Annotated in this window: 91 protein-coding genes and 3 pseudogenes; 62 read left to right on the top strand and 32 right to left on the bottom strand. The window is 67.5% G+C overall.

The features are described 5' to 3' along the window. Positions 1–318: 318 nt before the first annotated feature. From ASE70_RS05255 to ASE70_RS05225, 7 genes are all read left to right on the top strand, one after another. On the top strand, positions 319–1,866 hold the full coding sequence (locus tag ASE70_RS05255) for a S1C family serine protease (RefSeq protein ID WP_056502118.1): 1,548 nt from the start codon (positions 319–321) through the stop codon (positions 1,864–1,866). A gap of 406 nt (positions 1,867–2,272) precedes the next feature. Continuing rightward, positions 2,273–2,845 (top strand): F0F1 ATP synthase subunit delta, encoded by a 573-nt coding sequence (locus tag ASE70_RS05250; RefSeq protein ID WP_056502115.1) that lies wholly within the window; start codon positions 2,273–2,275, stop codon positions 2,843–2,845. Between the two features lie 2 nt (positions 2,846–2,847). Beyond that, positions 2,848–4,377 carry a F0F1 ATP synthase subunit alpha gene (gene atpA, locus ASE70_RS05245; protein ID WP_056399112.1) on the top strand — a complete coding sequence of 510 codons (1,530 nt, stop codon included), beginning with the start codon at positions 2,848–2,850 and terminating at the stop codon, positions 4,375–4,377. 124 nt (positions 4,378–4,501) lie between these two features. Continuing rightward, positions 4,502–5,389, top strand: coding sequence for a F0F1 ATP synthase subunit gamma (locus ASE70_RS05240; RefSeq protein WP_056502113.1), 888 nt, complete (start codon positions 4,502–4,504; stop codon positions 5,387–5,389). Further along, the gene (locus ASE70_RS05235) at positions 5,386–5,976 is read left to right on the top strand and encodes a hypothetical protein (RefSeq protein WP_056502110.1); all 591 of its coding nucleotides are present in this window, start codon (positions 5,386–5,388) and stop codon (positions 5,974–5,976) included. Before ASE70_RS05240 ends, ASE70_RS05235 begins: the two co-directional genes overlap by 4 nt. After that, positions 5,976–7,448, top strand: a complete 1,473-nt coding sequence (gene atpD / locus ASE70_RS05230; protein ID WP_056399105.1) for a F0F1 ATP synthase subunit beta — start codon at positions 5,976–5,978, stop codon at positions 7,446–7,448. Before ASE70_RS05235 ends, atpD begins: the two co-directional genes overlap by 1 nt. Before the next feature lie 121 nt (positions 7,449–7,569). Beyond that, positions 7,570–7,821: an ATP synthase F1 subunit epsilon gene (locus ASE70_RS05225; protein WP_056399102.1), complete on the top strand. Its 252-nt coding sequence runs from the start codon at positions 7,570–7,572 to the stop codon at positions 7,819–7,821. Positions 7,822–8,141: 320 nt separating this feature from the next. Here ASE70_RS05225 and ASE70_RS05220 read toward each other — a convergent pair whose 3' ends face one another. Both ASE70_RS05220 and fsa read right to left on the bottom strand, forming a co-directional pair. Continuing rightward, a complete protein-coding gene (locus ASE70_RS05220) occupies positions 8,142–9,023 on the bottom strand; it encodes a tyrosine recombinase XerC (RefSeq protein WP_056502135.1) in 882 nt (293 codons plus the stop codon). A 26-nt stretch (positions 9,024–9,049) separates the two neighbouring features. Further along, the gene (gene fsa, locus ASE70_RS05215) at positions 9,050–9,703 is read right to left on the bottom strand and encodes a fructose-6-phosphate aldolase (RefSeq protein ID WP_056399100.1); all 654 of its coding nucleotides are present in this window, start codon (positions 9,701–9,703) and stop codon (positions 9,050–9,052) included. Positions 9,704–9,826: 123 nt separating this feature from the next. Between fsa and ASE70_RS05210 the strand changes: the two genes are divergently transcribed. Beyond that, on the top strand, positions 9,827–10,792 hold the full coding sequence (locus ASE70_RS05210; RefSeq protein ID WP_056399098.1) for an agmatine deiminase family protein: 966 nt from the start codon (positions 9,827–9,829) through the stop codon (positions 10,790–10,792). Positions 10,793–10,811: 19 nt separating this feature from the next. Beyond that, entirely contained in the window at positions 10,812–11,657 is an 846-nt protein-coding gene (aguB, locus tag ASE70_RS05205; RefSeq protein ID WP_056502107.1) for an N-carbamoylputrescine amidase, read from the top strand. Positions 11,658–11,689: 32 nt separating this feature from the next. Here the strand turns inward: aguB and ASE70_RS05200 are convergent, their stop codons facing one another. Beyond that, positions 11,690–12,460 carry a crotonase/enoyl-CoA hydratase family protein gene (locus ASE70_RS05200; protein WP_056502106.1) on the bottom strand — a complete coding sequence of 257 codons (771 nt, stop codon included), beginning with the start codon at positions 12,458–12,460 and terminating at the stop codon, positions 11,690–11,692. A 94-nt stretch (positions 12,461–12,554) separates the two neighbouring features. Here ASE70_RS05200 and ASE70_RS05195 point away from each other — a divergent pair, with 94 nt between their 5' ends. The 4 genes from ASE70_RS05195 (at position 12,555) to ASE70_RS05180 (ending at position 16,861) form a co-directional block, all read left to right on the top strand. Beyond that, complete coding sequence (locus tag ASE70_RS05195; RefSeq protein WP_156355992.1) at positions 12,555–13,040, top strand: hypothetical protein; 486 nt, start codon at positions 12,555–12,557, stop codon at positions 13,038–13,040. Between the two features lie 49 nt (positions 13,041–13,089). Further along, on the top strand, positions 13,090–13,530 hold the full coding sequence (locus ASE70_RS05190) for a PaaI family thioesterase (protein WP_056502100.1): 441 nt from the start codon (positions 13,090–13,092) through the stop codon (positions 13,528–13,530). Further along, on the top strand, positions 13,530–13,904 hold the full coding sequence (locus tag ASE70_RS05185) for a PaaI family thioesterase (RefSeq protein WP_056399077.1): 375 nt from the start codon (positions 13,530–13,532) through the stop codon (positions 13,902–13,904). The genes ASE70_RS05190 and ASE70_RS05185 overlap by 1 nt, the downstream gene beginning before the upstream one ends. A gap of 146 nt (positions 13,905–14,050) precedes the next feature. Continuing rightward, positions 14,051–16,861, top strand: a complete 2,811-nt coding sequence (locus ASE70_RS05180) for a hypothetical protein (protein ID WP_056502097.1) — start codon at positions 14,051–14,053, stop codon at positions 16,859–16,861. A gap of 9 nt (positions 16,862–16,870) precedes the next feature. Here the strand turns inward: ASE70_RS05180 and ASE70_RS05175 are convergent, their stop codons facing one another. The 13 genes from ASE70_RS05175 to flgB form a co-directional block, all read right to left on the bottom strand. Next, entirely contained in the window at positions 16,871–17,875 is a 1,005-nt protein-coding gene (locus tag ASE70_RS05175; RefSeq protein ID WP_082438935.1) for a flagellar motor protein MotB, read from the bottom strand. Between the two features lie 4 nt (positions 17,876–17,879). Continuing rightward, complete coding sequence (gene motA / locus ASE70_RS05170; protein ID WP_056399073.1) at positions 17,880–18,743, bottom strand: flagellar motor stator protein MotA; 864 nt, start codon at positions 18,741–18,743, stop codon at positions 17,880–17,882. A gap of 129 nt (positions 18,744–18,872) precedes the next feature. Next, positions 18,873–19,850 carry a flagellin N-terminal helical domain-containing protein gene (locus ASE70_RS05165; RefSeq protein WP_056399071.1) on the bottom strand — a complete coding sequence of 326 codons (978 nt, stop codon included), beginning with the start codon at positions 19,848–19,850 and terminating at the stop codon, positions 18,873–18,875. Between the two features lie 8 nt (positions 19,851–19,858). Further along, on the bottom strand, positions 19,859–21,187 hold the full coding sequence (gene flgK, locus ASE70_RS05160) for a flagellar hook-associated protein FlgK (RefSeq protein ID WP_056502094.1): 1,329 nt from the start codon (positions 21,185–21,187) through the stop codon (positions 19,859–19,861). Next, positions 21,184–21,543, bottom strand: a complete 360-nt coding sequence (locus ASE70_RS05155; protein WP_056002819.1) for a rod-binding protein — start codon at positions 21,541–21,543, stop codon at positions 21,184–21,186. Before ASE70_RS05155 ends, flgK begins: the two co-directional genes overlap by 4 nt. Then, complete coding sequence (locus ASE70_RS05150) at positions 21,540–22,631, bottom strand: flagellar basal body P-ring protein FlgI (protein ID WP_056399068.1); 1,092 nt, start codon at positions 22,629–22,631, stop codon at positions 21,540–21,542. The genes ASE70_RS05155 and ASE70_RS05150 overlap by 4 nt, the downstream gene beginning before the upstream one ends. Positions 22,632–22,639: 8 nt before the next feature. After that, positions 22,640–23,329 carry a flagellar basal body L-ring protein FlgH gene (locus tag ASE70_RS05145; RefSeq protein WP_056502091.1) on the bottom strand — a complete coding sequence of 230 codons (690 nt, stop codon included), beginning with the start codon at positions 23,327–23,329 and terminating at the stop codon, positions 22,640–22,642. Continuing rightward, complete coding sequence (gene flgG / locus ASE70_RS05140; protein ID WP_056399062.1) at positions 23,310–24,098, bottom strand: flagellar basal-body rod protein FlgG; 789 nt, start codon at positions 24,096–24,098, stop codon at positions 23,310–23,312. Before flgG ends, ASE70_RS05145 begins: the two co-directional genes overlap by 20 nt. Before the next feature lie 12 nt (positions 24,099–24,110). Then, the gene (locus tag ASE70_RS05135; RefSeq protein ID WP_056502089.1) at positions 24,111–24,863 is read right to left on the bottom strand and encodes a flagellar basal body rod protein FlgF; all 753 of its coding nucleotides are present in this window, start codon (positions 24,861–24,863) and stop codon (positions 24,111–24,113) included. Between the two features lie 53 nt (positions 24,864–24,916). Then, the gene (locus ASE70_RS05130) at positions 24,917–26,212 is read right to left on the bottom strand and encodes a flagellar hook protein FlgE (protein ID WP_056399058.1); all 1,296 of its coding nucleotides are present in this window, start codon (positions 26,210–26,212) and stop codon (positions 24,917–24,919) included. Positions 26,213–26,246: 34 nt separating this feature from the next. After that, positions 26,247–26,921, bottom strand: a complete 675-nt coding sequence (locus ASE70_RS05125; protein WP_056502086.1) for a flagellar hook assembly protein FlgD — start codon at positions 26,919–26,921, stop codon at positions 26,247–26,249. 2 nt (positions 26,922–26,923) lie between these two features. Beyond that, positions 26,924–27,331, bottom strand: a complete 408-nt coding sequence (gene flgC, locus ASE70_RS05120) for a flagellar basal body rod protein FlgC (protein ID WP_056399052.1) — start codon at positions 27,329–27,331, stop codon at positions 26,924–26,926. 3 nt (positions 27,332–27,334) lie between these two features. Next, on the bottom strand, positions 27,335–27,685 hold the full coding sequence (gene flgB / locus ASE70_RS05115) for a flagellar basal body rod protein FlgB (protein WP_056502083.1): 351 nt from the start codon (positions 27,683–27,685) through the stop codon (positions 27,335–27,337). Positions 27,686–27,869: 184 nt separating this feature from the next. Here flgB and ASE70_RS05110 point away from each other — a divergent pair, with 184 nt between their 5' ends. From ASE70_RS05110 to fliA, 8 genes are all read left to right on the top strand, one after another. Continuing rightward, complete coding sequence (locus ASE70_RS05110) at positions 27,870–28,532, top strand: motility protein A (protein ID WP_235519617.1); 663 nt, start codon at positions 27,870–27,872, stop codon at positions 28,530–28,532. Next, positions 28,529–29,077, top strand: coding sequence for a hypothetical protein (locus ASE70_RS05105; RefSeq protein WP_056502080.1), 549 nt, complete (start codon positions 28,529–28,531; stop codon positions 29,075–29,077). The genes ASE70_RS05110 and ASE70_RS05105 overlap by 4 nt, the downstream gene beginning before the upstream one ends. Then, complete coding sequence (locus ASE70_RS05100; RefSeq protein ID WP_056502078.1) at positions 29,074–29,607, top strand: flagella basal body P-ring formation protein FlgA; 534 nt, start codon at positions 29,074–29,076, stop codon at positions 29,605–29,607. Before ASE70_RS05105 ends, ASE70_RS05100 begins: the two co-directional genes overlap by 4 nt. A gap of 102 nt (positions 29,608–29,709) precedes the next feature. After that, positions 29,710–30,015, top strand: a complete 306-nt coding sequence (gene flgM / locus ASE70_RS05095; RefSeq protein WP_056502075.1) for a flagellar biosynthesis anti-sigma factor FlgM — start codon at positions 29,710–29,712, stop codon at positions 30,013–30,015. Continuing rightward, on the top strand, positions 30,002–30,340 hold the full coding sequence (locus ASE70_RS05090) for a hypothetical protein (RefSeq protein ID WP_056502071.1): 339 nt from the start codon (positions 30,002–30,004) through the stop codon (positions 30,338–30,340). Before flgM ends, ASE70_RS05090 begins: the two co-directional genes overlap by 14 nt. 217 nt (positions 30,341–30,557) lie before the next feature. Then, positions 30,558–31,454, top strand: a complete 897-nt coding sequence (locus ASE70_RS05085) for a hypothetical protein (RefSeq protein WP_056502069.1) — start codon at positions 30,558–30,560, stop codon at positions 31,452–31,454. Next, entirely contained in the window at positions 31,454–33,553 is a 2,100-nt protein-coding gene (gene flhA / locus ASE70_RS05080) for a flagellar biosynthesis protein FlhA (protein ID WP_056502127.1), read from the top strand. The genes ASE70_RS05085 and flhA overlap by 1 nt, the downstream gene beginning before the upstream one ends. Then, positions 33,550–34,296, top strand: coding sequence for an RNA polymerase sigma factor FliA (gene fliA, locus ASE70_RS05075; RefSeq protein WP_056399032.1), 747 nt, complete (start codon positions 33,550–33,552; stop codon positions 34,294–34,296). The genes flhA and fliA overlap by 4 nt, the downstream gene beginning before the upstream one ends. Before the next feature lie 763 nt (positions 34,297–35,059). Here fliA and ASE70_RS20560 read toward each other — a convergent pair. Then, a pseudogene (locus ASE70_RS20560) lies at positions 35,060–35,359 on the bottom strand (flagellin); the annotation flags it as partial. 819 nt (positions 35,360–36,178) lie between these two features. Further along, positions 36,179–37,060: pseudogene (locus ASE70_RS20955) on the bottom strand (flagellin N-terminal helical domain-containing protein); the annotation flags it as partial. Positions 37,061–37,292: 232 nt separating this feature from the next. Between ASE70_RS20955 and ASE70_RS05065 the strand changes: the two are divergent. The 22 genes from ASE70_RS05065 to ASE70_RS04960 all read left to right on the top strand — a co-directional run bounded on the left by ASE70_RS05065 (position 37,293) and on the right by ASE70_RS04960 (position 57,761). Continuing rightward, positions 37,293–38,561, top strand: coding sequence for a sigma 54-interacting transcriptional regulator (locus ASE70_RS05065; RefSeq protein ID WP_056002768.1), 1,269 nt, complete (start codon positions 37,293–37,295; stop codon positions 38,559–38,561). Beyond that, complete coding sequence (gene fliE, locus ASE70_RS05060) at positions 38,558–38,923, top strand: flagellar hook-basal body complex protein FliE (protein WP_056399020.1); 366 nt, start codon at positions 38,558–38,560, stop codon at positions 38,921–38,923. Before ASE70_RS05065 ends, fliE begins: the two co-directional genes overlap by 4 nt. A 1-nt stretch (position 38,924) precedes the next feature. Continuing rightward, complete coding sequence (gene fliF, locus ASE70_RS05055) at positions 38,925–40,628, top strand: flagellar basal-body MS-ring/collar protein FliF (protein WP_056399018.1); 1,704 nt, start codon at positions 38,925–38,927, stop codon at positions 40,626–40,628. Further along, the gene (gene fliG / locus ASE70_RS05050; protein ID WP_056502062.1) at positions 40,625–41,632 is read left to right on the top strand and encodes a flagellar motor switch protein FliG; all 1,008 of its coding nucleotides are present in this window, start codon (positions 40,625–40,627) and stop codon (positions 41,630–41,632) included. The genes fliF and fliG overlap by 4 nt, the downstream gene beginning before the upstream one ends. Further along, positions 41,625–42,419, top strand: a complete 795-nt coding sequence (locus tag ASE70_RS05045) for a FliH/SctL family protein (protein ID WP_056502060.1) — start codon at positions 41,625–41,627, stop codon at positions 42,417–42,419. Before fliG ends, ASE70_RS05045 begins: the two co-directional genes overlap by 8 nt. Then, a complete protein-coding gene (locus tag ASE70_RS05040) occupies positions 42,413–43,744 on the top strand; it encodes a FliI/YscN family ATPase (protein WP_056002753.1) in 1,332 nt (443 codons plus the stop codon). Before ASE70_RS05045 ends, ASE70_RS05040 begins: the two co-directional genes overlap by 7 nt. Further along, on the top strand, positions 43,734–44,162 hold the full coding sequence (locus tag ASE70_RS05035; protein ID WP_235512278.1) for a hypothetical protein: 429 nt from the start codon (positions 43,734–43,736) through the stop codon (positions 44,160–44,162). Before ASE70_RS05040 ends, ASE70_RS05035 begins: the two co-directional genes overlap by 11 nt. A 31-nt stretch (positions 44,163–44,193) precedes the next feature. Further along, complete coding sequence (locus ASE70_RS05030) at positions 44,194–46,638, top strand: flagellar hook-length control protein FliK (protein ID WP_156355990.1); 2,445 nt, start codon at positions 44,194–44,196, stop codon at positions 46,636–46,638. A gap of 11 nt (positions 46,639–46,649) precedes the next feature. Further along, a complete protein-coding gene (locus ASE70_RS05025; protein ID WP_056502052.1) occupies positions 46,650–47,327 on the top strand; it encodes a flagellar basal body-associated FliL family protein in 678 nt (225 codons plus the stop codon). Positions 47,328–47,333: 6 nt separating this feature from the next. Next, a complete protein-coding gene (locus tag ASE70_RS05020; RefSeq protein WP_056502051.1) occupies positions 47,334–48,287 on the top strand; it encodes a flagellar motor switch protein FliM in 954 nt (317 codons plus the stop codon). Continuing rightward, positions 48,284–48,580, top strand: a complete 297-nt coding sequence (fliN, locus tag ASE70_RS05015) for a flagellar motor switch protein FliN (RefSeq protein ID WP_056002739.1) — start codon at positions 48,284–48,286, stop codon at positions 48,578–48,580. The genes ASE70_RS05020 and fliN overlap by 4 nt, the downstream gene beginning before the upstream one ends. After that, positions 48,580–48,834 carry a FliO/MopB family protein gene (locus tag ASE70_RS05010; protein ID WP_056002736.1) on the top strand — a complete coding sequence of 85 codons (255 nt, stop codon included), beginning with the start codon at positions 48,580–48,582 and terminating at the stop codon, positions 48,832–48,834. Before fliN ends, ASE70_RS05010 begins: the two co-directional genes overlap by 1 nt. Before the next feature lie 157 nt (positions 48,835–48,991). Then, positions 48,992–49,741, top strand: coding sequence for a flagellar type III secretion system pore protein FliP (gene fliP / locus ASE70_RS05005; protein WP_082438947.1), 750 nt, complete (start codon positions 48,992–48,994; stop codon positions 49,739–49,741). 5 nt (positions 49,742–49,746) lie between these two features. Beyond that, the gene (fliQ, locus tag ASE70_RS05000; RefSeq protein ID WP_056002733.1) at positions 49,747–50,016 is read left to right on the top strand and encodes a flagellar biosynthesis protein FliQ; all 270 of its coding nucleotides are present in this window, start codon (positions 49,747–49,749) and stop codon (positions 50,014–50,016) included. A gap of 241 nt (positions 50,017–50,257) precedes the next feature. Continuing rightward, positions 50,258–51,031, top strand: coding sequence for a flagellar biosynthetic protein FliR (gene fliR / locus ASE70_RS04995; RefSeq protein WP_056502045.1), 774 nt, complete (start codon positions 50,258–50,260; stop codon positions 51,029–51,031). Beyond that, positions 51,028–52,146: an EscU/YscU/HrcU family type III secretion system export apparatus switch protein gene (locus ASE70_RS04990; RefSeq protein ID WP_056502042.1), complete on the top strand. Its 1,119-nt coding sequence runs from the start codon at positions 51,028–51,030 to the stop codon at positions 52,144–52,146. Before fliR ends, ASE70_RS04990 begins: the two co-directional genes overlap by 4 nt. Positions 52,147–52,208: 62 nt before the next feature. Beyond that, complete coding sequence (gene fliD, locus ASE70_RS04985; RefSeq protein ID WP_056502037.1) at positions 52,209–53,714, top strand: flagellar filament capping protein FliD; 1,506 nt, start codon at positions 52,209–52,211, stop codon at positions 53,712–53,714. Next, entirely contained in the window at positions 53,714–54,115 is a 402-nt protein-coding gene (locus ASE70_RS04980; RefSeq protein WP_056398988.1) for a flagellar export chaperone FliS, read from the top strand. The genes fliD and ASE70_RS04980 overlap by 1 nt, the downstream gene beginning before the upstream one ends. 39 nt (positions 54,116–54,154) lie before the next feature. Then, positions 54,155–54,688 carry an NADPH-dependent FMN reductase gene (locus ASE70_RS04975; protein WP_056002718.1) on the top strand — a complete coding sequence of 178 codons (534 nt, stop codon included), beginning with the start codon at positions 54,155–54,157 and terminating at the stop codon, positions 54,686–54,688. A 105-nt stretch (positions 54,689–54,793) separates the two neighbouring features. After that, positions 54,794–56,059, top strand: coding sequence for a diaminopimelate decarboxylase (lysA, locus tag ASE70_RS04970; RefSeq protein ID WP_056502035.1), 1,266 nt, complete (start codon positions 54,794–54,796; stop codon positions 56,057–56,059). Beyond that, the gene (locus ASE70_RS04965) at positions 56,050–56,811 is read left to right on the top strand and encodes a precorrin-2 dehydrogenase/sirohydrochlorin ferrochelatase family protein (protein WP_200925600.1); all 762 of its coding nucleotides are present in this window, start codon (positions 56,050–56,052) and stop codon (positions 56,809–56,811) included. The genes lysA and ASE70_RS04965 overlap by 10 nt, the downstream gene beginning before the upstream one ends. After that, a complete protein-coding gene (locus ASE70_RS04960) occupies positions 56,808–57,761 on the top strand; it encodes a zinc transporter ZntB (protein WP_056502029.1) in 954 nt (317 codons plus the stop codon). Before ASE70_RS04965 ends, ASE70_RS04960 begins: the two co-directional genes overlap by 4 nt. A gap of 15 nt (positions 57,762–57,776) precedes the next feature. On the opposite strand, the gene ASE70_RS04955 is transcribed toward ASE70_RS04960, so the two are convergent. Both ASE70_RS04955 and ASE70_RS04950 read right to left on the bottom strand, forming a co-directional pair. Then, a complete protein-coding gene (locus ASE70_RS04955; protein ID WP_235519615.1) occupies positions 57,777–58,163 on the bottom strand; it encodes an HIRAN domain-containing protein in 387 nt (128 codons plus the stop codon). Beyond that, the gene (locus ASE70_RS04950; RefSeq protein ID WP_056502026.1) at positions 58,156–58,746 is read right to left on the bottom strand and encodes an alpha-ketoglutarate-dependent dioxygenase AlkB; all 591 of its coding nucleotides are present in this window, start codon (positions 58,744–58,746) and stop codon (positions 58,156–58,158) included. The genes ASE70_RS04955 and ASE70_RS04950 overlap by 8 nt, the downstream gene beginning before the upstream one ends. A gap of 85 nt (positions 58,747–58,831) precedes the next feature. On the opposite strand from ASE70_RS04950, the gene ASE70_RS04945 reads away from it, so the two are divergent. Then, positions 58,832–59,287: an NUDIX domain-containing protein gene (locus ASE70_RS04945; protein WP_056398959.1), complete on the top strand. Its 456-nt coding sequence runs from the start codon at positions 58,832–58,834 to the stop codon at positions 59,285–59,287. A gap of 347 nt (positions 59,288–59,634) precedes the next feature. Here ASE70_RS04945 and araD1 read toward each other — a convergent pair whose 3' ends face one another. Both araD1 and ASE70_RS04935 read right to left on the bottom strand, forming a co-directional pair. Then, positions 59,635–60,621, bottom strand: a complete 987-nt coding sequence (araD1, locus tag ASE70_RS04940; protein ID WP_056502023.1) for an AraD1 family protein — start codon at positions 60,619–60,621, stop codon at positions 59,635–59,637. A 10-nt stretch (positions 60,622–60,631) separates the two neighbouring features. Further along, on the bottom strand, positions 60,632–61,951 hold the full coding sequence (locus ASE70_RS04935; RefSeq protein ID WP_056398956.1) for a sugar MFS transporter: 1,320 nt from the start codon (positions 61,949–61,951) through the stop codon (positions 60,632–60,634). Between the two features lie 240 nt (positions 61,952–62,191). Between ASE70_RS04935 and ASE70_RS04930 the strand changes: the two genes are divergently transcribed. Continuing rightward, positions 62,192–63,982 carry an IlvD/Edd family dehydratase gene (locus ASE70_RS04930; RefSeq protein WP_156347381.1) on the top strand — a complete coding sequence of 597 codons (1,791 nt, stop codon included), beginning with the start codon at positions 62,192–62,194 and terminating at the stop codon, positions 63,980–63,982. 328 nt (positions 63,983–64,310) lie between these two features. Here ASE70_RS04930 and ASE70_RS04925 read toward each other — a convergent pair whose 3' ends face one another. Further along, positions 64,311–64,616, bottom strand: a complete 306-nt coding sequence (locus ASE70_RS04925; RefSeq protein ID WP_056398953.1) for a chorismate mutase — start codon at positions 64,614–64,616, stop codon at positions 64,311–64,313. Positions 64,617–64,814: 198 nt separating this feature from the next. Here ASE70_RS04925 and rpsD point away from each other — a divergent pair, with 198 nt between their 5' ends. After that, entirely contained in the window at positions 64,815–65,426 is a 612-nt protein-coding gene (gene rpsD, locus ASE70_RS04920; RefSeq protein WP_056398950.1) for a 30S ribosomal protein S4, read from the top strand. 217 nt (positions 65,427–65,643) lie between these two features. Then, positions 65,644–66,222, top strand: a complete 579-nt coding sequence (locus ASE70_RS04915; RefSeq protein ID WP_056502019.1) for a hypothetical protein — start codon at positions 65,644–65,646, stop codon at positions 66,220–66,222. 140 nt (positions 66,223–66,362) lie between these two features. Here ASE70_RS04915 and ASE70_RS04910 read toward each other — a convergent pair whose 3' ends face one another. After that, positions 66,363–66,917 (bottom strand): septal ring lytic transglycosylase RlpA family protein, encoded by a 555-nt coding sequence (locus ASE70_RS04910; protein ID WP_056502016.1) that lies wholly within the window; start codon positions 66,915–66,917, stop codon positions 66,363–66,365. Between the two features lie 84 nt (positions 66,918–67,001). Between ASE70_RS04910 and ASE70_RS04905 the strand changes: the two genes are divergently transcribed. From ASE70_RS04905 to dacB, 6 genes are all read left to right on the top strand, one after another. Then, positions 67,002–68,111: an S-(hydroxymethyl)glutathione dehydrogenase/class III alcohol dehydrogenase gene (locus ASE70_RS04905; protein WP_056502013.1), complete on the top strand. Its 1,110-nt coding sequence runs from the start codon at positions 67,002–67,004 to the stop codon at positions 68,109–68,111. A 55-nt stretch (positions 68,112–68,166) separates the two neighbouring features. After that, a complete protein-coding gene (locus ASE70_RS04900) occupies positions 68,167–69,177 on the top strand; it encodes an aldo/keto reductase (protein ID WP_056502010.1) in 1,011 nt (336 codons plus the stop codon). Further along, positions 69,174–69,905, top strand: a complete 732-nt coding sequence (locus tag ASE70_RS04895; protein WP_056502007.1) for an SDR family oxidoreductase — start codon at positions 69,174–69,176, stop codon at positions 69,903–69,905. Before ASE70_RS04900 ends, ASE70_RS04895 begins: the two co-directional genes overlap by 4 nt. Beyond that, entirely contained in the window at positions 69,902–70,246 is a 345-nt protein-coding gene (locus tag ASE70_RS04890; RefSeq protein WP_056502004.1) for an L-rhamnose mutarotase, read from the top strand. The genes ASE70_RS04895 and ASE70_RS04890 overlap by 4 nt, the downstream gene beginning before the upstream one ends. Before the next feature lie 125 nt (positions 70,247–70,371). Next, positions 70,372–71,691, top strand: a complete 1,320-nt coding sequence (gene fucP / locus ASE70_RS04885; RefSeq protein ID WP_156355988.1) for an L-fucose:H+ symporter permease — start codon at positions 70,372–70,374, stop codon at positions 71,689–71,691. A 4-nt stretch (positions 71,692–71,695) separates the two neighbouring features. After that, positions 71,696–73,096 (top strand): D-alanyl-D-alanine carboxypeptidase/D-alanyl-D-alanine endopeptidase, encoded by a 1,401-nt coding sequence (gene dacB, locus ASE70_RS04880; RefSeq protein WP_235519614.1) that lies wholly within the window; start codon positions 71,696–71,698, stop codon positions 73,094–73,096. A 100-nt stretch (positions 73,097–73,196) separates the two neighbouring features. Here dacB and ASE70_RS04875 read toward each other — a convergent pair whose 3' ends face one another. From ASE70_RS04875 to ASE70_RS04860, 4 genes are all read right to left on the bottom strand, one after another. After that, entirely contained in the window at positions 73,197–74,126 is a 930-nt protein-coding gene (locus tag ASE70_RS04875) for a DUF808 domain-containing protein (protein WP_056501997.1), read from the bottom strand. A gap of 359 nt (positions 74,127–74,485) precedes the next feature. Beyond that, positions 74,486–74,614 (bottom strand): hypothetical protein, encoded by a 129-nt coding sequence (locus ASE70_RS20860; RefSeq protein WP_268795539.1) that lies wholly within the window; start codon positions 74,612–74,614, stop codon positions 74,486–74,488. Positions 74,615–74,770: 156 nt separating this feature from the next. Further along, entirely contained in the window at positions 74,771–75,877 is a 1,107-nt protein-coding gene (locus tag ASE70_RS04865; RefSeq protein WP_056502124.1) for a hypothetical protein, read from the bottom strand. Continuing rightward, positions 75,874–78,603, bottom strand: a complete 2,730-nt coding sequence (locus ASE70_RS04860; RefSeq protein ID WP_056501993.1) for a TonB-dependent receptor — start codon at positions 78,601–78,603, stop codon at positions 75,874–75,876. The genes ASE70_RS04865 and ASE70_RS04860 overlap by 4 nt, the downstream gene beginning before the upstream one ends. 265 nt (positions 78,604–78,868) lie before the next feature. On the opposite strand from ASE70_RS04860, the gene ASE70_RS04855 reads away from it, so the two are divergent. After that, positions 78,869–79,984 (top strand): ROK family transcriptional regulator, encoded by a 1,116-nt coding sequence (locus ASE70_RS04855; protein ID WP_056501991.1) that lies wholly within the window; start codon positions 78,869–78,871, stop codon positions 79,982–79,984. Here ASE70_RS04855 and ASE70_RS04850 read toward each other — a convergent pair. Beyond that, the gene (locus ASE70_RS04850) at positions 79,911–81,155 is read right to left on the bottom strand and encodes an MFS transporter (protein WP_162235923.1); all 1,245 of its coding nucleotides are present in this window, start codon (positions 81,153–81,155) and stop codon (positions 79,911–79,913) included. The two genes, ASE70_RS04855 and ASE70_RS04850, sit on opposite strands and share 74 nt — an antisense overlap. Positions 81,156–81,298: 143 nt before the next feature. On the opposite strand from ASE70_RS04850, the gene ASE70_RS19495 reads away from it, so the two are divergent. From ASE70_RS19495 to ASE70_RS04840, 3 genes are read left to right on the top strand one after another with little or no spacing between them, the layout of a single operon-like run. Next, a complete protein-coding gene (locus ASE70_RS19495; protein WP_156355986.1) occupies positions 81,299–81,457 on the top strand; it encodes a hypothetical protein in 159 nt (52 codons plus the stop codon). Between the two features lie 18 nt (positions 81,458–81,475). Further along, positions 81,476–82,510, top strand: coding sequence for an NADP-dependent oxidoreductase (locus ASE70_RS04845; RefSeq protein WP_056501986.1), 1,035 nt, complete (start codon positions 81,476–81,478; stop codon positions 82,508–82,510). Beyond that, positions 82,507–83,349, top strand: a complete 843-nt coding sequence (locus ASE70_RS04840; protein WP_056501984.1) for an alpha/beta fold hydrolase — start codon at positions 82,507–82,509, stop codon at positions 83,347–83,349. Before ASE70_RS04845 ends, ASE70_RS04840 begins: the two co-directional genes overlap by 4 nt. A gap of 95 nt (positions 83,350–83,444) precedes the next feature. On the opposite strand, the gene ASE70_RS04835 is transcribed toward ASE70_RS04840, so the two are convergent. The 3 genes from ASE70_RS04835 to ASE70_RS04825 all read right to left on the bottom strand — a co-directional run bounded on the left by ASE70_RS04835 (position 83,445) and on the right by ASE70_RS04825 (position 88,332). After that, positions 83,445–86,537 (bottom strand): efflux RND transporter permease subunit, encoded by a 3,093-nt coding sequence (locus ASE70_RS04835; protein ID WP_056501981.1) that lies wholly within the window; start codon positions 86,535–86,537, stop codon positions 83,445–83,447. Further along, the gene (locus ASE70_RS04830) at positions 86,534–87,622 is read right to left on the bottom strand and encodes an efflux RND transporter periplasmic adaptor subunit (protein WP_056501977.1); all 1,089 of its coding nucleotides are present in this window, start codon (positions 87,620–87,622) and stop codon (positions 86,534–86,536) included. The genes ASE70_RS04835 and ASE70_RS04830 overlap by 4 nt, the downstream gene beginning before the upstream one ends. Positions 87,623–87,711: 89 nt before the next feature. After that, a complete protein-coding gene (locus ASE70_RS04825) occupies positions 87,712–88,332 on the bottom strand; it encodes a TetR/AcrR family transcriptional regulator (protein WP_056398894.1) in 621 nt (206 codons plus the stop codon). 84 nt (positions 88,333–88,416) lie between these two features. On the opposite strand from ASE70_RS04825, the gene ASE70_RS04820 reads away from it, so the two are divergent. From ASE70_RS04820 to ASE70_RS04800, 5 genes and pseudogenes are all read left to right on the top strand, one after another. After that, positions 88,417–89,871: an efflux transporter outer membrane subunit gene (locus tag ASE70_RS04820; protein WP_056502121.1), complete on the top strand. Its 1,455-nt coding sequence runs from the start codon at positions 88,417–88,419 to the stop codon at positions 89,869–89,871. Positions 89,872–90,056: 185 nt separating this feature from the next. Beyond that, the gene (locus tag ASE70_RS04815; RefSeq protein ID WP_056501975.1) at positions 90,057–90,263 is read left to right on the top strand and encodes a TOBE domain-containing protein; all 207 of its coding nucleotides are present in this window, start codon (positions 90,057–90,059) and stop codon (positions 90,261–90,263) included. Position 90,264: 1 nt separating this feature from the next. Beyond that, entirely contained in the window at positions 90,265–90,636 is a 372-nt protein-coding gene (locus ASE70_RS04810) for a winged helix-turn-helix domain-containing protein (protein WP_056501971.1), read from the top strand. A gap of 112 nt (positions 90,637–90,748) precedes the next feature. Further along, a pseudogene (locus ASE70_RS04805) lies at positions 90,749–93,136 on the top strand (TonB-dependent receptor). A 403-nt stretch (positions 93,137–93,539) separates the two neighbouring features. Next, complete coding sequence (locus ASE70_RS04800; RefSeq protein WP_156355984.1) at positions 93,540–95,015, top strand: OprO/OprP family phosphate-selective porin; 1,476 nt, start codon at positions 93,540–93,542, stop codon at positions 95,013–95,015. The last annotated feature ends 359 nt before the right edge of the window (positions 95,016–95,374 follow it).

The following is a 95,374-nucleotide window of genomic DNA, read 5'->3' as shown; positions in this document are numbered from 1 at the left end:
TGATCAGGTCGGTCCCCTCGCACGCTGGACAACGCATCCTGTCCTCCCCATCCCACATCAAAGGAACACAGAAGAATCCAAAACGCGCCTCGTGTAAACAGTCCCGCCTGCGCGGGGGTACGGCGAGTTTTGCCCAAGTTTGCGACGTTCGCAGAGGTCTCGACGTGATCCGGTGTCCGCTTTTACCGACTGCAGAAGAAGCAGAAGAAGAAGCGGGACCCCGGGGTCAAGCTCGGGGTGACGGAAGGGGGGAGACGTACCGCCTCACAGGCACACCCCCTTGCCCCGCCCGCCGGTTTCGCCGAAACGGCGGCCGCCATGGTAAAGAACGCAACACCGATCCTGCGCCTGCTGACGATCTGGCTGACGGCGCTCGCCGCGCTGCTGGTCCTCTCCGCGCCTGCCCGCGCCGACGACGTATCGGCGGCGGCGCGCGGCGTCGTCCGCGTCGTCGTGATCGCGACCGTCGATGGCGAGATGGTCGATGTCGAACACGGCACCGGCTTTGCGGTCGCGCCCAATCGCATCGTCACCAACGCCCATGTCGTCGAACTGATGGAACGCTATCCCGGCGACACCGTCGTCGGCGTGGTTCCGTCCGAAGGAGACCGGTCGTTCGAGGGGCGCGTCGTCCGCATCGACAAGGCGCGCGATCTGGCGCTGATCGAGGTCAGCGGCGTGCGCCTGCCGCCGCTGACCGTCTATACCGGTGGCCTCGGCGAAGGCGATGCGGCCATCGCGCTCGGCTATCCCGGCAATGTCGACCTCGCCACCGCGCGATCGGTCGACGATTTCGTCACGCCGACCTCGCCGGTCCGCTCGCAGGGCGTATTGTCGGGCAACCGCACGCTGGAGGGCACGGCGGTGCTGGTCCATACCGCCAGCATCGCGCGCGGCAATTCGGGCGGGCCGCTGCTCGACCGGTGCGGCCGGGTGCTCGGCGTCAATTCGGCGCTGACCCGGGGCGAGGAGGGCGATGCCAGCTTCGCCTTCGCCATTTCCGATGGCGAGCTGATCGCGTTCCTGCGCGAGGCGGCGCAGCAGGTCGCGACCATCGCCACCCCCTGCCTGACGCTCGCCGATGCCGATGCCCGCGACCGCGCCGATGCCGAACGCCAGACGATCGAGGACCGCGAGCGCGCCCGCGCCGCCACCGAACGCGCGCGCGAGGAACGCGCGACCGCGCTCGAACAGGCGCGCGCCGACAATGCCGAAACTCGCGAGAACATGATCGCCGCCGCCGCGCTGCTGCTGGCACTGTCGGTGCTGGCGGCTGGTGGGGCCGGGTTGTTGCTGACCCGTGGGCAGCCGCGTACCGCGAAGTTCGCCGCGATCGGCGGCGGCGTGCTGTTCGTCGGCGCGATCGCCACCTTCCTGCTGCGGCCCGATTTCGATCCGGCCTCGATCGCCGCCGCCGACGAATCGGGCAATACCGCCGCGACCCGGATCGCGCCGCTGACCGGGCCGCTCGAATGCACGCTGGTGCCCGAACGCAGCCGCATCATCCTGTCGCCGGTCGAAACCGTCCGCTTCGGCTGGCGCGCCGATGGCTGCATGAACGGCCGCACCCAATATGCCGAGGCGCCGGGCGGCGGGTGGGAGCGGATTCTCGTCCCGAATGAGGACGCCACCGTGTCGGTGCTGCGCTTCGATCCGGTCAGCGGCAGCTACACCAACAGCCGCTATCTGCTGTCCGCCGAATCGATGCAGCGCGCCCGCACGTTGCGTGGGCAGGTGCAGCAAAAGGCGTGCGCCGCCGACACCGGCGCGCGCGCGGCGCTTGCCACGCAGCAATCGGCGATTCGCACCTCGCTGCCCGCGCAGGTCAACGAACGGCTGGTCTATCGGTGTACCGCGGCCAAGTAGAAGCAGGGGTTTTCACGCGGAGGCGCGGAGACGCGGAGGGGTTACGCTCCGGGCACTGTCGCTCGCGATCGGAAGACCCGGCCCGCGGTTGCAGCGGGCAATAGGCCGCTGGCGCGGGGTGCGGTCGAAACGGACGCACCCCCTCCGCGTCTCCGCGCCTCCGCGTGAACCCCGCTTCCTTCCCGCGGTCCGATAATCCCCCGTTCAGCTTGCATCCGAATCGGAACACACCACGCCACCTCCCGCAAAGCTTGCGAAATCATGACACCGATGCTAGCGGCCCCCACGACCCATCGGGGGCGCGTGGGGCCGGTCAGCGGCGCGACATTGGTTCGCGACGGCGGTTGGGAGTGCGGCCCCCTCACCGGCATGGGATGTTGAATTGACCCCTGACAAGGACGCACGCGTGGAGACATCCGGCGGAACTACTGGCGGCGGAACGATCCAGGCGAGCCTGGGTGGCCGCTATGCAACCGCGCTGTTTGGCCTCGCTCAGCAGCAGGGCCAGCTCGACGCGGTCGAATCGAGCCTGAAGACGCTGTCGACGGGCATCGCCGAATCGGACGATCTCGCCGCGCTGGTGAAAAGCCCGCTGATCGGTCGCGTCGACGCCGCGCGCGCCATCGCCGCGCTGGCACCGGTGCTGGGCCTCGACCCGCTGACCGCCAATTTCCTCGGCGTGCTCGCGCAGAATCGTCGTCTGGGCGACCTGCCCGCGATCATCCGCGCGTTTCGCGAACTGGCGGCGCGCAGCCGCGGTGAAACCAATGCAGAGGTCGTTTCGGCACATCCGCTGGACGATTCGCAGGTCGATGCGCTGCGCCAGCAGCTGCGCCACCGGATCGGTCGCGACGTCGCGATCGACCTGAAGGTCGACCCCACGCTTTTGGGCGGTCTGATCGTCAAGATCGGCAGCCAGATGATCGACAGCTCGATCAAGACCCGACTGAACACGCTCGCGCACGCGATGAAAGGCTGAACATGGATATCCGCGCCGCAGAAATTTCGAAGGTCATCCGCGACCAGATCGCCAATTTCGGCACCGAAGCGCAGGTTTCGGAAGTCGGCCAGGTGCTGTCGGTGGGTGACGGCATCGCCCGCATCCACGGGCTCGACAACGTCCAGGCGGGCGAAATGGTCGAGTTCGGCGGCGGCATCCAGGGCATGGCGCTGAACCTCGAAGCCGACAATGTCGGCGTCGTGATCTTCGGGTCGGACTCGTCGATCAAGGAAGGCGACACCGTCAAGCGCACCGGCACCATCGTCGACGTTCCGGTCGGCAAGGGGCTGCTGGGTCGCGTCGTCGACGGTCTCGGCAACCCGATCGACGGCAAGGGCCCGATCGTGTCGGACCGCCGCAGCCGCGTCGACGTGAAGGCACCGGGCATCATCCCGCGCACCTCGGTTCACGAACCGATGCAGTCGGGCCTGAAAGCGATCGACGCCCTCGTCCCCGTCGGCCGTGGCCAGCGCGAACTCATCATCGGCGATCGTCAGACCGGCAAGTCGGCGGTCGCGATCGACACCTTCATCAACCAGAAGACCGCGAATGCGGGCGATGACGAGAGCAAGAAGCTCTATTGCGTCTATGTCGCCGTCGGCCAGAAGCGTTCGACCGTCGCCCAGCTGGTGCGCACGCTCGAAGAAAACGGCGCGATGGAATATTCGATCGTGGTCGCCGCGACCGCGTCGGACCCCGCCCCGCTCCAGTATCTGGCGCCGTACACCGGCACCGCGATGGGTGAATATTTCCGCGACAACGCGATGCACGCGCTGATCGTGTTCGACGATCTGTCGAAGCAGGCCGTCGCCTATCGTCAGATGTCGCTGCTGCTGCGCCGTCCGCCGGGCCGCGAAGCGTACCCTGGCGACGTGTTCTATCTGCACAGCCGCCTGCTCGAGCGCGCTGCCAAGATGTCCGACGCCAATGGCGGCGGCTCGCTGACCGCGCTGCCGATCATCGAAACCCAGGCAGGCGACGTGTCGGCCTACATCCCGACCAACGTGATCTCGATCACCGATGGCCAGATCTTCCTCGAAACCGACCTGTTCTTCGCCGGCATCCGCCCCGCGATCAACGTCGGCCTCTCGGTCAGCCGCGTCGGTTCCGCCGCGCAGACCAAGGCGATGAAGAAGGTCGCAGGGTCGATCAAGCTGGAGCTGGCGCAGTACCGCGAGATGGCGGCGTTCGCGCAGTTCGGGTCGGACCTAGACGCGTCGACGCAGAAGCTGCTGAACCGCGGTGCGCGCCTGACCGAATTGCTCAAGCAGGCGCAGTTCTCGCCGATGCCGTTCGAGGAACAGGTCGCATCGATCTTCGCCGGCACGCAGGGCTATCTCGACACCGTTCCGGTGAACGACGTGACCCGCTACGAGCAGGCGATGCTCGCCGATCTCCGCGCGAACCATGCGGGCGTCCTCACCAAGATCCGCGACACCAAGGATCTGGGCGACGAGGCGAAGTCGGGCCTGAAGGCCGCGCTCGACCAGTTCGCCAAGAACTTCGCATAACCATCAAAGCCCTCTCCCCTTCAGGGAAGAGGGTTGGGAGAGGGGAAGCGCGGGACGGCCGAAGTTGCCACCCCCGCGCTTCCCCACCCTCTCCCCTGAAGGGGAGAGGGAGTAGGGAAAACAGATGGCAAGCCTCAAGGCCCTAAAGCTCCGCATCGGCTCGGTGAAGTCGACGCAGAAGATCACCAAGGCGATGAAGATGGTCGCCGCCGCCAAGCTGCGCCGTGCGCAAGAGGCGGCCGAGGCCGGTCGTCCCTATGCGAGCCGCGTCGAACAGGTCGTCGCCAGCCTCGCCTCGACGGTGCAGGTCACCGAGGGCAGCTCGCCGCTGCTCGCCGGCACCGGCAGCGATCAGGTCCACCTGTTCGTCGTCGCGACGTCGGACAAGGGGCTGGCCGGTGCGTTCAATTCGAACATCGCCCGCATGGCGCGCCGCCGCGCGCTGGAGCTTCAGGAACAGGGCAAGACCGTCAAGTTCCTGACGATCGGCCGCAAGGGTCGCGCCGTGCTGGCGCGCCAGTTCCGCGACGGCTTCGTCCATTCGGTCGAACCGGGCGATCTCGGCAAGCTGACCTTTGCCGACGCGAAGGGCTATGCCGACGACCTGATCCGCCGCTTCCACGCCGGCGAATTCGACGTCGCGCACCTGTTCTATGCCACCTTCAAGACGGTGCTGACGCAGGAACCCACGGAACAGCAACTGATTCCGGTCAAGATCCCGACCCCCGCCGTGGCACCTTCGCAACCTTCCGCCGATGCCGTCGTCGAATATGAACCGAGCGAGGAAGCGATCCTCGACAGCCTGTTGCCCACGAACATCGCGGTGCAGATCTACCGCGCGATGAAGGAAAACGCGGCGTCGGAACAGGGTTCGAAGATGACGGCGATGGACAACGCCACGCGCAATGCGGGCGATCTCATCAACCGTCTGACGATCGAATATAACCGCACCCGTCAGGCCGCGATCACGACCGAACTGGTCGAAATCATCTCGGGCGCCGAGGCGCTGTGATCCGCCCTGCCGTCCTGCTGGCGCTCGTCGCCACGCTGGCCGGCTGCGGTCAGCCTGCTGCCGACAGGGCGGCGGAACGGCCGCGCGCGACGCCGACGCCGTTCGTCACCGGCGGCTGGGCGACGGTGTTCGGCGATGCGCCGAAGACGATCGACCTGCTGAACGGCATGGGCTTCCGCCTGTCGCCCTACGAACAGGCCGGCGGTGCCTTCATCGCCAATGCGATGCCGACGCCGATGGCCGATCCGTCGATCAAGCCGGTCAACATCGCGAACCTGTCCGTCCGGGGCGATGCCACGCGGATCGACCGGGTTCGGTTCACGCTGGACATCGTGAACCTCGACTCCAGCCCGTTTGCGAAGGACCAGTTCGCGCGCTGGATCGACCGTCCGCTCGCCAGCCTCGGCCTGCCCGGCCGGGACGAGGTCAAGCGCGGCATCATGACCGAAAGCCCGGCCAAGGGCAGCCTGTCCGGTGCCGATTACCAGATTACCCGTGAAAAGATCGACGGCGGACGCCGTCTGGTCGTAACCTTTACCCGCCCCGCGCCACAGGCGGGCAGCAGCAGCGAACCGAGGAAGCAGTGATGGCAACCGCCGCAGACACCTACGCCCCCCAAGGCAGCACCAACCATACCGGCCGGATCAGCCAGGTCATCGGCGCGGTCGTCGACGTTGCGTTCGACGGCGAGCTGCCGGCGATCCTGTCGGCGCTCGAAACCGACAATAACGGCAACCGGCTGGTCCTCGAAGTCGCGCAGCATCTGGGCGAGAACACCGTCCGCACGATCGCGATGGACGCGACCGAGGGTCTGACCCGTGGTCAGGCGGTGCGCGACACCGGTTCGCAGATCCGCGTGCCGGTCGGCCCGAAGACGCTCGGCCGCATCCTGAACGTCGTCGGCGAGCCGATCGACGAGCGCGGTCCGGTCGGTGCCGAAACCACCGCGCCGATCCACGCAGCGGCCCCGCTGTTCGTCGACCAGTCGACCGAGAGCGCGATCCTCGTCACCGGCATCAAGGTCATCGACCTGCTCGCCCCCTACGCCAAGGGCGGCAAGATCGGCCTGTTCGGCGGCGCGGGCGTCGGCAAGACGGTTCTCATTCAGGAACTGATCAACAACATCGCCAAGGGCCATGGCGGCACGTCGGTGTTCGCGGGCGTGGGTGAACGTACCCGCGAGGGCAACGATCTGTACCACGAATTCCTCGACGCGGGCGTCATCGCCAAGGATGCCGACGGCAATCCGACGAGCGAAGGTTCGAAGGTCGCGCTGGTATACGGCCAGATGAACGAGCCGCCGGGCGCGCGCGCGCGCGTTGCGCTGTCGGGTCTGACGATCGCCGAATATTTCCGCGACGTCGAGGGCCAGGACGTGCTGTTCTTCGTCGACAACATCTTCCGCTTCACGCAGGCGGGTTCGGAAGTGTCGGCGTTGCTCGGCCGTATCCCGTCGGCGGTGGGCTATCAGCCGACGCTGTCGACCGACATGGGCGCGCTGCAGGAACGCATCACCTCGACCAACAAGGGGTCGATCACCTCGGTACAGGCGATCTACGTCCCCGCCGACGATTTGACCGATCCGGCCCCGGCGACCTCGTTCGCCCACCTCGACGCGACGACCGTGCTCAACCGCGCGATCTCCGAACTCGGCATCTATCCGGCGGTCGATCCGCTCGATTCGACCAGCCGCGTTCTCGAACCGCGCACGGTGGGTCAGGAGCATTACGACACGGCGCGCGCCGTGCAGTCGCTGCTCCAGCGCTACAAGTCGCTGCAGGACATCATCGCCATCCTCGGCATGGACGAGTTGAGCGAAGAGGATAAGGTCACGGTCGCCCGCGCCCGCAAGATCCAGAAGTTCCTCAGCCAGCCGTTCCACGTCGCCGAGGTCTTCACCGGCATCAGCGGCAAGTTCGTCGCGCTGGAAGACACGGTGAAGTCGTTCAAGGCGGTCGTCGAAGGCGAATACGATCACCTGCCGGAAAGCGCCTTCTACATGGTCGGCGGCATCGACGAAGTGGTCGCCAAGGCGCAGAAGATGGCGCAGGACGCGTAAAGCTCTTTTCCCTCTCCCCTTCAGGGGAGAGGGTCAGGGAGAGGGGCAGATCGATGCCGCTTTCCGAAAGCCCCTCTCCCCGGCCCTCTCCCCTGAAGGGGAGAGGGAGTAAGGTAACGATATGCTGCACTTCGAACTCGTGACCCCCGAAAAGCTGGTGCGGTCGGAATCGGTCTACATGGTCACCGTGCCGGGCACCGAAGGCGACTTCGGCGTGCTGGAAGGCCATGCGCCGTTCATGTCGACGATCCGCGATGGCGACGTCCTGATCCAACGCACCGAAAAGGGTGAGGCAGAGCGCATCGCGATCCGCGGCGGCTTCGCCGAAGTGACCTCGCGCGGGCTGACGATCCTCGCCGAACAGGCCGGCTGATCGTTCGCACAACGCGTTGAACGAAACGCCGCGTCGGACCGAGGTCCGGCGCGGCGTTTTGCGTTTGGAGCGTTCACCAACCGAGCGTCACCCCGGACCTGACCGAAACCTCTGCGAAAGAACTGGTTCCTACCCCCTGTCGTACCCCCGCGCAGGCGGGGGTCCAGGGCTCCAGGCGCAAGCCGTTGTTCTGCTTGGCTCTGGACCCCCGCCTGTGCGGGGGTACGGCGAGTTTTCGGTTAAGCCTGAACCTTCGCATAGGTCTCGGCTCGCCCCGGTGTGACGAGGGATGGAGCAAATGAGTAGCCCTCCGCACCGCCCTAACCATGCGGATGCGCGTTGCGGTACACGTCCAGCAGATGCGCGGCATCGACCGCCGTATAGATCTGCGTCGAGGACAGGCTGGCATGACCCAACAGCGCCTGTAGCGATCGCAGGTCCGCCCCCCGGCCCAGCAGATGCGTGGCGAAGCTGTGGCGCAGCGCGTGGGGCGTCGTGCGGTCGCCGAGGCCGAGCCGCCCGCGCGCGGCCTGCACCGCCCGGCGCACGACCCCGGCGGCCAGCGGCCCGCCCTTCGCCCCCCGGAACAGCGGCGCGCCGCGCGCGGTCCCCCAGGGTTGCTGTGCGACATAGGCCTCGATCGCGGCGCGGACCGGCGGCAGCAGCGGCACGACCCGCGTCTTGTCGCGCTTGCCGGTCACGACCAGCGTCGCACCGAGCGGCAGGACGGCCCCGGTCAGCGACAATGCCTCGCCGATGCGCAGCCCGGCGCCATAGAGCAGCAGCAACACCGCCCAGTCGCGGGCACCGATCCACGGTTCGGCGGCGAAGTCGGCGACATCCCCCGCCAGCGCCACCGCGTCGTCGGGCGAGATCGGACGGGGGACGGTCTTGCCGGTGCGGGGTCCGCGCAGGCGCGGTGCTTCGACACCGGCGAAATCGAGAAAGGCGCGCACCGCCGACAATTCGCGCGCGGCGGACGCATTGCCCAGCCCGTCTTCGCGGCGACGGGCGAGGAAGGCGCGCAGGTCGGTGGCGGTGATGCGGGCCAGTCGTCGGGCATCGACCGCCCCGCCCCAATGGCCTTGCAGGAACGCGATCAACCGCTCGGCGGTCGCGGCATAGGCACGAACGGTATGCGCGGATCGCCGCCGATCCCGCGCGAGATGCGTCGCGAAGGCCAGCGGCAGGGGCTGCGTCAGGTCGTTCACGCCAGCCCCCGCTGCGATCAGCCGATCTTCTGGCCCGACTTGGCCCAGTCGGCCATGAAGCCCTCGATCCCCTTGTCGGTCAGCGGATGCTTGACCAGCGCGCGGATGACCGACGGCGGCGCGGTCATCACGTCCGCGCCCATCTTGGCCGATTCGAGGACGTGGATCGGATGGCGGACGCTGGCGACGAGGATCTCGGTGCCGAAATCATAATTGTCGTAGATCAGGCGGATGTCGCTGATGAGGCCCATGCCGTCGAAACCGATATCGTCATGCCGCCCGACGAACGGCGAGACGAAGGTCGCGCCGGCCTTTGCCGCCAGCAGCGCCTGATTGGCGGAGAAGCACAGCGTCACATTGACCATCGTGCCGTCGTCGGTCAGCGCCTTGCAGGTCTTGAGGCCGTCGATGGTGAGCGGCACCTTCACCGCGACGTTATCGGCCAGTTTGCGCAGGATTTCGGCCTCGCGCATCATGCCGGCGTGGTCGAGCGCCACGACCTCCGCCGATACCGGCCCCGGCGTGATCGAACAGATTTCGCGCACGACCTCAAGGAAATCGCGGCCCGATTTGTGGATCAGCGACGGGTTGGTGGTCACGCCGTCGAGCAGGCCGGTTTCGGCCAGTTCGCGAATGTCGCTGGTATCGGCGGTGTCGACGAAGAATTTCATGGGACTCGGTTCCTGCGCGGGTCGGGACAAGATGCCGCCCCATCGCCCATCGGCGCGGCGGGAGCAAGGGCAGGCCGACGTCGACCCTTTTCCTGCGCACGCCGATCCAGTATCTGCGCGCGCATGACCGCGCCGCAACCCGAATGGGCCCCCCACGCCGCCGTATGGATCGGCTATCCCAGCCACGCCGAACTATGGCTGGAGGACCTCGACCCCGCCCGCGACGAAGTCGTCGCCTTTGCCAGGGCCGTCCATGCCGAAGGACGCGGCGAGACGGTGATCCTGGTCGCCGCGACCGTGGAAGCCGCCGACGACGCCCGCGCCCGCGCGCCCTTTGCCGAAGTCACGATCGAGGCGTTCGGCGACATCTGGCTGCGCGATACCGGCCCGATCATCGGCGGCGACGGCACGGCGCACCGGTTCGGCTTCAACGGCTGGGGCGGCAAGTACGACCTGCCCGGCGACAGCGACATCGGTCTGCGCCTTGCCCGCGGGCGTGGGCTGACCGTGGCGGATCACGACTGGATCATCGAGGGCGGCGCGATCGACGGCGACGGTACCGGGCTGGTCGTGACGACCGAGCAATGCCTGCTCAACCCCAATCGCAACACCGGTTTCTTCAAGACGGCGGCGGAAGCGCGGCTGCACGACGATCTGGGCTATGACCGGGTATTGTGGCTGGGCGACGGGCTGCTGAACGACCATACCGACGGCCATGTCGACAATCTGGCGCGCTTCGTCGGGCCGAACCGGCTGGCGATCCCGCAGGCGGCCGAGAATGATCCCAACTGGCGCATCTATCAGGATGCGACGGCACGGGCACAGGCGTTCGGCGTCGAGGTGGTGCCGGTCCCCTCCCCCGGCCGCGTGCTGTCGCCCGATGAGGAGATCATTCCGGGCAGCCACATGAACTTCTATATCGGCAACGCCGTGGTGGTCGTGCCGCTCTACGGCACCGGCACCGATGCCGCCGCCATCGCCGCCTTTGCCGCAATTTTCCCCGATCGCGAGGTCGTGGGGCTGCGCGCCGATCATATCCTGACCGGCGGCGGCAGCTTCCACTGCATCAGCCAGCAGATTCCGGCATAACCCGAAGGACCGCCCCGTCATGACCGAGATCACCGTCGCCGCGCTCCAGCTCGGCTTCTCGACCGATATCGACCGTAACATCGCCAATGTCGCGCGACTGGTGCGCGAGGCGGCGGCGCGCGGCGCGCAGGTCATCCTGCCGCCCGAATTGTTCGAGGGCGAGTATTTCTGCCGGGTCGAGGACGAAGGGCTGTTCGCCAACGCCAAGCCGGTCACCGAGCACAAGGCGGTGCTGGCGATGCAGGCGCTTGCAGCCGAGTTGAAGGTGCATATCCCGACCAGTTTCTTCGAAGCCGACGGCCCGCATCATTACAACAGCCTGGCGATGATCGACCCCGATGGCCGCGTGCAGGGCGTGTATCGCAAGAGCCATATCCCCGATGGCCCCGGCTATGAGGAGAAATTCTATTTCCGCCCCGGCAATACCGGGTTCAAGGTGTGGGACGGTCCGGCCAGGCTGGGCGTCGGCGTCTGCTGGGACCAATGGTATCCCGAAACCGCGCGCGCGCTGATGCTGATGGGCGCGGAAGTGCTGTTCTATCCGACCGCGATCGGCAGCGAACCGCACGACACCAGCCTCGACACCGCGCGGCTGTGGCGGCGGGCGATGGTGGGCCATGCGGTGTCGAACGTCGTGCCGGTGGTCGCCGCCAACCGGGTCGGGGTCGAACATGACCAGACCTTCTACGGCACGTCGTTCATCACCGACGAGCGCGGCGACATCCTTGCCGAACTCGACCGCGAGGAAGAGGGCGTCATCACCGCGACGCTCGACCTCGACCGGGTGAAGCGTCACCGCGCCGCCTTCGGCTTCTTCCGCGACCGGCGGCCGGAGTTGTACGGGCGGCTGGTGCAGGATATCTGACCTGACTCCCCTCCCTGAAAAGGGAGGGGAGATCAGTCGTCGAAATCCGGTACCCGCCGCTCCATGCCGGCACGCACCGCCTCGATTTGATTGGCGCTACCGAGCAACGCGATCTGTTCGGCGCTTTCGGCGGTAAGAATCGTCGCGGCATCGGCGTCGTCGGCGAGGTTGGCGAGCCGCTTGGCGGCGCGGACCGCGTCGGGGCTGCGCCCGGCGACGCCGCGGGCGATTTCCATCGCCGTATCGACCGGATGATCGGCGATGCGCGTCACGAACCCCACTCGCCGTGCCTCGACCGCATCGAATTCGCGCGCGGTGAACGCCAGTTCGCGCAAGACATCGCCGCGCACGTCGCGCCACAGCGCGAAGCCGGCCATGTCGGCGACCAGCCCCCATTTCGCCTCGAGGATCGCAAAGCGCGTGTCCGGTGCGGCGATCCGCACATCGGCACCGGCCATGATCTGCAACCCGCCGCCCAGTGCCAACCCATGCACCGCCGCGATCACCGGCATCGGCAACGTCCGCCAGCCCCATGCGACCTGCTGCACCCGGTTGGCGATGCCATGCGTGCGCGCCGTCAGGTCTAGGCCCGCCGCGCCGGCCGCCATGCTCGCCATGTCCAGCCCGGCGCAAAAGGCGCGCCCCTCGCCCGACAGGACGACGCAGCGCACCGGGGACGTACGCAACGTCTCGATCGTGTCGATCAGCGCGTCGAACATCGCCGGATCGATCGCGTTCATCTTGTCGCCGCGGGTCAGCCGGACGTCGGCGATGCCATCTGCGATCATCGTCGTCACCCGCATCGGTCCCGCTCCCCAACTTCCCCCTTTTCAATCGACGCGGCGCGCGTAGCATGGGGATAGCCGGACGATACCGGCAGGGGACAGGAGAGGAAAGATGCGGCATTGGTGGTTGGCCATGGCGCTGCTGGCGGCACCGGCCGTCGCGCAGGACGCGGGCGTCGGCGACGTGTACGGCACCGCGCTCGGCAAGGGCTGGGAAAACTGGAGCTGGGCGAAGGTCGAATTGTCGAGCGAGGTACAGGGATCGCAGCGCAAGCCGATCCGGGTCGAGGCGGGACCGTATCAGGCGCTGTACCTGCACCACGCACCGTTCGACACCACGGCATACAAGTCGGTGGCGATGCTGATCCAGGGCATGGACGGCGGCGCGCAGCAGTTGCGGATCGTCGCGATGGTCGGCGGCAAGCCGCTGGATACACAGGCCTATACGGTGACGTTGCCCGCAAGCGGCTGGAAGAAAATCGAACTGCCGCTGTCGAGGATCGGTGCCGACAACAAACAGATCGACGGACTATGGGTCCAGAATGCGACCGACAAGCCGGTCGCGCCCTTCTATGTCACGGAGATCGCGCTGCACTGACCCCCGCCGCCGCTTCAACAGACCGCAGAAACGCTCTACAGGGCCGGTGATGACTGGTTTCCCGCTCCCGCCCGGCTTCGACCCGGCCCGCTTCTTTTCGGCGCGGGTCGGCGGGCATGGGTCGCGGCTGGGCATCGGCTATCGGGCGCATGGCACGGATTGGTGCGAGTTGCTGTTGCCGTTCCGCCCCGACCTGATCGGCGATCCGGCGCGCGGCGTGCTGGCATCGGGGCCGATCCTGACGCTGATGGACATGGCGACCAGCGTCGGCGTGTGGCTGAAACGCGGGGCGTTCCTGCCACATGCGACGCTCGACCTGCGGCTCGACTATCTGCGTCCGGCCACGCCGGAGCGGACGGTGGTCGGGCGCGGCGAATGTTACCGCGTCGCGCGGCAGGTCGCGTTCGTACGCGGCATCGCCCATGACGGCGATCCCGACGATCCGGTCGCGCATGTCGCCGGCACCTTCATGCTGCTGGACGCCGGCTGATGCTGCCACCCTATGCCGACCTGCTCGGGCTGACGCTCGATACCGACGATGCCGGGCACCCGATCGTCGCGATGGCGTTTGCCGACGACCTGCTCGGGCGGCCCGGCTTCGTCCATGGCGGTGCGATCGGCGGCATGCTGGAAATGGCGGCATGGGTTGCGCTGCGCCATGCACTGGGTGCCGACGAAGCGACGATCAAGCCGATCAACGTCACCATCGACTATATGCGCGGCGGACGCGAACGCATGACATGGGCGGCGGGCAGCGTCACCCGGCTGGGTGCGCGCATCGCCAATGTCGCCGCGACCGCGTGGCAGGACGACCGCGACCGGCCGATCGCAGCGGCGCGGCTGAACTATCTGTTGCGGCGCTGAGAGGCTGTTTGAAAACTCGCGGTAGAGCGAGTTTCATAGGCGGTGCCGGCCCCGGATATTTTCACGACCTGCGATAGTTGTGCGACATTCGGGACGTAGCAGCTGTGCACCGCAACGATGCGGGCACGGTTTCAAAAGGGTTTTGCATGGCGCGGTGGACATTGGCGGTTTTGGCACTGGGGTCGGCACCGGCAGCGCTGGCGGCACAGACCGCCCCGGTCGCGGGAACCACGCAGACCCCGGTCGCCCAGACTCCGGCTACGGCGCAACCGGATAAACCGACCGATCCGGCAGGCGCGGGCGGCATCGAGGTTGAGAGCGAAGCCGAGGAGATCGTCGTCACCGGCCGCCCGCCCCCCGGATCGGTGGCGGGCGACATCAAGCCCGAACTGCAATTGTCGCCGGCCGACATCCGCTCCTACGGCGTCAGCTCGGTCGCCGAACTGGTCGCCGAACTCGCGCCGCAGCTGCAATCGGTGCGCGGCGGGGAGCCGGTCTTCCTCGTCAACGGACGGCGCTCGGCGGGTTTTCAGGAAGTCCGCGACCTGCCGACCGAAGCGATCCTGCGCGTCGACATCTTGCCCGAGGAAGTCGCGCTGAAATTCGGCTATCGATCGGATCAGAAGGTCATCAACTTCGTCCTGCGCCCGCGTTTCCGCAGCTATACCGGCGAATTGCAGGGCAGCGTGCCGACGCAAGGCGGATCGAGCAATGTCGAGGCCGAGGCGGGACTGGTCCGCATCGACCGCGACAAACGCTTCAACCTGAACCTGCAGGCGGAAACGACCAGCAACCTGCTGGAAAGCGAACGCGGCATCATCCCGAACACGTCGGGCACGCCCTATGACCTGATCGGCAACGTCACCGGCACGACCAATGGCGCGGCGATCGATCCGGCATTGAGTGCGCTGGCGGGCACCCCGGTGACGGTCGCGGCGGTACCGAACGGCGCGCCGACGCTGGCCGGGTTCGCCGCCGGGGCCAATGCGCCACGCATCACCGACACCACGCCGTTCCGGACGCTGTCGGGTGCGGTCGACCGCTTTTCCGCCAACGGCGTCTATGCACGCAGCATCTTCGGCAACGTCGCGGCGACGGTGACCGGACGGGTCGAGCACAACCGCACCGAATCGCTGCTCGGCCTGCCCGCCATCTCGCTGACGCTGCCCGGCAACACCCCGCTCTCGCCCTTTGCCAGCACCGTGATCGTCCGCCGCTATGCCGAGGCCAGCCCGCTGGTCCAGAATGGCGAGACGACGACCGCCAACGCCGGCTTCGCGCTGAACGGCGATCTCGGCCGGTGGCGCTGGACCGTGAACGGCAATTACGACCGGATCGAAACCAGCACCCGCACCGATCGCGGCGTCGACGTGACCGATATCCAGGCGGCGGTCGGTGCCGGCACGTTCAGCCCGTTCGGCGATCTCGGCAATCTGATCCGCACCGCCGACCGCGCGAAATCGGTGTCGAGCGTTGCGGGCATCAACGCTCTGGTCGCCGGTTCGCCCTTCTCGCTGCCCGCCGGCGACGCCAGCACCAGCATCCGCATCGCCGGGACGACCAGCGACTTCAACAGCGATTCGGTCCGCGCCGGCATCGCCAACGCCGCCGATCTCGGCCGCGACAGCGGGTCGATACGCGCCAATATCGACCTGCCGATCGCCAACGCCGCGCGCGACATCCTCTCCGCGCTCGGCCGCCTGTCGCTGAACGCCAATGCCGAGGTCGAACAGCTGTCGGACTTCGGGACGCTGACCTCGTACGGCTACGGCCTCAACTGGCAACCGATCACCGCGCTGCGCGTGCTGGCATCGGTCAGCCACGAACAGAATGCGCCGTCGCAGCAGCAGCTCGGCAACCCGTTCATCACGACGCCCTTCGTCCGCCGCTTCGACTATGTCCTCGGCCAGACGGTCGACGTCACCGCGATCAGCGGCGGCAACCCCGATCTGGTGCAGAGCGACAGCCGCGTGTTGAAGTTGGGGGTGAACCTGAAGCCGTGGAGCGAGCGCGATATCTCGTTCCAGTTCGATTATACCAACAACCACACCGACAACCCGATCCGCACTTTCCCGACGATCACCGCCGAGATTCAGGACGCCTTCCCCGATCGCTTCACGCGCGACCCGGTCAGCAAAGTCCTGACCCGGGTCGATGGCCGTCCGGTCAATTTCGCGCGCGCCGACAGCAGCGTGCTGCGCTACGGTGTCAACTTTGCCAAGCGGATCACCACCGCCCGGTCGCGCGCGGCCGAGGCCGAGCGGCGCGCCTTCATGGAACGCCGCCGGGCCGAACGGGAAGCAGCGGAAGCGGCCGGTGCGCCGCCACCACCGCCCGGTGCCGGACGCGGTCCGGGCGAAGGGAGCGGGTCCGGCGGTCCGGGCGGCGGCGGCGGCGGACGTGGCTTTGGCGGACCCGGCGGGTTCGGTGGCGGTGGCGGCGGGCGTGGCGGTTTCGGTGGCGGCGGCGGCGGCCGGCTGTGGTTCGGCGTCTATCATAGCGTGAACCTGACCGACACGATCGTGATCCGGTCCGGCCTGCCCGAACTCGATCTGCTGAACGGGTCGGCGGTCGACGACAATGGCGGCACCCCGCGCCACCAGATCGACTTCAACGGCGGCTATGTCCGCGACGGGCTGGGCGCGCGGGTAACCGTCAACTGGCAGTCGGGGACCGAGGTCAATGGCGGTGCCAGTGGCACCGGCCAGACGCTCGATTTCGGCGGCCTCGCGCGGGTCGGGCTGCGGTCGTGGATCGAACTGGGGCAGCAGCCGGGGCTGGTTCGCGACAATCGCTGGCTGCGCGGCGCGCGGATCAGCATCGGCGTCGACAATCTGTTCAACGCGCGCCAGCGGGTGACCGACGCCAACGGCGTGGTGCCGATCAACTATCAGCCCGGCTATCTCGATGCGACCGGGCGGGTCGTGCGACTGACCTTCCGCAAGCTGTTCTTCTGATCCGCCCGGTCAATGCGCGTCCGGACGCGCCGCTTCGGTGTGTTCGACACCGGGGCGCGGTACATCGGCCCGCGCGGGGGTGTCGCTCCCGGTACTGGCCATGCGACGCCCCCCGAACCCGGCCGTCTCCTGATACAGCAGGGTGATGGCGACGCGGCGGTTGCGCGGATCGAACGGGTCCTTGGCGACCATCGGCTCGCGATCGGCCACGCCCTCGATCCGTTCGAAGCGGCGTTCGCCGACCCCGGCCATGGCGAGGCGGCGACGTGTCGCCTCTGCCCGGCCCGACGACAGCATCCAGTTGTTCATCGTCTCGCGCCGGCCATAGGCGATCGAATCGGTATGCCCCCGGATCATGATCGTGTTGGGCAAATCCTTTACCGTCTCGGCGATCAGCGCCATCAGCTTCGACGCTTCGGGAGCGAGCGCGGTGGTGCCCAGCGAGAACATCGAATAATCGGCATTGTCGACCAGATCGATACGCACGCCGTCATGCGTCGGCACGATGCGAACGTTCTTGGCGAGCTTGCGCAGTTCGAGGCTGGATTCCAGCTTTTGCTTGAGTTCGCGCTTGATCTTTTCGAACGCCTTGCGATCGGCCTCGGCCATTTCGGCCTTGTTCTTCAGCCGGCCCTTTTCGCCCGATCCGACCTGCGTGCCGCCATTGGCGTCGACCGGGATGGTCAGCGACCGCGTGCCCGTCTGCGCGGCGCGGTGCGGATAGCTGTCCTGATCGACGATCGATTCGCCGCCGAACAGCCCGTTCGATCCCGCCGCACCGGCCTTCACCGTGACCAGCGACGGGGTGAAATAATCGGCCAGCCCCTTGCGCTGCTTCTCGGTCGTGGCGCCGAGCAGCCACATCAACAGAAAGAACGCCATCATCGCCGTCACGAAGTCGGCATAGGCGACCTTCCACGCACCGCCGTGATGGCCGCCATGGCCCTCGGCGATGATCTTCTTGACGATGATGACGGGGGGCGGCTGGTTGTTGCCATGGGGTGCCTTCGCCATGGGATCAGCGTCCGCGCAGGCCGTCGAAGACTTCGGCGAAACCGGGCTGGTTGTGGTGCGGAATGCCCGAACGCGCCGCTTCGATCACCAGCGGCTGCGGATGGCCGTGGAGCGAGGCGATGATGATCTGCTTGACGGTGTGATAGATGGCGGCATCGGCGTCGATCACCTGCTGCAACCGGCCGGCAAGCGGCCCGACCAGACCGTAGGCGAGCAGAATGCCGAGGAAGGTGCCGACCAGCGCCGACCCGATCATGCCGCCCAGGACCGACGGCGGCTTGTCGATCGATCCCATCGTCTTGACCACGCCGAGCACCGCCGCGACGATGCCGAGCGCGGGAAGTGCGTCGGCAAGGCCCTGCAGCGTCGCCTGCGGTCCCTGTTCCTCGTGGTGGTGGGTCTTGATGGCATTGTCCATGACCTCCTCGACCGCATGCACGTCGAGCGTACCCGATGACACGACGACGAGGCGCAGCGTATCGGCGATCAGGTTGACCAACGTATGATCTTTCACCAACCGCGGATACTCACCAAAAACCGACGATGATTTCGGGTCCTCGACATGGGGCTCGAGGGCGATCGGTCCTTCGGCGCGTAGCATCTTCATCAGCTTCGACACGAGGAAGATCGCGTCGAGATAATCCTGCTTCTTGTATTTGGGGCCTTTCAGCACCTTCATGAAGCCGCCGCCCATGCCCTTCAGCTCGCGGCCCGAATTGCCGATGATCAGCGCGCCCACCGCCGCGCCGCCGATGATGAGCATTTCGTGCGGCAGGGCGTGCAGCACGGGTCCAAGATCGCCACCGGTGAAGGCGAACCCGCCGAACACCATGACGAGAAGGACGACGAAGCCGATGGCCGGAAACATATGGCGCTTGCCCCTGGGTTACGAACCGTTGCCACGCTGTCTGCGTCGCATCACCCGTCCCTTGTGGCCGATAGACGTCGAGAAATCGTTACCACCCGACAATTTACCATCGGGCGGGGATCAGCGCCGTCACTTCAGATAGTTGAACAGCGACATGCCCGCCAACTTGGAAATGCTGGCCTGCGTCGCGTTGAGAATCGTCAACGTCTTCTGAAACTCGACCATCGTGGTGGACCATTCGGTATCTTCCAGCGCGCTGCGCGCTTCCTCACGGTCGATGCCGATATCTTCGAGCTGGCTCGATTCGATCTCCAGCCGCGCCCCGCGCGCGCCATTGGCAGCGCGCGCCGCCGTCACCTGCGCTTCGGCCGTATCCAGCTTGCCGAGCGCGGTGCCGATCTTCGCCGAATAGGCTTTGCGCGCGGCATCGACGTCGAATGCCGGGGCGTTCGGATCGACCGGGACCGCGGGATCGACCACCGGCTTGTCGGTCGGCATCTCCATCGCCGTCTTCAGGTCGTCGATCAGCGCGAAGATGTCGACGCCGCCATTCGCCCCGCTGAACACCCGGCTGCCATCGATGCCGACCTGCATCTCGCTCGCCTCGCCGATGCGGACGGTCGCGACCGATGCGTTGCCGGTATAGGTGATCGCGCCGGTCGTCGCGTCCTTCGTAAAGGCCACTTCGCCGGTACCGCCGAACACCGGATGGTTGCGCACGTCACGGCCGTTGGCGATCGCCAGCAAGCCTTCGCGGATCTGATCGAGTTCGGTGGCGATCGCCACCTTGTCCTGCGCGTTCAGCGTATCGCTGCCTGCGCGAACGGTCAGTTCGCGAACCCGCACCAGCCGTTCGTCGGCGTTGCCCAGCGCAGTGTCGGCCTGCGCCAGCAATCCGCGCGACAAGGTGATGTTGGAACGGAAGGCACCCGAATCCGCCGCTTCCTTCTTGATCCCGCCCAGCATCATCCACGCCGCCGAATCCTGCGACGCGACCTTGAGACGCTTCTGCGTCGACAATTCGGTGTTCAACCGGTTGAGGTCGCCGTTCAGCCGCGTCATCTGGTTCGACGCGCGGTTGTAGAAGTTGGCGGTGGAGATTTGCATCGTTCGTCCTATCGGATCGCGAACAGCGTATCGAAGGTTTCGCGCGCGACCTGGATCACGCGGCTCGACGCCTGATAGGCCTGCTGGAAACGCATCAGGTTCACTGCTTCCTGGTCGAGGTTCACGCCGGCTGCCGAATCACGTGCGTCGACCGCCGAATCGCGGATCGCGCCCTGCGCCTCGGCAATGGTCTTGCGCGCGTTCAGTGCCGACCCGTTGCTGGATTGCAGCGCGACGACCCGCTGCTCGAACAGGCCGCTGCGGCGGGCGTCGAACAGCTTCGACAGGTTGCCGCTGTCGCGCGGCCCCTGCCCCGCCGTCGCCGCCGCGATCTTGGCCGGGTCGCCCATGATGCGCGTCACGCGCCCGGTCGGTTCCATCGCGAACATCGGCGCACCGGCAGCGGCGTTCAGATCCTCGCCGCTGGCAAGCGCGCCGTTGACGTCCATGACGAAATCGGTGGCGACATCGACCACCTCCTTGCGCATGTCGCTGATCCGCTTGGCCCCGTCGACCATGCCGGCCAGCGCGCCGCCACGCGGGATCAGGATGCTCTCGGTGCCGCCGCGCATGGTCGTGAACACCGGCGCGCCGTCTTCGTCGCGTTCGAACCGGACGGTCGACGCCTCGATGCCATGGACCATCAATGGGCCATCCGCGCCGCCCGCCCGCACCGTCACCCGACCGGTCGTATCGAACTTGACGTCGATATCGGTCATCTCGCTCATTTCGTCGAGCATCAGGTCGCGCTGGTCGAGCAGCTGCGCCTCGCCCGCCGACCCCTTCGAAACCCGCGACAGGCCGTCGTTGATCCGCGCCAGCACCGCCGCATTGTTGCTGAGCTTGCTGACCGCGTTATCGGCGTTGAGGTCGAGATTGTTGGCCGTTTCGTCGAGTGCGCCGATCGTGCCCGAAAATGCCTGCGCGACGCTTTCGGCCGATTCCAGCATCGACCGGCGCGGCGCATCGGCCGACGGGTCGGCGGAGAGCGCGGTGGCGCTGTTGAAGAAGGCGGTCATGCGATCGGTCAGCGCGCGGCTGGTCAGCGCATCCTCGATCCGTGCCATCCACACGATGCCGCCGTCGCTGCGCGACACGTCCGCGGTCGACTGGCGCACTTCCTGCGACCGGAAGACGTCGGCGGCCCGCGCGACGCCGGCAACGGTCACCCCGCTGCCAGAAATCTGTCGCGACGAACCCACGCCGATTTCGGCAAGCGACGTCGTCCGCCGAACATAGCCGGTGGTGCCGGCGTTCGCGATATTGTCCGACGTCGTGGTCAGCGACGATTGATACGCCCTGACCCCGCTTGCCCCAATCGACAGCAGGTCGCTCATCCGCTCTTCCCTTCACCCGAAGTAACGACCGAATCGGTCCGGGCTTGAGCGGGATTATTGGCATCGGCCACGTTAACCATCTGTGACCGAGCCAGAAACTCGGTCATCGCCTTGCCAATGCCCAGCGGGGTCGTGACCGACATGTTCTCGGCGACCTTCTGGTCCCACATGTCGCGGAACTGGCCGGCGGCCTTGTTGTCGAACAGAGTGTCGGCCAGCTTCGCCTGCCGCATCGATTTGAGCATCATGCCGGTGAAGACCGATTCGAACCGTTGTCCGGCCGCCTTCAGATTGTCCTTGTTGCCGATGCGGGTGGTGTCGACCCCGACGCCGGTCGTCGCGCCGATCACGCTCACAGGACCACCAGCTCCGCCTTCAGCGCGCCCGCCTCCTTCAATGCTTCGAGGATCGCGACCAGATCGGCGGGCGATGCGCCGATCGCGTTGATCGCCTTCACCACATCGGCCAGCTTGGGACCGGGCGCGAGGACGAACATCGGCTTGACCTCCTGCTCGACCGTGACGCCGCTCTTCTGTTCGACGGCGGTCTGGCCCTGGCTGAGCGGCGCGGGCTGGCTGACGCGCTGGTTCTCGTCGATCTTCACGGTCAGCTTGCCGTGCGTCACCGCCGAAGGCGCGACCCGCACCGCCGAGTTGATGACGACCGTACCGGTGCGGGCGTTGACGATGACGCGCGCGGCGGTCTCCGCCGATTCGACCGGGATATTCTCCACTTCGCTCATCAGCATCGCGCGGGTGTCGGCACCGGGTGCGGCCCGCAGCGCGACCGACACCGCATCGATCGCGGTCGCGGTGCCCGCGCCGAAGCGCCGGTTGATCGCACCCGCGACATTCTGCGCAGTGGTGAAATCGGCCTGTGCCAGATTGAACGTCAGCGTGGGCGCGGTCGCGAAGCCGGTGTCGACCATGCGTTCGACCGTCGCCCCTTCGGGAATGCGGCCGGTCGACGGGATGTTGACGACGATCTTCGACCCGTCGGCACCCTCGGCCCCGAGGCCGCCGACCGCGAGATTGCCCTGTGCCATCGCATAGATCTGCCCATCGGCACCCAGCAGCGGGGTCATGATCAGCGCACCGCCGCGCAGCGACTTTGCCTTGCCCATCGACGCGACCGTCACGTCGAGCCGCTGGCCGGGTTTGGCGAAGGGCGGCAGTTCGGCCGTGATCAGGACGACCGCCGCGTTCTTCATCCCCGGATTGGCGCCGGGCGGCAGTTGCAGTCCCATGCGCGAGGCGATCGCCTTCACCGACTGCACGGTATATTCGAGATTGTCGTCGCCGGTGCCGGGCAGGCCGACGACGATACCGTAACCGGTCAACTGGTTCGACCGGATGCCCTGGAAACGGCCAAGATCCTTGACCCGCTCCGCCGAGGCGGGCGCGATCATCAGGAAGGCGGCGAGGATGGCGAGCAGGAAGCGCATGGACAGTCCTAGAACGGGCTGACGACCTGGAAGAAGCGGCTGAGCCACCCCTGCCGGCTGGCGCGGGCGACATCGCCCTTGCCGGTGTAGGAAATGCGGGCATCGGCCACGCGGGTCGACGGCACGCGGTTGTTCGCGTCGACATCGGCGATGCGGACGATCCCCTTGATCGCGACGATCTCGTCCCCGCGGCTGAGCGTCACCCGCTTCTGCCCCTGCACCAGCATCGTGCCGTTGGGATAGACTTCGGCGACGGTGACCGACAATTCGCCCGACAGCGCATTGGTTTGATCGGACGATCCGGTACCGCCGAAATTGCGGCCACCCGATGCCTGGGCGATGTTCGGGTCGAATGCCAGCGGCCCGACCGAAGGTGGCGTGATCGAGAATTTGCCGTTGCTGTCGAGCTTCGATCCGGCCGATTTCGACGCGCTGGTCCGCTCGACCAGCGCGATGGTCAGCGGATCGCCGACCTTGCGTGCGCGCCATCCCTCGTACAGCGCGGCATAGCCCTGCTCGACCTGAAAGATCGCGCCTGTCGCGACCACCGGAACGACCGGCGCGGCGGGCGGGGTGGCGGCGTAGGATTCGCGCGGCAATTTCCTGCCGAACAGGGGGCGGGCATCTGCCGGCATTGCCGCCAGCACCACGATGGCGAGCGCGACGGCGCGCGCGGCGTCAGATGTTCTGATTGACATATTTCAGCATCTCGTCGGTGGCCGAGATCATCTTCGAATTGACCTCATAGGCGCGCTGCGTCTCGATCATGTCGACGAGTTCCTCGACGACGTTGACGTTCGAGCTTTCGAGCATCCCCTGCCGAATGCGTCCGCGACCCTCGAGGCCGGCGACACCGAGCTGCGCCGCACCCGACGCACCGGTTTCGGTCAGGAAATTGTCCCCGGCCGGTTGCAGCCCGGCGGGATTGGCGAAACTGGCGACCTGAATCTGGCCGACGGGGGTCGCTTCGGTCTGGTTGGGAATGGTCGCGCTGACGGTGCCGTCACCGCCGATCGTGATCGAGGTGGCACCTTCGGGCAGGGTGATGCCGGGCATCACCTGATGTCCGTCGGTGGTGACCAGCAGCCCTTCGGCGGAGCGCGTGAAATTGCCGGCGCGGGTATAGCCGATCTGGCCGCCGGGCAGTTGCACCTGAAAGAAGCCGTCGCCTTCCAAAGCGACGTCGAGCGCGTTGCCGGTCGTGGCGAGCGAACCCTGCGTCTGGATGCTCGCGGTCCCCTGCACGCGGACACCCGTGCCGAGGTTCAGGCCGGTGGCGTAGCGCGATTCCTGCGTCGAAGCGGCCCCCTGCGCGGTGATGATCTGATAACTCATCGCTTCGAACGAGGCGCGGTCGCGCTTGAACCCGGTCGTGTTGACGTTCGCCAGGTTGTTCGAGATGACGCGCATCCGCGTATCCTGGGCATCCAGCCCGGTGCGCGCGATATGCAGTGCTGCATTGGCCATGTCGTGTTCCCCTTAACTCTGGACGCGCATCAGGTTGGCGGAGGCTTCATCCATTTCCTTCGCCTGCTTCAGCATGCCGGCCTGCACTTCGTAGGACCGCTGGTTCTCGATCATGTCGACCAGCGCCTGCGTCATGTTGACGTTCGATTGTTCGAGCGCGCCGCCGCGGACCTTGGCGGTCATGTCGCCGGGCAGGGTGCCGCCGCCACGGACGTGCAACAGATTGTCGATGCCCTTGACCGTGTCGCTGCCGGCGGTGCTGACCAGCTTGATCTGGCCGACTTCCTGATCGGGCGTGCCCGGAGGCGCGCCCTGCGGGACGATCATCACGCGGCCGTCGGCGGTGATGTTGATCGACTGGCTGGGCGGCACGGTGATCGGGCCGCCCGTGCCCATGACCGGCAAACGATCGCCGGTCTCGAGCGTGCCGGCGGCAGTAACCTGCAGGTCGCCGCGGCGGGTATAGGCTTCGGTGCCGTCCGGCCCCTGCACCGCCATCCACGCATCGCCCTCGACCGCGATATCGAGCGGGCGACCGGTGGCGAGGATCGCCCCCGCCCGCCGGTCCATGTCGCGCACCTCCTCCGACGAAGGCGAGCGCGATTCGAGTTCGCCGTTCTTGCCCTTGAGCAACAACTGTTCGAAATCGACCTTGTCGGCACGATAGCCGATCGTCGACCCGTTCGCGATGTTGTTCGCGATCGTGGCCTGCGACGCCATGTGCCCGCGCAATCCCGACATCGCGGTGTAGACCAGCCGGTCCATCGAAGCCTCCGTGTTATGACCCCTGCCTCACAGCAAGGGCCATGCCAGTTCCATCAGGCGCGCAGATCGAGGATCGAGCGCGTGATCTGGTTCGAGGTGTCGAGCGCCTTCGAGTTCGCCTGGAAGTTGCGCTGTGCGGCAATCAGGCCGACCAGTTCCTCGGTGATGTCGACGTTCGATCCCTCGATCATGCCCGACATCAGCGAGCCTGCGCCGTTTTCGCCCGAGCTGGCGAAGGTCGGATCGCCCGACAGGCCGGTCGCCTGCCAGTTGCTGTTGCCCATCTGGCGCAGGCCCGAGGAGTTCGAGAAGTTGACGATCGCGACCTGGCCGAGCGGCTTGGTATCGCCGTTCGAATAGCTGGCGGTAACGATGCCCTTTTCGTTGATCGTCACGCCCTGCAGCCGGCCGACCTCGACGCCGTCCTGAAGCTGGCTGGCAACCTTGAACGGCTTGGTGGTCGATTCGGTCGTGACCGGTACGGTCAGCTTGATCTGCTGCTGGGCCACGCCGCTCGGCGGCATGAACGAGTTGAAGGTGCTGACGACCGGTGCGGCAAGCTGGCCGGCGGTATTGAACTGGACCGTGACCACCGGAGTTTCGGCGGCACCGGTTCCCACGGTCATCGGCTTGTCACCGACGAAGCTGTAAGCCTGCCACGTGCTCGACAGATCCTCGACGGCCGGCGGCACGGTGACGACCGGCGGCGTCGTCCGCTTCAGATAGGTGGTCATCGTCATCGGATTGCCGGCACCGTCATACACGGTCGTCGAGATCGCTTCGTTGTAGCTGCTGGAATCGAACCGGCTGAAGTCGCCCGTCGCCGGAACGACCGAACGCGCATTCAAATTGAGCCCGAGCGTCACATTGTCGGTGCCCTTCGGCTTGCCGGAGGTTCCGGCGAGCACGAGGTCGGTCAGCGATTCACGCGTCGTCGCGATGACGTTGCCGTTTCCGTCGACCGGATAGACCTGCAACCGCGCGCCCTGCGCATCGGTGACGAACTGGTTCGCATCGACGCGCAGCGAACCGTTGCGGGTGAAGGCCAGACCCTGCTTGTTGGGATCGGGCTTCAGCGTGAAGAAACCGTCGCCGGCGATCGCGATGTCGAGCGACGACGACGACTGGACGAGATTGCCTTCGCCGAACTGCTGGCGATTGCCCTTCACCACCGTACCCGAACCGACCATCTGCGTCGGCGCGACGGCGAGGTTCGACGCGATCACGTCGGCGAATTCGGCGCGGCTCTTCTTGAAGCCGGTGGTGCCGACGTTGGCAAGGTTGTGCGCGATCGACGCCATGTCGACCTGAGAGGCCTTCAGGCCGGACAGCGAGGTATAGAAGGACATGCTAGGCTCCTGCGTGAATTCGTAAAGTGAGGGATCAGGCGATCTTGCGGACGGTGTCGGCCGCGACCTGCGACCCGTTCGACAACGTCAGCGTCGGCTTGCCGCCGTTCGGCATGACCGAGGACACGCCCGTCCAGGCGAGGTTGCGTGCCTTGACCACGACGCCGCTCTTGTCGGATGCGGCGACCGAGATGGTGTAGGGGCCGGCACCGGCGGGAAGGCCCTGGTCGGTCGTGCCGTCCCATTGGTAATCGACCATGCCCCTGGGCTGCGGACCCATCGACACGGTGCGGGCGACCACGCCGCTGGCGTCGCGGATTTCGAGCTGGACCTTGGCGGCATCGGCATCGAGTTCGACCGCGCCGTTGACGTTGCCGCTATTGTCGGCGGTCGCGGTCGGACTGTCGGTCAACACCGCCTTGCCGATCCACGACACCGCGTCGCTGGTGCCGTTGCCGCCCATCTTCGCCGCCAGCGTCTTCAACGTCGACGTCATCTCGGTGATGCCCGACAGCGACGAGAATTGCGCCATCTGCGCGACCATCTGGCCGTTGTCGGTGGGGTTGAAGGGATCCTGATATTGAAGCTGCGCGGTCATCAGGCGGAGGAAGTCATCCTGGCCCAGCGAACGCTGGCCCAGTTTGGACTTTGCCGCCGCCTGCTTCGCGGCATCGAGTTGCGGAATATTCTGGACCGAGGTGGTGGCCATGATCAGCGTCCCAGACGGAGGGTTTCGGTGATGAGCGACTTGGCGGTCGACATCACTTCGACGTTGTTCTGATAGGTGCGGGCGGCGTCGAGCATGTCGACCAGCTCGCGCGGTTCGTCGACGGCCGCTTCCCAGACATTGCCTTCGGGGTCGGCCAGCGGGTTGCTCGGATCGTAGCGTTTGGCCGGGGTCTCGCCCGCCTGCACGATCTGCCGGGCATCGACGGTGGCGAGGCCGCTGGCGGCGTCGAAGCTGGTGCGGAACACCGGCTTCATCGTGCGATAGGCGGTCGCCTCGGTCGTCGCGACCGCGCCGGCATTGGCAAGGTTCGACGCGGTAGTGTTCATCCGTACGAGCTGCGCGGACATCGCGCGGCCCGATACCTCGAAGATGCTCATCGGAGCAGCCATCGCTTATTCCCCCTTCAGCGCGCGGGTGATGGTGGAGATGCGGCCGTTCAGGAACGCGAGCGTCGTCTGATACGCCACGGCGTTTTCCGCGAACGCGGTCTGTTCGGTCGCCAGTTCGACGGTGTTGCCGTCCATCGAGGGCTGGAGCGGCAGGCGATACAGCGTGTTGCGGTCGATCGCGCCGTCGACATTGCCGCCGCGTTCCGCCCCGGCCAGCGCCGCGCGGAAATTGACGTCCTTCGCCTTGAATCCGGGCGTGGATGCGTTGGCGATGTTCGACGCCAGCATCCCCATGCGCTGCGCCCGCACTTCCAGCGCGGCACCATGTATCCCGAACAGAGCATTGTCGGCCATCGGCCCAAAGTCCCCAAGCGGCGCGCCGGATGCGCGTCCCCACGGATCACAGCAAAGCGCGTGCCAGTTTCGCGCATCCCCGTGCCGCGACCGGAACCGGTGCGACCTTAACCATGATCGCGGCAACCGCCCGCCGTAACCCGGCAAGCCATTGCCGGGCGCAAACTGGCATTGCCCTTGCAGTATGGCGGGCATGAACCTGACGCTGCTCGCCCCCTATGCCGATCCGATGGCCGCCCTGTTCGTGATCGGCGGCACCATACTGACGATCGCGATCCGCACGCCGTTCGCCGATGTGGGCCGCGCCCTTCGCGCGCTCGCCACGCTGCCGCGCCGCTCGTTCACCGCCGATGCCGGCATCGAACAGATCGCCGCGCTGGCGCGGATCGCGCGGCGGCACGGCGTACTGACGCTCGATCGGTCGCAGATCGCCGATCCCGATATCGCCGAAGCGATCGCCGCGATCGTTGATGGCGCGGGGCCGGATGCGGTCGGCGAGACGCTGAGCCATCGCAACGCCGCGCGTGCCGAACGCCACCTCGCCGCCGCCGACATGTGGGCGGCGGTCGCCGAACTGGCACCGGCGCTGGGCATGATCGGCACGCTGGTCGGGCTGGTGCAGATGTTCATGGCAATGACCGATCCGACCGCGATTGGGAGGGCGATGGCCGTCGCGCTGCTGTCGACCCTGTACGGCGCGATCGTCGCCGCGCTGATCGGGATGCCGATCGCCGGACGGCTGCGGCGGATGGCGCGGATCGAGGCGTTCGAACGCAGCCGGTTCGAAGGGCCGCTGGTCGCGCTGGCCCGGCGCGAACGTCCGCATTTCCGGGAGGCCGCAGAATGAAGATGTCGCAGTTCGATGTCGCCCCCGGCCGGCCGCTATGGCTGACCACGCTGGCCGACCTGTCCCTGTTGCTGGTCGGGTTCTTCGTGTTCCTGCATGCAGCGCAGATGGTCGACCGGAAGGCGCTGACAGCTGGCATCCGCGCGGGGTTCGATGCCGATGCCGCGCCGATGACGCTCGATCGCGGGATCGTCGACGGCTTTGCCACGGGATCGTCCGCCATGCCGGCCAGCTATGCCCGGACGGTGGAGTTCGTCCGGACCGCCGCCGCCGACCCGCGGGTCATGGTGACGCTGACCGGCGGCACCGCCGGCGATGTCGACCCGCTGACCGGCAGCGCCGCGATCCTTGCCAGCGACCGTGCCCGCACCGTTGCGACCGCGCTGGTCGCCGATGGCGCGGTACAGCCCGACCAGCTTGCCCTTGCCCCGCCCGCCACCGGCACGCGCGGCGTCCAGATCGATCTGGGCTTTGCCGGCGACCGGCAAGCCGTTGCCGACCGGCAGGTGCCGGTTGCCCCCCCCGCTTATGGAGCCGACCGATGATCCGCCCGATCCTGACCATCGCATTGCTGACCGCCGCCCCCGTCGTGGCGGCGCAAGGTTTCCAGTCGACCGCGCAACTCGACGAAGCGATCGTGCAGTTCACCGGTGCCAGCATCGGCATGGACGGCGGCGCGCAGATGCGGGTCGATTCTCGGCTGAAGCTGGCGAAATGCGCGATGCCGCAATTCAGCTGGCTGTCAGAACGGCAGGATGCGGTGGTCGTCAACTGCATGGCACCGGCATGGAAGGTCTATGTCCCGGTCCGCCGTCTGGCCCGCCCCCTTCCCGAACGCCCCGTACCGGCCGTCGCCGTCGCCGCACCCGTCAAGCCCGAACCGGTGATCCGCCGCGGCGACCCGATCATGGTCGAAGCCGGGGCCGAGGGCTTTTCGATCACCCGCGACGGCGTGGCGATGGGCGATGCGCCGGTCGGCGGCCGGTTGATGGTGAAGGTCGATCCCGCAAAGCCGCCGATCCAGGCGATCGCGATGGAATCGGGCCGTGCCGCCCTGCCCGGTTTCGATCGCTGACACGGCGAAATCGACAAAAAACCGATCCGCAGTAATTTTTGCTAAAGAAGTTCGCGATGGCGTCGTTTCTCCTCATGTCAGCAGTTCGTGAAGGACGGGGACATGGTAGATTCAGTCGGTTCAAGGCCGGTATCGTCGATCGGGCAGCGTGCCATCGCACGCCCCGAAGGGCAGACACGCGCCGCAGCGACGCCGGCGCCCGACAGCGCGGTGGCGAAGACCGGCGTGGCGATCCTGTCGGGGGGCACGACGGCGGCCGCCATGTCGGCATCGGCACCGGTCGATACCGACCGGGTCGCGACGATCCGCAAGGCGATCGCCGACGGCCGTTTCCCTCTGTCGCCCGCCACTATCGCCGACCGGCTCATCGCCCTGAAACTCGATTGGAACAGCAATGAACCGGCGTGATGCGCTGATCCAGATCATCGACAGCCTGCATGCGGAAATCGCCGCACTGCAGGCGAACGATGTCACCGCGCTGGAAACCGCGACGGCGATGAAGCTGCAGGGGATCGAGGCGGTCGCCGCCAATGACGACGTCCCGCTCGACGCCGAGCTGGAAACGCTGGCGCGCGAGGCGCAGCGGCTGAACGAGACCGCGCGCATCTACGTCAATCTGATGACCGCCAACGTCCGGCGGCGCATCGACCAGCTGACCGGCGGCGGATTGCCGGCCTACCGGCCAGGCATTGCCGGCACGCCGCAGCGGATGGCGGCGGCGGCGTATCGGTAAGCATTGGACCCCATGGCCGGGCACGTCACCCCAGCGAAGGCCGGGGTCTCATGCGGCTCTTGCAGGGTGCTATAACCGGGAGATCCCAGCCTGCGCCGGGATGACGTTTTGCGGCGGGGCGGATGGCGCACGCTTCGGGGCACGGACACGAACATTCCGAAACTGGCACGCCGCTTGCTGAGTGGATCCCCGAACAGGGGAAGCGAAGCACAGCCCGATGAATGTCGTTCCGGTAGAAGCCAGATCAAACGTCCATGCAGCGATCGCGACGGCGAGCGCGCGGACGGGCATCGATTTCAATTTCCTGCTGGGTCAGGCGCAGGTCGAAAGCGGCCTTCACACCAACGCGCGCGCCGCGACCTCGTCGGCGACCGGGCTCTACCAGTTCGTCGAACAAAGCTGGCTGGGCGTGGTCAAGGCGCATGGTGCCGAGCACGGCATGCAATGGGCGTCGGACAGCATCCGCCAGGGCAGCAACGGCCGTTACTATGTCGCCGACCCTGCCACCCGTCAGGCGATCCTGCAATTGCGCAACGACCCGCAGGCATCGTCGCTGATGGCCGCCGAACATGCCGCCGACAACAAATCCGCGCTGGAAGGCGCACTGGGCCGCAACGCGACCGGCACCGACCTGTATATGGCGCATTTCCTGGGGCTGGGCGGCGCGCGCCAGTTCCTGACGTCGATGCAGGCCAATCCCGACCGGTCGGCCGCGGCGATGTTCCCCGCCGCCGCCCGCGCGAACCGGTCGATCTTCTTCGCACCCGGCGGCCAGCCGCGCTCGCTCGGCGACATCTACGAACGGATGGGCGCGAAGCTCGACCGCGGGGCGAAGACCGGCGGCGGCAGCGGCGTCGAGGATGGCGGCTTTCCGGTCAACCGGATGCAGCAGCCCGCCGTGATGCTGAACGGCTTTGGCGGCGACGTCATCATGGGCAACGAGGCACAGGGCGGCGACGAGGCATGGCTGGCGACGACCATCGCCAATCTGAACGTCGTGCGCAGCAAAGGCGCCAACCCGGCGGCGGTGCCGCAGATGGCCTCGCTCTATCGCCCGACGCCTGAATCGGCGCGGCTGGCCTATTCGATCCTCGCCAATCTGGGAGCGGCATGATGCAGGCGATCCTGAGCGATCCGAAGAGCATCCTGCCCGCGCTGCGCCAGTCGGCGCTGCCGGGTGCGATCCTGCTGCTCGTCCTGTTGATGGTCGTGCCGATACCGGCGTTCATGCTCGACATCTTCTTCGTCATGAACATCATGATCTCGATCGCGGTGCTCATGGTGGCGCTAAATGCGCAGAAGCCGCTCGACTTTTCCGCCTTTCCGACCGTCCTGCTGTTCGCGACGCTGTTCCGCTTGGGGCTAAACGTCGCATCGACGCGCGTCGTGCTGGTCCACGGTCATGAGGGCGAAGCGGCGGCGGGCCATGTCATCGAGGCGTTCGGCAGCTTCCTGATCGGCGGCGACTATGTCGTCGGCCTCTTCGTCTTTTCGATCCTCATCATCATCAACATGATCGTGGTGACCAAGGGTGCCGGGCGCGTGTCCGAAGTGTCGGCGCGCTTCACCCTCGACGCCCTGCCCGGCAAGCAGATGGCGATCGACGCCGACCTGAACGCTGGCCTCATCAGCCCCGACGAAGCGCGGACCAAGCGCATCGAGACCGGGGCCGAAGCCGATTTCTACGGCGCGATGGACGGTTCGTCGAAGTTCGTGAAGGGCGACGCGGTCGCCGGCCTGCTGATCCTCGCCATCAATATCGTCGGCGGCCTGATCCTCGGCGTCGTCAGCCATCAGATGGCGGTCGGACAGGCGGCGCAGACCTATATCCTGCTGGCGATCGGCGACGCGCTGGTCGCGCAGGTGCCGTCGCTGCTGCTGTCGATCGCCGCCGCCGCCATCGTCACCCGCGTCACCTCGACCTCGTCGCAGGATCTGGCCGGGCAGATCGGATCGCAGTTCGCGTCGCACCGCACCTGGGCCCCGGTCGCCGGCATTCTCGGCCTGCTGGCGATGCTGCCGGGGATGCCGTTCCTCGTGCTGGCCCCGGCCGCCGGCATTGCGGGCTTCGCATCGTGGAAGCTGGCCAAGCAGAAGAACGCACCGCCCCCCGCCCCGCCGGTCGAGGCGCTGCCCGAAGCGGCCGACCTGTCGAAGATCGGCTGGGACGAGGTCAACGACAATTGCCACATCATGCTCGACATCGGCTACGGCCTCGTGCCGCTGGTCGACGAGCGCAAGGGCGCGCCGCTGATGAGCCGGATCACCGGCGTCCGCCGCCAGTTGTCCAAGGATCTGGGCTTCGTCGTGCCGCAGGTGAAGGTGCGCGACGACATCAACCTCGCCCCCTATACCTATCGCATCTCGATCGGCGGCGTGGTCGTCGGCGAGGACATGGCGTCGGCGACCGAGATGCTGGCGCTCGACACCGGACAGGCGGTCGGCGGGTTCCTGGAGGGCAAGACCGCCAAGGACCCGACCTTCGGCCTCGACGCGATCTGGATCCAGCCGGGCGACGCCGATGCCGCGACCGGTGCCGGCTATCTGGTGGTCGATGCCGGGACGGTCGTCGCCACCCATCTGAACCATGTGCTGACGGTCAACGCGACCGAGCTGCTGGGTCCGGACGAGGTGCAGTCGCTGCTCGATGGCCTGAAAGATCGTGCCGCGAGCCTGGTGGCGGCGCTGTGCCCGCAGCCGCTGACGCTGACCACGCTGACGCAGGTGCTGCGCGCGCTGCTGGCCGAGAATATCCCGCTGAAGGAATTCCGCCGCATCGCCGCCGCCATCGCCGTCGTCGCGCAGCGGACGCAGGATGCCGAAGAGATCGTCGAGCTGATCCGGCCCGAACTGGGTGCGCTCATCATCCAGAAGCTGTGCGGCGTGCGCGAGCCGCTGCGCGTCATGACGCTCGAAGGGCAACTGGAGGCGCTGCTGGGACAGGCGATGCGCGGCGATCCGTCGCGGCGCAACGCGATCGAGCCCGATCTCGGCCGGCGCATCATCGACGCGCTGACCCATGCCGCCCAGCCGCTGATGGCGGAGGCCAAGCCGTTCGCGCTGGTCGTGCAACCGTCGATCCGCGTCGCCGTCCGCAAGCTGGTCAAGTCGTGCCTGCCCGACACCCCGGTCATGAGCTTCTTCGAAGTTCCCGAAGACAAGGCAGTCGAAGTCGTCGCCGTCATCGGCGCACCGGAGGCCATTCCCGCATGAACGCGCCCTTCTTTCCGCAACCCGAGCTGAACGCCGCGACCTATACGCGGCGGACCCGGCCCAACGACGCCGATGCGCTGGTGCGGCGGCACCTGCCGCTGGTCCGGCGGATCGCGTGGCATGTCCATGGCCATATGAGCACGATGGTCGATGTCGAGGATCTGGTGCAGATCGGTCTGGTCGCGCTGGTCGAGGCGGTGCCGATGTTCGAGGATCGCGGTGCGGTCACGTTCGAACAATATCTCGCCACGCGGCTGCGCGGGGCGATGATCGACGAGCTGCGGCGACAGGCGACGATCAGCCGCGGGGCGATGAAGCGGCGGCGCGACTATGCGAAGGCGGTGTCGGCGCTGACGCAGGAACTGGGCCGCGCGCCGGTGCCCGCCGAGATCGCGGAACGGCTGGACGTGCCGCTCGGCAAGCTCAGGACCGACTATGCCGACGTCCAGTCGGTGCAGTTCGATTCGATCGACGACGTCTATACCGACGAAGCGCCATGGTTCATGGACGACGGCCCCGACGCGTTCGAGGCGCTGGCCGAGGGCGAATTGCGCGAGGCGCTGATCGCCGCGATCACCGCACTGCCCGAACGCGAGGCGCAGGTAATCCAGCTTTATTATGTCGAGGAACTGAACCTCGAGGAAATCGGGCAGGTGCTGGGCGTCGGCGCGGCGCGCATCTGCCAGATCAAGAAGTCGGCGCATGAGAAGCTGAAAAAGGCGTTGGCGCGGGCGGCAGGGTAACCGCCTCGTATTAGTGGATTTTTGGCGGGGCCGGCGCAAGTCTGGCCCCGCTTTTGCGTTCAAAGGTCACAAAGGTCACACTCGCCGCGTTTATCGCGTACGCCTTGCTGCCGGACGTGTGGCGCTGCTGGACGGGCGATGGGCAAGCGCCGGGTTGCGAGGATATTGCAGGCTTCCGGTTGTAGGAAAGCGGTCGGTTCGGTTCGGCGGCAACGATCGCGGTTCTCGCGTCCGGTCCCGTTCGAGGCCACTGCGAGCGCGTCGGTTGCCACCCGTATGACGTACCCCCACGATGGCGGGGGCCAACAAGCCAAGCACCAGCCGTTGGTTTGCCTTGCGCTGGACCGCCGCTTTCGCCGGGGTACGGCAGACTTTGGATCGCAATAGGGAATTCTGGCAGCGGGCTCGTGGAGGCCGGGTCTCGCCGACGGTCGGGTGGGAGCAGATGCCTCGACCGGTCCGCCTGCGGCCATCCCCCTCCACCACCGCTTCGCGGCGGTCCCCCTCCCCGCGGGCGGGAGGAATTGGGTGGCCCGATGCAGCGGCGCGCCTGTGCCCCCCCCCCCTCCACCATGCTGCGGATGGTCCCCTTCCCCACCAAGCGGGGAGCAGTTGGGGTGTGCGCTATATATAGAGTCCGGGCGGGTGTGCCGGACGCCGAAAACCCCCGGTGACGTTTCCGTCGCCGGGGGCCGGTCCCGTTACCGGGAGGACCGCTGCCGCCGCCTTCATGCAAGGGGGAACGGCGGCAGCGGAGCCGGGCTTAGCCGAGCAGTTTCAGCACGCCCTGCTGCGACTGGTTGGCCTGTGCCAGCATCGCGGTCGATGCCTGGCCAAGGATCTGCGCCTTGGCGAGCGCGGTCGATTCCGACGAGAAGTCGGTGTCTTCGATGCGGCTGCGCGCTTCCTGCAGGTTCGACGAGGTCGTGGTCAGGTTGTTGACGGTGACCTGCAGACGGTTCTGCACGGCACCCAGATCGCCACGGATCGACGAAACCTTGTCGAGCGCCTTGTCGATCGCGGTCATCGCGGTCGAAGCATTCGCCTGCGTCGTGACGTTCAGCGCGCCGCCGACCATGTCCTTCGCTCCGCCCTGCGCAGCGAGACCGACCTTGCCGAGCGAAGCGGTCGAGCCTTCGACGCGAACTTCCGCACCGGTATCCGACTTCAGTTCGACACGTCCGCGCAGCGTCAGACCATTGGCGATGTCGGTACCGGTAGCTGCCGTGCCGTCATCACCCTTCACGCTCTTCACAAGACCTGCACCCGCAGCCGTCGGACCGTCCTGGAGGATGATGTCGTTGCCAGTCGACGACGTAAGGACCAAGTTGCCGTCGGCGTCGCTCGACGCGACCAAGCCGCTGATACCAGCCTTGTTGATGTTGCCGACGAGATCCGACATCGAGATGACGCCGTCGGCGTTACCGCCCTTCGCAACCGTATCGTCCAGCGCGACCGTTGCACCGTTGATGTAAAGGTCATTCGCGGCCACGAGCTTCGAGGCGTCAATGACCACGGTGGCCTTCGTCGTGGCGGTCGCGGTTACACCGCTATCCTTGGTGACGGCGTTGATCGCCGCTGCCTTCGATGCCGCCGAAGCGTCATTCGAGCTACCGATAGCAACGCCGTTGATTTTGAGGTTGTCCGTCCCGTCGAGTACCGAGGTGCCTGCCGTCGAACCCTTGACCGAGGTAGGCGAGCTCGTTTCGTTCAAGCCGATGGCGGCCAGATCGGTCGCGTCGCCCGAGGTCCCGCGCTTGATGTCGATCGGCTGACCGTTCGAGCTGTTGAGCGCGACGAAGCCGCCATAGGTGCCGGCGGTGAAGCCCGCCTTGCCCGCATCGGCACCGGCGATGACGATGGTCTTGCCGGTGTCGTTCGACAGGACGATCTTGCCTTCGTTGTCGAGCTGCGCGCTGACGCCACCCACGTCGCGGTTGATCTTTTCGACCAGTTCCTGACCGGTGGCGCCGGTCACATTGACGGCGGTGCCGCCGCCGACCGCGATCGAGAAGCCGGTCGTGCTGGTGACGCCGCCCGAAGCGATCGGGCCGCCCGACAGGGTGTTGTACGCCGATGCCGACACGCCGGTCTGGCCGGTGTTGGTATTGATCGCGGCGGCGGTGGTTTCAGCGGTGCCCGTGGTCAGGGCAGCGGCAAAGGCGTTCTTGCCGTTGATCTGGATATCGGCGGCACCGATCGTCGCGGCGCTGATGCGGCCGGTGGTCGCCTGACCCTCGACGCGATAGCCGTTCAGGCCGAGCGCGCTGGCCGAGGTGTTGGCGAGCGAAAGCGCGGTCGTCTGCCCTGCCTGTGCACCCGTCTGGAGCGTCACGCCCTTTACCGAGCCGTCGAGCAGGTTGATGCCGTTGAAGTTGGTCTTGGTCGAGATGTCGTTGATCTGTGCGGTCAGCTGGCCGACTTCCGACTGGAGCGCCTTGCGTTCCGACGTACCGAGCGAGCCGTTGGCGGCCTGTCCGGCGAGTTCCTTCATGCGCTGCAGCATGTTGGTGACTTCGCCCAGCGCGCCTTCGGCGGTCTGCGCCATCGAGATGCCGTCGTTGGCGTTGCGGGCGGCGACGGCCATCGTCTTGATCTGGCTGGTCATGCGGGTGGCGATGGCGAGGCCGGCGGCGTCGTCCTTGGCCGAATTGATGCGCTTGCCGGTCGACAGGCGCTCCATCGACATCTTCAGCGCGTCGTTGGCGGCGGACGAGGCGTTGGCGGCGCGAAGCGATCCGATGTTGGATCCGATAACGGTCATGGTATTTCCTCCGGTCTGACGTCCAGCGCCCCGTGGTCCCCCCTGATGAAGCGTGCGGGAACGAAGCTGCTGCCCGGAGAAACGGCAGCCGTCGGCGGGGTTTAAGCGAAAAAATCGGCCCCTCGCGCGCGCGGGGGAGCGCACGCGGCATACAGAGCCGAATCAGGCAGGATTTTACCGGGTGTTAACCAGCGCGGCGGCAAAGAGGTGCCGTCCAGGGGAATCACCACCGATGCGCTCGATCTATCCATCCGCTGCCGTCCTCGCCTCGAAGTTCACGCTCGTATCCTCGCTGCGCGCGCAAGGGTTCGTGCTGGCCAATGCCGGGCAGAAGCCGGGCCCGGCCGATGCGTTCCTGATCATGGAGGGCGAGGTGCCGCCGATCGCGTCGCGCACGCTGGTGCTGGCCGAAGGGCCGGTCGCCGCGACGCCGTTCGCCGACGGCCGCCCGGCACGCCTGTGCTACACCCATGCCGACACCGAACTCGCCCATGCCTTTGCCGCGGCGCTGTTGTGCGGCCGGCACGAGGCGGTCGCCGCCGATCCCGAGAGCCTGGCGTTGCAGGCGCTGGCCCGCCGCGTCGCCGCCGCCGACATCACCGTGCTGGTGGGCGGCCCGACCGGCACCGGCAAGGAAGTGCTGGCGCGGACCATCCATGCCGGCAGCAGCCGCGCCGCCGGCCCGTTCATCGCGATCAACTGCGCCGCGCTCCCCGAAACCATGCTCGAGGCGATGCTGTTCGGCCATGTGAAGGGCGCGTTCACCGGCGCGGGCGCGGCAGGCGAAGGGTTCTTCCGCGCGGCGCATGGCGGCACGCTGCTGCTCGACGAGATCGCCGAGATGCCGTTGCCGTTGCAGGCCAAGCTGCTGCGCGTGTTGCAGGAACGCGAGGTCGTGCCGATCGGCGCGACCCATGCCGAGGCGGTCGATGTCCGCGTCGTCGCCTGCGCCAATCGCGATTTGCAGGAAGAGGTCGCCGCCGGCCGCTTCCGCGCCGATCTCTATTACCGGCTGAGCGTGTTCCCGCTGACCACCCGCGCGCTGGCCGAGCGGCCGGGCGACATCGCGGCGCTGGCGGCGGCGATGGTCGTGCGCCATGCCGCCGACCGCGCGACGCTGCCATGGATTTCGGACGCGGCGCTGGCGCTGCTGCTGCGCCACGACTGGCCGGGCAATGCTCGCGAGCTGGAGAATGTGATCCAGCGCGCGCTGCTGCTGGGCATGGGCGACCGGATCGAGGCGCACGACATCGTGTTCGACCGCGCCGGTCCCGCCGCGCAGCCACGGATCGCCGAACCGGTCGCGGCGACGCTGACCAACATCGTGCAGATCCACGAATTCGCGGCGATCCGCCGGACGCTGGAGGAATGCGGCGGCAACCGGGTCGAGACCGCACGGCGGCTGGGCATTTCGGAGCGCACGCTGCGCTACCGCCTCGCCAAGGCGCGTGAGGCCGGCGAGACGCTGGCACCGGCCCATGCCGTGGCGGCTTCGGCATGAGCGTCGGGGGTGTCGGCGGCGCAATGGGCGTCGACCGGGTGATGCAGCTTCGCGCGCAGATCCTCGAACGCAATCAGGCGCTGTCGAAGGCGAACACGCAGGTCGCGGCGGCGCAGGCCCCGGTGGCGGAACCCGCCAAGCCGGCGAGCTTCGCCGATGCGATGGGCGACGCGCTGAAGGGCGTGAACGCGCAGCAAAACAAGGCGAGCGAACTCTCGGCGATGTACGAACGCGGCGAGACCGTGGACATCGCGAAGGTGATGATGGCGCGCCAGCAGGCATCGGTCGGTTTCGAAGCGACGATGCAGGTGAGAAATAAACTTTTGTCCGCCTACAAGGACATCATGAGCATGCCGGTCTGATATGGAAAACGCTCTCGCCACCACCGGTGCAGGCGGTGTTCCCGCCCCCGCCGCCGCCGCGCGCTTCGCCAACCCGCTGACCCAGATCGGCGGATTGATGAAGAACCCCGCCGTGAAGCGCAGCATGCCGATGATCTTCATCATCGGCCTTGTGCTGTCGGCGGCGATGGCGTGGATGGCGCTGGCCACCCCGCCGCAGCGCGTGCTGTTCCCGCAATTGCCCGACAGCGACAAGCAGGCGGTGGTCGATGCGCTGTCCGCCGCGAAGATCGACAGCAGCGTCGACGATTCGGGCGGGATCACCGTCGGCGAGGACGATTATCACCGCGCCCGCATCCTGCTGGCTGGGCAGGACCTGCCCAAGGCCGCGCCGGGCGGCTATGCGATCCTCGACCAGTTGCCGATGGGCGTGTCGCGCGCCGTCGAGGGGGAGCGGCTGCGCCAGGCACGCGAGACCGAGCTGGCCAAGTCGATCGGCGAGATCGAATCGGTCGCCGATGCGCGCGTCCATCTGGCGATGCCCGAATCGTCGGTGTTCGTGCGCGACAATGCCCAGCCTTCGGCATCGGTCATCGTCCGCCTCGAACCCGGCCGGAGTCTCACGCAGGCGCAGGTCCGCTCGATCGTCAACCTCGTCGCCAGTTCGGTGCCGGGGATGAAGCCCGATCAGGTGACGATCATCGACCAGATGGGCGCGCTGCTGAGCAAGCCGAGCGACGGTAGCGACAGCAGCACGCTTTCGGACGAGCGGATCGATTATCAGCGCCGGATCGAGGACAAGTATCGCGCGCAGCTCAACACGCTGCTGACCCCGCTCTTGGGTGCAGGCAATTTCTCGGCCGAGATTCAGGCCGATGTCGATCTGGACGAGAGTCAGGCGACGCGCGAAAGCTATGACAAGCAGGGCGTGGTCCGTGCCGAACAGGGGACGTGGGCCGGCAACACGCCGGGCGAGACGACGCCGGGCGGCATCCCCGGCGCGCTGAGCAATACCGCGCCCGCCGCATCGACGCTGGCGACCGCGACGCCGGGGCCGTCCGGGGCCACCGTGCAGCCGGGTACCGCGCCGGGCGCACCCGCGCCGGTCAAGACCAGCGAGAATTTCAACCGCGCCTATGATCTGGGCAAGGAAGTGTCGGTGACGCGCGCCGCGCCGGGCGCGATCAAGCGGCTGTCGGTGGCGGTGCTGCTGCGCGAGGCGGAAGGCGGCAAGCCGCGCACCCCGGCCGAGATCCAGCAGATCAACGACCTGGTGAAGGCGGCGGTCGGCTTCAACCAGCAGCGGCAGGACACGGTGACGGTCATCAGCCGCAAATTCTCGCCCGATGCGGTCGCCGGCGACGTCGTGCGGCCGTGGTACGATGCCGACTGGGTGCCGATGGCGGCGCGCAACGGCACCGCACTGGTCATCGCGCTGCTGGTGCTGTTCATGGGCGTCCGCCCGATGGTCAAGGCGATCAACGAGAAGCGCAAGGCCGAGGCCGCCGCCGAAACCGCGCGGGTCGCCGCACAGGAAGCCGCCGCGCAGGCCGCGCTCGCCCCGCCCCCGGCCGAGGTCGAGCCCGAGCCGGTAAGCATGGAAATGCTGGAAGGGGCGCGCAGCTATGACGACCGGGTCGGTCTGGTCCGCGGCTTCACCCGCGACAATCCGGCGCGCGCCGCGCTGGCGGTGCGGGACATGATCCAGTCGGATGCCAAGCAGTGAACGCCCCCACCCGTATCCATAGCGGCGTCGAACGTGCCGCCGTCCTGATGATGCTGGTCGGCGAGGAGGAAGCCGCCGCGATCCTCCAGAAGCTGGACCCCGAAGAGGTGCAGCAGCTGGGCAAGGCGATGTTCACCGTCGCCGATGTCAGCGAGGACGAAGTGACCGTCGTGCTCGACGATTTCGTCGAGAAGGCGCGCGAGCGCACCACCGTGGGCTTCGATCCGCGCCCGCACATCGAAACGGTGATGAACCGCGCGCTGGGGGCCGACAAGGCCGAAAGCGTGCTGGCCAAGATCACCCCGATCGAGACCGCGTGCCAGATCGAGCTGCTCGACTGGATGGATGCCAGCGAGATCGTCAGCCTCATCAAGGACGAACATCCGCAGATCGCCGCCGTGCTGCTCGCCAATCTCGACCCCGCCATCGCTGCGCAGGTGCTGGAGGGGCTGCCCGAGGTGGCGCAGCCGCAGATCCTGCACCGCATCGCCAAGCTGGGTCCGATCACGCCCGAGGCGATCGAGACGCTGAAGTCGATGCTGTCGCGCCGTTCGACCGGCCGGTCGAGCGGGAGCGGCGTGCAGCTGGGCGGTGCCAAGGATGCCGCGCGCATCCTGTCGTCGGGACGCAAGGCGACCGAGAACCGGGTCATGCCGAAACTGGCCAAGATCGACCGCGACATCGCCCGCGCGATCGAGGACCAGCTGTTCGTCTTCGACAACCTGCTGGAGATGGACGACAAGAATCTGGGCGTGCTGATCCGCAACGTCGACAGCGACCTGCTGGTACGCGCGCTGAAGGGCGTCGACGAAGCCGGCCGCAACCGGTTCCTGGGTTGCATGTCGGCCCGCGCCGCCGACGGCATCCGCGACGAGATCGAGGCACGCGGACCGATGAAGCTGGCCGAGGTGCTCGACGCGCAGAAGGGCGTCATCACCGTCGCTCGACAGTTGGCCAAGGACGGCACGATCATGATGGGCGGCGGCGACGACGATTATGTTTGAGAGCGCCGCCCCCCGCGCCACCGGCGGCTTCGTCGCGGGCTTTGCCAGCCGCCACGTCGCCGCCGCCGACATCCTCGCCCGCGCCTTCGGTGCGCCCGATCCGTTCGCCGAAACCGGCGTCGTGCCGGTCCGCCCGGCGGATTTTGGCGCAGCGGCGGCGAGCGCGACGGCATCGGGGCAGGCCCCCGGACCGATGACGGGCGGCCCCCGGCATTTCCGCCCGGCCGATCCCGACAACAATCCGACCGAGGGCTGGGACCCGTTCGACGCCAATGCCGGCGATGTCGCGGCCACCACGCTGGACCCGGCCGTCGAGGCGCATGCCGCCGGCTATGCCGAGGGACTGGCCGCCGCCGCCGCCGCCAGCCAGTCCGAACACGCCCGCGACCACGCGTTGCTGGCGCGACTGACCGAGGCGCTGGGCACCGCCACCCATATCGACCGCGAGGCGATGGCCGACCGGCTGCGCCAGACGGTGCTGACGCTGGTCCGCCAGATCGTCGGCGAGGTCGGCGTGTCGGCCAACCGGCTGGCCGAGCGCATCGACGCCGCCGCCGAACTGCTGGCCGACAGCGCCGAATCGGCGATCCTGCGCATGCACGAAGCCGATATCCCGCTGGTCGACGGCAAGCTGGCCAAGGCGGTGTTCCCGGTCGCCGATCCGGCGGTCGAACGGGGCGGCTTCGTCCTCGAAACCGCGTCGACCGTGGTCGAGGACGGCCCGTCGCTGTGGCTGGAGCAGCTGGGTGCCGCCATCGAAACCGTACCGGTGCCCGTATCATGCTGAACCGTTTTGCCGGCGACTATCTGGGTGCGCTCGCCCCCACCGATTTCCGCCCGCGTCCGCGCGTCGCCGGACGGCTCGCCTCCTATGACGGGCTGTTGATGGAAGCGGTAGGGCTGTCGCTGCCGGTCGGCACCGTGTGTCAGGTCGGTACCGGTGACGGCGGCCATGTCGAGGCGGAGGCGATCGGGTTTCGCAACGGCCGGACGTTGATGATGAATTTGGGCGGTCCCGCCCCGCTCCTTCCCGGTGCGCTGGTCCGGCCGGGTGACAAGCCGGGCGAGGCCGAGGTCGGCGAGGCGATGCTGGGCCGGGTGGTCGATGGCGCGGGCAAGCCGATCGACGGCAAGGGGCCGATCCGGGGTGCCGGCCGCTGGCCGCTGGCCGGGCGTATCCAGTCGCCGCTCGACCGGGGCCGCGTGCTCGAACCGATGGATGTCGGCGTGCGCGCGATCAACGGGTTGCTGACGATCGGTCAGGGCCAGCGCGTCGGGATCATGGCGGGATCGGGCGTCGGCAAGTCGGTGCTGCTGGGCATGATGGTCCGCGCCGCGAAGGCCGATGTGATCGTCGTCGGCCTGATCGGCGAGCGCAGCCGCGAAGTGTCCGACTTCCTCGAAACCAAGCTGAAGGGCGATGCCCGCGCGCGATCGGTCGTGGTCGCGGTGCCGGCCAATCATTCGCCGGTGCTGCGCATCCGCGGCGCGCTGCGGGCGACCGCGATCGCCGAAGCGTTTCGCGAACAGGGCAAGAAGGTCCTGCTCATCATCGATTCGCTGACCCGCGTCGCCCATGCGGGCCGCGAGATCGGGCTGGCGCTGGGCGAGCCGGCTTCCGCGCGCGGCTATCCGCCTTCCGCCATCGCGATGCTGCCGGGGTTGATCGAGCGGGCGGGTACCTGTGTCCGTACCGGCGGGTCGATCACCGCCATCTATACCGTGCTGGCCGATGGCGACGACAACAGCGATCCGGTGGTCGATTCGGCGCGATCGATCCTCGACGGGCATATCGTGCTGAGCCGGCAACTGGCCGAGCGCGGCGTGTATCCAGCGATCGATCTGGGTCCGTCGGTCAGCCGCGTGATGACCGATATCGCCGACCGGCCGCATCTGGCCGCCGCGCGGGTGCTGCGCCGCCATCTGGCGACGTATGAGGAAAATCGCGATCTGGTGCTGATGGGGGCCTATCGCCCCGGCACCGACGCGGCGATCGACGGCGCGCTGGCAGCGCATCCGGCGGTGATGGAATATGTGAAGCAGGATTCGGACGAGATCGTCTCGCTCGACGATGCGGTCGCCGAGCTGGTGGGTATCTTCGGTGACGGATAAGGCCAAGCGCCTGTCGCGCGTGCTGCGCGTACGGACCATGCAGTTGAACCTGACCCAGGCGGAGGAAGCACGCGCCGCCGCGCGCGTCGCCGACGAGATTGCCCTTCGCGAACGCATCCACAAGCTGGCCGAGGCGGTGTCGCCGGTACCCACCCCCAGCGCGACCGCCGCCGGATTGGGGGCCGCCGCGCATTATCGCGAACGGCTGCACGCCACTGCACAGGTCGTCGACCGGCGGGTGGTGCAGGCCGATGAAGGGCTGGAGCGCGCCCGATCGGCGACGATGACCGCCAAGCGCGACCAGAGCGCGGTCGAAAAGCTGCTCGAACGCGCCCATGCCGCCCGCGCTCTGCGCGAACTCCGCGCGCTGGAAAATGCGCCGCCGGTGCGCCGACCCAATCGGCACGATCCTTGCTGATCGACCGGTCGAACGCTTGACGGATCGACCTATGCAGCTTCTCTCCGCCCTATCCAGTACCGCTTCCCCGCTGGCGATGCAGGCCGCACCGCTGGCCGGTGCCGCCGCAGACGCGTTCGCCGCGCTGTTCGCCGCCATCGTGCCGGCGGGTGGCGAGGACGGACGGCAGGCCGCTGCCGATGGCGGCAAGCCGTTGCCGGTGACGGGCGTCCCGACGATGCCGGTCATACCCACGCCGGTTGCCACCACGGCGATCGCCGCTGCGCCGCTAATCGTGCCGGTATCGGCGGTACCGGTGGTTGCGCCGGTGCTGCCGGGTTCGGCCAGCGAGGCGATCGCGATGGTGCCGGCCGATCCCGCACCGCCAGTCCCGACCGTGCGCGACGCGGTGCCGGTGATCGCCGCCGCCGGGGTGCTGGGGGCGCTGAAGCTGCTGCCCGAGGACGAACCGGTCGCGGTCCGCCCGCCCGACCCCAAGCCCGAACAGCCGATCCAGCCGATGCCGGCGCGCTTCGCACCGCCGCTGCCGGTGCGTGCCCGCCGCGCGGCGGAGGAACCGGCCGGTCCGACCCCCGATGGCGACGATGCCGATGCGACCGAGGATGGCGACGTGCCGGTCGTCCTGGCGTCGGCCGATGCGCCGCCGATCGACCAAGCGCCGCTCGACCTGCCGCCGATGATCGCGACGCCCGCCGACGCCCTCGCGCCAGTGCCCGACGACGCCGAGCAGGCGATGAAGCGGATCGGCCCGACGCTGCCGGATACGGAGTCCGCGGCGACGACCACCGCCAGCACTGCACCGGTCGCATCGCAAACGACGCGCACGGGTCCGGCGATGGTCGGTAGCGATCGGGCGCCCGCGTCCGATCGTTCGGCCATGCCGCCGCTCCGTCGCGTTCCGGGCGCACCGGCGGATGCGTCGATCGTCGACCAGCGTCCGGGTGTGGACGGCCTGAAGCCGGTGCGTACCCGCGCAACGCCGACCGCCACCGCTGCCACGGTCACCGCTCCGCAGGACGCCACCACCGTGGGGCAGCCGGTTGTCGCCGACGGCACCCCTGCCCCGGCAGCACGCGCAACGCTGGCAACCGGCAATCGCCGCGTTCCCGACCCGCAGGGTGCGGCACCCGTCGAAGCCACCTTCGCGCCCACCCGGCGGTTCGCGCCGGTTGCACCCGGCGCGCTGCCCGCTGCTCCGATCGTCGATCCGGTGCGACCCGACTGGCAGACCGAGGCACCCGTCGCTAACGGGTTCGTGCCAGCGGCTCCAAGGGCCGCCGCCGCGCAAGCGCCATTGGGTGCCGGACAGACGGCGGCCCCCGTCGCCATCGGGTTCGCGCCGATCGCTCCGGGCGATGCCGCCGTGCAACCGCAGCCGGACGGCGGGCCGATCGTGATCGACGTTCCCTCGCCCACCACCGAAGCGGTGACGCCGGTCGCGATCCCGTCGCCGCCGCTCGCCCGGACGCCGGGCGTTCCGCCCGCCGACGTCGCGCCGCAGGCCGCGCCGATTGCCGCACCACGCCGGACGGGTCCGATCGCCGCCGCACGCGATACCGCCCCTTCGGCCTCGATCGCGGACAAGCCTGCCGCTCCGATGGTCGATCCGGTTACGCCGGCCCCCGTCGCCGAGCCGATCGGGCGCGCACCGGCGGTCGACACCGCGCAACGCATACCGGTCGCCGACGCCGCCACGCGTCCGGCCGATCCGGCGACCGTCGTGATCGATCAGCCCGCGGTACCGTTCACGCTGCCGACCGGGCGCGCGGCTGTCGCGCAACCGATCGCCGAACCGCTGACCCCCAATCGACAGACGATCGCCGGCGAAGCGAGCGCGCCGGTCGTGTCGGTCGCCGCGTCGACGGTGCAGCCGGCCAAGGCCCCGCCGGTCACCCGCGTCGCCGCCGCCCCCACCCCGGAAGCGGTGGCCGAGGTCGTGCTGGCCGACGCTGCGCCCGCGCGTCCGCGCCGCGACGACGATGCGCCGCCGCTGCCGACCCCGGCCGCCCCGGCGATCGACGCCGCGACGCTGCGCCCGGTGTCGGCACCGGTCACCGCCGCGCAGCCGCATCTCGACACCCGCCAGCCGCAATGGGTGGAGGGAATGATCGACCGGATCGAAACGCTGCGCGACGCGTCGCCGACGCAGAGCGAGACCCGCATCCGCCTGTCGCCCGACGCGCTGGGCGATGTCGAGGTTGCGATCCGCACGACCGAGGACGGCCGCGTCCATGTGCATTTCAGCAGCGAGAACGCCGATGCCGGCCGCCTGCTCGCCGATGCGCAGCCGCGCCTGCTGCAAATGGCCGAGGCCCGCGGGCTGAAGCTGGGCGGCATGCAGGTCGATGTCGGCACGCAGCAACAGCCATCGCAGCGTCAGGCACAGGATCAGGGATCGCAGCAACCGCGCGCGCCCCGCTCCGCCTTCGCCGACACGCCAGCGTCCTCCACCCGAACCGATAAACGCATCGCCTGAGGAATCACGACATGAGCGACAAGGAAACGCCGGAAGAAAAGCCGGCCAAGAAGAAGGGCAAGCTGGTCAAGATCCTGATCATGGTCGTCGGCGTCCTCGTCCTGCTGGGCGGGGGCGTCGGTGCCGGGCTGTATGCCAGTTCGTCGGGACTGATCGGCGGTGGCGGCGAGCACGGCAAGGAGGAACCGCCCGAAGAGAAGAAGGACCTGCCCAAGCTGGTCCCGAAGTCGGAAGAGGTGAAGGCCGGTGCCGGCGGTGAGGGCGGCGAAGGCGGCGGTCATGGCGGCGGCGAAGGCGGCGGCGAAGGTGGCGAGGCTGCCCATGGCGACGAGAACAGCCGGCCGACGCCCGAGATGGAGGGCGGCGACCGCTGGGCATCAACCTATTACGCGATGGAGAAGGAGTTCACCTCCAACCTGTCCGACAGCACGCACTTCATTCAGGTAGGCGTGGCGATCTCGACCTCGTACGACAACAAGGTGATCGAGAATCTGAAGACCCATGAGATCGCGATTCGCTCGGCCATCCTGCTCGCGCTGGGCGAAACGACCGAGGATCAGGTGTTCACCCCGGAGGGCAAGAAACAGCTCTCGCTCCGCCTGAAGAAGGCGATCAACGACACATTGGAGCAAAAGGAAGGCTTTGGCGGCATCGGTAACGTTTATTTTACCACGTTTGTGGTTCAGTAAACGTCCATGGTTAACAGCCCATCCACCGTGCCCGAAGGCAGCGAACGGAGTCGCCGCACGGCGGCCGCGTCGCATGCGCCGAGCCTGGGTGCGGCGAACCTCAATCCGTTCGGCGATCTGCGCGCGCTCGAACACCTGTCGGCGCGCATGGCGCGGTCGTTGCGGCAGGTGTTCGAACCGCTGTTGCGCAAGGGGGTCAAGAGCTGGTCAGAACCGGTCGAGGTCGACCGGTTCGCGGGCTATTGCGCGGCGCGGCGTGCCCATGGGCTGACCGGGTGGGTGCCGCTGACGCTGTCGACCGGGGGAAGCCCGGCGATCATCGTCATCGACGGCACCTTCCTGCTCGAAACGCTCGACACCTTCTTTGGCGGGTTCGGCGAAGCACCCAATCCGATGCCGATCGAATTCTCCCCCGCTGCCGAAGCGATGCTCCGCCGGCTGGCGAGCGCGATCGCCGCGCCGCTGGGCGAGGCATGGGGGCCGCTGGCCGGCATCGCCTTCGAACCCGGCGCGCCCGAAGCCAATCCGGCGATGATGGGCGCGATCGACGGCGAGGATGCGGTGATCGCGACGCGGTTCGGCATCCAGCCGGGCGATGCGATGCTGCCGACCTTCATCGACATCCTGTATCCGGTCGCCGCGCTCAAGCCCCATGCGCCGCAGCTGTCGACCAAGGTCCATGGCCGCAGCGCGCCCGATCCCAAATGGCTGTCGGGGCTGACGCGCGCGGTGATGAGCGTGAAGCTGCCCGTCCGGTCGGTGCTGGCCGAACCGGTCGTGTCGCTCGCCACCTTGCTCGAGCTGAAGGAAGGCGACATCATCCCGATCAATTTCGGGCCGGAGGTACCGGTATGGGTGTCGAACCGGCGGCTGGGAACCGGCACGGTCGGCACGGCCAACGGGCAGGCCGCGATCAAGCTGAACTCCATCGACCCGGGCTTCGAAGAGGAATTCCAATGAACGAGATGACCGGTGGCTTCCCCGCCGAGGCGTCGCTCGCCACCAATTTCAAGCTGTTGCAGGATGTCGACGTCCGCCTGACCGTCGAGATCGGGTCGACGCAGCTGACGCTGCGCGAATTGCTGGCGCTGAGCGAAACGAGCGTGATCGAACTGGACCGCGGGGCCAACGAACTGCTCGACGTGTTCGTCAACGGCACGCTGATCGGGCGCGGCGAGGTGGTGACCGTCGGCGACCGGTTCGGCGTTCGGATGACCGAACTGGTCAGCCCCGACAAGCGGGTCAGCCGCTGATGATGTGGTCGTACATCCTGAAGCTCGTCATCCTGCTGCCGCTGGTGTGCGGGTTGATGATCGGCTGCCTGTATCTGTGGCGCCGCCTCGAAGCGCGGATGCCGGGCAATCAGGGGGAGCGGCTGGTCAAGGTGCGCGAGACGATGATGGTGTCGACCGGCACCAAGATCGCGGTGCTGGAATTTCAGGGCCGGCAGCTGCTGGTCTCGGTCAGCCGTAACGGCGTGACCCTGCTCGACCGGGGCGACAAGTGAGTTTCGCCGGGGGGACATTGCACCATTTGGCCGATCGCTTGGCTGCTCCCCTCCCTKRYMAGGGAGGGGAGTTGAGACGGTTCGCGTTCGGCGCCCGTCGCGCGCGCGAGCCAATTGGCGGTTCGAACTCATCCTCGCGGCGATCGGCATCGCGCTGATGCTGTTCCTCGCGGTGCCGGCGATGGCGCAGGCGGTGCCGGCCGCGCCCGCCCCGGCCCCCGGTGCCGCCGACGCGCTCGACCGCGCGCTGGGCCAGCTGGGCGGCGGCAACGATGCGCCGATGGCGCTGTCGCTGCAGATCCTCATCATCATGGGGCTGTTGTCGGTCCTGCCCAGCATCCTGCTGATGATGACCAGCTTTACGCGGATCATCATCGTGCTGGCGGTGCTGCGCCAGGCGCTAGGGCTGCAACAGTCGCCGCCGAATCAGGTGCTGATCGGCCTGTCGCTGTTCCTGTCGCTGTTCGTGATGTCGCCGGTGATCAGCCGGATCAACGACACCGCGATCAAGCCCTATGCCGCCGGGCAGATCAATTCGACCCAGATGATCGAGAACGCCAGCCGGCCGCTCCACGCCTTCATGCTGAAGCAGACCCGGACCAAGGACGTGACGATGTTCGCGCAGATGGCGAAAAGTGGCCCGATCGCCTCGCCCGCCGACACGCCGTTTTCGATCCTGCTGCCCGCCTTCGTCACCAGCGAGCTGAAGACCGCGTTCCAGATCGCGTTCCTGATCTTCCTGCCGTTCATCGTCGTCGATCTGGTGGTGGCGACGGTCCTGATGTCGCTGGGCATGATGATGCTGTCGCCGACGATCATCTCGTTGCCGTTCAAATTGCTGCTGTTCGTGCTGGTCGATGGCTGGGCGCTCACCATGGGCAGCCTTGCCGCGTCGTTCGTGAGTTAGCGGGCATGGACGCAGGCTATTTCATGACCGTCGCGCGCGAGGCGATGTGGGTGCTGGCGCTGGTCGCGGCACCGATCCTGATCCCGGCGCTGGTCGCCGGCCTGATCCTCGGCATGATCCAGGCAGCGACGTCGATCAACGAACAGACGCTGTCGTTCGTGCCGAAGCTGGCGGTGGTCGGCATCAGCCTCGCGGTGTTCGGCAGCCTGATCCTCGGGCTGCTCAGCGATTTCACGACGAGTATCTTCGAGCGGATTCCGGATCTGGTTCGGTAACGGTGACGAAGGCGCTACCCTTACGCCATACCCCTGCCTGCGCGGGGCTATGGGGGAGAACCGGTGGATTGCCGACTCCGTTCGATGGTGCGCACCTCGCTTCCTCTACCGTCACCCCGGACTTGATCCGGGGTCCCGCTTTCCTGACGGGCGCAGAAGAAGCGGGACCCCGGATCACGTCCGGGGTGACGGAAATCTTCCGTTTCGAGCCGACGCCGATGGCGTTCGCCGGATCGACCCCATGCTAGGATTTGGCCTTGCGGTCGAACCGCAACTCTGGGCGCTCCTGTTCACCATGGTCCGGGTCGGCGCGGCGTTCATTATCGCGCCGGTGTTCGGCGCGGTGGCGATGCCGGTGCAGGTGCGCGTGCTGCTGTCGGGGGCGATCGCGGTGCTGGTGCTGCATGCGCAGGCCTTTCCCATTCCGACCGAAATCTTTTCGCTGACCACCTTCCTCGCCATCGCGGCCGAGGGTCTGGTCGGCCTCGCCATCGGGCTCGTTCTCCAGATCGCGTTCGCCGCGCCGGTGATCGCCGCCGAGGTCATCGGCATCTCGATGGGCATCGGCTTTGCGGCGATGGTGGATCCGCAGAATGGGGCGCAAAGCCCTGCGCTCGGCACCTTCTTGTCGGTGCTGTTGACCCTGTTGTTCCTGTCGCTCGACGGGCATCTGATCCTGATCGACCTGCTGGTCCGGTCCTATGAACTGCTGCCGCCCGGCGCTGCGTGGCTGACGCCTGCCAAGCTGGAGAATATCGCGATCTTCGGCGGCTATGCGTTCCTGTCGGGGCTGTTGCTGGCGCTACCGGTCGGGTTCCTGCTGCTCTGCCTGAACCTCGTCATGGGCATGTTGTCGCGCTCCGCCCCCGCGCTCAACCTGTTCGCGGTCGGCCTGCCCGCCAGCCTGTTCGTGGGGGTCATCGCGTTGTTCGTCGCCCTGCCGGCGATGACCGATTACATGCTGGTCGTCGTGCAGGAGGCGCTCGAAGCCGCGCAGAGGCTCGTTTTGGGATGAGCGAGGACAAAACCGAAAGCCCAACCCAGAAGCGCCTCGACAAGGCGCGCGAAGACGGCGACGTCCTCAAGTCCAAGGAACTGGGCACCGCGCTGGTCATCCTCGCGGGGTGCGGCTGGCTGGCGATGTTCGGGCCGACGCTGGTCGCCGCGTGCAAGGCGGTGATGACCGCCAGTTTCCGGTTCGGACGCGCCGATGTCGAGGATTTCCAGCCATGGCGACCGCTGGTCGAGGCCGGATGGAAGCTGGCGGTGCCGGTCGGCAGCGTGCTGATCTTTGCCGTCGTCGCCAGCATCGTGACGCAGGCGGGACTGACCGGCATCCGCTTCAACGGCGGCGCGCTGGCCCCCAAGGGGTCGCGGATCAACCCGGCATCGGGCATGAAGCGCGTGTTCGGGGCGCAGGGCTGGATCGAACTCGGCAAGTCGCTGCTGAAGGTCACGCTGCTCGGCGCGATCGGCTATGTCATGCTGAAATCGGCGGCGGTCAGCTCGATGGGGCTGGTATCGTCGAACGTCGAACAGGCGATTTCGGACCTTGGCGGCACGTTCCTGACGCTGTTGTTCGTGATGGCGGGCGGGCTGGTGCTGATCGCGGGCCTCGACGTGCCGCTGGCGATCTTCCAGCGGATGAGCCGCCTGCAGATGACCAAGCAGGAAGTGCGCGACGAGCATAAGGAAAGCGACGGCGATCCGCATGTGAAGGCGCAGATCCGCCAGCGGCGGCACGACATCCTGAAGGGCGGTTTCAAGGCGGCGGTGGGCGAGGCGCATGTCGTGCTGACCAACCCGACCCATTTCGCGGTCGCGCTGCGCTACGAACATGGTCGCGATCAGGTGCCGGTGGTCGTCGCCAAGGGGCGGGGTGCCACCGCGCTCGCGATCCGCGAACTGGCGGCCGAGGCGAAGATTCCGATGCTGGAATATCCGCAGCTCGCCCGCGCCGTCTATTACACCAGCAAGCAGGGGCAGGAGGTTCGCGACGACCTGTACCTCGCCATCGCGACGGTTCTGGCGTTCGTCTTCGGCGTCAACCGGCAGGCGGGTGGTATCCAGCCGCCGGTCACCGTGCCGCCCGAGGCGCGGTACGACGAAAACGGCAAGATTTCCGCTTAAACGTCCCTAAAGATTTCCGCGCTTCTGCCGCTTGATGGGGAGAGAGTGCGCGGGAGAAGACGATGGCGACCACGATCAGCACCGCGGCCACGTCGACCGCGACCACGCCGAAGACGACCGCCACGACGGGGACGATGCCCAACATTGCCAACGCGCTGGGCGAGGGGTCGGGGGTCGATACCACCGCGTTGATCAAGCGCCTGGTCGATGCGCAGTTCGCCGGCAAGAACGCGCAGCTGACCAAGAAATCCGACGTGCTGACCGCGCAGATTTCATCGGTCGCCGAATTGAAATCGGGCATCAACGAATTCGCGACCGCCCTGACGACGCTGGCCGAATCGAGCGGCCTCAAGACGCAGCTGAGCAGCAGCAGTGCCGCGGTCAAGGTATCGGTGGCGAGCGGCAAGACCGTCACCAGCCTGAACGCCAGCGTGACCGTCGCCCGCCTCGCCACGTCGCAGGTGGCGGTGACCAAGGATTCGTTCAGCACCACCGCCTCGGTCGGCACCGGTACGCTCCAGCTGAAGCTCGGCAGCGTCGGGGCGGACGGCACGTTCACCGCGAACGGCACGACCATCCCGCCGATCACCATCGATGCCGGCGACGCGACCTCGCTGCAAAAGGTCGCCGACAAGATCACCGCGGCCAAGGCCGGCGTGACCGCCAGCGTCGTGAACGACGCCAATGGCCAGCGGCTGGTGCTGCGCAGCACCGATGGCGCGAACCAGGCCTTCACCATGACCGCCACCCCCGCCAGCGGCAGCGCGGTGCCGGGGCTGGAACGGCTGAACGTCGACTTCGACAGCAGCACCACCGATGGGGCCGAGGTCGTGACCCGCGCGGGCAATGCGGTGTTCAGCGTCGACGGCGTGCCGATGGTCAGCGCGTCGAACACGATCACCGGTGCGGACGGCGTGAAGCTGGAGCTGAAGGCGGTGACGACCGACGGCCCGGTGACGCTCAGTTCGTCGCGGCCGACCGATGCGCTGAAGGAGGCGGTGAAGAACGTCGTCGAGGCGTATAACAACATGCTGGCGTCGGTGAACAAGGCGACCGACCCGATCACCGGCGACCTGCGCGCCGACCCGGCCGCGCAGTCGCTGAAGCGGTCGTTGCAAAAGCTGAGCATCGCCGACCTGACCGGCAAGACCGACAGCAGCCCGACGACGCTGGCGCGGATCGGCGTCGCGACCAACAATGACGGGTCGCTGCGCGTCGATGACGATTTGCTGTCGGCGGCACTCGTCAACAATCCCGACGCGGTCGAGGCGATGTTCGTGCCCGGTACCGGCAGCGACAAGACGGGCGGCCAGAGCCTGCCCGCCGCGCTCAACCGCATCGCGGTCGCGGCGAAGAGCACGACGCTGGGGCTGGGTGCGAGCGACAAGCGCTATGCCGAGGCGCAGACCAATCTGGCCAAGGAACAGGCCAAGGTCGCCGATCAGACTGAAACGACCTCCACCCGGATGACGCAGCAGTTCGCGGCGTCCGAGGCGCGCGTCGCCGCGTACAAGGCACAGCAGACCTTCATGGAAAACCAGATCAAGATGTGGACGCGGAGCGAATAATGACCCGCTATGCCACCGCCCTTTCCGGCGATCCCGCCCAGACCTATCGATCGGTCGATCTTGCCGCGCGCACCGGCGGCGCGGACCCGCACGCGCTGGTGTCGCTGTTGTACGAGGAAGCGGTCCGGGCGCTGCGATCGGCGGCATGGGCGACCGACAACCGCCAATATGCGATGAAGAGCGACCGGGTGACGCGTGCGACCGCGATCCTGTTCGCGCTCGAAGCCGGTCTCGATTTCGACAAGGGCGGCGACCTGTCGCAGACCCTGTCGCGGCTGTATAATGGCCTGCGCGAACAGATCGTCAACGCCAGCATCGGGCAGGATGCGCGCCCCTTCCTGAACGCCGCCGCGTCGCTGACCGATATCGCCGAGGCATGGGAAGCGGTGCGACCGCGTTGAGGCTGGCAAGCGCGGGCGTGATCGGTTAGCGCTGCGGCCATGAAGCAACCGCATATCGTCGCGCTGGGGGGCACGCTGCGCCCGACCTCGGGAACCGCCGCCGCGCTGGAGCGGGCGCTGACCCATGCCGCGACGCTGGGTGCGCGCACGACGCTGCTGACCGGGCCGGCAATCGACTTTCCGAACTATGAACCCGAAACGGCGGGCAGCAATGCCCGCATCCAGTCGTTCCTGCGCGCGCTGCGCGATGCCGACGGGATCATCATCGGTTCGCCCGGCTATCACGGCACGTTGTCGGGGCTGGTCAAGAACGCGCTCGACCATGTCGAGATGCTGCGCCGCGACGACCGCGTCTATTTCGACGGACTGCCGGTCGGGCTGGTGGCGACCGCCGCCGGGTGGCAGGCGGCGGTGGCGACGCTCGGCACGCTGCGCACCGTCGCCCATGCGCTGCGCGGCTGGCCGACGCCGATCGGCGTGGCGATCAACACCGTCGAGGACGGCGCGATCGACAAGGCGGACGGCCAGCTGCGGCTGATGGTCGAACAGATGATCGGGTTCGCCGCGCGATAGGGCGGCGGCCGACCGGACCGGAAATCCGCTCCGGCATCGCGCGAAACAGGGAACGGACGCGTTCGGCCATTCTCTTCGCGCCCGCGCCGTTCTAAAGGCTGGCGCATGGACTGTTTCACGCTTCGCAACGGCACGCTCCATGCCGAGGATGTCAGCCTGCCCGCCATCGCCGATGCGGTCGGGACCCCTGTCTATGTCTATTCGACCGCGACGCTCGAACGGCATGTCCGTGTGTTTCGTGAGGCGGTGGCGGGGCTGGGCACCGGCGAACCGCTGGTCGCGTTCGCGGTAAAGGCCAATCCGAACAAGGCGGTGCTGGCGACGCTCGCCCGGGCCGGCATGGGGGCCGATGTCGTGTCGGGTGGCGAGCTGTACCGCGCGCTCGACGCCCGCATGGACCCGGACAAGATCGTGTTCTCGGGCGTCGGCAAGACCGCCGACGAAATGGCGCAGGCGCTGAACGCCGGCATCGGCCAGTTCAACGTCGAATCGGAACCCGAGCTCGACATGCTCTCGGCGGTCGCCACCCGCCTCGGCACCGTCGCGCGCATCGCGATCCGGGTGAACCCCGACGTCGTCGCCGGCACCCATGCGAAGATCTCGACCGGCGGCAAGGAGAACAAGTTCGGCATCGATTACCATGCCGCCCCCGCCGCCTATGCCCATGCCGCATCGCTGCCCGGTATTCAGGTGCGCGGCGTCGCGGTGCATATCGGCAGCCAGCTGACCGACCTCGTACCGCTGGCGGCGGCGTTCGACCGGGTCGGTGCGCTGATCGCCGAACTGCGCGCCGCCGGTCACGCCATCACCCATGCCGATCTGGGCGGTGGTCTGGGCGTACCCTATGACCCGGCCCGGCCGTTGCCGCCCAGCCCGGCCGAGTATGGCGCGATGGTCGCCCGCGCGACCGCCGGCTGGGACACGCGGCTGATGTTCGAACCCGGCCGGTTGATCGTCGCCAATGCCGGGGTGCTGGTGTCGCGCGTCATCCGCGTGAAACAGGGCGCGACCGCGCCGTTCGTCGTGGTCGATGCGGCGATGAACGACCTGCTGCGCCCCAGCCTGTACGACGCCTATCACGACATCCGCGCCGTCCGCCCGACCGGCGAGCGCGCCGTGACCAACATCGTCGGCCCGGTGTGCGAGACCGGCGACACCTTCGCGCTGGGCCGTGCGATGGACGTGGTCGCCGCCGACGATCTGGTCGCGTTCATGACCGCCGGCGCATATGGCGCGACCATGGCATCGACCTACAATTCGCGCGCGCTGGTGCCCGAGGTGCTGGTGGCGGGCGACCGGTTCGCGGTCGTGCGCGAACGCCCGCCGATCGCGGCACTGGCCGAGGCCGATCGCCTGCCGCCCTGGCTGTGAACGGGCTGCCGATCCTGCTGCGCACCGCCGGGCGGCGCGTCCTCCTCGTCGGGGAGGGCGAGCCGGCCGATGCCAAGCGCCGCCTGCTCGAACGCAGCGGGCTGACCGTCGTCGCCGACGATCCGCACGCCCGCATCGCGGTGGTCGCGGTCGAGGACGATGCCGAGGCGCGCCTGGCGATCGACGCGCTGAAGGCGCGCGGCATCCTCGTCAACGCCGTCGACCGGCCCGCCGATTGCGACTTCACCCTGCCCGCGATCGTCGACCGGTCGCCGATCCTGATCGCGATCTCGACCGGCGGCGTGTCGGCGGGGCTGGCGGCGGCGATTCGCCAGCGGCTGGAGGCGATCCTGCCCGCCGGCGTCGGGCGACTCGCCGAGGGGCTGGGCGCGGCGCGCGCCGCACTGCGCGCCCGCTTCCCCGATGGCGGCGACCGCCGCCGCGCGATCGGTGCCGCGATCGCGGCGGGCGGACCGCTCGACCCGATGGTGCCGCATGCCGACAACGCGGTCGCGCAGTGGCTGGACGGTGCGGCAGCGGTCGCCGGCCGGGTCGAGGTGATCCGGCTGCGGTCCGCCGATCCCGACGACCTGAGCTTACGCGAAGCCCGCTGGCTGGGACAGGCCGACCGCATCCATCACGCACCGCACGTGCCGGCGGCGATCCTCGACCGTGCGCGGGCCGATGCCGTGCGGATCATGGAACCCGTGCCTGCCGAACCGCTCCCCGGCCTGACGATCGATCTGGCATGACCTGCTCGGCCTGGCATATCGAGGGGGGCAAGGTGACGTCGGTCGATCCGCTGACGGCGATCGACACGACTGGCGGCTTCACGTGGATTCACCTGCACGGCGAAGGCGATCAGGTCGCGCTGTGGCTGCGCGACCATGCCCATCTGCCCGAATATGTCATCGATCCGCTGACCGCCGTCGAGACGCGGCCGCGCTGCGATGCGCTGGGCAAAGGGGCGTTCGTCAATTTGCGCGGCCTGTCCGACGACGTGCTGTCCAGCGCCGATCCGCTCGCCTCGGTCCGGCTCTATGCCAGCGCCGGGCGGGTCCATTCGGTCACGCGCCGCCGGCTGACCGCGTTCCATACGGTGGTCGACCGGGTCGAGAGCGGCGGCGTCGCCGATCCCGGCGACCTGATCGTCGCCTTTGCCAGCGCGATCACCGAACAGCTCGACCCGCTGATCGCCGATCTGGGCGACACGCTCGACGAATGCGAAGAGGCGCTCGACCCGACCCGCATCTTCGAACAGCGGCGCGCGGTGACCCACACCCGTGTCCGCGCGATCGGCTATCGCCGGTTCCTCGTGCCGCAGCGCGCGGCCCTTGAAAAGCTCGGCCAGTTGCCGGGCGACTGGCTGCAACAGGACGATCGCCTGCACCTTGCCGCCGCCGCCGACCGCGCCGCCCGCATGGCCGAGGAAGTCGATTCGATCCGCGAACGCGCCGCGCTGATCCACGAGACGCTGACCGACCTGCGCGCCGAACAACTCGACCAGCGATCGTTGCAGATCGCGATCGCGGCGATGGTCTTCCTGCCGCTGACCTTCCTGACCGGTCTGCTCGGCATGAATGTGAAGGGCATTCCCTTTGCCGACGAACCATGGGCCTTTGCCGGGGTGGTCGGGCTGTGCGTCGTCATGAGTGCGGCGATCGTCGCGTGGTTCGTGCGCAGGCACTGGATCGGGCGGTAGCGACGGGGTTCCGCCTCAATCGTCGGGGGGAAGGTCGTCCGGCCAGAAATCCGGGTCGGGATCGACCTGCACCACCACCGGCCGGGGCAGTACCGGCACCGCGCCGTCGAACGCGATCCGGATCGCCGCGCCCATCGCGGTCGCCTGTTGAAAGATCGCCGCGACGTCTCGACCACTGCGCAACATGCCGGCGATCCATGCCGCGCGGTCGGCGGTCAGATAGCCGATCTGGACCCCGCGCGCGCTCAGCACCATCACCGCATGTGGGTCGACCGGATTGCGCGGTTCGGGGACCAGCGTCACCGCCTCGCCCGGCGCACACAGCAATATCTCGAACCGGCGATTGCCGCCACCGCGATTGGGATGGTCGGCCCCGACGACGGGCAGGCTCAACTCACGCATCGCGCAAACTCCGCACGAACCGTTCGGTCAGGCTGCGAAAGGTGATCGACCAGCGCGGTTCGGCCATCGGCGCGATGCCGTGTTCCCAGTCCCAGCGTGCCTCGCCGGTCAGGTGATAGGCGCCGCCCGCGACCAGCGGCAGCGCGAACCGGTCGAACCCACCCTCCCGCCGCCGTCGAAAGCGCAGCGTCGCGGGCGCGCCGATCGACAGGCCGACGACATGCTCGAACACCGGCCGGTCGCGATGCCAGCCGATGCCCGCACCGGAATCGTACCGGATCAGCAGCGCCTGCACGAGCGCATCGGGCGGTAGCCCGGCAAACGCCGCCGCCCGCGCGCGCACCGCCAGCAGCCAGTCGGGCATCGGTTCGGCCCGCCCCACCCGGCCCTGCTCGAAATCATAATGCCAGCCATAGGACGCCGTCCGCCGCAGCCCGGTCCATTGCTGGAACCGAAAGGGGACGAGCGGTGCGGCGTCGATCGCCGCCGCCAGCGCGGGCAGGTCGTCGGCCGCCACCAACGACGACGCATGGGTCAGGCCGGGCAGCACCGGTTCGGCGGCGAAGAGGTCGAGTTGCGGCATCGATGGAACGCAACATGGGTCGGCGGCGTCTGTCCATCAACCAAGGGCGACGGTCACGATCGCCCGAAAAATCGGGGACTCCTTCATGCCACAGCACAGCGCCGGCATCCTGCTCTATCGTCGGACGCCTGGGCCGGCCGTACTGCTCGTCCATCCCGGTGGCCCGTTCTGGGCGCGGCGGCATGTCGGCGCGTGGCAGATTCCCAAGGGCCAGATCGAACCCGACGAAGCGGTCGAGGATGCCGCGCGCCGCGAAGTGGCCGAGGAACTGGGCGTCACCGTCACCGGCCCGCTCGAACCGCTCGGCATGGTGCGACAGGCGGGCGGCAAGTCGGTATCGGCCTTCGCCGCCGAACAGGATGTCGATACCGGGGCGATCACCAGCATCCTGTTCGAAATCGAATGGCCCCCCCGCAGCGGCCGTCGCCGCAGCTTTCCGGAAGTCGACGCGGCCCGGTGGATGCCGGTCGCCGAAGCCCGCACGCTGATGCTGAAGAGCCAGCTGCCGCTGCTCGACCGGATCGAACCGTTGCTGGGGTAGGTGCACCACCAGAAACCCGTTTGGTTCGAGCAGCTTCAAGTGAAGTCGAGAAGAGGCTCGGGTGAACCATGCCCCGCATGGTCCAGAATTGTCCGGGGGACAATTCGACCCGAACCTCGTCGAGAACGGGTCGTTTTAGGCAACCCCTTCTCGACTACGGTTCTCGACAGGCTCGAACCTCCGCTCGAAGCGAACGGGGGGAGAGGGAGAGTAGACGAAGAACCGTCATCCCGGCGCAGGCCGGGATCCATTGTGTCGGGCGCGTCCGACAGAAGCGCGACCCGGCCACATCCATGGATCCCGGCCTGCGCCGGGATGACGATGATATCACCGGAACGGCGAGACTATCACAGCAGCTTCACCGCCACGTTCTCTTCCGCCGCGCGCGTCAACCGGTTGCGCAGCGGCAGGGTGAACGGCGCGGCCTCGATCTCGAACACGTCGCCTTCCTGCGTCCGCACCCCGTCCGAGAAGGACAGCGTGGCCGTGCCGAAGAAATGGACGTGAATGTCGCCGGGGCGGCGGAACAGCACGTATTTGAAATGATGATGTTCGAGGTTCGACAGGCTGTGCGACATGTTCGCCTCGCCCGACAGGAACGGCTTTTCCCAGATCGTCTCGCCATTCCGGACGATGCGGCTGGAACCCTCGATATGCTCGGGGGGCAAGCCGACCAGCAATTCGGGGCCAACCGATGCCTGGCGCAGCTTGCTGTGCGCCAGCCACAGATAATTGTGGCGTTCGGTCACATGGTCCGAAAATTCGTTGGCGAGCGCGAGGCCGATGCGGTGCGGCGTGCCGTCCGAACCGATGACATAGATGCCGGCCAGTTCGGGCTCCTCGCCGCCGTCCTGCGCGAAATGCGGCATGGTGAAGTCGCCACCCGGCGCAACCATCTGCCCGCCATCGCCCTTGTAGAACCATTCGGGCTGCTGCCCGACCTGACCCTCGGCCGGCTTGCCGCCCTCGACGCCTTCGAGGAACATCCGCATCGAATCGGTCTGGGTCGCGGCTTCGGCGGCGGCGCGGTGCATCTTGTCGCGGCCCTCGGCCGATCCGAGATGGGTGAGGCCGGTACCGGTCATGATGACATGCGCCGGGTCCTCATGGTCGATCGGCGATCCGATCGCACCGGCATCGAGCAGCGCGGCGATATCGACCGCCTCGCCCTGCCCCAGCGCCGCGACCTCGTCGGCGATGCTGTGGCCGGCATCGATCGCGCGCAGCGCCAGCGTGCGGACGCTGTCGACGCCGGGGACGATGTGCGCGGCCGTTTCGGTCGCGGCGATCACGGCGCGCGACGGGGCGACGCGCTGCAACAGACGGAGAGTCATCGAAGGTTCCTTATGCAAAGACGTCGGTGTCGGCGGGGACGTCGTCGATCGAATTGGTCACCTTCGATCCCCACACCGCATAGAACAGGATGTACAGTTCGCAGGCGGCGGTCAGCAGGAACGACCATTGCAGGCCGTACCGGTCGGCCAGCCAGCCCTGCACCACCACCAGCGCACCGCCGGCGATCGCCATGATCAGCAGCCCCGACCCTTCCTCGGTCAGCGGCCCCAGCCCCTTGATGCCGAGCGTGAAGATCGTCGGGAACATGATCGAGTGGAACAGGCCGACGAGGATCAGCGACCACATCGCGGCCGGACCGCTCAGGAACGTTGCGCCGAGCATCACCACGAACGCCCCGATCGAGAAGAACGCCAGCACCTTGCCCGCATCGACCTTCTGCATCACGAAGCTGCCGACGAACCGGCCGATCATCATGCCGCCCCACAGAAAGGTCAGGTAGCGCCCGGCCAGTTCGTTGGTGACGTTGGCGATGTCGGGCTGGCTGACGAAGTTCACGAACAGGTTGGCGACGCCGATTTCGGCGATCAGGTAGATGAAGATCGCGGGTACGCCGAACACCAGGTTGCGGTGGTTCCACAGCGAATGCTTCTTGCGTTCCTCCTTCGCCACGCGGCTGGTCGACGATCCCATCGCCGGCAGCGGGAAGCGGGCGATGATGACCGCCAGCACGACCAGCACGATCGCGACCAGCACATAGGGCAGGACCACCGAGTGCGCGTCGGCCATCCGCTCGGCCTGGGTCAGCACCGTGCCCGCCTCCGACGTGCCGCCCTTCGACCGGCCGAGGATCAGATACGCACCGAACAGCGGCGCGAGCATCGTGCCCGCCGAGTTCATCGCCTGCACCAGATTGAGCCGCGACGACGCCGTCGCCGACGGACCGATCACCGCGACATAGGGGTTGGCCGCGACCTGCAGCAGCGTGATGCCGCTGGCGATCACGAACAGCATGACGAGCGTCACGCCATAGGACGGCAGGCTGGCGGCGAGCACCATGCCCAGCGCCCCGGCCGCCATGATCAGCAACCCGATGACCAGCGACTTCTGATACCCGATTCGCTCGATCAGCTTGGCCGAGGGGATCGATGCGAAGAAATAGGCGATGAACCACACGCTTTCGATCAGCGTCGTCTGGGTATAGTTCAGGTCGAACACGCTGCGCAGATGCGGCAGCAGCGTGTTGTTGATGACGGTGATGAACCCCCACATGAAGAACAGGCTGGCCAGCAGCGTCAGTGCGGGCGCGTAACTGGCGCCCGACGCGCCTTGTGGCACCGCGCCGGTGCGCGCGGATATTGGGGCCGGCATCCTCGTCTTCTCCCATTTTACGGCTGGCGGGACGGTTTGGTCCGTCGCGTCGCTTGCCCAATTCGATTTTGTCTGACTATATGCGCCAACGCATGGCGTCAACGGCGCTTGATACGGGGGAGGAAACAGGGTGAAGACGGGCATCGTCCGACTCGCCTGCACGCACCCGGCTCGGCCGTCCGTGTCGCCTGCACCCCGATTGCCCCTGTTCGTCCGTCCACTTGCTGCACCGGAATTTCCATGACCGACATGCCCCCCCTGCGTAGCCGCGCCTGGTTCGACAACCCCGAGAATATCGACATGACGGCGCTCTATATCGAGCGCTATCTGAACTTCGGCCTGAGCCAGGAAGAGTTGCAGTCGGGCAAGCCGATCATCGGCATCGCCCAGACCGGCAGCGACCTGTCGCCCTGCAACCGCCACCACCTCGTGCTGGCCGAGCGGCTGCGCGAGGGGATTCGCGAAGCGGGCGGCATCGTCCTCGAATTCCCGGTCCATCCGATCCAGGAAACCGGCAAGCGTCCGACCGCCGGCCTTGACCGCAACCTCGCCTATCTGGGTCTGGTCGAGGTGCTGTACGGCTATCCGCTCGACGGCGTGGTGCTGACCATCGGCTGCGACAAGACGACGCCGGCGTGCCTGATGGCCGCCGCGACGGTCAACATCCCCGCCATCGCGCTGTCGGTCGGGCCGATGCTCAACGGCTGGCACAAGGGCGAGCGCACCGGATCGGGCACGATCGTGTGGAAGGCGCGGCAGCTGCTCGCCGCCGGCGAGATCGACAACAAGGAGTTCATCCGGCTAGTTTCCTCGTCCGCACCCTCGACCGGTTATTGCAACACGATGGGCACGGCGACGACGATGAACTCGCTGGCCGAGGCGCTCGGCATGCAGTTGCCGGGGTCGGCTGCGATCCCCGCGCCGTATCGCGACCGGCAGGAAATCGCGTACCGCACCGGCCTGCGCATCGTCGACATGGTCCGCGAGGATCTGAAACCCTCGCAGATCCTGACGAAGGACGCGTTCCACAACGCGATCAAGGTCAATTCGGCGATCGGCGGTTCGACCAACGCCCCGATCCATCTGGCGGCGATCGCCCGCCATATCGGCGTCGACCTGCCGATCGAGGATTGGCAGGAACAGGGCCACAAGGTCCCGTTGCTGGTGAACCTGCAACCCGCCGGCGAATATCTGGGCGAGGATTATTACCGCGCGGGCGGCGTACCGGCGGTCGTCAAGGAACTGATGGGTGCGGGCCTGATCGCCCAGGACGCGCTGACCGTGAACGGCAAGTCGATCGGCGACAATTGCCGCGACGCGACGATCGAGGATGAAAAGGTCATCCGCCCGTTCGGCCAGCCGCTGAAGGAAGAGGCCGGCTTCATCGTGCTGAAGGGCAATCTGTTCGACGCGGCGGTCATGAAGACCAGCGTGATCGGTCCCGAATTCCGCGAACGCTATCTGTCCAACCCGAACGATCCCGAAGCGTTCGAAGGGCCGGCGGTCGTGTTCGACGGCCCCGAGGATTATCACCACCGCATCGACGATCCGTCGCTCGGCATCACCCCCGAAACGCTGATGTTCATGCGCGGCGCGGGGCCGATCGGCTATCCGGGTGCCGCCGAGGTCGTGAACATGCGTCCGCCCGCCTATCTCATCACCGAGGGGATCAGCGCGCTGCCGTGCATCGGCGACGGGCGTCAGTCGGGCACGTCGGGATCGCCCTCGATCCTCAACGCCAGCCCCGAAGCGGCGGCGGGTGGCGGCTTGGCGCTGCTGCGCACCGGCGACCGCGTCCGCATCGATCTGGGCAAGGGCCGCGCCGACGTGCTGCTGGCGGACGAGGAACTGGCACAGCGCCGCCGCGAGCTCGAAGCGGCCGGTGGCTATCAATATCCGGCGTCGCAGACCCCGTGGCAGGAAATCCAGCGCTCGGTCGTCGGCCAGATGTCGACCGGCGCGATCCTCGAAGGGGCCGAGGCGTATCAGCAGATCGCCCAGACCCGCGGCCTGCCGCGCGACAACCACTGACGGAGGGCGGTCTGTGACCGCCCTTTCTCGCTACGCCAGACCGTCACCCCGGGCTTGACCCGGGGTCCCGCTTCCCGCTGCGGCCGGAAACGGCACCGGGACCCCGGCGTAAGGCGAGACCTCCGCGAAAGCCGCTGATTCGTACCCCGGCGAAGGCCGGGGCCCAGTTGAGGGACGTTAGTTAGCTACGGACAAGCCTTTCCAACTGGACCCCGGCCTTCGCCGGGGTACGGCTCGGGTTTGGCTCCGTTCGGGACGTTCCCGGAGGTTTCGGCCAATCCTGAAGTGACGTGGGCGAGCGGGGCGGAGCTACCAACCCTTTGCCACCCTACCCCCGCGTAGCGTCGAACCGCGCCAGCTCATACCCGATCGACGCCTCGACCAGCCGCTCCCACAAATCCGCGACCACCGCATCGGGCACCCCCGCCGCCGCCGCCGCCGCGCGCGCATTCGCGATCACCTGTGCCTTGCGCGCCTCGTCGCGCACCGCTTCGCGGCCCGGCTTGATGCGGGCGGCGGCGTCCATATAGGCGAAGCGCCGCGCCAGCAGCGCGACCAGTTCGCGGTCGACGTGATCGACCCCGGCACGGACGTCGGTCATGGTGGTGCAGTCGGGGCCGGGCAGGATCGTCATGCCCCGCGCTGTGGCGGCTGCGCTGCGGCTTGTCCAGCTTGACTCTGTCGGACCATCCGGCTAGGCGCCCCCCTTCGCAATTCGGCCCCGCATTCCCGGTGAAGCGGTGGCCCCGGTCGCAAGACCGGCGGCGAATACCGGGAGCCGCGATCGTCCGCCTGGATGGTCAAACGTTACTGCAATTGCATTGGATTTACGATGTCGAAGCGCTCCAGCGCCAAGTACAAGCTCGATCGCCGTCTTGGCGAGAATATCTGGGGTCGTCCCAAGAGCCCGGTCAACAAGCGGGAATACGGCCCCGGCCAGCATGGTCAGCGCCGCAAGGGCAAGATGTCGGACTTCGGCACCCAGCTGCGCGCCAAGCAGAAGCTGAAGGGCTATTACGGCGACGTCACCGAAAAGCAGTTCAAGCGCACCTATGAAGAAGCGTCGCGCATGAAGGGCGACACCGGTCAGAACCTGATCGGCCTGCTCGAACAGCGCCTCGACATGATCGTGTACCGCGCCAAGTTCGCGCCGACCGTCTGGGCCGCGCGTCAGCTGGTCAGCCACGGCCACGTCCGCGTCAACGGCGTGAAGTGCAACATCGCGTCGCGTCGTTGCTATGTCGGCGACGAAATCTCGCTGGGCACCAAGGCGCAGGAAATGGCGCTGGTCCTCGAAGCGCAGACCCTCGCCGAGCGTGACATCCCCGAATATATCGGCGCCGAAGGCACCAAGGTCACCTTCACCCGCGTTCCGACGCTGGACGAAGTGCCGTATCCGGTGAAGATGGAACCGAACCTGGTCGTGGAATTCTACTCGCGCTGATCTCGCGCTGAGCCAAGGTCCAGCGCAGCTGGACCGAGGCAACCCCTCAGCGCGAGCGGCCGGCGCTGCACAAGCAGCGACCGACGGCGCGGGCTTTGCCCGCGACGCTGGCAGAAACCGAAAGGGCGGCCCCGCAAGGAGGCCGCCCTTTTCGTATCCACTGTACGCCGGCCCGATCCTGCGACACCTTGGCCGCCTCCCATCCAAGCGAGGCTCCATGCGCCACCTGACGATCGCCCTGTCCGCCCTGTTCCTCGCCACCCCCGCGCTCGCGCAGACCGCTCCGCTCCACGGCAATGCCGAGATGGCGAAGCTGTTCGCCGAGGATCAGGCCGTTCGACAGAACGTCAAACCCGAACAGTATAACGACATGGCTTTCATCGAAAGAATGAACGCCGCCGACGATGTCCGGCGTGCCCGCACACGCGTCCTGCTCGACCAAGGCAAGCTCACGACCGCCGACGACTATTACGCCGCTGCGTTCGTCTTCCAACATGGTGACAAGCCCGAAGACTATCTCCTCGCCCATTCGCTGGCGATCGCGTCGGTCGCGCGGGGCAAGGCACGGGCCAGTTGGATCGCCGCCGCCACGCTCGACCGTTATCTGCAAACTATCGGCCAGAAACAGATTTACGGCACGCAGTGGCGACAGGCAGACAATATGCCGCTCACTCGCGACCCCTATGACCGCCAACTCGTGCCGGACAGCCTGCGCACTGCGCTCAACGTACCGGACCTCGCCGAGCAGGATCAGGAACTTGCCGAAATGCAGGCCGAACGGGCAGCGGCAAAATAGCCGCTTTCCTACTTCATCGCGTCCAGTCAACATCGCGCCGGGTCCACCAGACCCGCGCTCCTTGACCCTGCCGACACCCCCAAAAGCGACACCGCCGCAAAACGCGCGCAAGTGTGACCTTTGTGACCTTTGGCCCGGCGCTACAGCCCGCTCGCGCGCAACTGCGCTCGCAAATTCGCCCGCGTCCGCTCATCCACCGGCGGCAGTTCGCGCGCGCCTTTGCCCTTGCGCAGCCGCGCGCGGTCGCGCTCGTCGGGCACCACCACCCGCACCCGCACCGGCACCACGCCGGCCCCGCGCGCGCCCAGCGCCTCCGCCGCGCCGCGTGACAGATCGAGGATGCGCCCGCGCCCGGTGAACGGTCCGCGATCATTGACCCGCACCAGCACCCGCCGCCCGCTGTCGAGTGCGGTCACCTCGACATAGCTCGGCAGCGGCAGCGTGGTGTGCGCGGCGGTGACCCAGCCGGGCCGGAACCGCTCGCCATTGGCGGTGCGCCCGCCCGATTCGCTGCCATACCAGCTCGCCAGCCCCAGCATGTCATATGCCGGATCGACGGCGGGCGCATAGGTGACGCCGCGCACTTGATAGGGCCGCCCGACCTTGACCACCGCATCGCTGACCGGCCGGTACCCGCCACCGGCACAGGCCGAGAGCAACAGGGCGGCACAGGGCAGGAGCGAGCGTGCAAGCATGACGATGGTCCCTAGCGCACCACCGCCCCCTTGCCGACCCCCGTCCGCGCCCGCTAGTCCCACGGCACCCCAAGGAGACGCCCCATGAAGACCCGTGCCGCCGTCGCGTTCGAAGCCAAGCGCCCGCTCGAAATCGTCGAACTCGACCTCGAAGGGCCCAAGGCCGGCGAAGTGCTGATCGAGATCATGGCGACCGGCATCTGCCATACCGATGCCTATACGCTCGACGGCCTCGACAGCGAGGGGATCTTCCCGTCGGTGCTTGGTCATGAGGGCGCGGGGATCGTGCGTGAGGTCGGCGCGGGCGTGACCAGCGTCGCGGTCGGCGACCATGTCATCCCGCTCTACACCCCCGAATGCCGCCAGTGTAAGTCGTGCCTGTCGGGCAAGACCAACCTGTGCACCGCGATCCGCGCGACGCAAGGGAAAGGGCTGATGCCCGACGGCACGACCCGCTTCAGCTATAAGGGCCAGCCGATCTACCATTATATGGGCTGCTCCACCTTCTCGAACTTCACCGTCCTGCCCGAGATCGCGGTGGCGAAGATCCGCGAGGACGCGCCGTTCCAGACCAGCTGCTATGTCGGCTGCGGCGTCACCACCGGCGTCGGCGCGGTGGTCAACACTGCCAAGGTCGCGCCGGGCGACAACATCATCGTCTTCGGTCTGGGCGGCATCGGCCTGAACGTGTTGCAGGGCGCGCGGATGGCCGGCGCGAACATGATCGTCGGCGTCGACATCAATCCGGCGCGCGAGGAATGGGGCCGCCGCTTCGGTATGACCCATTTCGTCAACCCGAAGGACGTCGACGGCGATCTGGTCCAGCATCTCGTCGCGCTGACCGATGGCGGCGCGGACTATACGTTCGACTGCACCGGCAACACGCAGGTGATGCGACAGGCGCTGGAGGCGTGCCATCGCGGCTGGGGCACCAGCATCATCATCGGCGTCGCCGAAGCGGGCAAGGAGATCGCCACCCGTCCGTTCCAGCTGGTGACGGGGCGCAACTGGCGCGGCACCGCATTCGGCGGCGCGAAGGGCCGGACCGACGTGCCGAAGATCGTCGACTGGTACATGAACGGCAAGATCGAGATCGACCCGATGATTACCCATGTCCTGTCGCTCGACGAGATCAACAAGGGCTTCGAGCTGATGCATGCCGGGGAAAGCATCCGCTCGGTCGTCGTATATTGATTTGGTTTTGACAGGTGAAATTTCTTCGCGAATATAAGCGGAGAGAGGACACGCGATGACCGCAGGGCAGCGTCCCGCCAGGCTCGGCTTCGGCGGGGCGGCGATCGGCAATCTATATCGGCCGGTCGGCGAGGATGCCGCCCGGGCGACGATCGACGCCGCATGGGATCACGGCATCCGCGCGTTCGACACCGCGCCGCATTACGGCTTCGGCCTGTCCGAACGGCGGGTGGGCGATGCGCTGGCGGCGCGCGATCCGGGCGGCACCGCCTTCGTATCGACCAAGGTCGGACGGGTCCTGCGACCGGTGTCCGACCGCGATCTAGGCACCGAACGACAGGGCTTCGTGTCGCCCGAACCGGTCGAAAGCGCCTTCGACTATTCGCGCGACGGCGTGTTGCGATCGTTCGACGCCAGTTGCGGCCGGTTGCGGCGCGATCGCATCGACCTGTTGCTGGCGCATGATCTGGGCGCGATGACCCATGGTGCCGATGCCGCCGCACGCATGGCGACCTTTCTCGACGGCGGCTATCCGGCGATGCGGAGCCTGCGCGACGCGGGCGCGATCGGCGCGATCGGGATCGGCGTCAACGAGATCGCGGTGTGCGAGGACTTGCTCGACCGGGTCGAACTCGACGCGATCCTGCTCGCCGGCCGCTACACGCTGCTCGAACAGGGCGCGCTCGACACGCTGCTGCCCCGCTGCGATGCGATGGGCGTCCGCCTGATCCTTGGCGGGCCGTATAATTCGGGCATCCTCGCCACCGGCACCGGCGGCGACGCGCGCTATAACTACGAAGCGCCGCCCGCCGATATCGTCCGCCGGATCGATGCCATCGCCGCGATCTGCGCGCGCCACGCCGTGCCGATGGCGGCGGCGGCGCTGCAATTCGCGATGGCGCATCCGACGGTCGACACCGTCATCCCGGGCATGGCCGACCGCCAAGAAGTCGCGCAGGCGGTGACGCTCGCCACCCTGTCGCTGCCCCCCGCGCTGTGGCACGATCTGATCGACGCCGGTCTGGTCCGCGCCGACGCCCCCGTTCCTTCCTCGGAGACCGCATGACCCGTCTGTCCGGCAAAACCGCCATCGTTACCGCCGCCGCGCAAGGGATCGGTCGCGCCGCCGCCGAACTGTTCGCCCGCGAAGGGGCACGAGTGCTGGCGGTCGATATCAATGCCGACGCGCTCGCGACGCTCGACGGCTGCGAGGCGCACGTCGTCGACCTGCTCGATCCGCAGGCGATCCGGGATTTCGCCGGTCGGGTCGGCGCGGTCGATATCCTGTTCAACTGTGCGGGCTTCGTCCATGCCGGCACGATCCTGACCACCGAAGAGGCCGACTGGGACTTCAGCTTCGACCTGAACGTCCGCGCGCAATACCGCCTGATCCGCGCCCTGTTGCCGGCGATGATCGATGCGGGCGGCGGGTCGATCGTCAACATGTCGTCGGTCGCCAGCCATGTGATCGCGGTACCCAACCGCTTCGTCTATACCGCGTCGAAGGCGGCGGTGATCGGCCTGACCAAATCGGTGGCGCTCGATTTCGTCGGACAGGGTATCCGCTGCAACGCGATCTGCCCCGGCACCGTCCAGTCGCCGTCGCTGGAGGAACGCATGGCCGCGACCGGCGACGCCGAAGCCGCGCGCGCCTCCTTCACCGCCCGCCAGCCGATGGGGCGGCTGGGCCGGGCGGAAGAAATCGCCGAACTGGCGCTGTATCTCGCCTCCGACGCGTCGTCCTACACCACCGGCGTGGCGCATGTGATCGATGGCGGCTGGTCGAACGCATGATCCATGTCCTGACCCTCGACCTCGCCGACGACGCCGCCGCCATCGCCGAGTACGAGCACTGGCACCGGCCGGGCAACGTGCCCGCGCCCGTGCTGGCGTCGATCCGCGAGGCCGGGATTACGCAGATGGACATCTACCGCACCGGCAACCGGCTGGTGATGACCACGGCCGTCACCGACGCGTTCGATCCGGCGGCCAAGGCCGCCGCCGACCTCGCCGATCCCGACGTCGTCGCATGGGAAGCGAAGATGGGCCAGTTCCAGCGGGCATTGCCGCACGCCACCGATGGCAGCCGCTGGACACCGATGACGCGCATCTTCCGCCTGACCGACCACGCATGACGCACCGGTCGAGCCTGTCGCCGTCCGGCCCTGCTGCTATCAACGACGGGGCACCGCACGTTTCGCGATACCGTCGGCGCTGACGACAAGAACGGACCCGGACTTCACCGGGCGGAGAGGAAGCCATGCCGATCCCGATCATTACCGCTCCACCGCCGCCGTCCGGTCCCGCCGACGATCCCGGCGCGCGTCGCTTCATCACACCGGGGTTCGGCGTCGGCTTCGCGGTGGTGGTCAGCCTGTTCTTCCTCTGGGCGATCGCCAACAACTTCAACGACATCCTGATCCGCCAGTTTCAAAAGGCGCTGGCGCTGAACCGGGCGGAGGCGGGCTTTATCCAGTTCGTCTTCTATCTCGGCTATTTCCTGATGGCGCTGCCCGCCGGGATCATCATGCGCCGCTTCGGCTATCGCGCCGGTATCCTCGCGGGCCTCGGCCTGTACGCGGTCGGCGCGCTGCTCTTCTACCCGGCGGCGGAACTCCGCGAATTTGCCGGATTCCTCACCGCGCTGTTCGTGCTGGCGGCGGGCGCGGCATTCCTCGAAACGGCCGCCAACCCCTATATCGTCGCGTTCGGCGATCCGGCGCGGGCCGAACAACGGCTCAATCTGGCGCAGGCGTTCAATGGCTTGGGCGGTGCGATCGCCCCCAGTATCGGCGCATTGTTCATCTTTTCCGGCGTCGAGCATGACCGTGCGACGCTCGACGCGATGGCCCCCGCCGCGCTCGAAGCCTATCGGGCGAGCGAGGCGCAGATGGTGCAGCTGCCCTATCTGGTGCTGGCGGGGGTCGTCATCCTCATCGCGATCGCGGTGGCGGTGGTTCGCCTGCCCGATATCGCCCATGATACGCGCGGCGGCACGCTGGCGGGGCTGAGGTCGGTGATCGGTGTCCGGACGCTGCGCTGGGCGGTCGTCGCGCAATTCTTCTATGTCGGGGCACAGGTCGGGGTGTGGAGCTTCTTCGTCGACTTCGTGAAGTCGCTGAGCCCGGCGACGCCCGAGCGCGAGGCCGCCTATCTGCTGTCGATCAGCCTCGCGCTGTTCCTTGCCGGGCGGCTCGTCGGGACGCTGTTGATGCAGAAGGTCGCGGCGACGCGGCTGCTGGCAGGATTTGCGCTGGCGAACATCGTGCTGACGCTGGTCGCGGCGCTGGCCGGGGGCATGGTCGCGATCGGGGCGCTGCTGCTGACCGGCTTCTTCATGTCGATCATGTTCCCGACGATCTTCTCGCTGGGGGTGCGCGATCTGGGACCGCAGGCGACGCTGGGCGCGCCGCTGATCGTGATGGCGATCATCGGCGGCGCGCTATTCCCCCCGGCTATGGGATTGCTGAGCCACGATATCCTGTCGATCCAGACGACGATGCTAATACCCTGCCTGTCGTTCGCGGTCGTGCTGGCGTTCGCGTTGGCGATGCGTCGAAACGCCGTTTCAGGGGGGTAGGTACATGCGATACCGGCGGGCGGGGATGGCGGGAGCGGCGCTGTGGTTGACGGCGGCGGCACCCGATCCCGGCGTCGAGGCGGCGGTGCGCGCCGCGCTGGCGCAGGCCCCGGCGGGAACCCGGTTCGGCCTGGTCGTCCGCGATGCGGCGGGCGTCGAGCGCGTCGCGATCGATCCCGACAATCGCTTCGTACCCGCTTCGAATACCAAGATTTTCACGACCATCGCCGCCTTTGCCCATCTGGCGGTGACGGGATCCGACGATGCCCGGACGGGCGTGCGGATCGAGGGGCGCGACGTGGTGTTGGTGGGTGCGGGCGATGCGCGGCTGTCGTCGGCGGAGGATTGTCGCGGCGACTGCCTGACCATACTGGCCGATGCGGTGGCGGCGACCACGCGGGTGGTGGGGGACGTGATCGGCGACGACAGCCGGTTTCCCGACCAGCGTTGGTCGCCGGGCATGGGGTGGAACAACATCGCCACCCGGTCGGGCACCGGCATTTCCGCGCTGTCGCTGGACGACAACGAACTGGTCCTGACCGTCCGTGCCGAGGGGGGTCGGGCGGTGGTAGGCGGTTCGGACTATTACCGGATCGACAACCGGGTGACGGTCGGCGCGCGCAACGCCATCGGCTATGACCGGATGCCGGGCAGCGACCTGCTGCGGGTGTCGGGGACGGTCGCCACGGGGGACGGCGAGCGCATCCGGGTGGGGATCGACGACCCCGCGCACTATGCGGCGTGGATGTTTGCGAAGGTGTTACGTGACAGGGGGGTGCGAGTGGCCGGCAAGGTCGTGGTTCGCCACCGGCCCTATGTCGCGGCGGAGGACGGGGCGGTCGTCGAACGTGGCACATTCCCGCCGATGTTGGCACAGGTGCAGCCCGGACCGCTGGTCGAGGACATCGCGCTCACCAACAAGGTCAGCCAGAACCTGCATGCCGAACTGCTGCTGCGTCGGATCGGCGCGGTCCGGGGGACCGGATCGATCGCCGACGGGCTGAAGAACGTCGGCGCGATCATGACGCTGGCCGGCGTGCCGCGCACCGCATGGGATCTGTCCGACGGGTCGGGCATGTCGACCTATAACCGGGTCAGCCCGCGGGCGATGGTCGCGCTGATCGGCTGGGCACAGGCGCAACCATGGGGCGCGGCATGGCTGGAGACACTGCCGGTCGCGGGCGTCGACGGCACGCTGGCACGCCGGTTCCGCGACACGCCGCTGGCGGGCAGGCTGCGCGCCAAGACCGGATCGCTGTCGGGTACCTCCGCGCTGGCGGGGACGATGACCGCGGCGAGCGGGCAGACGCTGACCTTCGCGCTCTATGCCAACGACATTCCCGAAGGCGCGTCGGCGACGGCGGCGATGGATGCGGCGCTGAACGCGGCGGCGGCGGGTCTGTAGCGCGGGGGACGGCGTTCTCGACGGACGCTTCCGGGCAGGCTGGAAGCTGCTCGAACCGAACGGATGGGGGCGGGAGCCAATATGCCCCCTGCCCTCCCGATCAATGCTTGCGCGGGATCATGTGCAGCACGCCGGCGATGATCGCGCCGATGACGATGCCGACCACCGCCGACAGCGCGGCGTTGACGATCCAGTTCACGACGCCGCCGATCGCGGGCAGTGCCGCTGCGGCGTGATGCGCGACGTCGTGGATCAGGTGCGGCAGGGCGACGAAGCCGAACTCCTCCATCCCGTGCACGATGATCTGCCCGCCGACCCACAGCATCGCCGCGGTGCCGATCAGCGCCAGCGCCTTCAGCAGCACCGGCATCGCCTTGACCAGTCCGCGCCCGACCGTCTGCGCGACGGCGCTGGCGCGCTGGGCGAGGGCAAGGCCGATATCATCCATCTTCACGATCAGCGCAACGACGCCGTACACGCCGACCGTGATCGCGATGCCGACCGCCGCCAGCACCACCGCCTGCATCCACACCGGCATGTCGGGCAGTTCATTCAGCGCGATGATCATGATTTCCGCCGACAGGATCAGGTCGGTGCGGATCGCGCCGCTGACCTGCATGCGTTCCAGTTCGGCGGGATCGGCGATGGTCGCCGCTTCCGCTTCCGCATGTCCGCCGAGCCATGGGGCGAGGATCTTTTCCGCCGCCTCGAAACACAGGAACGCGCCCCCCGCCATTAGGATCGGGGTGATCGCCCATGGCGCGAACACCTTCAGCAGCAGTGCCGCGGGCAGCAGGATCAGCAGCTTGTTCTTCAGCGATCCCAGCGCGATCTTGCCGATGATCGGCAGTTCGCGCGCGGGCGAGAGGCCGACGACATAGCGCGGGGTCACCGCTGCATCGTCGATCACCACGCCTGCCGCCTTGGCCCCGGCGCGGCTCGCCGCCGCGGTCACATCGTCGAGCGACGCCGCCGCCAGCTTCGCGATCGCCGCGACGTCGTCGAGCAGTGCCACCAATCCGCCAGCCATCCACAATCCCCTTGTTCCGTAACCGACCGGTAGCGACACCCGTGCGGCAACGCCATGGCAAGCGTGACCGCAAATGATTTCCGGGGCCGCCGCCCGGCGGCGATCTGCGCACCGTAACGCACCGGCCCGTTGCGCGGTCGCCACCGCATGGGAACCGGCGGCGATGCCGCATTCGATCACGCCGTGTGACGCAGCGACAACGCCCCGCCGCCGGACGGACCATCGATCCCGCCGTACTTCCGCCTATCTTTTTGCACCGCGCAACGTGGCGGGAAAGGGCCGTTACCAATCTTACGCCCCGTCAAAGCGATCGGATGGCCGGCATATACGGGCCAGGCCGATCGCAAGACGCTGTCGGATCAGGACAGGCTGGGCTTTGCCATGGTGTCGATGGTCGAGCAGCTACGCGGCGTGGTCGGCGATGCGAGCGGCATCGCGGTCGAACGCGCCGCGGGCGCGATGCGGACCATCGCCCGGAAGATCGGCATCGTGCAGGAAATCGCCCGCCAGACCGATCTGCCGGCGCTGAACGCGGGGGGAGGTCGATGCCGTGCCCTTCCCGAAACCGGGCGACGCCGTCATCGGCACCGGTTGCCCCGGCGGCGTGGCACCCGCGCGACGGGCACCAGGACGCCGGGGCAATGCTATTCGGGCACGAAATTGGACGGGGTCATCGGCGGCGGCGTGTCGGGCGAGGTGAGCCGGCCGGTGTCGGGATCGTAGCGGAACGTCTCGACGATATCGCCGGTCGTGGCGGTGATGACGCCGCGGGCAAGGTCGTCGGTCACGCGCACGCCCCGCGGCGCGTCGGTACCGCAGCGGATCAGTCCGCCGTCCTGAAACCCGCCGACGCCCGCCGGACGGATCAGGCAGGCGCGACCGTCGGGGCGACCGATTTCCAGCCATCCCTCCGGCGTGATCCGGTGGAAGTAGAAGTCGCTCCCGTCCGGCGCGATGGTGGTGAAGGTTTCGCCCCGGCCATATCGGTGGCCGTTGCCCGGAAGCCCCTTCACCCCGACGCCATTATGGGTGAGCAGCCCGTCGGGGCCGAGATAATAATGGCCGATCTGCGTGCCGGTATTGCGCGGCCAGCGCAGGTGCATATGGACATGCGGCGGCGCGTCGACATGGCCGTGCGGTGCGTTGGTGTCGAACCCCATCACCTGGATACGCCCGAAGTCGCGGCGTTCGGCCTCTTCGCCGAGACCGAGCGTACGGATCACCTCGCGCTGCGCGAATTCGAGCACGTCCGCCGCACGCCGTTCCGTTTCCGGAAAGCGCCCGGTCGCATAGGCACCGGCGCGGCGCTGCGGCACGGCATGTTCGAAGCGCAGGACCATCCCCGGCTCGACGATATGGGTCGTGACCTCCGCCGCGGTGATCGCATCGTGCGCGAGCGGCGGGAGTTGCACGATCGTCGCACCGCCCGATCGAACGAACGGCACGTCGCCACTCTCCAGCACGACCCGGCGCACGGCGTCGGCCGGCCCCGTAAAGCGCAGTTCCAGCGAGCGGCGGCGCGGCACCGCCAGCGCGATCACCGTCTCACGCGCATTTTCCGCGGCGTAGAGCGGCGTCGTGACGACGGTGCAGGCACGACACGACGCCGGATCGAAGCGGGCGACGGGCGCGTCGGCCGATCCCCGCTTCACGAACTTTAGGACGACCTGCACCGTGTCGGCGGGCTGCTCCGCAACCGCTGGCGTCGCGGCGGACAGGCAAAGCGCGGCTACCCATGCACACGCCCTCACAGCGTCGGCTTCCACGAAAGGCCGAGCCAGAAAATGCGGCCGACCGGGAAGAAATAATTGACATAATCGCGGCCGACGCCCTGCCGGACGACGAACGGCGCATTGGTCACGTTCTGCACCTGCCCGACCAGTTCCATGCCGTCGCGGACCGCATAGCGCGCCTGGACGTCGACCTGCTGGCGGGGTTCCTGATACAGGTCGCGCGTCGGCGTGTCGCCGTCGGCCGATTGCAGCGCCCGGCCGATGCGGTTGTACGATCCGCGCAGCTCCACCGGGCCGATGCCGTAGAAGACGGTCAGGTTGGCGATATAGTCCGGCTGCTGGATCAGTCCGCTGGTCTTGCGCGTGGCTGGCAACCCGGCGGCGATGCCGGCGACGCTGACCGGCTGGCGATAGGATCCGTCGAGCAGGGTAAAGTTGGCGTTGAAGCCCAGCCCCGGCACGGCGGGAATCCGGTCCATCGCATAGGCGACCTCCAGCCCCTTCACCTGCGCGCCGGCGGCGTTGCGCGGGGTGCTGACGAACACGCGGTCGTAGCGGATGCCCTGGAACAGCGTGGCCGGTCCCTGCTGGCTGCTGGTGAAGATCTCGTTCCGGATGTCCTTCACGAACCCCGCGACTGAAATCATGCCCGCGCCCATATACCATTCGTAGGACAGGTCGTAATTCCACGCCTCGCGCGGTTTCAGGTCGGGGTTGCCGGTGTTGATCGTCAGCGTGCCGTCGGTGCCGACCCCGAACGACGTGCGCGCGGCATATTGGCTGTAATCCGGGCGGCCGATCGTCTTCGACACGCCTGCGCGCAGCCGCATCCCGTCGTCCAGCTGATAGGTGGCAAGCGCGGACGGCAGCCAATAGGCATAGTCGGTGGTGCGGCGCGTCGCCTGATAGTCTGACGCGCCGGCGCGGATCGGCGCGTTGGTGTCGATGACCAGCGTCGTCGCGTCATAGCGGACACCCGCCTGCACGTCGAAGCGATCGGCGCGGAACAACGCCTGGGCATAGCCGGCCTTCGTCGTTTCCAGATCGCGGAAATCGTCGGCGGCGTTGTTGCCGCGCTGGTCGGTGGTGACGAAGGAGGCACGGTTCTGATCGAACCGCTGCCATGCCGCCGCGCGGTCGATCAGCAGATAGGGGACACCCGGCGTCATATAGGTGCCGGGCCGCTGATCGTAGAGGATCGGTGCCAGCCCGCCGACCGCCTGCTGGCCGGCGACGGTGCCCGGCACATATTCGACGTACCGCTGATCGTAGGACAGGTCGGTGCGCGTCACCGCCGCACCGACATTGATCCCGAAACCGCGATCCTGTGCGGATGCGTTCGCGCCGAGGTTCACGCGCGCGAAATCGACGGTGGAGTCGAGGTCGCGGGCGATCTCGCGAAAATACAGCGCCTTGTAGCTGTCGGGGTTCGCGCCGGCGGCATCGTCATTGAACGTGAGCCGCGGCCGACCGTCGACGATGCGGTAGGCATAGCCGAATTGCGGCAGGAAACCGACGCTGGTGGTGCCGGGGCGCGGACTGGTGTCGTATTTTATCATCTCGCGCTGCTCGCGATATTGGGCGTTCGAGCGCGCCAGGACGGTGTCGAGCACGAAGCCGTCGCCGAAATCATGCCGCCCCTTGGCATCGATCAGCCAGGTATCGCGCGTCACCGGCTGAAAGGTGAGGCCCTGTTGCAGATCGCCCAGCGCGAAGCGGCCGCTCTCGGCGGTCACGCCGGTCGGCGCGCCGGTCGGCGTCGTCAGCACCTCATACCGGGTTTCGGTATCCTTGTCGCGGTAATAGCCGCCGAACAGCGACACCTCGGTCGCGTCGTCGGGTCGCCATTCGAGCTTCAGGTTGCCGCTCAGCCGCGTGCGCATGTTTTCGAAGAAATAATCCTGGTTGCGCACCGGCACCGCGAACCCGGTCGACCGATTGGGGAACGGCGTGCGCGCGCCGGCCGGCGTGAAATAGGACCAGCCAGCGCCGTTGGTGTCGCCGGGCAGTTCGGCGCGCGCGGTCGACGGCAGCCGCTGATATTCGACCGAGGCGACGACGCCGAAATCGCGATCGGCACCGAAGCGCATCGCCCCGGTCGCGTCCGCACGGATCGCCGGGCCGCCACTGCGCACCAGCTTGCCGGCGGTGTCGTTATACCCGCCATTGGCGTTCATCACGAGGAACCGGTCGCTGCGCCCGTCGAACGCGCTTTTCGACACGATGTTGATCTGACCGCCCAGCGCATGGGGATCATAGGGCGCGCTGACGCTCTTGATCGCCTCGATCCGCGACACCAGCGAGGCGGGCAGCATGTCGAGCCGCGCGCCACGGAACACCCAGTCGGGCGAGGCGAGCGGAATGCCGTCGATCGTGACGAGATTGTATCGCGGATCGAGACCCCGGATCGTGGCGCGTTGGTAGATGTCGCGGTTCTTGGTCGGGTCCGCGCCGCCCACCACCGACACGCCGGTGATGCGGCGGCTGGCCTCGACGATGTTCAGGTCGGGCAACCGGCCGACATCGTCCTGCGACACCGCGTCGAGGATCACCGCCGAATCGCGCTTCGCCTTCGTTGCCGACCGCTGCGATGCGTGGAAACCGGTGACGACGATGTCTTCGCCCGGATTGTCCTGTGTCGCGGCGTCGGTGGCCGGCGGCGACGCCGTCTGTCCCAGCGCCGACGTTCCCGTCAGCAGCGTTCCCGCAAGTAAGGTGGCCGTCCATCGTGTTCCGTAACGCATCGCGAATCATGTTCCCCGGTTGATCCGCTCTTTATATATCGTGCTGTATGATATTAATTTGACAGTCGTGGCCGATGTTGCGATTTTTCTGTTCCGCGCTACCGCGCTGGTGCGTTTTCGATGATGTCACAGCATCATGATCGGCGAGCAGCGCCGGCCACGGACCTGAAAGCGGCCGCCCCGTAGCGGTCGCTCGCGGGGCGATGACGGTGCTGCGACACGGTCGAAAACCGCTCTGGCCGCGCAGGATGAGGAACGACGGGCGATGAAGGCGGCAACGATATCCCATCGCGCACGCGCGGTGCTGTTCGCGGTGCGGCGGCATGGCAGCGTGTCGCGATCGGCGCTGATCCGCGAAACGGGACTGTCGGGCACCGCGATCTTTCGCGCGACCGAGGAGCTGGAGACGGCCGGGCTGGTCCGTGCCGGCGATGCCGTCGCCGCGGGGCGGGGCCAGCCCAGCGCCACCATCCATATTGAACCCGATGCAGCGTTCGCGATCGGCCTGTCGGTGATGACCGACCGCGCCGACGCGGTCCTGATCGACCTTGCCGGCACGGTGCGGGCGCGGCGCGAGGTGACGCTGCCCGGCATGCCGCGCGTGGCGATCCTCGATGCGGCGGCGCACTTCGGTACCGAGGAGCTTGCCCGGGCGGGGATCGACCGGCGTCGCCTGCGCGGGATGGGCGTCGCGGTGGCCGGCTATTTCGTCGGTCCCGGGACCGTCAATCCGGCACCGGAACTCGAAGAATGGGCGCTGGTCGATCTCGACGACGCGATCGCGCGCCATCTGGCGATGCCGGTCGTGGTGGAAAATATCGCCAATGCGGCGACGCTGGGCGAACGGCTGCTCGGCATCGGCGCGCGCTATACCAGTTTCTGCTACGTCAACGTGGCGGCCGGGTTCGGCGCGGGCATCGTGGTGGACGGAACGCTGATGCGCGGACGCCACGGCAATGCCGGGGAAATCGGCGGACTGTTCCTGTCGTCCGGCCGCGTCACGCCCAACCTCGTCACGTTGCAGGAATGCCTCGCCGCGCACGGCGTCCGCTGCGACGGCATCTCCGACATGGTCGCGCGCTTCGACCCCGCATGGCCGGGGGTCGATGCGTGGCTGGCCGACCACCAGCCGTCCTTTTCCTATCTGTTCGGCGCGCTCCGCTTCACGCTCGATTGCGAGGCCCTGATCCTCGGCGGACGGCTTCCGCGCGCGCTCGCCCGGCGGATCGTCGATGCGATCGACTGGCCCGAGGACAACTGGCCGATCCGGCGCGAGCGGCGCGCACCGGCGACGGTGACGGCGGTCGCTAGTCTGGAACCGGAATTGTCCGGCCCGCTGGGCGCGGCGTCGCTGATCTTTCATCGCACGCTGTTCGATTGACGCGGACGATAGCGGCCAACCCCAGACAGGACCCCGCGATCGCGACCAGAGCCGCGACCATCAGCAGCGACGGTGCCGACCACGGATCGGCCAGCGTCGTGCGATAGGGCGAGGTCGCCAGCACCTGCCCCAGCAGCAGCATCGCCGCCGCCTGCGCCAGCTTGGACACGCAGGTAAAGGCCCCGACATGGCGGGTGGCGCGCCCCGCCGCGGCATGGGTCATCGTCGCCGTCCACAGGACCAGCCACACGCCGCTGGTGCCGACCCCGAAGCCGAGCCCGATCGCCGCCGCCCCGACCGGCCCGCCGCGCGACGGCCCCAGCAGGACGACGACCGCGATCGTCAGCGCCGCTGCGGCCACCACCAGCACGCTGCCGTCGCCGAAGCGGCGTCGGGTGGCGACCCATAGCGGCTGGCTCGCCATGCCGCCGACCGCTGCCCAGAGCAGCAGTCCCATGCCCGCGCCGGCATAGGCGGCGTAATAGGGTTCGAGCGCGCGGAACGCGGCGCAGGCGAGCATCATCACCGCCAGCATGACCAGCACCGTGCGAAACGCGACCGGCGTGTCGCGTGCTTCCTGCAACGGCGTGGCCGGCCCGGCGGGGCGACCGGCGGGGCCGCGCACCATCCATGCCGTGGCGCAGACCAGCAGCGCGACGACTCCCGCCCAGACGATCCATGCCGTCAGGCTGCGGCCGGTGATCAACAACGGGGCGGCCAGCACGACCACGGCGAGGCTGGCCAACCCCGAACCGATGTTGCGCCGGGCCAGCAACAGGCACCGCTCCTCCGCCCCGGTGGCGATCAGCGCCACCATCGCGTTCTGCGGCACGTCGATGAAGGGATAGGTGGCGCGAAACGCGAACAGCGTCGTCATCGCCCACGCCACGCGGTACGCGGGATCGAGGAACGGCGTGGCGCAAAACAGCAGGAAAAACAGGCAGGTCGCCGGCGCGCCCCACGCCTGACGCCGGATCGCACGTTGCACATCCAGATCCGAAACGCCCCCCACAACCCCATCCAGCACCCCGTTGAGGACCAGCGATCCGGCCATCGCGAACCCCATGGTGCGTGCATCCAGGCCGCACGCCTCGGTCAGGAAGAATCCGAACAGCAAGGTGCTGGCGTGCCACAACTGGCTCTTGGCGAAGTGCGCCAGAAGATAGGGCATGGTGGCGACCCACCGCGGCGCGGCGGATATCGAGGACCGGCATTCCATCGAGCGGGCCTGCACGCGATCGGTTCGCCTAGCCGGAGGAAAAGCACCTGTGCGTTTCGCGATAGCACCGGTTTGTGCCGGTTTTATGTAGCTGCGTGATCGCGAAACTGCCGGCCGGCGTCGAGTCGTTCGCCGCCCGGCTCGCCGAAATCCATGCGCGGGCGGACTGGTTGGACGAGGTCAAGGCGTTGACCGACGGCAAGCGCGTGGACATCGTCATCGAAACCACCGGCGGCGACACCGTCGACGCCTGAGCGGGAGCAGGGACGATCATGAAGGCGTATCTCCTCGACCGATATGGCAAGGGCCGGGCGCTTCGGCTCGGCGACGTGCCCGATCCGGTGCCGGCCGCCGGGCAGGTGCTGATCGAGATTCACGCGACGGCGCTCAACCAGCTCGACGGCAAGCTGCGCGACGGTGCGTTCAAGCCGATCGTCCCCTACAAACCGCCCTTCATCCTCGGGCATGATCTTGCCGGCATCGTCGTCGGCGTCGGGACGGGCGTGCGCCGGTTCAGGGTCGGCGACGCCGTCTATGCCCGGCCGCGCGACCTGCACATCGGCACCTTTGCGGAACGGATCGCGGTCGCCGAAGCCGATGTCGCGGCAAAGCCCGCCAATCTGTCGATGGTCGAGGCGGCGTCGATCCCGCTCGTCGGCCTGACCGCGTGGCAGGTGCTGGTCGAGGTCGCGCGGGTGCAGCCGGGGCAGAAGGTGCTGATCCACGCCGGATCGGGCGGTGTCGGCACGCTCGCGATCCAGATCGCGAAACATTTCGGCGCCAGCGTCGCAACCACCGCCAGCGCGGCCAATGCAGATCTGGTCCGCAGCCTCGGTGCCGATATCGTCATCGATTACCGGACGCAGGACTTTTCCGAGATGCTGTCCGGCTATGACGTCGTGCTCAACAGCCTCGACGGCACGACGCTCGAAACGTCGCTGAAGGTGCTCAAGCCCGGCGGCAAGCTGATCTCGATCTCCGGCCCGCCCGACCCCGCCTTCGCCGAAGCGCAGGGGCTCAATATCGTCCTGCGCCTCGTGCTGCGAGCCTTGAGCGCGGGCATCCGCCGCAAGGCGAAGCGGGCGGGCATATCCTATTCCTTCCTGTGGATGCACGCCGATGGCGGCCAGCTGGCCGAACTGGGCACGCTGATCGAGCAGGGCGACATCCGGCCGGTGGTCGATCGCATCTTCGCGTTCGACCAGCTCAACGACGCGATGACGTATCTGGAAAGCGGTCGCGCCAAGGGCAAGGTGGTCGTGACCACACCCGCCGGATCGACCGAGGATGGAAAGGTTTCGACATGACCGAACGAACGGACTGGACCAGCACCCCCACCCGGACGATCGACGCCGCCGGTACGCAGTTCGCGTATCGGCGGCTCGGGCCGTCACACGGCGTGCCGCTGGTGCTCCTCAACCACTGGGGCGCCAATCTCGACAATTTCGATCCCGCCATCGTCGATCGGCTGGCGGAGGACCGCCCGGTCTATGCGCTCGATTATCGCGGCATCGGCCGGTCGGGGGGCAAGGCACCGGTGACCGTGGCCGGCATGGCGCAGGACATGATCGCCGCGATCCGGGCGCTGGGCCTGAACGCCATCGACCTGATCGGCTTCTCGCTGGGCGGGTTCGTCGCGCAGCAAATCCTGCTCGACACGCCCGACCTCGTTCGCCGTACCATCCTTGCCGGCACCGGACCGGCGGGCGGCACCGGTATCGCCCGGGTCGGCGCGGTCTCGTGGCCGCTGATCGTGAAGGGGCTGGTCACCTTCACCGATCCCAAGACCTATATGTTCTTCACCGCCAGCGCCAACGGACGCAGCGCGGCCAAGGCGTTCGTCGACCGGCTCGCGCTGCGCACCACCGACCGCGACACATCGGTCGGCATTGCCGCGTTGCTGCGGCAACAACAGGCGATCAAGGCGTGGGGGCAGCAGTCGCCGCAGCCGCTCGACACGATCCGCATCCCGGTGCTGGTCGCCAATGGCGATCACGACATCATCGTGCCGAGCGAGAATTCCCGCGAGCTGGCGCGCCGCATCCCCGGGGCCGAGATCGTCCTGTATCCCGATGCGGGCCATGGCGGCATCTTCCAGTATCACGAAGCCTTCGCCGAACGGGCGATCATGTTCCTCGACGCCTGAGCGGCTCCGGGGCGGCGGTTGGATCGGGACCGGCTGACGCCAAATGGCGGGGACGAAGGACGGAATGATCCGCCCCCCTTCCCGCTCCTTCCATATCAGCCGGCGATCGCAGCCTCGCCGGTTCCGGCAGCCGCCTGCGGCGACCGGATCCGGAACCAGATCGCGTAGAGCGCGGGCAGGAACACCAGCGTCAGCACCGTGCCGCCGATCGTCCCGCCGATCAGCGTAAACGCCAGCGACCCCCAGAAGACCGAGAAGGTCAGCGGGATAAAGGCGAAGACCGCCGCCAGCGCGGTCAGGATCACCGGCCGGGCACGCTGCACCGTCGCCTCGACCAGCGCATCATAGGGCTGCATCCCCTCCGCCTCGTTGCTGTGGATCTGTCCGATCAGGATCAGCGTGTTGCGCATGATGATCCCCGCCAGACCGATCAGCCCAAGGATCGCGTTGAACCCGAACGGCTGGTTGAACAGCAATAGCGTCGGCACCACCCCCACCAGCGCCAGCGGCGCGGTGAGCAGCACCATCGCCATCGCCGCGATCGAGCGGACCTGGAAGATGATGACGATCATCATCAGGATCAGCATGACCGGGAACACCTTGGCCAGCGCGGTATTGGCCTTGGCGGCTTCCTCCAGCGCCGCGCCGGCGGTGATGGTATAGCCCGCAGGCAGGCCGTCGATCAGCGGCTTCAGCTGTTGCAGCACCTCGCCCGCGATCTGGGGAGGCTGGACGCCGTTGCCGACATCGCCACGCACCGTGATCGTCGGAACCCGGTCGTAGCGGCGCAGGATCGGGGCCTCCATGCGGATCTCGATCCGCCCGACCTGCGACAGGGGCACGCGCTCGCCGCCCTTGCCCTTCAGCGTCAGACTGTCGAGCTGCGCGGGATCTAGGCGCTCGCTCCCGCCGCTACGCGCGACCACGGCAACCGACCGGATGTCCTCGCGAACCTCGGTCACGGTCGTTCCGGTCAGCAGCATCTGCAACTGGTCGGCGACGTCGCGCGACGTCAGGCCGAACGCGCCCAGCCGGTCCTGGTCGATCGCGACGTGCATGACCGGCACGCGCTCGCCCCAGTCGCTATTGACCTGCCGCAGCGACGGGTTGGCGCGCATCACGGTCGCGACCTTGTCGGCAAGGCTGCGCACCATCTGCGGATCGGGGCCGCCGACGCGGAAGGCCACCGGGAACGGGAAGGGAGGGCCGAACACGATCTGCGTCACGCGCACCCGCGCTTCGGGTGCCAGCCCCGCCGCCGCCGCGATCCGCGCACGCCGCATCAATTCCTCGCGTTGCTTCGCATCCTCGGTCAGCACCACGATCTTCGCGAACGACGGATCGGGCAGCTCGGGCGAGATGTTGAGCACGAAGCGCGGTGCGCCCTGCCCGACATAGGTCGTGACGATCTTCGCCTCGGGTTGCTGACGCAGCCAGCGTTCGACCTTCACCGCCGCTGCTTGGGTCGCGCCGATCGTCGTACCTTCGGGCATCTGGATTTCGACCAGCACTTCGGGCCGATCGGAAACGGGAAAGAATTGTTGGTTCACCAGCCCCAGCCCCAGAATCGCGACGACGAACATGCCGGCGACGGCAGCGACCGCCAGCCCCTTGCGCTCGACGATGCGCGCGATCAGCCGGCGCAGACGACGATAATTGGGGGTGTCGTAGATGGTCGCATGGCCCCCTTCGATCCGGGGGATGTCGGGCAGCAGCTTGACGCCGATATAGGGCGTGAAGGCGACCGCGACCAACCATGACGTCAGCAGCGCGAACATCACGACCCAGAAGATGTTGCCGGCATATTCGCCCGCGCTGGATTTGGCGAAGCCGACCGGCATCAGCCCGATTGCGGTGACCAGCGTGCCCGCCAGCATCGGCGCGGCGGTATGCCCCCATGCCCAGGTCGATGCCTCGATCCGGCTGACGCCCTCCTGCATCTTCACCACCATCGCCTCGATGATGATGATCGCGTCGTCGACCAGCAGGCCGAGCGACAGGATCAGCGCGCCGAGCGTGATGCGGTCGAAATCGCGGCCGGTCGCCAGCATGATGATGAACACCCCCGCCAGCGTCAGCGGCACCGCAGCCGCCACGACCACGCCGACCCGCCAGCCGAGGCTCAGCAGGCTGATCGCGATCACGACCGCCAGCGCCACGAAGAATTTCAGCATGAATTCGCCATACGCTTCGGCGATGTTCACCGACTGGTCGGTGATCTTCGTGAAGCTGACGCCCAGCGGCAGTTCAGCCGCGATCGCGGTGGTCGCCGCATCGAGGTCCTTGCCGAGTTGCAGGCCGTTATAGCGTTCCTTCATCACGACGCCGAGTTCGAGCGTCGGCTCGCCCTGATGCCGGATGAGATAGGTCGCGGGGTCCTCGTACCCGCGCTTGATCTCGGCGACGTCGCGCAGCAGCAGCGTACGGCCATCGGCGACGATCGGCGTCGTCCCGACCGCCTCGACCGAATCGAACGGCCCGTCCAGCCGCACCTGCACCTGCGGCCCGTGCGTGTCGATCGATCCCGCCGCGGTCAGCAGGTTGCGGTCGCGCAGCGCGCCCAGCACGTCGGTGGGTGCCAGCCCCAGCGTCGACAGCCGGTCCGCCGACAGGTTGACGAAGATGCGCTCGGGCCGCTCGCCGATCAGCAGCACCTTCTTGACGCCCGGCACGCGCAACAGGCGATTGCGGATCGTCTCCGCCTCGCGCACCAGCAACCGGGGCGGCACGTCGCGGGCCTTCAGCGCATAGAGCGTGAAGGTGACGTCGCCGAATTCGTCGTTGACCAGCGGCCCGACGACGCCGCGCGGCAGCTTCGGCGTCTCGTCGATCAGCTTCTTGCGCGCCTGATACATTTGCTCGGGCACCTGATCGGGCGGGGTCGTGTCCTTCAACCAGAGCTGGGTGAAGGCATAGCCGGGGCGCGTGAACGTCTCGCTGCGGTCATACCAGGTCAGTTCCTGCATCCGCTTTTCCAGCGGTTCGGCCACCTGGTCCTGCATTTCCTGCGCGGTGGCACCGGGCCAGACGGTCGTGAAGGTCATGACCTTGATCGTGAAGCTCGGATCTTCCGCGCGACCGAGATTGAGGAACGCGAACAGGCCGGCGATCGAGATGGCGATGATGAGGAACAGCGTGATCGGCCGCTCTCGCACCGCCAGCGCCGACAGGTTGAACCCGCCGCTCACAAGGCACCGTCGCGGCCGTCGGCCACCCGGACCTCTTCGCCCTGATGCAGCAGATGCGCACCCATCGCCACGAACCGGTCCCCTGCGTTCAGCCCGCCGCTGATCTGCGCGGTTTCCTCGCCAAGTCCCGCGATCCGGACCGGTCGCCACGAGACGCGCCGATCACGCGCTCCGACCACCCAGACACCCGGCCCGCGACCCGCGTCGTGCAGGGCCGACAGCGGCACCTGTATCGCCGCATCGCCCGACGCCCCCGGCAGCGTGATCCGCACCGTGGCACCAAGCGGCGCGGTCGCCGCCGCGCCTTGCAGCACATAGCGCGCCTCGAACGTCCGGGTGCGCGGATCGGCGGAGGAGGACAATTGGCGAAGCCGTGCGGTGCTCTCGCTGCCGCCATCGTACAGCGTCGCGCGCGCGACCGATCCGATGGCCGGGCGGACCGATTCGGGCAGGCTGACCGTCGCCTCGCGCGGGCCGGCCTCGGCGACCTGCACCACCGGCTGCCCCGCGGCGACCACCTGTCCCGGCTCGGCCAGCGTCGCCACGACGACGCCGTCGGCGGTCGATCGCAGGACCGCGTAATCGGCGGCATTGCCCGCGATGCGCGCCTGTGCCTGCGCCGCGCGCAACTGCGCCTGCGCCGACAGCGATGCCGCCTTCATCTGATCGTAGGTTGAGGCCGACACCGCGCCCGCCGCCACCAGATCGCGATAGCGCCGCTCGTCCGCCGCGGCCCGTTCCGCCTGCGCGCGGGCGGCGTCGACCGTCTGCGCCTGCGACGCGGTCTGAAGCAGCAGATCCGTCGGGTCCATCCGCATCAGGATCTGCCCGCGCCGGACCCGCTGACCGACATTCACCAGCCGCTGCGTCACCTTTCCGGCAACGCGAAAGCCGATGTCGCTCTGCACGCGCGCCGATACGACGCCGGTGAAATAGCGGCCGTTCCCGGCAGCCGGCGCGGCGACCGCCACGCGGACCAGCGGCGGCGCGGTACGCGGGTCCGCCTCCTGCTTGCCGCATCCGGCAAGGAACAGGGCGGGCGCACTCAGAACAAGGGCGTTGGCAAGCGAGGAGCGGCGGAACATGGCGACATCTTTCGACGAAAGGATATCGCTCGATAGCCGAAGTGACCGTATTGTCAATTGGTCACGAGTAACTCACCGCGATGGTGCGTTCAGGGGGCGAGGCTGCGCAGGACCAGACTGATCATCTCGTTCGCGCCCCGCGGCAGGTCGTCCAGTTTATATTGCAGCATCACCGGGTTCGCGAAGGGCTCCATCGCGCCCACGATCGCGCGGCAGGTTTCGTCGAGCGGCGTCTTGCGCTCGAATTCCCCCGCCGCCCGCCCCTCGACGATGATGTCGGACAACAGACCCACCAAACGTTCGATATAGGCTTGCGAACTCGGCCATTTCTCGATCGAGGAATGGACGGCGATTTCATAGATGCGCCGGTCCTGCGCGAACAGTTCGACGCTTCTGCCAACCAATGTCTCGGCGAAAAGGCGCAATTTCTCGGTCGCAGAACTGCCCCTCTCGACCGCGCCCCGCACATCGCCGAAGATCGATTCGAGACATTGGCCGCAAATCGCCTGTCCGATCGCCTGCTTCGAATCAAAGAACTTGTAGATATAGGCCTTCGAAAATCCGATGGCCTTGGCCAGATCGGACACGGTGGTCTTGCCATATCCGTAATGACTGAAATGCTCATAGGCGGCCGCCACGATCTGATCGCGCGTCGCGTGGTCGGTCGGGCCCCGCTGGCCGGGCAAGCTCATGATATGCGGTTCATTCATCCGTGCATCATATCGCCTGACGTCCAACTTGACAACGAGTGACCAATAATGACATTGGAAACCAACCTTATCGATTGGACCGCCATGCCGCGCGCTCGTTCTACCCTCCTCCTTGCGCCTCTGCTCATCATGGCCGGTTGCGCGGCGGGGCCGGCGTATCAGCGGCCGCAGGTCGCGGTGCCCGCCCGTTTCCACAACGCGGATGCCATCGACGCGCGCCCCGCCTCGACGCCGGTCGACCTCGTCACCTGGTGGCGCGGCTTCAACGATCCGACGATGGTGACCCTTGTCGAGGAAGCGTTGCGCAACAACCTCGACATCGCGCAGGCGGCTGCTCGCGTGCAGCAGGCGCGGGCGGGACTGCGCGCCGCCAACGCGGCGTTGCTGCCGAGCGGACAGGGTACCGCCAATGCGACCTATCAGTCGCAATCGCTCGAAACGCCCATCGGGCGCGCGCTCAGCGCAGCACCGGGTTTCGAACGGAGCACCGGTCTATATGGTGCCGGTGTCGGCGCGAGTTGGGAACCCGACGTCTTCGGCGGCCTTCGCAACGGCCAGACGGCGGCGCGGGCGGACTATGCGATGTCGCGTGCCGAGGTGTCGGGCGTACGGATTTCCGTCGCGGCGCAGACGGCCGAAACCTATCTGACGATCCGCGGTCTTCAGCAACGTCTCGCGATCGCGGTGGAGCAGGTCGAAACCCAGCGCCGTCTCGTCGCGATCGTCGATCTTCAATTCCGCAAGGGGGTCGCCGCCGAACTGCAACTGCGTCAGGCGGAGGGCGCGTATCAACAGGTCGCCGCGACGCTGCCCGGACTGCGCATCGCATTGGAAACCGCGATGAATGCATTGGACGTGCTGACCGGCCAGCAACCGGGTACGCATCATGCGGCATTGGCGAGCGTCGCACCGATCCCCGTCGCACCGAAGCTTTCGGATGCGGGCGGCCCCGCCGACCTGTTCCGCCGCCGCCCCGACCTGATCGCCGCCGAACAGCGCCTGATCGCGAGCAATGCCCGGATCGGATCGGCGCTCGCCGAATATTACCCGAAGTTTTCACTGAGCGGACTGGTCGGCACCGCGACCACCGCGGTCGGCGGGCTGTTCGGATCGGCTGCCACGCAGGGGCAAGGCATCCTCGGCCTGCGCTGGCGTTTGTTCGATTTCGGCCGGGTCGATGCCGAGGTCGCGGCGGCGCGCGGACGCGATGCAGAGGCGCTGGCCGCCTACCGCCTCGCCATCGTCAGGGCGTCGGAAGATGTCGAGAACGCGTTCGCTGCCGTCGCCGAACGCGAGGGTCAGATCCGAACCCTGCAACAGGGCGAAACCGCGCTCGACCGCGCACGATCCGCCTCCCTGGCAGCATATAAGGGAGGCGTCGTAAGCCTCATCGAGGTGCTCGACGCGGAAAACCGCCTGCTCGCCACGCGCGACGCTGCGGCGCAGGCGCGGGTGCAGTCCGCACAATCCGCCGTCGCGGCATTCCGGGCGTTGGGCGGCGGGTGGTCGCCGACCGAAGACACCGTCGCATCAAACTGAAAGAACGGTCGGCGGATCGCAGGGCAGGTCGGGCGGTGCCGGCGCGCCCGGCCGCCGCGATCAATTGCCGCTGCGGATGAGGCATCATAGCCTGATAGCTCCTGCTGGTACCGGTCAGCGGTCGATGGCGACAGGATGCATATTCGGGTATTAATCCCGGCCTCCACGTTATCGAAAGACCGATCATGAAGCTCAGCGCACGCAACCAGATTTCCGGCACGATCACCGCAATTACGCCGGGGGCCGTGAACGGCTCGATCAAGGTCGACATCGGCGGCGGCAATATCGTCACCGCCAGCATTACCGAAGAAGCCATCGCCGATCTCGGGCTGGCGACCGGCGAGACGGTCACCGTCATCATCAAGGCCAGCGACGTGATGATCGGCAAGTAGGATGAAGCTCGGCCCCTTCTGGCTCAAGATCCAGATCGCCTGCGGCGATGCGCTGGCCATGGGGCCGGGCAAGGCCGACCTGCTGGAAGCGATCGTCGCCGAAGGTTCGATCAGCGCCGCAGGTCGTGCGCTTGGCATGAGCTATCGCCGTGCCTGGCTGCTGGTCGACGAAATGAACCGGTGCTTCGATCCCGTGCTGGTCGAAACGATCAAGGGCGGCGGTCGCGAACGCGGGGCGAAGGTCAGTGCGACTGGCCTCGCCGTCCTCGAAGCCTATCGCGAGATGGAGCGCGAGGCCGCCACCATCGTCGAGCGCCCGGCCTATCGCCGGCTGCGCGCCCATCTTCGTGCCGAGCCGGTCACCAATAGCTGAACGCAAGACGATCGAGCAGCCAACACTAACTCTCTATATACGGCAAAATATATCCTCGATATACGCCCGAACATAATGCGGCCATGCGGACCGCAAAAAGGGGTATTCATCGATGTCGAAGCGGTTCGCAGTGCTGTTCTGCGCCACGGCCATGCCTGCGTTCGGCGTTCCGGCCATCGCCCGGACGGTTGCGACGGACGCATCGCAAAGCGCCGCTGACGATGCAGCCGATGACGGCCTCCCCGAGGTCATCGTCACCGCACGACGCCGGGCGGAGGATGCGCAGCGTGTGCCCGCCGCCTTGTCGGTGGTGGGCGGCGACCTGATCGACCGGAGCTATACGGTCAATACGCAGGGGCTGACGACGCTGATCCCGACGCTGAACTACAGCTCGGCCAACCCGCGCAACACCGCCTTCACCATCCGCGGGCTGGGATCGAGCGTGGTCGCGGTTAGCCAGGCGAACGACGGGCTGGAGCCGGGCGTCGGCTTCTATGTCGATCAGGTCTATCACGCCCGCCCCGCCACCGCCGCGTTCGACTTCGCCGATATCGAACAGGTCGAGGAATTGCGCGGACCGCCGGGCACGTTGTTCGGCAAGAACACCACGGCGGGCGCGCTCAACATCACCACCCGCGCGCCGACCTTCACCCGCGAAGGCTTTGCCGAACTGTCCTACGGCGATTACAACTTCGTGCAGGCGAAGGGCTGGGCGTCGGGACCGATCACCGACACCATCGCCTATCGCATCTCGGGCGTGTCGACGCGGCGCGACGGCGTGCTCGACAATGTCCGCACGGGGCGCGATGCCAACACGATCGGGACGCAGGCGGTGCGCGGGTAGTTGCTGTTCAAGCCCGACGACACGATCCAGATGCGGGTCATCGCCGACTTCACCAATTTCCAGGCCTATTGCTGTACGCAGGTCTATCTGCGCACCGGCACGTCGCTGCGCGCCGCCAACCGCCAGTTCGGCGGGCCGAACGGTCTAGCCGCGCAGTTCGGCTATGCGCCACCCAGCACCGACGCCTATGATCGCAAGACTGACATCGATGGTCCGCTCGGCGTCGACACCAACGAAGGCGGCGTCAGCGCGATCACCGACTGGAATCTGGGACCGGTAACGCTGACATCGGTCAGCGCGTGGCGCTTCTGGAACTGGGATGCCGAGAACGACCGCGACTATACCGGCATTCCCGTCCAGCTGTCGCAGCACATCCCCTCGCGACAGGACCAGTATAGTCAGGAGTTGCGGCTCGCCTCGAACGGCAGCGGACCGCTGTCCTATGTCGTCGGCCTCTATGGCTTTCGGCAGCGGCTGACCGGGCGGCCGATCAGCATCTACGGTCCCGCGGCGGCGCGTTACCTGATCGGGACGGTGACCGGGACCACGCCGGTGCCTTCGAACCTGCTCGACGGCTATGGGCAGGACGGCCGCACCGACTTCCGCAGCTTGAGCTACGCCGCGTTCGCCGAGGTTAATTATCGCTTCCTCGATCGTCTGACCGCGACGGTCGGTCTGCGCTACACGCAGGAGGACAAGGACGGTTATTACACCACCACCGTGTCGGGCGGTCTGGCCACCACCAACGCCGCGCTCATCAACGCCCGTCTCGGCGTGCTGCGCCCGCAAAGCTATGAGGCGCATGACCGCGACGGCAGCCTGTCGGGGCGCGGCAACCTCGCGTGGCAGGTAACCGACACGACGATGGCCTATGTCAGCTATGCGCGCGGCTTCAAATCGGGCGGCATCAACATGTCGGGGCTACCGCTCGACGGCAACAACCGGCCGGTGCTGGCGACCGCGGTCGTCCGTCCCGAACGCAACGAGACCTACGAGATCGGCGTCAAGAACACGCTGTTCGACAACCGCCTGATCTTCAACATCGACGGCTTCTACACCAAGGTCCGCGATTTTCAGGCAACGGTGGTCGAAAATTCGCTGACCCAGACGGTGCAGCTGCGCGGCTATCTGTCCAACATTCCGCAGGTGACGGTGAAGGGGATCGAGGCGGACGTGACGGCGCTGATCCTGCCGGGGCTGAGCGCGCGGACCAGCGTCGCCTATTCCGACGGCGACTATACCGACTATCCCGCCGGTCCCTGCCCGCTGGAGGTGCAGACCGCTGCCACCACGCGGTGCAGCCTGACCGGTCGCCGCCTCGCCTCGTTGCCGCGCTTCGCGATCACCGCCGGGCTGGATTACCGGCGGCCGGTCGGCACCGGGCAGATTTTGCTCCATGTCGACACCGGTTCGCGCAGCGGCTTCAACGGCGATCCCAGCCTCTCGCGCTTCACCTATATCCGCGGCTACAACCTGACCAACGCCAATATCGGCTATCGCTTCGCCGGCGGGACCGAGGCGATCCTGTGGGCGCGCAACCTGCTCGACGCCGACTATATCCAGAACCTGACGATCCAGGCGGGCAATTCGGGTTTGATCGTCGGGACGCCGAGCGACCCGCGCACCATCGGCGCGACGATCCGCTTCCGCGTGTAGCACGCCACGGCGGGCGAAACCGGACGACAGCCAGCAAGACAGGCCAGGAACGGGCAGCCGGTCAAACACCGGTCGGTTTTCAGGTCCGGGCGGATGGGAAACAGAGGTCAGATCACCAAGGATGAACCTCCCATCCGGCCATTTTTATCGCTTTCAAAATATAGTGTTACACAATGTTTCCGTTAGCGCGGAATTAACCGTCGCAGCCCTAAGCTATGACTTCCTGAAAACCGGTGGGGCTGGACGACGTCGTAGATTATTCGTGGCAGGTTTCGACAAGGTGGGTTTGTAGGCAACCCCTGTCGATGCGGTACCCCTGCGTGTCCGATTAAGATCGATGGCACTTGGCACCGTATCTCAATGGGCTTGCTCTATGAAACGCCTCTTCTGCGTTGGCACCTCGATGTCCGCGCTCTTGCTCTCCGCGCCCGTATTCGCCCAAGGCAATCCGGCGGACGAGAGCGAAATCCTCTCGCTGTTGCGCGCGCAGGCAAGCGAAATCGCCATGCTGCGGGCGCGGCTCGAAGCGCTCGAAGGCAGGCCGCCTGCTGCCGCCGTCGTTCCGATGGCGGCCGCCGATACGCCGGCGCCGCGCCAGCAGGCGTCGACCGCCGCGGCATCCACTATCGGCCATGACAGCGAAACCGTGTCCTTCGCCCCACAGATCATTCCGGCAAGCCCGGCCGAACAGACCGTGGCACAGGCACGCGCCGCTGCCATGAACCCATCGGGGGTCACCACCGAATGGCGTGGCGGATTGCCGATATTCCACTCGGCCGACGGCAAATACACGTTCAAGATGCGCGGCCGGATCATCAATCATGTCAGCTCGACCTTCGGGTCCGGCTATGACGCGCGCAACATCACGACCACCGGCGCCCGCGCGCTGCGCATCGGTATCGAGGGTGCCATCGGGACGCACTTCTTCTACCAGTTCGAAAACGACTTTGCCGACAACGTGTCCGATGTCGGCACGATGTTCGTCGGTTGGCGCAACGACATCGGGCAGATGTCCTACGACGTCCGCTTCGGCAACATGTTCAACGATCGCAGCTTCGAAGGGTCGAGCGGGTCGGACGCGCCGCCGTTCCTCGAACGGAACGTCGTCGCGACCTCGATTATCCCGCAGCGTGGCTTCTACGGCATCGCACTGATGCCGCGGATCTTCTGGAACAGCGGTCACGCGTCGATCACGCTCAGCGGCGACAATGTCGACGCCAATCAGAGCGTGTCGGACAGCCGGACGGTCCTCGCGCGCGCGCACTGGAACCCGCTCAAGACCGATCGGTCGATCGTCCATTTCGGGCTGTGGGGCTTTGATGAAAAGCTGGCCAACGGGCCGGGTTCGCTGACCCGCAACACCGTGATCGGCGGACGTTTCAACAGCCTGTTGCGGGTTTCGACCGGCACGCTGACCGGCGGAACCGGCACCACCGGCTATGGCACCGAACTCGGCGGGTATTCGGGCCCGTTCTGGGTCATGGGCGAAGCGGGCGAGCGCCATGCACGCCTGAGCGGCGGGCGCGACGATCTGCTCACGCGGGCGTGGAGCCTGTCGGGCGGCTGGTTCGTCACCGGCGAGCTGCCACCGTACAACCCGCGCCTCGGCACCTTCGCACAGCCGCGCGTCCTGCGCCCGGTGTTCGACGGCGGGCCGGGGGCCGTCGAATTGCTGACGCGGTACGAGAATCTAGATTATAGCGGCGTCGCGACCGTCGGCAACGGATCGGCGGTGACCGCCGGGGTGAACTGGTATCTCGACAGCATCATCCGGTTGCAGTTCAACCTGATCCACTGGAACACCGACAATCGCGCCGGCGCGTTTGTCGGCAAGGACAATGGCGAGACCGTTACCGGCGGGATCGGTGTCACCTTCTGATCGTCAGTCGCACAGACGGGCTGCGCACAGGGTTTGCCCGTGCGCGCCTTCCCCACCAGCGCGGCCGGCAAATTGCTCGGCCGCGCCATCGACGCGGTTCGCGTTGCGTGTCTCGATGGCGACGGGAGGGCTGCAAGGCAATTTCGGCTCACGCTACGGCCAGTTGGGTTGCCCGAGCGCGACACGGCGCGCTGTCCCGCGCTGCAATGTTGTTGTCGCTTTCGGGGTGCCCTTGACGCACAAGCGGCAGCGACGGACGACGGGGTCGGTGCGTGGCGCAACCCGCCCCGGTCCGTCGGGCCAGCGCCCCGGCACGATATCGCGTATCTTGCGTACGTCCGAGGCGAACCGGCGCAAAG

The sequence above is a fragment of the Sphingomonas sp. Leaf22 genome (genome assembly GCF_001421715.1).
GTDB lineage: Bacteria > Pseudomonadota > Alphaproteobacteria > Sphingomonadales > Sphingomonadaceae > Sphingomonas.
Note: the sequence above shows the minus strand (reverse complement) of the source record. Positions and strands in the feature narration are given on the sequence as shown.

Excerpts from the sequence above, each read along its gene's own strand:
- ASE70_RS04815 (WP_056501975.1), top strand. The coding sequence starts at position 90,057 with ATGAAGCTCAGCGCACGCAACCAGATTTCCGGCACGATCACCGCAATT.
- ASE70_RS04915 (WP_056502019.1), top strand. The coding sequence starts at position 65,644 with ATGCGCCACCTGACGATCGCCCTGTCCGCCCTGTTCCTCGCCACCCCC.
- ASE70_RS05010 (WP_056002736.1), top strand. The coding sequence starts at position 48,580 with ATGATGTGGTCGTACATCCTGAAGCTCGTCATCCTGCTGCCGCTGGTG.
- ASE70_RS04890 (WP_056502004.1), top strand. The coding sequence starts at position 69,902 with ATGATCCATGTCCTGACCCTCGACCTCGCCGACGACGCCGCCGCCATC.
- ASE70_RS05085 (WP_056502069.1), top strand. The coding sequence starts at position 30,558 with ATGAATGTCGTTCCGGTAGAAGCCAGATCAAACGTCCATGCAGCGATC.
- ASE70_RS05150 (WP_056399068.1), bottom strand. The coding sequence starts at position 22,631 with ATGCGCTTCCTGCTCGCCATCCTCGCCGCCTTCCTGATGATCGCGCCC.
- ASE70_RS20860 (WP_268795539.1), bottom strand. The coding sequence starts at position 74,614 with ATGCCGATCTTCCGGGCGATGGTCCGCATCGCGCCCGCGGCGCGTTCG.
- ASE70_RS04960 (WP_056502029.1), top strand. The coding sequence starts at position 56,808 with ATGACCTGCTCGGCCTGGCATATCGAGGGGGGCAAGGTGACGTCGGTC.
- atpD (WP_056399105.1), top strand. The coding sequence starts at position 5,976 with ATGGCAACCGCCGCAGACACCTACGCCCCCCAAGGCAGCACCAACCAT.
- fsa (WP_056399100.1), bottom strand. The coding sequence starts at position 9,703 with ATGAAATTCTTCGTCGACACCGCCGATACCAGCGACATTCGCGAACTG.
- ASE70_RS05020 (WP_056502051.1), top strand. The coding sequence starts at position 47,334 with ATGGTTAACAGCCCATCCACCGTGCCCGAAGGCAGCGAACGGAGTCGC.
- ASE70_RS05040 (WP_056002753.1), top strand. The coding sequence starts at position 42,413 with ATGCTGAACCGTTTTGCCGGCGACTATCTGGGTGCGCTCGCCCCCACC.
- flgM (WP_056502075.1), top strand. The coding sequence starts at position 29,710 with ATGGTAGATTCAGTCGGTTCAAGGCCGGTATCGTCGATCGGGCAGCGT.
- dacB (WP_235519614.1), top strand. The coding sequence starts at position 71,696 with ATGCGATACCGGCGGGCGGGGATGGCGGGAGCGGCGCTGTGGTTGACG.
- flgB (WP_056502083.1), bottom strand. The coding sequence starts at position 27,685 with ATGGCCGACAATGCTCTGTTCGGGATACATGGTGCCGCGCTGGAAGTG.
- lysA (WP_056502035.1), top strand. The coding sequence starts at position 54,794 with ATGGACTGTTTCACGCTTCGCAACGGCACGCTCCATGCCGAGGATGTC.
- ASE70_RS04895 (WP_056502007.1), top strand. The coding sequence starts at position 69,174 with ATGACCCGTCTGTCCGGCAAAACCGCCATCGTTACCGCCGCCGCGCAA.
- ASE70_RS05240 (WP_056502113.1), top strand. The coding sequence starts at position 4,502 with ATGGCAAGCCTCAAGGCCCTAAAGCTCCGCATCGGCTCGGTGAAGTCG.
- ASE70_RS05180 (WP_056502097.1), top strand. The coding sequence starts at position 14,051 with ATGGCGCGGTGGACATTGGCGGTTTTGGCACTGGGGTCGGCACCGGCA.
- ASE70_RS05130 (WP_056399058.1), bottom strand. The coding sequence starts at position 26,212 with ATGTCCTTCTATACCTCGCTGTCCGGCCTGAAGGCCTCTCAGGTCGAC.
- ASE70_RS05105 (WP_056502080.1), top strand. The coding sequence starts at position 28,529 with ATGAAGATGTCGCAGTTCGATGTCGCCCCCGGCCGGCCGCTATGGCTG.
- ASE70_RS04925 (WP_056398953.1), bottom strand. The coding sequence starts at position 64,616 with ATGACGATCCTGCCCGGCCCCGACTGCACCACCATGACCGACGTCCGT.
- ASE70_RS04830 (WP_056501977.1), bottom strand. The coding sequence starts at position 87,622 with ATGTTCCGCCGCTCCTCGCTTGCCAACGCCCTTGTTCTGAGTGCGCCC.
- ASE70_RS05045 (WP_056502060.1), top strand. The coding sequence starts at position 41,625 with ATGTTTGAGAGCGCCGCCCCCCGCGCCACCGGCGGCTTCGTCGCGGGC.
- ASE70_RS04875 (WP_056501997.1), bottom strand. The coding sequence starts at position 74,126 with ATGGCTGGCGGATTGGTGGCACTGCTCGACGACGTCGCGGCGATCGCG.
- ASE70_RS05200 (WP_056502106.1), bottom strand. The coding sequence starts at position 12,460 with ATGCGGGTGACGACGATGATCGCAGATGGCATCGCCGACGTCCGGCTG.
- ASE70_RS04840 (WP_056501984.1), top strand. The coding sequence starts at position 82,507 with ATGACCGAACGAACGGACTGGACCAGCACCCCCACCCGGACGATCGAC.
- ASE70_RS04930 (WP_156347381.1), top strand. The coding sequence starts at position 62,192 with ATGACCGACATGCCCCCCCTGCGTAGCCGCGCCTGGTTCGACAACCCC.
- ASE70_RS05125 (WP_056502086.1), bottom strand. The coding sequence starts at position 26,921 with ATGGCCACCACCTCGGTCCAGAATATTCCGCAACTCGATGCCGCGAAG.
- ASE70_RS05225 (WP_056399102.1), top strand. The coding sequence starts at position 7,570 with ATGCTGCACTTCGAACTCGTGACCCCCGAAAAGCTGGTGCGGTCGGAA.
- ASE70_RS04860 (WP_056501993.1), bottom strand. The coding sequence starts at position 78,603 with ATGCGTTACGGAACACGATGGACGGCCACCTTACTTGCGGGAACGCTG.
- ASE70_RS04910 (WP_056502016.1), bottom strand. The coding sequence starts at position 66,917 with ATGCTTGCACGCTCGCTCCTGCCCTGTGCCGCCCTGTTGCTCTCGGCC.
- ASE70_RS05210 (WP_056399098.1), top strand. The coding sequence starts at position 9,827 with ATGACCGCGCCGCAACCCGAATGGGCCCCCCACGCCGCCGTATGGATC.
- ASE70_RS04845 (WP_056501986.1), top strand. The coding sequence starts at position 81,476 with ATGAAGGCGTATCTCCTCGACCGATATGGCAAGGGCCGGGCGCTTCGG.
- ASE70_RS04975 (WP_056002718.1), top strand. The coding sequence starts at position 54,155 with ATGAAGCAACCGCATATCGTCGCGCTGGGGGGCACGCTGCGCCCGACC.
- ASE70_RS05110 (WP_235519617.1), top strand. The coding sequence starts at position 27,870 with ATGGCGGGCATGAACCTGACGCTGCTCGCCCCCTATGCCGATCCGATG.
- ASE70_RS04850 (WP_162235923.1), bottom strand. The coding sequence starts at position 81,155 with ATGCCCTATCTTCTGGCGCACTTCGCCAAGAGCCAGTTGTGGCACGCC.
- ASE70_RS04950 (WP_056502026.1), bottom strand. The coding sequence starts at position 58,746 with ATGCCGCAACTCGACCTCTTCGCCGCCGAACCGGTGCTGCCCGGCCTG.
- ASE70_RS05065 (WP_056002768.1), top strand. The coding sequence starts at position 37,293 with ATGCGCTCGATCTATCCATCCGCTGCCGTCCTCGCCTCGAAGTTCACG.
- ASE70_RS04955 (WP_235519615.1), bottom strand. The coding sequence starts at position 58,163 with ATGCGTGAGTTGAGCCTGCCCGTCGTCGGGGCCGACCATCCCAATCGC.
- ASE70_RS04990 (WP_056502042.1), top strand. The coding sequence starts at position 51,028 with ATGAGCGAGGACAAAACCGAAAGCCCAACCCAGAAGCGCCTCGACAAG.
- araD1 (WP_056502023.1), bottom strand. The coding sequence starts at position 60,621 with ATGACTCTCCGTCTGTTGCAGCGCGTCGCCCCGTCGCGCGCCGTGATC.
- ASE70_RS05185 (WP_056399077.1), top strand. The coding sequence starts at position 13,530 with ATGCTGCCACCCTATGCCGACCTGCTCGGGCTGACGCTCGATACCGAC.
- fliF (WP_056399018.1), top strand. The coding sequence starts at position 38,925 with ATGGAAAACGCTCTCGCCACCACCGGTGCAGGCGGTGTTCCCGCCCCC.
- fliP (WP_082438947.1), top strand. The coding sequence starts at position 48,992 with ATGCTGTTCCTCGCGGTGCCGGCGATGGCGCAGGCGGTGCCGGCCGCG.
- fliQ (WP_056002733.1), top strand. The coding sequence starts at position 49,747 with ATGGACGCAGGCTATTTCATGACCGTCGCGCGCGAGGCGATGTGGGTG.
- fliD (WP_056502037.1), top strand. The coding sequence starts at position 52,209 with ATGGCGACCACGATCAGCACCGCGGCCACGTCGACCGCGACCACGCCG.
- ASE70_RS05255 (WP_056502118.1), top strand. The coding sequence starts at position 319 with ATGGTAAAGAACGCAACACCGATCCTGCGCCTGCTGACGATCTGGCTG.
- ASE70_RS04980 (WP_056398988.1), top strand. The coding sequence starts at position 53,714 with ATGACCCGCTATGCCACCGCCCTTTCCGGCGATCCCGCCCAGACCTAT.
- fliR (WP_056502045.1), top strand. The coding sequence starts at position 50,258 with ATGCTAGGATTTGGCCTTGCGGTCGAACCGCAACTCTGGGCGCTCCTG.
- ASE70_RS04810 (WP_056501971.1), top strand. The coding sequence starts at position 90,265 with ATGAAGCTCGGCCCCTTCTGGCTCAAGATCCAGATCGCCTGCGGCGAT.
- ASE70_RS04905 (WP_056502013.1), top strand. The coding sequence starts at position 67,002 with ATGAAGACCCGTGCCGCCGTCGCGTTCGAAGCCAAGCGCCCGCTCGAA.
- ASE70_RS05100 (WP_056502078.1), top strand. The coding sequence starts at position 29,074 with ATGATCCGCCCGATCCTGACCATCGCATTGCTGACCGCCGCCCCCGTC.
- flgG (WP_056399062.1), bottom strand. The coding sequence starts at position 24,098 with ATGGCCAATGCAGCACTGCATATCGCGCGCACCGGGCTGGATGCCCAG.
- motA (WP_056399073.1), bottom strand. The coding sequence starts at position 18,743 with ATGTTTCCGGCCATCGGCTTCGTCGTCCTTCTCGTCATGGTGTTCGGC.
- rpsD (WP_056398950.1), top strand. The coding sequence starts at position 64,815 with ATGTCGAAGCGCTCCAGCGCCAAGTACAAGCTCGATCGCCGTCTTGGC.
- ASE70_RS05165 (WP_056399071.1), bottom strand. The coding sequence starts at position 19,850 with ATGCAAATCTCCACCGCCAACTTCTACAACCGCGCGTCGAACCAGATG.
- fliE (WP_056399020.1), top strand. The coding sequence starts at position 38,558 with ATGAGCGTCGGGGGTGTCGGCGGCGCAATGGGCGTCGACCGGGTGATG.
- ASE70_RS04855 (WP_056501991.1), top strand. The coding sequence starts at position 78,869 with ATGAAGGCGGCAACGATATCCCATCGCGCACGCGCGGTGCTGTTCGCG.
- ASE70_RS05090 (WP_056502071.1), top strand. The coding sequence starts at position 30,002 with ATGAACCGGCGTGATGCGCTGATCCAGATCATCGACAGCCTGCATGCG.
- fliA (WP_056399032.1), top strand. The coding sequence starts at position 33,550 with ATGAACGCGCCCTTCTTTCCGCAACCCGAGCTGAACGCCGCGACCTAT.
- ASE70_RS05135 (WP_056502089.1), bottom strand. The coding sequence starts at position 24,863 with ATGGACCGGCTGGTCTACACCGCGATGTCGGGATTGCGCGGGCACATG.
- ASE70_RS05190 (WP_056502100.1), top strand. The coding sequence starts at position 13,090 with ATGACTGGTTTCCCGCTCCCGCCCGGCTTCGACCCGGCCCGCTTCTTT.
- ASE70_RS04825 (WP_056398894.1), bottom strand. The coding sequence starts at position 88,332 with ATGAATGAACCGCATATCATGAGCTTGCCCGGCCAGCGGGGCCCGACC.
- ASE70_RS04820 (WP_056502121.1), top strand. The coding sequence starts at position 88,417 with ATGCCGCGCGCTCGTTCTACCCTCCTCCTTGCGCCTCTGCTCATCATG.
- ASE70_RS04800 (WP_156355984.1), top strand. The coding sequence starts at position 93,540 with ATGTCCGCGCTCTTGCTCTCCGCGCCCGTATTCGCCCAAGGCAATCCG.
- fliN (WP_056002739.1), top strand. The coding sequence starts at position 48,284 with ATGAACGAGATGACCGGTGGCTTCCCCGCCGAGGCGTCGCTCGCCACC.
- fucP (WP_156355988.1), top strand. The coding sequence starts at position 70,372 with ATGCCGATCCCGATCATTACCGCTCCACCGCCGCCGTCCGGTCCCGCC.
- ASE70_RS05025 (WP_056502052.1), top strand. The coding sequence starts at position 46,650 with ATGAGCGACAAGGAAACGCCGGAAGAAAAGCCGGCCAAGAAGAAGGGC.
- ASE70_RS05195 (WP_156355992.1), top strand. The coding sequence starts at position 12,555 with ATGCGGCATTGGTGGTTGGCCATGGCGCTGCTGGCGGCACCGGCCGTC.
- ASE70_RS04900 (WP_056502010.1), top strand. The coding sequence starts at position 68,167 with ATGACCGCAGGGCAGCGTCCCGCCAGGCTCGGCTTCGGCGGGGCGGCG.
- ASE70_RS04935 (WP_056398956.1), bottom strand. The coding sequence starts at position 61,951 with ATGCCGGCCCCAATATCCGCGCGCACCGGCGCGGTGCCACAAGGCGCG.
- atpA (WP_056399112.1), top strand. The coding sequence starts at position 2,848 with ATGGATATCCGCGCCGCAGAAATTTCGAAGGTCATCCGCGACCAGATC.
- ASE70_RS05145 (WP_056502091.1), bottom strand. The coding sequence starts at position 23,329 with ATGTCAATCAGAACATCTGACGCCGCGCGCGCCGTCGCGCTCGCCATC.
- flgC (WP_056399052.1), bottom strand. The coding sequence starts at position 27,331 with ATGGCTGCTCCGATGAGCATCTTCGAGGTATCGGGCCGCGCGATGTCC.
- flgK (WP_056502094.1), bottom strand. The coding sequence starts at position 21,187 with ATGAGCGACCTGCTGTCGATTGGGGCAAGCGGGGTCAGGGCGTATCAA.
- flhA (WP_056502127.1), top strand. The coding sequence starts at position 31,454 with ATGCAGGCGATCCTGAGCGATCCGAAGAGCATCCTGCCCGCGCTGCGC.
- ASE70_RS05175 (WP_082438935.1), bottom strand. The coding sequence starts at position 17,875 with ATGGCGAAGGCACCCCATGGCAACAACCAGCCGCCCCCCGTCATCATC.
- ASE70_RS05030 (WP_156355990.1), top strand. The coding sequence starts at position 44,194 with ATGCAGCTTCTCTCCGCCCTATCCAGTACCGCTTCCCCGCTGGCGATG.
- aguB (WP_056502107.1), top strand. The coding sequence starts at position 10,812 with ATGACCGAGATCACCGTCGCCGCGCTCCAGCTCGGCTTCTCGACCGAT.
- ASE70_RS04945 (WP_056398959.1), top strand. The coding sequence starts at position 58,832 with ATGCCACAGCACAGCGCCGGCATCCTGCTCTATCGTCGGACGCCTGGG.